Origin of the sequence: Dankookia rubra (assembly GCF_004355005.1) — a bacterium.
Classification (GTDB): domain Bacteria; phylum Pseudomonadota; class Alphaproteobacteria; order Acetobacterales; family Acetobacteraceae; genus Paracraurococcus; species Paracraurococcus ruber_A.
In genome coordinates this window covers 54,465-164,751 of the sequence record NZ_SMSJ01000002.1, presented here as the reverse complement: position 1 = coordinate 164,751, position 110,287 = coordinate 54,465, and the positions used below count along the sequence as shown (strand labels likewise).

General features: G+C 70.0%; 110 protein-coding genes and 3 tRNA genes (2 of these 113 only partly in view). 47 read left to right on the top strand and 66 right to left on the bottom strand.

Features of this window, described 5'->3' with window-relative positions; translation table 11 throughout:
• From E2C06_RS02535 to E2C06_RS02525, 3 genes are all read left to right on the top strand, one after another.
• Positions 1-418: the 3' portion of a peptidylprolyl isomerase gene (locus E2C06_RS02535; RefSeq protein WP_133287003.1), read on the top strand. Its footprint begins 77 nt before the window's first position; 418 of the gene's 495 nt are visible here — the last part of the coding sequence; the start codon falls outside the window, past its left edge; its stop codon occupies positions 416-418.
• A gap of 218 nt (positions 419-636) precedes the next feature.
• On the top strand, positions 637-1,134 hold the full coding sequence (locus E2C06_RS02530; RefSeq protein WP_165982185.1) for a peptidylprolyl isomerase: 498 nt from the start codon (positions 637-639) through the stop codon (positions 1,132-1,134).
• Between the two features lie 46 nt (positions 1,135-1,180).
• A tRNA-Lys gene (locus tag E2C06_RS02525) sits at positions 1,181-1,256 on the top strand.
• 269 nt (positions 1,257-1,525) lie between these two features.
• Here E2C06_RS02525 and E2C06_RS02520 read toward each other — a convergent pair.
• Both E2C06_RS02520 and E2C06_RS02515 read right to left on the bottom strand, forming a co-directional pair.
• The gene (locus E2C06_RS02520; protein WP_133287002.1) at positions 1,526-2,518 is read right to left on the bottom strand and encodes a methyltransferase domain-containing protein; all 993 of its coding nucleotides are present in this window, start codon (positions 2,516-2,518) and stop codon (positions 1,526-1,528) included.
• A 491-nt stretch (positions 2,519-3,009) separates the two neighbouring features.
• Entirely contained in the window at positions 3,010-3,339 is a 330-nt protein-coding gene (locus tag E2C06_RS02515; RefSeq protein WP_133287001.1) for a hypothetical protein, read from the bottom strand.
• Between the two features lie 178 nt (positions 3,340-3,517).
• Here E2C06_RS02515 and E2C06_RS02510 point away from each other — a divergent pair, with 178 nt between their 5' ends.
• The gene (locus tag E2C06_RS02510; protein ID WP_165982171.1) at positions 3,518-4,198 is read left to right on the top strand and encodes an NIPSNAP family protein; all 681 of its coding nucleotides are present in this window, start codon (positions 3,518-3,520) and stop codon (positions 4,196-4,198) included.
• Positions 4,199-4,208: 10 nt separating this feature from the next.
• Complete coding sequence (locus E2C06_RS02505; protein WP_133286999.1) at positions 4,209-5,222, top strand: amino acid ABC transporter substrate-binding protein; 1,014 nt, start codon at positions 4,209-4,211, stop codon at positions 5,220-5,222.
• Between the two features lie 22 nt (positions 5,223-5,244).
• On the opposite strand, the gene E2C06_RS02500 is transcribed toward E2C06_RS02505, so the two are convergent.
• Positions 5,245-5,982 (bottom strand): lytic transglycosylase domain-containing protein, encoded by a 738-nt coding sequence (locus tag E2C06_RS02500; protein ID WP_133286998.1) that lies wholly within the window; start codon positions 5,980-5,982, stop codon positions 5,245-5,247.
• Between the two features lie 90 nt (positions 5,983-6,072).
• Complete coding sequence (locus tag E2C06_RS02495) at positions 6,073-6,852, bottom strand: response regulator transcription factor (RefSeq protein ID WP_133286997.1); 780 nt, start codon at positions 6,850-6,852, stop codon at positions 6,073-6,075.
• A 234-nt stretch (positions 6,853-7,086) separates the two neighbouring features.
• Between E2C06_RS02495 and msrP the strand changes: the two genes are divergently transcribed.
• On the top strand, positions 7,087-8,049 hold the full coding sequence (gene msrP, locus E2C06_RS02490; protein WP_133286996.1) for a protein-methionine-sulfoxide reductase catalytic subunit MsrP: 963 nt from the start codon (positions 7,087-7,089) through the stop codon (positions 8,047-8,049).
• A gap of 19 nt (positions 8,050-8,068) precedes the next feature.
• Here msrP and gltX read toward each other — a convergent pair whose 3' ends face one another.
• Positions 8,069-9,466 carry a glutamate--tRNA ligase gene (gene gltX, locus E2C06_RS02485; protein ID WP_133286995.1) on the bottom strand — a complete coding sequence of 466 codons (1,398 nt, stop codon included), beginning with the start codon at positions 9,464-9,466 and terminating at the stop codon, positions 8,069-8,071.
• 208 nt (positions 9,467-9,674) lie between these two features.
• On the opposite strand from gltX, the gene E2C06_RS02480 reads away from it, so the two are divergent.
• Together E2C06_RS02480 and E2C06_RS02475 are read left to right on the top strand one after the other, a co-directional pair.
• The gene (locus tag E2C06_RS02480) at positions 9,675-11,816 is read left to right on the top strand and encodes a ComEC/Rec2 family competence protein (RefSeq protein WP_241671082.1); all 2,142 of its coding nucleotides are present in this window, start codon (positions 9,675-9,677) and stop codon (positions 11,814-11,816) included.
• Positions 11,817-11,848: 32 nt separating this feature from the next.
• Positions 11,849-12,547 (top strand): NUDIX hydrolase, encoded by a 699-nt coding sequence (locus E2C06_RS02475; RefSeq protein ID WP_133286994.1) that lies wholly within the window; start codon positions 11,849-11,851, stop codon positions 12,545-12,547.
• 35 nt (positions 12,548-12,582) lie between these two features.
• Here the strand turns inward: E2C06_RS02475 and lexA are convergent, their stop codons facing one another.
• From lexA to trpE, 8 genes are all read right to left on the bottom strand, one after another.
• Positions 12,583-13,317 (bottom strand): transcriptional repressor LexA, encoded by a 735-nt coding sequence (lexA, locus tag E2C06_RS02470; protein WP_133286993.1) that lies wholly within the window; start codon positions 13,315-13,317, stop codon positions 12,583-12,585.
• 121 nt (positions 13,318-13,438) lie between these two features.
• Positions 13,439-14,644: a molybdopterin molybdotransferase MoeA gene (locus tag E2C06_RS02465; protein ID WP_133286992.1), complete on the bottom strand. Its 1,206-nt coding sequence runs from the start codon at positions 14,642-14,644 to the stop codon at positions 13,439-13,441.
• Between the two features lie 64 nt (positions 14,645-14,708).
• Entirely contained in the window at positions 14,709-15,182 is a 474-nt protein-coding gene (gene moaC, locus E2C06_RS02460; RefSeq protein WP_133286991.1) for a cyclic pyranopterin monophosphate synthase MoaC, read from the bottom strand.
• Between the two features lie 28 nt (positions 15,183-15,210).
• Positions 15,211-16,041, bottom strand: coding sequence for an indole-3-glycerol phosphate synthase TrpC (gene trpC / locus E2C06_RS02455; RefSeq protein ID WP_133286990.1), 831 nt, complete (start codon positions 16,039-16,041; stop codon positions 15,211-15,213).
• A gap of 46 nt (positions 16,042-16,087) precedes the next feature.
• The gene (trpD, locus tag E2C06_RS37320; RefSeq protein ID WP_165982170.1) at positions 16,088-17,098 is read right to left on the bottom strand and encodes an anthranilate phosphoribosyltransferase; all 1,011 of its coding nucleotides are present in this window, start codon (positions 17,096-17,098) and stop codon (positions 16,088-16,090) included.
• A complete protein-coding gene (locus tag E2C06_RS37315) occupies positions 17,095-17,682 on the bottom strand; it encodes an anthranilate synthase component II (protein WP_165982169.1) in 588 nt (195 codons plus the stop codon). The genes trpD and E2C06_RS37315 overlap by 4 nt, the downstream gene beginning before the upstream one ends.
• A gap of 376 nt (positions 17,683-18,058) precedes the next feature.
• Positions 18,059-18,925: an amidohydrolase family protein gene (locus E2C06_RS02445; protein WP_133286989.1), complete on the bottom strand. Its 867-nt coding sequence runs from the start codon at positions 18,923-18,925 to the stop codon at positions 18,059-18,061.
• A gap of 86 nt (positions 18,926-19,011) precedes the next feature.
• Positions 19,012-20,526: an anthranilate synthase component I gene (gene trpE, locus E2C06_RS02440; RefSeq protein ID WP_133286988.1), complete on the bottom strand. Its 1,515-nt coding sequence runs from the start codon at positions 20,524-20,526 to the stop codon at positions 19,012-19,014.
• A gap of 154 nt (positions 20,527-20,680) precedes the next feature.
• On the opposite strand from trpE, the gene E2C06_RS02435 reads away from it, so the two are divergent.
• Complete coding sequence (locus E2C06_RS02435; RefSeq protein ID WP_133286987.1) at positions 20,681-21,889, top strand: ABC transporter substrate-binding protein; 1,209 nt, start codon at positions 20,681-20,683, stop codon at positions 21,887-21,889.
• A gap of 153 nt (positions 21,890-22,042) precedes the next feature.
• Here the strand turns inward: E2C06_RS02435 and E2C06_RS02430 are convergent, their stop codons facing one another.
• A complete protein-coding gene (locus tag E2C06_RS02430) occupies positions 22,043-23,938 on the bottom strand; it encodes a peptidylprolyl isomerase (protein WP_133286986.1) in 1,896 nt (631 codons plus the stop codon).
• Positions 23,939-24,052: 114 nt separating this feature from the next.
• On the opposite strand from E2C06_RS02430, the gene tpiA reads away from it, so the two are divergent.
• The gene (tpiA, locus tag E2C06_RS02425) at positions 24,053-24,787 is read left to right on the top strand and encodes a triose-phosphate isomerase (RefSeq protein WP_206664413.1); all 735 of its coding nucleotides are present in this window, start codon (positions 24,053-24,055) and stop codon (positions 24,785-24,787) included.
• 36 nt (positions 24,788-24,823) lie between these two features.
• Here the strand turns inward: tpiA and E2C06_RS02420 are convergent, their stop codons facing one another.
• The 3 genes from E2C06_RS02420 to E2C06_RS02410 all read right to left on the bottom strand — a co-directional run bounded on the left by E2C06_RS02420 (position 24,824) and on the right by E2C06_RS02410 (position 28,568).
• A complete protein-coding gene (locus E2C06_RS02420) occupies positions 24,824-26,608 on the bottom strand; it encodes a response regulator (protein WP_206664404.1) in 1,785 nt (594 codons plus the stop codon).
• Between the two features lie 193 nt (positions 26,609-26,801).
• Positions 26,802-28,082, bottom strand: coding sequence for an MFS transporter (locus tag E2C06_RS02415; RefSeq protein WP_133286984.1), 1,281 nt, complete (start codon positions 28,080-28,082; stop codon positions 26,802-26,804).
• An 18-nt stretch (positions 28,083-28,100) separates the two neighbouring features.
• Positions 28,101-28,568, bottom strand: coding sequence for a MarR family winged helix-turn-helix transcriptional regulator (locus E2C06_RS02410; protein ID WP_133286983.1), 468 nt, complete (start codon positions 28,566-28,568; stop codon positions 28,101-28,103).
• A gap of 85 nt (positions 28,569-28,653) precedes the next feature.
• Here E2C06_RS02410 and E2C06_RS02405 point away from each other — a divergent pair, with 85 nt between their 5' ends.
• Together E2C06_RS02405 and E2C06_RS02400 are read left to right on the top strand one after the other, a co-directional pair.
• Entirely contained in the window at positions 28,654-29,796 is a 1,143-nt protein-coding gene (locus tag E2C06_RS02405) for an acetoin utilization protein AcuC (RefSeq protein ID WP_133286982.1), read from the top strand.
• An 81-nt stretch (positions 29,797-29,877) separates the two neighbouring features.
• Positions 29,878-31,269 carry a GntP family permease gene (locus tag E2C06_RS02400; protein WP_133286981.1) on the top strand — a complete coding sequence of 464 codons (1,392 nt, stop codon included), beginning with the start codon at positions 29,878-29,880 and terminating at the stop codon, positions 31,267-31,269.
• Here the strand turns inward: E2C06_RS02400 and E2C06_RS02395 are convergent.
• The 7 genes from E2C06_RS02395 to E2C06_RS02370 all read right to left on the bottom strand — a co-directional run bounded on the left by E2C06_RS02395 (position 31,263) and on the right by E2C06_RS02370 (position 35,715).
• Positions 31,263-31,646: a hypothetical protein gene (locus E2C06_RS02395; protein WP_133286980.1), complete on the bottom strand. Its 384-nt coding sequence runs from the start codon at positions 31,644-31,646 to the stop codon at positions 31,263-31,265. The genes E2C06_RS02400 and E2C06_RS02395 overlap by 7 nt on opposite strands.
• Positions 31,647-31,668: 22 nt before the next feature.
• On the bottom strand, positions 31,669-32,094 hold the full coding sequence (locus E2C06_RS02390; RefSeq protein ID WP_133286979.1) for a hypothetical protein: 426 nt from the start codon (positions 32,092-32,094) through the stop codon (positions 31,669-31,671).
• Positions 32,095-32,111: 17 nt separating this feature from the next.
• Positions 32,112-33,314, bottom strand: a complete 1,203-nt coding sequence (locus E2C06_RS02385) for a caspase family protein (protein WP_165982168.1) — start codon at positions 33,312-33,314, stop codon at positions 32,112-32,114.
• Positions 33,305-33,706 carry a hypothetical protein gene (locus E2C06_RS37310; RefSeq protein WP_165982167.1) on the bottom strand — a complete coding sequence of 134 codons (402 nt, stop codon included), beginning with the start codon at positions 33,704-33,706 and terminating at the stop codon, positions 33,305-33,307. The genes E2C06_RS02385 and E2C06_RS37310 overlap by 10 nt, the downstream gene beginning before the upstream one ends.
• A gap of 27 nt (positions 33,707-33,733) precedes the next feature.
• A complete protein-coding gene (locus E2C06_RS02380) occupies positions 33,734-34,141 on the bottom strand; it encodes a hypothetical protein (RefSeq protein ID WP_133286977.1) in 408 nt (135 codons plus the stop codon).
• A 40-nt stretch (positions 34,142-34,181) separates the two neighbouring features.
• Positions 34,182-34,565, bottom strand: a complete 384-nt coding sequence (locus E2C06_RS02375; protein ID WP_133286976.1) for a hypothetical protein — start codon at positions 34,563-34,565, stop codon at positions 34,182-34,184.
• Between the two features lie 256 nt (positions 34,566-34,821).
• The gene (locus tag E2C06_RS02370; RefSeq protein ID WP_133286975.1) at positions 34,822-35,715 is read right to left on the bottom strand and encodes an alpha/beta fold hydrolase; all 894 of its coding nucleotides are present in this window, start codon (positions 35,713-35,715) and stop codon (positions 34,822-34,824) included.
• 77 nt (positions 35,716-35,792) lie between these two features.
• Here E2C06_RS02370 and E2C06_RS02365 point away from each other — a divergent pair, with 77 nt between their 5' ends.
• The 5 genes from E2C06_RS02365 (at position 35,793) to E2C06_RS02345 (ending at position 39,291) form a co-directional block, all read left to right on the top strand.
• Positions 35,793-36,263, top strand: a complete 471-nt coding sequence (locus E2C06_RS02365) for a DUF192 domain-containing protein (protein WP_133286974.1) — start codon at positions 35,793-35,795, stop codon at positions 36,261-36,263.
• 90 nt (positions 36,264-36,353) lie between these two features.
• Positions 36,354-36,427 (top strand) — tRNA-Pro (locus tag E2C06_RS02360).
• A 22-nt stretch (positions 36,428-36,449) separates the two neighbouring features.
• Positions 36,450-36,770 carry an ETC complex I subunit gene (locus tag E2C06_RS02355; protein WP_133286973.1) on the top strand — a complete coding sequence of 107 codons (321 nt, stop codon included), beginning with the start codon at positions 36,450-36,452 and terminating at the stop codon, positions 36,768-36,770.
• Positions 36,771-36,937: 167 nt separating this feature from the next.
• A tRNA-Arg gene (locus tag E2C06_RS02350) sits at positions 36,938-37,014 on the top strand.
• Between the two features lie 135 nt (positions 37,015-37,149).
• Positions 37,150-39,291, top strand: coding sequence for a hybrid sensor histidine kinase/response regulator (locus E2C06_RS02345; RefSeq protein WP_133286972.1), 2,142 nt, complete (start codon positions 37,150-37,152; stop codon positions 39,289-39,291).
• A 106-nt stretch (positions 39,292-39,397) separates the two neighbouring features.
• On the opposite strand, the gene E2C06_RS02340 is transcribed toward E2C06_RS02345, so the two are convergent.
• Entirely contained in the window at positions 39,398-39,844 is a 447-nt protein-coding gene (locus tag E2C06_RS02340; RefSeq protein WP_133286971.1) for an Lrp/AsnC family transcriptional regulator, read from the bottom strand.
• A gap of 128 nt (positions 39,845-39,972) precedes the next feature.
• Between E2C06_RS02340 and E2C06_RS02335 the strand changes: the two genes are divergently transcribed.
• The 4 genes from E2C06_RS02335 (at position 39,973) to E2C06_RS02320 (ending at position 44,352) form a co-directional block, all read left to right on the top strand.
• Positions 39,973-41,232 carry a D-amino acid dehydrogenase gene (locus tag E2C06_RS02335; RefSeq protein ID WP_133286970.1) on the top strand — a complete coding sequence of 420 codons (1,260 nt, stop codon included), beginning with the start codon at positions 39,973-39,975 and terminating at the stop codon, positions 41,230-41,232.
• Positions 41,233-41,294: 62 nt separating this feature from the next.
• Positions 41,295-42,641, top strand: a complete 1,347-nt coding sequence (gene hflX, locus E2C06_RS02330) for a GTPase HflX (protein WP_133286969.1) — start codon at positions 41,295-41,297, stop codon at positions 42,639-42,641.
• A 225-nt stretch (positions 42,642-42,866) separates the two neighbouring features.
• Positions 42,867-43,877: an aldo/keto reductase gene (locus E2C06_RS02325; protein ID WP_133286968.1), complete on the top strand. Its 1,011-nt coding sequence runs from the start codon at positions 42,867-42,869 to the stop codon at positions 43,875-43,877.
• 61 nt (positions 43,878-43,938) lie between these two features.
• Positions 43,939-44,352, top strand: a complete 414-nt coding sequence (locus E2C06_RS02320) for a BLUF domain-containing protein (RefSeq protein ID WP_133286967.1) — start codon at positions 43,939-43,941, stop codon at positions 44,350-44,352.
• A 6-nt stretch (positions 44,353-44,358) separates the two neighbouring features.
• Here the strand turns inward: E2C06_RS02320 and E2C06_RS02315 are convergent, their stop codons facing one another.
• Together E2C06_RS02315 and E2C06_RS02310 are read right to left on the bottom strand one after the other, a co-directional pair.
• A complete protein-coding gene (locus E2C06_RS02315; RefSeq protein ID WP_133286966.1) occupies positions 44,359-45,723 on the bottom strand; it encodes an FAD-containing oxidoreductase in 1,365 nt (454 codons plus the stop codon).
• 68 nt (positions 45,724-45,791) lie between these two features.
• Positions 45,792-46,460 carry a TetR/AcrR family transcriptional regulator gene (locus tag E2C06_RS02310; protein WP_165982166.1) on the bottom strand — a complete coding sequence of 223 codons (669 nt, stop codon included), beginning with the start codon at positions 46,458-46,460 and terminating at the stop codon, positions 45,792-45,794.
• A 127-nt stretch (positions 46,461-46,587) separates the two neighbouring features.
• Here E2C06_RS02310 and E2C06_RS02305 point away from each other — a divergent pair, with 127 nt between their 5' ends.
• The 6 genes from E2C06_RS02305 to E2C06_RS02280 all read left to right on the top strand — a co-directional run bounded on the left by E2C06_RS02305 (position 46,588) and on the right by E2C06_RS02280 (position 51,626).
• Positions 46,588-47,787, top strand: a complete 1,200-nt coding sequence (locus tag E2C06_RS02305; RefSeq protein WP_165982165.1) for an acyl-CoA dehydrogenase family protein — start codon at positions 46,588-46,590, stop codon at positions 47,785-47,787.
• Between the two features lie 12 nt (positions 47,788-47,799).
• On the top strand, positions 47,800-48,207 hold the full coding sequence (locus E2C06_RS02300) for a VOC family protein (protein WP_133286963.1): 408 nt from the start codon (positions 47,800-47,802) through the stop codon (positions 48,205-48,207).
• A gap of 83 nt (positions 48,208-48,290) precedes the next feature.
• Entirely contained in the window at positions 48,291-49,283 is a 993-nt protein-coding gene (locus E2C06_RS02295; RefSeq protein WP_133286962.1) for a Bug family tripartite tricarboxylate transporter substrate binding protein, read from the top strand.
• 13 nt (positions 49,284-49,296) lie between these two features.
• Entirely contained in the window at positions 49,297-49,827 is a 531-nt protein-coding gene (locus E2C06_RS02290; RefSeq protein WP_133286961.1) for a thiamine pyrophosphate-binding protein, read from the top strand.
• Positions 49,828-49,830: 3 nt separating this feature from the next.
• Entirely contained in the window at positions 49,831-50,433 is a 603-nt protein-coding gene (locus E2C06_RS02285; protein ID WP_133286960.1) for a thiamine pyrophosphate-dependent enzyme, read from the top strand.
• 230 nt (positions 50,434-50,663) lie between these two features.
• Complete coding sequence (locus E2C06_RS02280) at positions 50,664-51,626, top strand: dihydrodipicolinate synthase family protein (protein ID WP_133286959.1); 963 nt, start codon at positions 50,664-50,666, stop codon at positions 51,624-51,626.
• Positions 51,627-51,682: 56 nt separating this feature from the next.
• Here the strand turns inward: E2C06_RS02280 and E2C06_RS02275 are convergent, their stop codons facing one another.
• Positions 51,683-52,666, bottom strand: a complete 984-nt coding sequence (locus E2C06_RS02275; protein WP_165982164.1) for a TRAP transporter substrate-binding protein — start codon at positions 52,664-52,666, stop codon at positions 51,683-51,685.
• 140 nt (positions 52,667-52,806) lie between these two features.
• Between E2C06_RS02275 and E2C06_RS02270 the strand changes: the two genes are divergently transcribed.
• From E2C06_RS02270 to E2C06_RS02265, 3 genes are read left to right on the top strand one after another with little or no spacing between them, the layout of a single operon-like run.
• Positions 52,807-53,313 carry a cupin domain-containing protein gene (locus E2C06_RS02270; protein WP_133286957.1) on the top strand — a complete coding sequence of 169 codons (507 nt, stop codon included), beginning with the start codon at positions 52,807-52,809 and terminating at the stop codon, positions 53,311-53,313.
• 51 nt (positions 53,314-53,364) lie between these two features.
• Positions 53,365-53,703, top strand: a complete 339-nt coding sequence (locus E2C06_RS38590) for a hypothetical protein (RefSeq protein ID WP_206664403.1) — start codon at positions 53,365-53,367, stop codon at positions 53,701-53,703.
• A gap of 3 nt (positions 53,704-53,706) precedes the next feature.
• Positions 53,707-54,690, top strand: a complete 984-nt coding sequence (locus E2C06_RS02265) for a GDSL-type esterase/lipase family protein (RefSeq protein ID WP_206664402.1) — start codon at positions 53,707-53,709, stop codon at positions 54,688-54,690.
• A gap of 1 nt (position 54,691) precedes the next feature.
• Here the strand turns inward: E2C06_RS02265 and E2C06_RS02260 are convergent, their stop codons facing one another.
• Positions 54,692-55,492: an SDR family NAD(P)-dependent oxidoreductase gene (locus tag E2C06_RS02260; protein WP_133286956.1), complete on the bottom strand. Its 801-nt coding sequence runs from the start codon at positions 55,490-55,492 to the stop codon at positions 54,692-54,694.
• 158 nt (positions 55,493-55,650) lie between these two features.
• Between E2C06_RS02260 and E2C06_RS02255 the strand changes: the two genes are divergently transcribed.
• Positions 55,651-56,994, top strand: a complete 1,344-nt coding sequence (locus E2C06_RS02255; RefSeq protein WP_165982163.1) for an MFS transporter — start codon at positions 55,651-55,653, stop codon at positions 56,992-56,994.
• Between the two features lie 27 nt (positions 56,995-57,021).
• On the opposite strand, the gene E2C06_RS37305 is transcribed toward E2C06_RS02255, so the two are convergent.
• The gene (locus tag E2C06_RS37305) at positions 57,022-57,180 is read right to left on the bottom strand and encodes a hypothetical protein (protein ID WP_165982162.1); all 159 of its coding nucleotides are present in this window, start codon (positions 57,178-57,180) and stop codon (positions 57,022-57,024) included.
• Between the two features lie 19 nt (positions 57,181-57,199).
• Positions 57,200-57,523 (bottom strand): 2Fe-2S iron-sulfur cluster-binding protein, encoded by a 324-nt coding sequence (locus tag E2C06_RS02250; RefSeq protein ID WP_165982161.1) that lies wholly within the window; start codon positions 57,521-57,523, stop codon positions 57,200-57,202.
• A gap of 100 nt (positions 57,524-57,623) precedes the next feature.
• On the opposite strand from E2C06_RS02250, the gene E2C06_RS02245 reads away from it, so the two are divergent.
• Positions 57,624-58,409, top strand: coding sequence for an SDR family NAD(P)-dependent oxidoreductase (locus E2C06_RS02245; protein ID WP_133286953.1), 786 nt, complete (start codon positions 57,624-57,626; stop codon positions 58,407-58,409).
• Positions 58,410-58,507: 98 nt separating this feature from the next.
• Positions 58,508-59,296, top strand: a complete 789-nt coding sequence (locus E2C06_RS02240; protein WP_133286952.1) for a cyclase family protein — start codon at positions 58,508-58,510, stop codon at positions 59,294-59,296.
• Positions 59,297-59,382: 86 nt separating this feature from the next.
• Here E2C06_RS02240 and E2C06_RS02235 read toward each other — a convergent pair whose 3' ends face one another.
• Complete coding sequence (locus tag E2C06_RS02235) at positions 59,383-59,757, bottom strand: MarR family winged helix-turn-helix transcriptional regulator (protein ID WP_165982160.1); 375 nt, start codon at positions 59,755-59,757, stop codon at positions 59,383-59,385.
• 913 nt (positions 59,758-60,670) lie between these two features.
• Here E2C06_RS02235 and E2C06_RS02230 point away from each other — a divergent pair.
• A complete protein-coding gene (locus E2C06_RS02230) occupies positions 60,671-61,873 on the top strand; it encodes a Zn-dependent hydrolase (protein ID WP_133286950.1) in 1,203 nt (400 codons plus the stop codon).
• A 134-nt stretch (positions 61,874-62,007) separates the two neighbouring features.
• Here E2C06_RS02230 and hpxZ read toward each other — a convergent pair whose 3' ends face one another.
• The 11 genes from hpxZ to E2C06_RS02175 all read right to left on the bottom strand — a co-directional run bounded on the left by hpxZ (position 62,008) and on the right by E2C06_RS02175 (position 72,429).
• Positions 62,008-62,394, bottom strand: coding sequence for an oxalurate catabolism protein HpxZ (gene hpxZ / locus E2C06_RS02225; protein ID WP_133286949.1), 387 nt, complete (start codon positions 62,392-62,394; stop codon positions 62,008-62,010).
• Positions 62,394-64,187, bottom strand: a complete 1,794-nt coding sequence (gene atzF / locus E2C06_RS02220) for an allophanate hydrolase (RefSeq protein ID WP_241671081.1) — start codon at positions 64,185-64,187, stop codon at positions 62,394-62,396. Before atzF ends, hpxZ begins: the two co-directional genes overlap by 1 nt.
• Complete coding sequence (locus E2C06_RS02215) at positions 64,184-65,029, bottom strand: alpha/beta hydrolase (protein ID WP_133286948.1); 846 nt, start codon at positions 65,027-65,029, stop codon at positions 64,184-64,186. The genes atzF and E2C06_RS02215 overlap by 4 nt, the downstream gene beginning before the upstream one ends.
• The gene (locus E2C06_RS02210) at positions 65,026-65,502 is read right to left on the bottom strand and encodes a GNAT family N-acetyltransferase (protein WP_133286947.1); all 477 of its coding nucleotides are present in this window, start codon (positions 65,500-65,502) and stop codon (positions 65,026-65,028) included. Before E2C06_RS02210 ends, E2C06_RS02215 begins: the two co-directional genes overlap by 4 nt.
• A 30-nt stretch (positions 65,503-65,532) precedes the next feature.
• The gene (locus E2C06_RS02205; RefSeq protein ID WP_133286946.1) at positions 65,533-66,348 is read right to left on the bottom strand and encodes an ABC transporter ATP-binding protein; all 816 of its coding nucleotides are present in this window, start codon (positions 66,346-66,348) and stop codon (positions 65,533-65,535) included.
• Complete coding sequence (locus E2C06_RS02200; protein WP_133286945.1) at positions 66,341-67,141, bottom strand: ABC transporter permease; 801 nt, start codon at positions 67,139-67,141, stop codon at positions 66,341-66,343. The genes E2C06_RS02205 and E2C06_RS02200 overlap by 8 nt, the downstream gene beginning before the upstream one ends.
• A complete protein-coding gene (locus tag E2C06_RS02195) occupies positions 67,138-68,097 on the bottom strand; it encodes an ABC transporter substrate-binding protein (RefSeq protein ID WP_133286944.1) in 960 nt (319 codons plus the stop codon). Before E2C06_RS02195 ends, E2C06_RS02200 begins: the two co-directional genes overlap by 4 nt.
• A gap of 121 nt (positions 68,098-68,218) precedes the next feature.
• Positions 68,219-69,181, bottom strand: a complete 963-nt coding sequence (locus E2C06_RS02190) for a D-2-hydroxyacid dehydrogenase family protein (protein ID WP_133286943.1) — start codon at positions 69,179-69,181, stop codon at positions 68,219-68,221.
• 62 nt (positions 69,182-69,243) lie between these two features.
• Entirely contained in the window at positions 69,244-71,061 is a 1,818-nt protein-coding gene (locus E2C06_RS02185) for a heavy metal translocating P-type ATPase (RefSeq protein WP_206664401.1), read from the bottom strand.
• A 19-nt stretch (positions 71,062-71,080) separates the two neighbouring features.
• Complete coding sequence (locus E2C06_RS02180; protein WP_133286942.1) at positions 71,081-71,530, bottom strand: acyl-CoA thioesterase; 450 nt, start codon at positions 71,528-71,530, stop codon at positions 71,081-71,083.
• The gene (locus E2C06_RS02175) at positions 71,527-72,429 is read right to left on the bottom strand and encodes an ABC transporter substrate-binding protein (protein ID WP_133286941.1); all 903 of its coding nucleotides are present in this window, start codon (positions 72,427-72,429) and stop codon (positions 71,527-71,529) included. The genes E2C06_RS02180 and E2C06_RS02175 overlap by 4 nt, the downstream gene beginning before the upstream one ends.
• Positions 72,430-72,629: 200 nt before the next feature.
• On the opposite strand from E2C06_RS02175, the gene minC reads away from it, so the two are divergent.
• The 3 genes from minC (at position 72,630) to minE (ending at position 74,608) form a co-directional block, all read left to right on the top strand.
• Positions 72,630-73,424 carry a septum site-determining protein MinC gene (gene minC, locus E2C06_RS02170; protein ID WP_241671080.1) on the top strand — a complete coding sequence of 265 codons (795 nt, stop codon included), beginning with the start codon at positions 72,630-72,632 and terminating at the stop codon, positions 73,422-73,424.
• Positions 73,425-73,491: 67 nt separating this feature from the next.
• Positions 73,492-74,313 carry a septum site-determining protein MinD gene (minD, locus tag E2C06_RS02165; RefSeq protein WP_133287119.1) on the top strand — a complete coding sequence of 274 codons (822 nt, stop codon included), beginning with the start codon at positions 73,492-73,494 and terminating at the stop codon, positions 74,311-74,313.
• A gap of 1 nt (position 74,314) precedes the next feature.
• Complete coding sequence (gene minE / locus E2C06_RS02160) at positions 74,315-74,608, top strand: cell division topological specificity factor MinE (RefSeq protein WP_133286940.1); 294 nt, start codon at positions 74,315-74,317, stop codon at positions 74,606-74,608.
• A gap of 78 nt (positions 74,609-74,686) precedes the next feature.
• Here the strand turns inward: minE and E2C06_RS39135 are convergent, their stop codons facing one another.
• A complete protein-coding gene (locus E2C06_RS39135) occupies positions 74,687-77,686 on the bottom strand; it encodes a methyltransferase domain-containing protein (RefSeq protein WP_241671079.1) in 3,000 nt (999 codons plus the stop codon).
• 223 nt (positions 77,687-77,909) lie between these two features.
• On the opposite strand from E2C06_RS39135, the gene E2C06_RS02150 reads away from it, so the two are divergent.
• Complete coding sequence (locus tag E2C06_RS02150; RefSeq protein ID WP_133286939.1) at positions 77,910-79,010, top strand: serine hydrolase domain-containing protein; 1,101 nt, start codon at positions 77,910-77,912, stop codon at positions 79,008-79,010.
• Positions 79,011-79,161: 151 nt separating this feature from the next.
• Here the strand turns inward: E2C06_RS02150 and E2C06_RS02145 are convergent, their stop codons facing one another.
• The 5 genes from E2C06_RS02145 to E2C06_RS02125 form a co-directional block, all read right to left on the bottom strand.
• Positions 79,162-79,605 (bottom strand): DoxX family protein, encoded by a 444-nt coding sequence (locus E2C06_RS02145; RefSeq protein ID WP_133286938.1) that lies wholly within the window; start codon positions 79,603-79,605, stop codon positions 79,162-79,164.
• A 63-nt stretch (positions 79,606-79,668) separates the two neighbouring features.
• Positions 79,669-81,207, bottom strand: a complete 1,539-nt coding sequence (locus E2C06_RS02140) for a SpoVR family protein (RefSeq protein WP_133286937.1) — start codon at positions 81,205-81,207, stop codon at positions 79,669-79,671.
• A complete protein-coding gene (locus E2C06_RS02135; protein WP_133286936.1) occupies positions 81,204-82,508 on the bottom strand; it encodes a YeaH/YhbH family protein in 1,305 nt (434 codons plus the stop codon). The genes E2C06_RS02140 and E2C06_RS02135 overlap by 4 nt, the downstream gene beginning before the upstream one ends.
• Positions 82,509-82,536: 28 nt before the next feature.
• Positions 82,537-84,483 (bottom strand): PrkA family serine protein kinase, encoded by a 1,947-nt coding sequence (locus tag E2C06_RS02130; RefSeq protein ID WP_133286935.1) that lies wholly within the window; start codon positions 84,481-84,483, stop codon positions 82,537-82,539.
• Between the two features lie 558 nt (positions 84,484-85,041).
• On the bottom strand, positions 85,042-85,833 hold the full coding sequence (locus E2C06_RS02125; protein WP_133286934.1) for an SDR family NAD(P)-dependent oxidoreductase: 792 nt from the start codon (positions 85,831-85,833) through the stop codon (positions 85,042-85,044).
• A 134-nt stretch (positions 85,834-85,967) separates the two neighbouring features.
• On the opposite strand from E2C06_RS02125, the gene E2C06_RS02120 reads away from it, so the two are divergent.
• Both E2C06_RS02120 and E2C06_RS02115 read left to right on the top strand, forming a co-directional pair.
• The gene (locus E2C06_RS02120) at positions 85,968-86,723 is read left to right on the top strand and encodes a tyrosine-protein phosphatase (protein ID WP_133286933.1); all 756 of its coding nucleotides are present in this window, start codon (positions 85,968-85,970) and stop codon (positions 86,721-86,723) included.
• A 57-nt stretch (positions 86,724-86,780) separates the two neighbouring features.
• Complete coding sequence (locus tag E2C06_RS02115; protein ID WP_133286932.1) at positions 86,781-88,253, top strand: amidase; 1,473 nt, start codon at positions 86,781-86,783, stop codon at positions 88,251-88,253.
• Positions 88,254-88,394: 141 nt separating this feature from the next.
• Here E2C06_RS02115 and E2C06_RS02110 read toward each other — a convergent pair whose 3' ends face one another.
• Positions 88,395-89,954, bottom strand: coding sequence for an acyl-CoA carboxylase subunit beta (locus E2C06_RS02110; protein WP_133286931.1), 1,560 nt, complete (start codon positions 89,952-89,954; stop codon positions 88,395-88,397).
• A 96-nt stretch (positions 89,955-90,050) separates the two neighbouring features.
• On the opposite strand from E2C06_RS02110, the gene E2C06_RS02105 reads away from it, so the two are divergent.
• On the top strand, positions 90,051-91,241 hold the full coding sequence (locus tag E2C06_RS02105) for an acetyl-CoA acetyltransferase (RefSeq protein WP_241671078.1): 1,191 nt from the start codon (positions 90,051-90,053) through the stop codon (positions 91,239-91,241).
• A 42-nt stretch (positions 91,242-91,283) separates the two neighbouring features.
• On the opposite strand, the gene E2C06_RS02100 is transcribed toward E2C06_RS02105, so the two are convergent.
• The gene (locus tag E2C06_RS02100) at positions 91,284-92,411 is read right to left on the bottom strand and encodes an alpha/beta fold hydrolase (protein ID WP_133286930.1); all 1,128 of its coding nucleotides are present in this window, start codon (positions 92,409-92,411) and stop codon (positions 91,284-91,286) included.
• 59 nt (positions 92,412-92,470) lie between these two features.
• The gene (locus E2C06_RS02095; protein WP_133286929.1) at positions 92,471-93,058 is read right to left on the bottom strand and encodes a cysteine dioxygenase family protein; all 588 of its coding nucleotides are present in this window, start codon (positions 93,056-93,058) and stop codon (positions 92,471-92,473) included.
• A 68-nt stretch (positions 93,059-93,126) separates the two neighbouring features.
• Between E2C06_RS02095 and E2C06_RS02090 the strand changes: the two genes are divergently transcribed.
• The 3 genes from E2C06_RS02090 (at position 93,127) to E2C06_RS02080 (ending at position 95,182) form a co-directional block, all read left to right on the top strand.
• Positions 93,127-93,612, top strand: a complete 486-nt coding sequence (locus E2C06_RS02090; RefSeq protein ID WP_133286928.1) for a cupin domain-containing protein — start codon at positions 93,127-93,129, stop codon at positions 93,610-93,612.
• Positions 93,613-93,743: 131 nt separating this feature from the next.
• A complete protein-coding gene (locus E2C06_RS02085) occupies positions 93,744-94,490 on the top strand; it encodes a bestrophin-like domain (RefSeq protein ID WP_133286927.1) in 747 nt (248 codons plus the stop codon).
• A gap of 56 nt (positions 94,491-94,546) precedes the next feature.
• The gene (locus tag E2C06_RS02080) at positions 94,547-95,182 is read left to right on the top strand and encodes a nitroreductase family protein (protein WP_133286926.1); all 636 of its coding nucleotides are present in this window, start codon (positions 94,547-94,549) and stop codon (positions 95,180-95,182) included.
• A gap of 39 nt (positions 95,183-95,221) precedes the next feature.
• Here E2C06_RS02080 and E2C06_RS02075 read toward each other — a convergent pair whose 3' ends face one another.
• Entirely contained in the window at positions 95,222-96,289 is a 1,068-nt protein-coding gene (locus E2C06_RS02075) for an alcohol dehydrogenase (protein ID WP_133286925.1), read from the bottom strand.
• Between the two features lie 126 nt (positions 96,290-96,415).
• Here E2C06_RS02075 and E2C06_RS02070 point away from each other — a divergent pair, with 126 nt between their 5' ends.
• The gene (locus tag E2C06_RS02070; RefSeq protein ID WP_206664400.1) at positions 96,416-97,039 is read left to right on the top strand and encodes a YidB family protein; all 624 of its coding nucleotides are present in this window, start codon (positions 96,416-96,418) and stop codon (positions 97,037-97,039) included.
• Here E2C06_RS02070 and E2C06_RS02065 read toward each other — a convergent pair.
• The 5 genes from E2C06_RS02065 to E2C06_RS37300 all read right to left on the bottom strand — a co-directional run bounded on the left by E2C06_RS02065 (position 97,036) and on the right by E2C06_RS37300 (position 101,125).
• Complete coding sequence (locus E2C06_RS02065) at positions 97,036-97,983, bottom strand: tripartite tricarboxylate transporter substrate-binding protein (RefSeq protein ID WP_133286923.1); 948 nt, start codon at positions 97,981-97,983, stop codon at positions 97,036-97,038. The two genes, E2C06_RS02070 and E2C06_RS02065, sit on opposite strands and share 4 nt — an antisense overlap.
• A gap of 59 nt (positions 97,984-98,042) precedes the next feature.
• Complete coding sequence (locus E2C06_RS02060) at positions 98,043-99,014, bottom strand: Bug family tripartite tricarboxylate transporter substrate binding protein (protein ID WP_133286922.1); 972 nt, start codon at positions 99,012-99,014, stop codon at positions 98,043-98,045.
• Between the two features lie 70 nt (positions 99,015-99,084).
• Complete coding sequence (locus E2C06_RS02055; protein ID WP_133286921.1) at positions 99,085-100,218, bottom strand: toxic anion resistance protein; 1,134 nt, start codon at positions 100,216-100,218, stop codon at positions 99,085-99,087.
• Positions 100,215-100,964, bottom strand: coding sequence for a hypothetical protein (locus E2C06_RS02050; protein WP_133286920.1), 750 nt, complete (start codon positions 100,962-100,964; stop codon positions 100,215-100,217). The genes E2C06_RS02055 and E2C06_RS02050 overlap by 4 nt, the downstream gene beginning before the upstream one ends.
• Entirely contained in the window at positions 100,964-101,125 is a 162-nt protein-coding gene (locus E2C06_RS37300; RefSeq protein ID WP_165982158.1) for a hypothetical protein, read from the bottom strand. Before E2C06_RS37300 ends, E2C06_RS02050 begins: the two co-directional genes overlap by 1 nt.
• Before the next feature lie 82 nt (positions 101,126-101,207).
• On the opposite strand from E2C06_RS37300, the gene E2C06_RS02045 reads away from it, so the two are divergent.
• Together E2C06_RS02045 and E2C06_RS02040 are read left to right on the top strand one after the other, a co-directional pair.
• Positions 101,208-102,137 carry a 3-hydroxyacyl-CoA dehydrogenase gene (locus tag E2C06_RS02045; protein WP_133286919.1) on the top strand — a complete coding sequence of 310 codons (930 nt, stop codon included), beginning with the start codon at positions 101,208-101,210 and terminating at the stop codon, positions 102,135-102,137.
• A 62-nt stretch (positions 102,138-102,199) separates the two neighbouring features.
• Entirely contained in the window at positions 102,200-103,360 is a 1,161-nt protein-coding gene (locus E2C06_RS02040) for a serine hydrolase domain-containing protein (RefSeq protein WP_133286918.1), read from the top strand.
• Between the two features lie 3 nt (positions 103,361-103,363).
• Here the strand turns inward: E2C06_RS02040 and E2C06_RS02035 are convergent, their stop codons facing one another.
• The 8 genes from E2C06_RS02035 to E2C06_RS02000 all read right to left on the bottom strand — a co-directional run.
• A complete protein-coding gene (locus tag E2C06_RS02035) occupies positions 103,364-104,242 on the bottom strand; it encodes an ABC transporter permease (protein ID WP_133286917.1) in 879 nt (292 codons plus the stop codon).
• Positions 104,239-105,186: an ABC transporter permease gene (locus E2C06_RS02030; RefSeq protein WP_133286916.1), complete on the bottom strand. Its 948-nt coding sequence runs from the start codon at positions 105,184-105,186 to the stop codon at positions 104,239-104,241. The genes E2C06_RS02035 and E2C06_RS02030 overlap by 4 nt, the downstream gene beginning before the upstream one ends.
• Before the next feature lie 5 nt (positions 105,187-105,191).
• Positions 105,192-105,833 carry a glutathione S-transferase family protein gene (locus E2C06_RS02025; RefSeq protein WP_133286915.1) on the bottom strand — a complete coding sequence of 214 codons (642 nt, stop codon included), beginning with the start codon at positions 105,831-105,833 and terminating at the stop codon, positions 105,192-105,194.
• Between the two features lie 28 nt (positions 105,834-105,861).
• Positions 105,862-107,367, bottom strand: coding sequence for an ABC transporter substrate-binding protein (locus tag E2C06_RS02020; RefSeq protein WP_133286914.1), 1,506 nt, complete (start codon positions 107,365-107,367; stop codon positions 105,862-105,864).
• A complete protein-coding gene (locus E2C06_RS02015; RefSeq protein WP_133286913.1) occupies positions 107,364-108,476 on the bottom strand; it encodes an ABC transporter ATP-binding protein in 1,113 nt (370 codons plus the stop codon). The genes E2C06_RS02020 and E2C06_RS02015 overlap by 4 nt, the downstream gene beginning before the upstream one ends.
• On the bottom strand, positions 108,473-109,453 hold the full coding sequence (locus E2C06_RS02010; protein ID WP_133286912.1) for an ABC transporter ATP-binding protein: 981 nt from the start codon (positions 109,451-109,453) through the stop codon (positions 108,473-108,475). The genes E2C06_RS02015 and E2C06_RS02010 overlap by 4 nt, the downstream gene beginning before the upstream one ends.
• Positions 109,450-110,151: a DUF1028 domain-containing protein gene (locus tag E2C06_RS02005; RefSeq protein ID WP_133286911.1), complete on the bottom strand. Its 702-nt coding sequence runs from the start codon at positions 110,149-110,151 to the stop codon at positions 109,450-109,452. Before E2C06_RS02005 ends, E2C06_RS02010 begins: the two co-directional genes overlap by 4 nt.
• 80 nt (positions 110,152-110,231) lie before the next feature.
• Positions 110,232-110,287 carry the 3' end of a CHAP domain-containing protein gene (locus E2C06_RS02000; protein WP_133286910.1) on the bottom strand. 769 nt of this gene lie beyond the right edge of the window, so the window shows 56 of its 825 coding nt (coding positions 770-825); the start codon falls outside the window, past its right edge; its stop codon occupies positions 110,232-110,234.

Below are 110,287 nucleotides of genomic sequence, written 5' to 3'. Positions count from 1 at the left end.
GCTGCTACCCGACGTGGCGCCGAAGCATGTCGAGCGCATCAAGGAGTTAGTCGGCCGTGGCTTCTACGACGGCACGCCCTTCCACCGTGTGATCGAGGGCTTCATGGCCCAGGGCGGCGACCCGACCGGCACCGGTACCGGCGGCGCCCGCGAGGCCGGCTTTGCCGACCTGCCGGCCGAGTTCAACAAGGTCAGCTTCCAGCGGGGCGTTTGCGGCATGGCTCGCAGCCAGAGCCCGAACAGCGCGAACAGCCAATTCTTCATCTGCTTCGGCGATGCCAGCTTCCTCGACGGCCAGTACACCGTCTGGGGCCGGGTGGTCGACGGGATGGACGCAGTGGACAACATCAAGCGCGGCGCTCCTGGCAGCGGCACGGTGAGCGGCCCGGACAAGCTGATCCGCGCCAGCATCGCCTGATCCGCGCAGCGCAGAAGGACGAGAGTATGAGCGACGAAGCCGGCAGCCCCGTGGAGATTCCTGGCGAACCGCCGGTCGAGGTGCCCCCGACTAGGGAAGCCCCTGCCGAGGAGACGCCGGCCGACACTGGCACCACCGAAGCCGGGGCGACCGAGGCTCAGGCCGCCGCCCCCCCTGCCGCCGCCCCGCCTGGGCCGGACCCAAAGCTTGAGAACACGCTGATTCTCGAGCTGAAGGATGGCGCGGTGACGATCGAGCTGCTGCCTGAGTTGGCGCCGAAACATGTCGAGCGGATCAAGACCCTGGCCCGCGCCGGATTCTATGACGGCACGCCTTTCCACCGCGTGATCGAGGGCTTCATGGCCCAGGGAGGCGATCCGACTGGCACCGGTACGGGCGGTGCACGCGATGCAGGTTACGACGACTTGCCCGCCGAGTTCACCAACAAGGTACGCTTTGCCCGTGGCACCTGCGGTATGGCGCGCACCGCCGCGCCGCACAGCGCGAACAGCCAGTTCTTCATCATGTTCGCACCGGCGCCGAGCCTCGACGGCCAGTACACCATCTGGGGCCGCGTGGTTGCCGGCATGGAGTCAGTCGACAAGATCAAGCGCGGCACCGGCGGCAATGGCGTAGTCCAAGGGCCGGACCGGCTGGTGAAAGCGCGGATCGCCGCCGATGCGCCGCCGCCCGCGACGGAAGCTCCCGCCAGTTGACTTTATCGCCGCCGCGCGCTTTTCCCCGGCCGCGGCGGCACCGTGTGAGCCGGTAGCTCAGTCGGTAGAGCACGGGACTTTTAATCTCGTGGCCGTGGGTTCGAGTCCCACCCGGCTCACCATTCACAACTCACGATTATCTGCAGTGACGCGTCTTGCTTTTGGTCGCTCGCTGCTGCCCGACCAGACCCTCATCGAGGGTGGCGGGCAACTTCCATCGGAGTCCATTCCAAGGTCAGGCATCGGCCCGATGCCGCGGTTATAACCCGATAGTTTCGTAGTGCGTGGCATACGGTAAGTCTCGCCGTTCTCCGCCTTCGTCCGGTGGGTGCTATTCTGCGACCAAGCGGGGAAGGCGCAAACTGCCGGCATGCGCACTGAAATTCTTGCATCATTCACGTTGCCGGCCTTCCTGCATCGACAAGGCAACGCGGTCACCGCTCTTCTCCGCTAAACGACTGATGAGGAACACCATTTCGGTCCGAGCATCGTCATCGCTCATTGTCCTGAAGCGTGGCGCGAATTGCTCATTGATGAGGCCATCGAAACGCTTGTGCCGTTTCTCCATGACTGTGGAGAAACCATTCTCGGCTGCCAGTCGCAGGTGTTCGCCATAGGGTAGGCGGTTCAGCAGATATGGCCGCCGGCCCCTGAGAGCCTGCCAAGCCAAGTCACTGACAGCCCAATGTCCGTTCCATTCTTTTGTTAGATTGTGCGAATCGAAGCCGATCGTATGCGAAGCGTAGCCGCCGGGTTTGAGCCACTGCGCGAACGCGCGGTAAGTATGAGCAACATCATCGACATGTTGGAGAACCACGACCGAGAAGATCCAGTCGACGGATTGCGGCTTGATCAAGTTTGATTGGGTCCAAGGGGCAGCGGTCTCGACGAACACTCCCCCTTTGGAGGCAATATCGTCAAGAATTATAGCAATTCGTCTCTCCCGTGCTGCATCCCAATCAGAAATCAGAAACGAGGGGAAGTCGTAGCAGTCAAGATCGGGAAAGCGGCGGCTCTCCAGGCCTGCTGCTGGAATAGGTGCTTTGCGTCGAAATAAAGCCACAAGTTCATCGAAAACACTGAGATTTACGTCCACATCGGTATGATCGATAATATCGAGAGCATAGTACTTTTCTGCGCCCGCGATGAGAGCCGCAAATCCTACTCCAAGGGAACTACCCGGACCTAGCTCGGCCACTGTCTTTGGCACTGCCGTCACACCGCCATTATTAAGAAGGGAAATGTACCGCAAAAATATTGAATAGCAACATTCTGCATGGCCGGTGCCCAGAACATCCGCAGCCAGAGAACTTGTCCGAAATTTGAGAAATGGAAAAGAAAGCACGCCTTTGATCAAGGGCTTAATCCGGGGAACATTGTACATGAAAACAACCCCTTCGTTGCGCTTGGGCCCAAACCTAACAGACCGCTTCGGAAGCTATCAAATCGAGTCAGAAGGTCATCGGAGATCGGAGTACCTGAGGCATTGGAGCAACATTGCGGGCAGCCAGCTCGTGTTGCTGCGGGTCTGGCCGGCACCGGAGGAGCGTCATCCTGATGCGCAGTGGCCAACCTTGCAATGATTAAGGAGCCGCCCAAAGTCTTTGTCGGTACTAAATCGTAACAGATATGTACTCCGCCGCGAATAACGGTGGCTGGCGCCCAGACCAGTGGCGGGTAGCCTCAGGGTATCCGTTGACGTTCGGGTCTCACTATCAGGCTGGACAGGGCTTGATAGGGCTTGATAGGCCTTGGTTAACATCTGACGGCGTCATGTTCGTGATACGCGGCTACGATGCCGCGACGGACTGGTCACGCCGGGAACGTTTCCAAAATCAGGGTCAGGGTAGGTGGTTTCCGTCAGGATACCCGCAGTCAGATTGCCGGTCTTGTGGCGAGCGCCTGTGAGGCTGGTGACAACGCACCGCAGCCGGCAAGCAGCGCGCGTCCTAGGCTGAGCACCAAGCGTCGGGCGAACTCTGTGCTGACCGACGCGCGGCGATCCTCACGCAGCAGCCGGATCACCGCTGGTCGGGAGCCAAGGGAAAGCCAGCGCCGGTAGGCGTTTGGCGCTGCCGCAAGCGCGTCGCCGTATTCGGCATGGTCGCGGTCGCTGATCGATGCCGGCATCAACCCCTCGGCGACCAGCTGGCCCACCCGGCGGGTGTTCTCGCCAGCTGGGGTGGGCAGGTCAGGAGTGTTCACCGTAAGCGCCTCTCGCCGTCGTCCTTGTCGCCATAGCGTTCCACTCGCAGGCTGTTTCGAAGACTTATTCACCGAAAGACGTGGGAGGCGATGCCACCGGGCGGATTGACCACCGCGGCGGAACATGCGGCACTCCGGCCCGTCCCGCCGCGTCGCGGCGTCCTGGGGGAGAAGCACCATGTTCATCGAGCAGCGCATCTACACCGCGCATCCGGGCAAGCTGCCGGCCTGGCTGAAGGCCTACGCGGAGATCGGTGGCCCTGCCTCCTCGCGCACCCTGACGCCGCTGATGGGCATGTTCACGGTCGAGTTCGGCCAGATCAACCGCGTGCTCTTCCTGCGCGGCTTCGACGACATCGACGAGCGCGAGCGCGGCATGGTCCGCCGCGACGCCGATCCGGAATGGCAGCGCTTCCTGCAGGAGACCCGGCCGATCGGCGCGTTGATGGCGCAGGAAGCCAAGCTGCTGAAGACCGTGCCCTTCTCGCCGATCCAGAAGGTTGGCCAGCCCTTCGTGAAGACGATCGAGGGCGACGCCATGTTCGTCGACCACCGAACCTATGACTTCGAGCCGGGCCGGATCAACAGCTGGCTGCAGGCTTATGAGACGGTCGGCAAACCGGTGCAGGACAAGCACCTTGGCCAGCTGCTGTTCTTCGCCGTGACTGAATGCGGCCCGATCAACCAGGCCGTCTTCGCCTGGGCCTATAGCTCGCTCGGCGACCGCGACCGCCGCCGAGCCGCGATGGCGGCCGATCCGGGGTGGGCGGAATTCGGCAAGGCGACCAGCGGGCTCGGCGCCCTGAAGGCGCAGAACACGCTGGTGCTGAAGCCGGTGCCCTGGTCGCCGATCCGCTGAGGGCTTGAGCATGTCTCCCCTGCGCTGGCTCGTGGCTGGCCTGCTCGCGCTCGGCATGGGCTCAGCCCTGGCGGGGCAGACCCTCGACACCGTCAAGTCGCGCGGCGCGCTGAACTGCGGCGTCAATGTCGGCGTCGCAGGCTTCTCCCTGCCGGACAGCCAGGGTACCTGGCGCGGCATGGATGCCGATCTCTGCCGCGGCCTGGCCGCGGCGCTGTTCGGTGATGCCAGCAAGGTCCGTTTCGTCCCGTTGACCGCGGTGCAGCGCTTCACCGCGCTGCAATCGGGCGAGATCGACGTGCTCATCCGCCAGACCACCCTGACCATGACGCGCGACACCACGCTCGGCCTGCGCATGGTTGCGGTGAACCTCTATGACGGCCACGGCTTCATGGTCCGCCGGGAGGCCAGTATCGGCGACCCCAAAGGCATGGACGGCATGACCATCTGCCTCTCCCCGGGGACGACGAACGAGCTGGTGACGGCCGATTGGTTCCGCACCAACAACCTGAAGTTCACCCCGCTGCTGCAGGAACGCATGCAGGACAATGCCCAGGCGCTGCAGGCCGGGCGGTGCGACGCGATCGGCACCGATGCGACTCAGCTGGCCGCGCTTCGCAGCCAGTTCACCCGGCCGGGCGACTTCGTCATCCTACCACAGCGCTTCAGCAAGGAACCCTATGGGCCGGTGGTGCGGCGCGACGACCAGGAATGGTTCGACGTGGTGCGCTGGACCATTTCGGCTTTGATCCAGGCGGAGGAGCTCGGCGTCACCAGCCAGAACGCCGAGGCGATGAAGACCAGCCCGAACCCGGACATCCGCCGGCTGCTCGGGGTCGACCCGGTGCTTGGCAACGGTCTGAAGCTTGATCCGGCCTGGGCAATCAATGCCATCCGCGCGGTCGGCAACTATGGCGAGCTGTTCGAGCGCCATCTGGGCCCGAAGACCGCAATCGGGCTGGAGCGGGGGCTGAACCGGCTCTGGACCGATGGCGGGCTGATGTATTCCTGGCCGATGCGCTGACCATCCGGAAGCAACTCAGGCATCAGGACCGCCGCGCCAGCAGAGACTGCGCCGAAGCGGGCGAGGGCCGGCCGGCCAGCGGGATCGGCGCCGCGCGGTAGGCGTCCAGGCCCCGCCCGGCGCCGAGCGTGGCCGGCGCCAACCGCATCCGCGCCGCCCCGTTGTCGAGCATCGGGGCACCGCCGGGCGATGCCGCGGCGAGAACGGCGACTGGTGGCGCCGGCATTCCCTGTTCGGCCAGCCAGGCTGCGGCGACCCGCGCGCGATAAGGCTCGGCGAGACCCGGGGTCTGCGAATGATAGGCCCCCGCCGCCTGTAGCCAGTCGCCGCGGCTGGCCTGCAGCTCGGCCAGGAACCGCGCGGCATACCGGGCATTGGCCAGGGGGTCGAAGGCCTCCTCCAGCGAGGCGAAGGCCTGCGGATGATGCCGCAGGTTGACCTGCAGGCAGCCGACATCGATGGACCGTACGCCTTCGGCCTGCAGCGCCCGCACGGCGGCAATCGCTGCCGACTTGTCTGGGAAGAAGCTGCCCCGCCCCTCGGCATTGATCGCCCAGGGCCAGGGATGGGTAGTGCCGGTCTGCGGGTCGCGCCGGCCGCTTTCGACCTTGCCGATCGCCGCCAGCAGCCGTGGCGGCAGGCCACGCTCGCGCTCCGCCTGGATAGTGGCGGAGCGGCAAAGCTGGCCTGGTTCCGCCGTTTGCGCCGGCGCCGGCGCGGGAAGCAGCAGAAGCAGTAGGCAGCATGTTGTGGCGCGCATGGTCCCGGACCCCGGCGCCCGCGGGATGCGGGTGCCTGCCGGGTCAGCGCAACCGCCGTGCCAGGACAGCCCCGCGGCGGTCTGTCCGTCTCAGGCCGGGACGGCTAGAAATCGCGGCGCACGGCGGACCCAGCCGCGCGGCGCAGGTTCGGCATCGGGTTGGCGGGTCTGCCGCGCGGCCTCGATCGCATGGGCGGAGGGTTCGAAGACCACGTAGCCGCGGCCCCAGACGGTGCGGATGATCTCGGCGGCGCCTGCGGCGGTCAGTTTCCGCCGCAGCTTGCAGACGAAGACGTCGACGATCTTCGAATCGGGCGCCTCCGAATCGGCGTAGAGCCGGGACATGAAGCGCTCCTTGGTGAGCAGGACCCCCTTGTGGAGCATCAGCGTCTCGAGGAAGTCGAACTCCCGCGCGGTCAGGTTGACCCGCTTGCCGTCGACCATCACCGCATGCTGTTCCTGATCCAGCGTGACGTTGCCGCAGACCAGCTCGGCGGAGGCATAGCCGCGCGCCCGGCGAGCCATCGCTTGCATCCGGGCATGCAGCACCGGAAGCCGGAGTGGGTGGAACGCCACGTCGTCGGCCCCGGCATGCAGCGCGGCCTCCTCCTCCTCCGGCACTACGAGGCTGGTGCAGGACAGGATCACCGGCAGCGTCATCCCGCGCCGGCGCAGGTCCCGCAGTGCCGGCAGCACGGTCCGCAGCGGCTGGCCGATCCGTAGCAGCACCAGGTCGTAGGGCCCGCTGAGGGCGACGACCGAGGGCAGCTCGCCGATGCTCTCGGCCGGATCGCAAAGGACGCCGAATTCGGCGAGCGCGGCTTCGAGGTCGGCGGTGGAGCCGGTGTCGGCGGCGACTGCAATGCGCATGTGATCTCCGTGGGCTACAACGCTTTGTTAGATCACATGATAGTGCGCCGCACTCAGAGTACAATCATAAAGTACACATGACCCGGTCATGATTGCCTTGCGTAACGCATCCCCGGCGGGTCGCAGGACCGTAACGCCTGGCCGGGCTGCGGCGAAACACCGCAGAGGAGGGCCGCCGCGCTTGACGGCGGCCACACCCGGGCCCTTCTGCCACGGGCGCCACGGAGACCTGCGATGCTGATCCGAATTCCACGCGGCTGGGAAATCCCCGAGCGTGACGTCACCCCCGAAGCACTGGTCTTCGGCCGCCGCGCCGCGCTGAAGGCCGCCGCCGGGCTGGGCATCGGCCTCGGCGCGGGCGGCATCGCCTTGCCGGCGCTGGCGCAGACCGCCGCAGCGACGGATGCCGCCGCCGTCGGCCGCAACCCGCGCTACCTGCCGGGCCGCGAGATCACCGCCGAGAAAGACGCAACGACCTACAACAACTACTACGAATTCGGTACCGACAAGGGCGTCTATCGCGCGGCCCAGAAGCTGCCGCAGCGGCCCTGGACGGTGAAGGTCGACGGGCTGGTCGATAGCCCGCGCGAATTCGACATCGAGGAATTGCTGAAGACCATGCCGATCGAGGAGCGGGTCTACCGGCTCCGCTGCGTCGAGGCCTGGTCGATGGTGGTACCCTGGACTGGCTTCCCCATTTCGGCCCTGCTGAAGGCGGTCGGCCCCAGGCCGGACGCGAAATACGTCCGCTTCGAGACGGCGGTGCTGCCCGCCGCCATGCCTGGCCTACGGCAGTCTTGGTATCCCTGGCCCTATATCGAGGCCTGCACGGTGGAGGAAGCGGCGAACGACCTGTCGTTCCTGGTGACCGGCGCCTATGGCAAGCCGCTGCCGCCGCAGAATGGTGGGCCGATCCGCTTCCACCAGCCCTGGAAATACGGCTTCAAGGCCGGCAAGTCGCTGGTGAAGATCAGCCTGGTGGCGCAGCGGCCGAAGACCTTCTGGGAGGCGATCCAGGCCTCGGAATACGGCTTCTGGGCGAATGTGAACCCGGAGGTTTCGCATCCCCGCTGGAGCCAGGCGAGCGAGCGGGTGCTGGGCTCCGGCGAACGCATTCCGACCCAGCTCTTCAACGGCTATGGCGAGTTCGTCGCCGGCCTCTACACCAACCTGCAGAAGGAGCGGCTCTGGGCCTGAGCCGCCCTGGCGGGGTGGGCTACTCGCCCGCTGCCGCCAGGATCCGGTCCATCGCCTCGGTCCGGCCGAGCGCCCAGAGGACGGCGTCGATCGGCGGGCTCTGCGTGCTGCCGGACAGCGCGATGCGCAGCGGCTGGGCCACCTGGCCGAGCTTGACGCCTTTCACCTCGGCATAGTCGCGCAGCCAGCTCTCGAGGTCGGCGCGCTCCCAGGGGGCGTCGGTCAGGAATTGCGCCAGGTCGGCCAGCCGGGCCTTGGCCTCCGGCGTCAGCATCGCCGCGGCCTTGGCATCCATCGGCGGCGGGCCCTCGACCGCGGCGAAGGCGGCGGAGCTGGCCAGCTCCTCCAGCGTCTTCGCCCGCTCCTTCAGCACCGGCATCAGCGCCCGTACCCGGTCGCCGCCCTCGGTGCCGAAATCGACCTTGTGCCTGGACAGCCGCGCCAGCACCTCCTCCGTCAGCCGGCCATCATCGGCGGCGCGCAGGTAGATGCCGTTCAGATGCGTCAGCTTGACGTAGTCCATGCGCGACGCGGCGCGGCCGACGCCGCCGAGGTCGAACAGTTCGATCGCCCGGTCGCGCGGAATGAACTCCTCGTCGCCATGGCCCCAGCCGAGCCGCAGCAGGTAGTTGCAGACCGCTTCGGGCAGGAAGCCCTGCTCGCGGAACTCGAGTGCGCCGACCGCGCCGTGGCGCTTCGACAACTTGGCGCCGTCGGCCCCGTGGATCAGCGGGATATGCGCAAATTTCGGCCGCTGCCAGCCCATGGCGTCATAGACCATGCACTGGCGGAAGGTGTTGGTCAGGTGGTCGTCGCCGCGGATAACATGGGTGATCCGCATGTCGTGGTCGTCCACCACCACCGCATGCAGATAGGTCGGCGTGCCGTCCGAGCGCAGGATGATCATGTCGTCCAGTTCGGCATTGGCGACCCGCACCTCGCCCTGCACCAGGTCGGAGACCGCCGTCTCCCCACTCTTGGGCGCCTTGATGCGGATCGCGGGCGCGACGCCCGGCGCATCTTTCGGGTCAAGTGCGATCCAGCGGCTGCCGTCGTACTTGAAGGGGCGCTTCGTTGCTTCCGACGCCGCCCGCATCGCGGCCAACTCTTCCGGCGTGTCATAGGCGAGATAGGCTTGGCCCTTGGCCAGCAGCTCGCGCGCCACCGCGGCATGGCGGGATTCGTTCGCGGTCTGGAAGACCGGCGGCTCGTCCGGGCTCAGCCCCAGCCAATCGAGGCTGTCGAGGATCTGCTGCACCGCGTCCTGCGTGCTGCGCTGGCGGTCGGTATCCTCGATCCGCAGCAGGTACTGGCCACCATGGTGGTGGGCGAAGAGATAGTTGAAGAGCGCGGTGCGGGCCCCGCCGATATGCAGGTAGCCGGTGGGGGAGGGCGCGAAGCGGGTGCGGACGGACATGGTGCGGTTCCCAGGGCTGCGCCGCGCCGCGGCGCCATGCGGGCAGGCTCAGTAGTCCAGAACCAGGCGTTCGGGAAATCGCGCCGAGGTCGTCCGATGCTTCGCAATACTTCGTATCGATCACGTTTACTCGACTTAATGGCGTATCAGACCTTCCATATGCAGTTAAAGGTTGAGAAGCCCGAGTCGTCCCCCTTATGCGACTCCAGTGTCAAATTCCATCGCACGCTCCGGCGCGGCATGGGCCGGCCAGCGGTCTTCCGCCCTGGCCGAGTCGGTCGGCCTGATTGCCGCGGAACGCGGCAGGCTGGCGCCATGGTTGGCGGTGGCGCTCGGCGCCGGCGTGCTGCTGTATTTCAGCCTACCTGCCGAGCCGTCTGCCGGGGCGATCTGGCTGGCGCCGCCGCTGCTGGCCCTGGCCGTTTGGACCGCCGCGCGCTGGCCCTTGGCGGGCTGGGCACTGGGCCTCGTGGCAGTAGCGGCGCTGGGCTTCGCCGTAGCCTCTTGGCAGGCCGGGCGGCAGCCGCCGATGCCGGACCTGCCACGCGGCGCCACCATCCTCGAAGCCCGGATCGCCGCGGTCGAGTTGCTGCCCGAGGGACGCCGGCTGACGCTGGAGGCACCACGGCTGGATGGCGCGGCGCCGCTCGCCCGGCACGTCCGGATCCGCCTGAAGCATGACGACCCCGCCGAGCCGCAGCCGGGCGACCTGGTCCGTGTCCGTGCCTTGGTTCGCGCCCCAGCGGCACCGGCCTATCCTGGAGCCTGGGACTTCCAGCGGGCCGCGTGGTTCTCGGGCCTCGCCGGCAGCGGCTTCGCGCTGGGCCGGGCGGAGGTCATGGCCGGTGAGGCCGGCGCGCCGTTGCTCGCCGGGTTGCGCGCGACGATCGAGGCGCGCGTCACCGCCGCCATCCCCGGCGCTGCAGGCGCTGTCGCCGCGGCGCTGCTGACCGGCGGGCAGAGCGCCATACCGGCGGCCGATCTCGGCGCCATGCGGGACAGCGGGCTGGCGCACCTGCTCAGCGTCTCCGGACTGCACATCGCCATCGTCATGGGGCTGAGCTTCGGGCTGCTTCGCTGGCTGCTGGCGCTGCTGCCCTGGGTGGCGCTGCGATTGCCGGGCAAGGCCGCCGCGGCGCTTGGCGCGCTCGCGGTCGGCGGGTTCTACCTCCTGCTGACCGGCTGCGCCGTGCCGATGCAGCGCAGCTTCGCCATGGCGGCACTGGCTACTCTCGCCCTGCTGACGGGACGGCGCGCATTGAGCCTGCGCGCCTGGGCCCTGGCCGCCGCCGCGGTGCTTCTGCTGCAGCCGGCCGCGGTGCTCGGCGCCAGCTTCCAGATGAGCTTCGCCGCGGTCCTCGCGCTGATCGCCGGCTGGGAAGCGCTACGGCCACATCTGCCAAAGCCGGGGCGTGGAGCTTGGCGCCGGCGGCTGGCCCTGGCGGCCTTCGGGGTTCTGGCGACCTCGGTGCTCGCGGGGGCGGCGACGACCCCGTTCGGCCTGCATCATTTCGGCCGGCTTCAGCTCTACGGCGTCGCCGCCAATGCGCTGGCGGTGCCGCTGACCTCGGCGCTGGTGATGCCGGCTGGCATGGCGGCAGCGGCGCTGATGCCTTTCGGGCTGGAAGGCCTCGCGCTGGTGCCCATGGGCTGGGGAGTGGAGGGGATCCTGGTCGTCGCTCGCTGGGTCGCTTCCTGGCCGGGCGCGGTGCTGACGGCGCCGCCGATCCCGGCCTGGGGGCTCGGGCTCTGCGCCTTCGGCATGCTGTGGCTGTGCCTCTGGGGCGCGCGTTGGCGGCTGCTGGGCCTGCCGTTCATCCTGCTCGGGCTGGCGAGCGGCGCCTGGCAGCGGGCGCCGGACATCCTGGTCTCGGCCGATGCGCGGCTGATCGGGTTGCGGGCCGGGCAGGGACTGGCGGTGCAGAAGCAGGCAGGGGCCTCCGGCCTCACGCGGGAAAGCTGGCTGCGGCTCCATGGCGTGACCGAGGCGACGCTCCTGCCAAAGACCGGAGCGTACAGCGCAGCAGGCATCGAATGCGCCGCCGGGTCCTGCACGCTGCGGCCGGCGCCGGACGCGCCGGCCGCGGTGTTGCTGCGCGGCGCCCCGCCGGCGGAGGTCTGCGCCGGTGCGGCTCTCGTGGTCTCGGCCGAGCCGGTGCGAGGGCACTGCGCCGCGCAGGTGGTGGACCGTTTCGCGGTCTGGCGGAACGGCGCGCATGCCATATGGTTGGTGCCGGACGGGGTGCGGGTGCTGAGCGACCGGGCTGCGCGGGGTGCGCGGCCCTGGGTTCCGTCCGTCCCGGTGCCGCGCGGCACGACGTCCCCGGATCCGCCGGCAACCATCGAGTAGAGGCAGCCCGGATGCGGCCAGGCTATCGCGCGATGCCCGTTGCGCCAGACATCGCGGTGGAACTGCGGCCCGAGACGCTGGCGGTACCGGCATCCCTCGAGCCGGCGATCGGGGTCGCCTGGGCGGCGGCGCAGGCACGGGCCGGCGGGCGGCTGTTCAACGGCCAGGTGTTTTCGGTCAGCGACTTTTCGGACAAACGTATTTCCGGCTGCCTGGTCGAATACCGCCTTGCGGTCGCGGCCTATGCGGACCCGGCGCTGGCCGCGGCCCTTCGCGTGCAGCCGCTCTCGGTCTGCGGCGTCCTGCGGATGCCGGACGGCATCCTGTTCGGCCGCCGCCAACCGGGCGCGACCTATGAGGCCGGGCTCTGGCAGACCCCGCGCGCCGGCAGCGTCGACGGCGGCGCGGTGCGCAACGGCCAAGTGGATGCCCTGGGGCAGATCCGCACCGAACTGGCCGAGGAGATCGGGCTGGACTGGGCGCGCATCACCAGCTGCCGCGCCGTGACCCTGGTGCGGCACGCCGCGACCGGGGTGCATGACCTGGCTTTCCTGCTGGAAACCTCAGCGATGTTCGCTGAGGTCGAGAACTGCCATCGAGCGAGCGGCTGCACCGAATATATGTCACTCCGCGCGGTTCCGGAGACGGCGCTGGCCGGCTTCCTCGCGGCCGAAGCCGCCCGTGTGGTCCCGGCCGCGCCCCTGTTCCTGCGAGCGGCAGGGCTCGGCTGAGGCAGCCCGCCGAACTCCCGGTTCGGCGACCTGCCTCAGTACTTCCGCAGCAGCCCGATCAGCCGGCCCTGGACCCGGACCCGGTCCGGGCCGAAGATCCGCGTCTCGTAGCGCGGATTTGCCGCTTCGAGCGCGATCGAGTTGCCGCGGCGGCGCAGGCGCTTCAGCGTCACCTCGTTTTCGTCGACCAGGGCCACCACGATCGAGCCGTTGTCGGCGGTGTCGCCGCGGCGGATGATGACGGTGTCGCCGTCCAGGATGCCGGCTTCGACCATCGAATCGCCGGCAACCTCCAGCGCGTAATGCTCGCCGCCGCCGAGCAGGGCGGCAGGCACCTCGACGCTGTTGCCGGACTCCCGCAGCGCCTCGATCGGCAGGCCGGCGGCGATGCGGCCATAGAGCGGCAGCTGGACGGCCGTCGCCTCGCCCGTCTTGGGCACGCCGGGCAGGTTCGCGGCGAAGTTGCCGCGGATCACGTTCGGCGCGAAGGCCGGGTCGCGCGCCGCGGCCGTGGCGGCGGTCTGGGTCGCCTCGGCAGTGCGGCGGGGCGCCATGTTGTCCGGCAGGCGGATCACTTCCAGCGCCCGGGCCCGATGGGCGCGGCGGCGCAGGAAGCCGCGTTCCTCGAGCGCCGTGATCAGCCGGTGGATGCCCGACTTGGACTTCAGCTTCAGCGCCTCCTTCATTTCCTCGAAGGAGGGGGAGAAGCCGGTCTGGCGCAGATGCTTGTCGATGAAGATCAGCAGCTCGTGCTGCTTGCGCGTGAGCACCGTATCGCCTCCGTCCTCGGTCGCACCCCTCCCGCGACGCGGGAACAAAGGGGCAACCGAGTCGGCCTGTTCTACGTAGGTTCTCCGCGTCGGGTCAAACGGTTTTCCACAGGGCGGGCGTTCACATCCCGAGATCCCCCAGGGGGATGACCTCCACCGTCGCGCCGGCGGGCAGTGCCGGGGCTCGCGGCGCGCGGAGGATCAGCGCCTGCGCCCGGGACAGGACCTTCAACATGGAACTGTCCTGCAGCGGGAACGGGGTGGCGACGGGATGGCCATCCGGGCCTGAAGCGAGGGTTGCCCGAAGGTGGTCGAAGCGGCGGTCGTTCTCCGCCAGCGGCGCCCCGGCCAGCGCGCGGACCGTCCGCGGCGGTCCGCCGGGCAGGCCGGACAGGCGCTCGATCGCCGGGATCAGGAATTGCACGGCACAGACCATGGCGGAGACCGGGTTGCCCGGCAGGCCCAGGACCGGCGTCGCGCCGAGCCGGCCCCAGATCAGCGGCTTCCCCGGCCGCATGGCGATTTGCCAGAAGTCCAGCTCGAAGCCCTGCGGGCCGAGCGCCGCCTGGACCAAGTCATGGTCGCCGACGCTGGCGCCGCCAGTGGTCACCAGCAGGTCGCAGGCGCGGGCGGCGACGGCGGCCTGGGCGATCGCTTCCGAGTCATCGGGTGCGATCGGCAGGACCAAGGGGTCGCCGCCGGTCGCGCGGACCAGGGCGGCCAGGGCATGCGCATTGCTGCTGACGATGCCGCCCAGCGGGATTGGGTCGCCGGGCAGGGCGATCTCGTCGCCGGTGGCCAGGATACCGATCCGCGGCGCTCGGTGCACCGCCAGCCAGGCATGGTTCGCGGCGGCGGCCAGGCCGATGTCGCGGGCGGAAAGGCGCTTGCCGGCCGGCAGCAACTCCTCGCCTTCGGCGAAATCGAGGCCGCGGGCACGGATCCAGCGGCCGGGGCGGACGGTCTCGTTCACCCGGACCTGACCATCGGCCGCGGTGGCGTCCTCCTGCAGCAGGATGGCATCGGCGCCGGGGGGCACGAAGGCGCCGGTGAAAATCCGCACCGCCTCTCCTGGACCGACCACGCCATTGAACGGGTGCCCGGCCGGCGCGGTGCCGACGACCGCGAGGCTCGCCCCAGTCGCTGCCTCGGCGGCGCGGACGGCATAGCCGTCCATCGCGGAAACATCGGCCGGCGGCTGGGTGACCCGCGAAAGGACGGGGCGCGCGAGGATGCGATTCCAGCCATCGGCCAACGGCAGGGTTTCCGCCGGGGTGGCCGAGAGGCTGGCCAGGATGCGGCTGCGGGCTTCCTCGACCGAGATCATCGCACTTTCCCCGAAGCCGCTGTTCCTGCGGCAAATCCCAACCCATGGGCTTCGCCTGGTATGGTCACTCCGCCTCGTAGGTGCCGGATTTGCCGCCCGATTTGTGCACGAGGCGCACGGCCTCGATCCGCATGCCGCGATCAATCGCCTTGCACATGTCATAGACCGTGAGCGCCGCGACCATGACGGCGGTCAGGGCTTCCATCTCGACTCCGGTGCGTCCGCCAACCTTCACCAAAGCCTCGATTTCCACCGCATCGGGCGGGGCGGCGACAAGGTCGACCGTCACGTTCGAGAGCATCAGCGGATGGCAGAGCGGGATGAGGTCGCTGGTCCGTTTGGCGGCCATGATGCCGGCGAGGCGGGCGACACCGAGGACGTCGCCCTTGGCTGTCGTGCCTTCCTGGATGCGGGCCAGGGTCGCCGGGTCCATCACCACCCGGCCACGCGCCACGGCGACCCGGTCCGTCTCGGCCTTGGCCGAGACATCGACCATCACGGCGCGGCCCTGATCATCGAAATGGGTGAAGCCGCTCAATGGCTGGCGCCTCCGTCCTTAGATGGCGTTAAAGCGCGTGGACGAGTTGGTGCGCGGCCGCGGCGACATCCTGCTGGCGCATCATGTGCTCGCCCACCAGGATGCAACGGGCGCCGGCGGCGGCCATGCGGCGGACATCGTCCGGGGTACGGATGCCGCTCTCGGCGACCGGGATACGGTCGGCCGGCACCTGCGGGACCAGCTGCTCCGACGTCGCAAGATCGGTCTGCAAGGTCCTGAGATTGCGGTTGTTCACGCCGATGAGCCGGCTGTTCATGCCGAGTGCCCGGTCGAGTTCGCGCTGGTCGTGCACCTCCACAAGCACCGACATGTCGAGGCTGTGGGTCAGGTCCTCCAGCTCCTCGGCCTGCTCGTCGCTCAGCGCCGCCATGATCAGCAGGATGCAATCCGCGCCCATCGCCCGGGCCTCGTAGACCTGCCAGGGATGGACCATGAAGTCCTTCCGCAGGACCGGCAGCGGGCAGGCAGCGCGGGCCAGCTTCAGGTGCTCGGCGGAGCCCTGGAAATAGGGCGTGTCGGTCAGCACCGAGAGGCAGGTGGCGCCGCCCTCGCAATACGCCTCGGCCAGCTTCGCCGGCTCGAAGGGGTCGCGGATCAGCCCGCCGGAGGGCGAGGCGCGCTTGATCTCGGCAATCAGCCCGACCCGCCCTTCGGCCACCGCCTCGCAAAGCGAGCGGACGAAGTCGCGCGGCTTGGGCGCGCTGCGGGCCTGGCGCTCGATCTCGGACAGCGGGGTGGCCGCGGCCCGGCTCCGCACCTCCTCGTACTTGTCGGCGAGGATGCGGGCGAGGGTGTCGGGCACCTCGAGGTCGGGGACGATGATATGGGGGGCGTTCATGGCTCTGCGGCGTGGTTGGGGCGGGGGCAGCCCAGGGGGAACAGGGTCATGGCGCGGTTGCTTCCTGCAGACGGGCGAGTACGCCGGAAGCGGCCCCGCTGTCGATGGCCCGGGCCGCGATCGCCGCACCCGCCCGGAGATCGGCGGCCCGCCCGGCCACCACAAGGGCAGCCGCGGCATTGAGCAGCACGATATCCCGGTAGGCACCGCGGGCGCCCTGCAACAGCGCCTGAAGCGCGGCCGCGTTCTCCGCCGGCTCACCGCCGCGGATCGCCTCGGGCGGGGCGCGGTCCAGCCCGGCGTCCTCGGGCGCCACGGTGAACTCGCGGATCCGGCCGCCTTCCAGGGCAACCACATGCGTCTCCCCGGACAGGGCGATCTCGTCCAGCCCCTGCCCATGCACCACCCAGGCCGCTTCGGCTCCCAACCGGGCCAGGGTCTCCGCCATGGGCCGCAGCCATTCGACCGCGAAGGCGCCGGTCAGCTGCCGCTTCACCCGGGCGGGATTGGAGAGCGGGCCGAGGATGTTGAAGATGGTCCGGGTGCCGAGCTCGACCCTTGGGCCGGCGGCATGGCGCATGGAGGAATGGTGCCGAGGGGCCCAGAGGAAGACCATGCCGGCGGCCGCCAGCACCGCTTCCAGCCGGTCGAGCGCGACATCCAGGTTGATCCCGAGCGCCGCCAGCGCATCCGCCGCGCCGGACCTGGAGGACAGCGCGCGGTTGCCGTGCTTGGCCACCGGCACGCCGCAGCCGGCGACGACGAGCGCGGTCGCGGTCGAGATGTTCAGGCTGCCCGAGCCGTCGCCGCCGGTGCCGACGATGTCAATGGCGCCGGGCGGCGCATCGATCGCCGCCATCCGGGCGCGCATGGCGCGGACCGCGCCGGTGATTTCGGGCACCGTCTCGCCGCGCACCCGCATCGCCATCAGCAGGCCGGCAATCTGTGCCGGCGTGGCCTCGCCGGCCATGATGATCCCGAAGGCGGCCTCGGCCTCGCTCTCAGCCAGCCGCTCGCCGGCGGCGAGGCGACCGAGGACCGGCTTCAGCGTGTTCACGCCGGCACCTTTTCCTTCGCCAGGGCCAGGAAGTTCCGCAGCAGGTCATGGCCGTGCTGGGAGGCGATGCTTTCCGGATGGAATTGCACGCCCCAGATCGGCAGGTCGCGATGAGCCATGCCCATGACCAGCCCGTCGGCAGTCCAGGCGGTGGCTTCCAGCTCCGGCGGCAGGCCGTCCCGCCGGACGACCAGGGAGTGGTAGCGGGTAGCCCGGAAGGGGGCGGGGAGGCCGGCAAAAAGGTCGGTGCCGCGGTGGTGGATGTCCCAGACCTTGCCGTGCACCGGCTCCGGCGCGCGGATGACGGTCCCGCCGAAGGCCTGCCCGATCGCCTGATGGCCGAGGCAGACACCCATCAGCGGCACCCGCGCCGCAGCGGCGGCGCCGATCAGCGGCAGGCAGATCCCGGCCTCGTTCGGCGTGCAGGGGCCGGGCGAGAGCAGGATGGCATCCGGCCGCATCGCCAGGGCTTCCTGGCTGGTGAGGGCATCGTTGCGCCGCACCTCGACCTCAACCCCAAGGTCACCCAGGAAGTGGTAGAGGTTGAAGGTGAAGCTGTCGTAGTTATCGATCAGCAGGATCATGACGCGGGACTCTCGGGCCGGTGCGCTGCCGGGTCAAGCGAGCCCTGGGCGGGCGCGGTGGGCGTCGCCGGACCCGGCTGGGTCGGGCGCGGAGGCAGCGGCGGGCTCGAGGGACCGCCGATGACGTCGAAATCGAAATCGCTGCGCTGCATGCTGGCCTCCTGGCGGTCGGGGCCGTCACCGGGCCGGCTGCATTCGCGTTGACTGTCCAGAGACGCGAAAGCCGCCAGCGAGTGGCGGCTTCGGGATTGTCTCTGCTCTGCGCGAGGTCCTCAGGCCGCCGGTGAATACCAGCGGTACCAAAATCGCGCGACGGGGGCTGTGTCCCTGGACATGCGGCGGACACTAGGCCCGCCGCCGGGCGGGAGGCAAGGGCTCAGAAGCCGTAGAGCCGCGCAGGGTTGTCGACCAGGATCGCCTGCCGCTGGTCGTCGCGCGGCGCCCAGGCGCCGAGCGCGTCCAGCAGGACGCCGTCGTCCGGCACTTCCTCCGGGCTGTGCAAGGAAGGGTGCGGCCAGTCGGTGCCCCACACGCAGCGATCCGGGGCCGCTGCAATCATGGCGCGGGCCATGCCGGCGACATCCGCATAGGGCGCGCCGGCGGCGGAGGAGCGGTAGCCGCAGAGCTTGGCCCAGGCGCCCTTTTCCAGCAGCCGGATCACCGCCTTGAAGCCGGCGCTGTCGGCGCCCCCCTCGTTCGCCTTCACCCCGCCCATGTGGTCTATGACGACCGGGCAGGGCAGGCGGGCCAGCACGCCTTCCAGCGCCACCATCTCGGCGGCATGGGCATAGAGCTGCAGGTGCCAGCCGAGCGTCGCCAGTTTTTCGCCCAACGCCTCGAGCTGCTCGAGCGGCGTGCCGTTGCCGGAGACGGCGTTGAACCGCACCCCGCAGGCGCCGCGCTCGCCCATGGCCCGCAGCGCCGCGAGGTCGAAGCCGTCATCCACCACCACCACGGCGCGGGCGCGGTCGGCGCCGAGCGCGGCGACGGCATCGAGCGAGACCGCATTGTCGGTGCCGTAGATGCTCGGCTGCACCACCACCGTGCGGGTCAGGCCAATGGTCGAGAGCATCTCCTGGTACATCGCGATGCTGGCCTCCGGCGGCGTGTAGCCGCGGCCGGGCGAGAGCGGGTAGCGGCCATAGGGGCCGAAGATATGCATGTGGCAGTCGGCGGAGTTCGGCGGCGGCGCCCAGCCGGGCTTCGAGGTAACGGCGCGCGGGCCGGGGCAGGGACGGGTCATGGGCGGATCCTTCGTTGCCGGCATCGGGCCGCCTGCACCGGCGGCTGTCAATGCCGGCACGGCCGCCACTGTAGCGGCCGGGCTGCCTATTTCCGCCCCGCCGCGAAGCGCACCGCTTCCTCGGCCGCGCGGAACAGCGCGCGGGCTTTCTGCTTCGTCTCCTCGTACTCCGCCACCGGGTCGCTGTCGGCGACCACGCCAGCGCCGGCCTGCACATGCATCACGCCATCCTTCACCAGGGCGGTGCGCAGGCCGATGCAGGTGTCCATGCCGCCATCGGCGCCGAAATAGCCAAAGCCGCCGGCATAGATCCCCCGGCGCGAGGGCTCCAGCTCCTCGATGATCTCCATCGCCCGGACCTTGGGCGCGCCGGTCAGCGTGCCCGCCGGGAAGCCGCCTGCCAGGGCGTCGATCGCGGTCAGCCCCTGGCGCAGCCGGCCCTGCACCTCACTGCCGATGTGCATCACCTGGCTGTAGCGCTCGACCTGGAACTGGCTGGTCACCTTGACGCTGCCGATGGCAGCCACCCGGCCGACATCGTTGCGGCCGAGGTCGAGAAGCATCAGGTGCTCGGCGCGCTCCTTCGGGTCGGCCAGCAGCTCGAGCTCCAGCGCCTTGTCCTCCTCGGGCGTCGCGCCGCGGCGGCGGGTGCCGGCGAGCGGGCGGACGGTCACCGTGCCGTCGCGCAACTGGACAAGGATCTCCGGGCTGGCGCCGACTGCGGCGAAGCCGCCGAAGTCGAAGAAGAACAGGTAGGGAGCCGGGTTGATCCGCCGCAGCGCCCGGTACAGGGCGAAGGGCGGCAGGGCGAAGGGCACCGAGAAGCGCTGCGACGGCACCACCTGGAAGCAGTCGCCGGCGCGGATGTACTCCTTCGCCGTGTCCACCGCGGCGACGAAGCCTTCCCTGGTGAAGTTGCTGGACGGCTCCGGCAGGGTCGGCAGGCTGACCGGCGCCGCCGGGCGCGGCAGCGGACGGTCGAGTGCTGCCTCGGCTTCGTCCAACCGGGCCTGGGCGCTGTCCCAGGCCGCCTGGGGGTCGAGCCCCGCGGCACCCTCCCCTTGGGGCCAGACCGTGGTAAAGAGGCTGAGCGCGTCCCGCACATGGTCGAAGACCGCGACCAGCGTCGGCCGCATCAGCACCGCGTCGGGGATGCCGATGACGTCCGGGTTCTTCGCCGGCAGGCGCTCGATCAGCCGGACCATGTCGTAGCCGAGATAGCCGAACAGGCCGGTGGCGATCGGCGGCAAACCGGCCGGCAACGGCATGAGGTTGGCGGCGACCAGGGCGCGCAGGCTGTCGAGCGCATCGTCGCCGGCCGGCTCGAAGGCATGCGGCGCGGCGAGCGCGTGGCGGTTCAGCTCTGCCCGGCCGCCGCGGCAGCGCCAGATCAGGTCGGGCTCCATCCCGATGGCGGAATAGCGGCCGCGCGCGGCGCCGCCCTCGATGCTCTCGAGCAGGAAGCTGTTCGGCTTGCCGTGGGCGAGCTTGAGGAAGGTGCCGACCGGCGTGTCGAGGTCCGCCACCCGCTCCCGCCACAGCACCTGGCCATGCCCCGCGGCAAGACCGGCACTGAAGCTGGCGAAATCGGGGAGCGGCATCGGTCGGGTTCCTGTGGTGCGCCCGGCGCAGGGCCGGGTGGGCGGTTCTAGCGACTGTCGGATCATGTGGCGAGGACCGTGCGCATGCGCCTAGGCTCGCGACCAGGCGGTCCCGCTACCACGGCCCGCCCAAGAAACCGTGGGAGAACCTTCCATGACCACGCGTCGTACGCTCCTCGGGGGCGCGGCCGTCGCTGCGCTCGCCATGCCACGCCTCGCCGCCGCCCAGGCCTCGCCCGGCGTCACCGCCACCGAGATCCGAATCGGCAACACCATGTCCTACAGCGGCCCGGTCTCGAGCCTCGGCATCCAGGGCAAGACCATGGATGCCTGGTTCCGCAAGCTGAACGACGACGGCGGCATCGCCGGGCGGAAGATCAAGTTCCTGTCCTACGACGACGCCTACAGCCCGCCGAAGACGGTGGAGCAGGTGCGCCGCCTGGTGGAGCAGGACCAGGTCGCCTGCCTCTTCAGCAACCTCGGCACGCCGACCAACAGCGCCGTGCTGCGCTACACCAACCAGCGCAAGGTGCCGAACCTGTTCCCCTCCACAGGCGCCGACAAGTGGAGCAACTACAAGGAATATCCCTGGACCATGGGCCTGCCGCCCAGCTACCGGATCGAGGCGCAGCTCTACGCCAAGCACATCCTGGCGGCGCATCCCGGCGGGCGGATCGCCATCCTGCACCAGAACGACGATTTCGGCCGCGACTACGTCCATGGCGTGCGCGACGTGCTCGGGCCGAAGTTCGAGGAGGCGACCAAGGTGCTCAGCTACGAGAGCACCGACCCGACCATCGACCAGCAGCTGATCACCCTGCAGGCCAGCGCCTGCCAGGGTCTGGTACTGGCGATGACGGCGAAGTTCGCCTCCATGGCTATCCGCAAGCTGCACGAGATCGGCTGGAAGCCGACCACATGCGTGCACTACGGGGCCAATTCCGTGGGCGTGGTGATCGCGCCGGCGGGCATGGAGAAGGCGGTCGGGCTCACCACCGCGGCCTATCTGAAGGACCCGACCGACCCGACCTGGACGCAAGATGCCGGCATGCTGGAATGGCGCGGCTTCATGGCGAAATACATGCCGGATGCCGACCTGTCCGACGCCAATTCCGTCTACGGCTACACCGCTGCCAAGGCGATGGAGCAGGTGCTGCGGCAATGCGGCGCGGATGCGAGTCGAGAAAACATCATGCGCCAGGCGGCCAACCTGAAGGATGTCGAGATCCCGACGCTGCTGCCCGGGATCAAGTTGAACTCCAGCCCGACCAACTACCGGCCGATTCGGCAGATGCAGCTGCAACGCTTCAACGGCAAGACCTACGACCGGTTCGGCACGCTGATGTCGGGCGAGGTGAGCTGACGGAAGGCCGGGGGGAAGAAGGCCCCGGAAGAACGTATTCCCCCGGGGCTTCCACAATGATTGCGGGTTGGCACCTGCCGCGCGGCAGGTGCCGGACCCAAGCAGCGAAGGATGGGCTTCAAGGGGAGACTACTGTTCCTTCTTCAATCCTGGTTACGGCTGCGCCAGCACGTCCAGCATCCGCGGGTTCAGCCGGACATCCGACCGCGCCCGCAGCGCGCCGAGGAACTGCACGTCGACATCCTGCGCCATCGCCTGCGCGACCTCGCCCTTCAGCCGCTTGACGCCGGCCGCGTCGGCCGCCGGATCGCCCGGGGTAATCGCCTGCACCTGGGCCACGGCGAAACCGTCCCGCGTCTGCACCATGGTCGTCTCGTGCAGCTTCAGCTCGAAGAGCGGGGCCAGCAGCTCCGGCGGCACCGCGGCACCCTGCTGCGGGTCGCGCCGCACCGCGCCGACCTCGCGCGAGCCCAGCCCGGCCGCCGTGGCGGCCTCGGCCAGCGGCTTGCCTTCCTTGGTCGCGGCGAGCAGCCCGGCGGCGCGGGTCTCCTGCTCGCGGCGCTTCGCATCGGCCTCCCAGGCGGCCCGTACTGCGGGCTCCACAGTCTCGAAGGGGCGGAGTGCCGGCGGGGTGACGTCCTTGATCTCGACCGCGACGAAGCCCGCCTCGGTTTCCTGCAGCCGCGGCGCGGTCCCGCGCTCGGCGGCGAAGACGGCCTTCACCAATGGCGCGCGGGCGGCCTCGATCACCGGCAGCGCGACCGGCTTGCCTTCCGGGTCCAGCCCGGCCGCATCGGCGCGGATGGTCGCCAGGCCGAGGCCGAACTGCTTCGCCACCTCGGCCAGCGAGGCACCGCCGGCCAGCGCATCCTCGACCTTGTTGGCCCGCTCGAAGGCGATGTCGGCGGCCTTCTCCTGCGCGAGGTCGCGCTTCAACTGGTCGTGCAACTCGGCCAGCGGCCGCTCCTGGCCGGGCTCGACCGTCTCGACCTTGAAGACATGCCAGCCAAAGGGGCTCTGCACCGGGGCGGTGACGGCCCCCTCGGGCACCGCGAAGGCGGCCTCGGCAAGCTCCGGCACCGGCAGGCCGGCGCGCTCGACCTCGCCGAGCTCGATCGCCTCGCCGCCGGCGGCCTTCGCCTGGGCGCCGATCGCCTCGAAATCGGCGCCTCCGGTCCAGGCGGCGGAAATCTCCCGCGCGCGGGCCTCGTCCGGCACGAGGACCTGGGCTAGGCGGCGCCGCTCCGGCGTGCCGAATTGGCCACGGCGGGCCTCGTAGGCGGCGGCGATCTCGGCCTCGGTCACCTCGACCTCGCGCGACAGCAGGTCGGCGGTCAGCACGGCGACCGTGGCGTCGCGGTACTCGGGAGAGGAGAAGCGTTCGGGGTTGTTCTCGTGGAAACGGCGGAGCTGCGCCTCATCGGGCACCGCCGGCTCGGGCGCCTGGGCGATGGGCAGGGTGACGAGCGTCACGTCGCGCTGTTCCTCGAGCCAGCGCAGCAGGGGATCGGCGAGCGCATCCGGCGTGCTGACGCCGGACCGCACGGCCAAGGCCACCTGCTGCCGTGCCAGGTCGGCGCGGATGAGGTCGAGGAAGCGGGCCTCGCTGAGGTCGTTGCTGCGCAGGAAGTTCTGGAAGACGGCTTGGGAGAACTGGCCGTCCATGCCGCGGAAGCCCTGGATGCCGAAGACGAACTCGCGCACCGCGCTGTCCGGCACCGCGACCTTCAGCCGCTCGGTCTCGGCCCGAAGCACGCGGTCCAGCACCAGCTGGTCGACCGCCTGCTCGGCGATGGCGCGGCGGATGCGCGGGTCGTTCTCGAACTGGCTGCCGAGCTGGCGGGCGAGCCGCTGCATCTCCCGCCGCATGGCGGCCTGGCCCTCTTCCAGCGTCACCGGCTGGCCGGCGACGCGGGCGAGGGAGGTATCGGGGGCGAAGAGGTTCTTCGCCATGTCGCCGATGCCCCAGACGGCGAAGGAGAGGATGAGCAGGACGAAGAGGGCCTTGGCAATCCAGGTCCCGGCGAGGCGGCGGAGGGCGGTGAGCATCGGGTTCCGTGCGCGCGTGTGGTGGCTGCCATAGCGGAGAAGGGGGCGTGTTGCCAAACCGGGGCGCGGCGGATACGGGGCGGCGATGGAATGGAGGACGCCATGACGCCCGGAGTGCGCCCGCTGATCGCCGGCAATTGGAAGATGCACGGCAGCCTGGCCGAGACCGCGTCGTTGGCCGGCGCGGTCCGCGAAGGCGCCGCCAAGGCCGGCGCGGCCGAGCTGCTGGTCTGCCCGCCCTTTCCTTACATCCACCTCGTCGCCGGCCAGGGCGGCTTGGCCGTGGGTGGACAGGACTGCCACGCCGCCGCGAAGGGCGCCCATACCGGCGACGTCGCCGCCGCCATGCTGAAGGATATCGGCGCCAGCTACGTCATCCTCGGCCATTCCGAACGCCGGGCCGACCATGCCGAAAGCGACCGGGCGGTGCGGGCCAAGGCCGAGGCGGCCCTCGCTGCCGGCCTGACCCCCATCGTCTGCGTTGGCGAGTCGGAAGCCCAGCGCCTGGCCGGCGAGGCCGAGCCGGTGGTCACCGGCCAGCTCGACGGCAGCCTGCCGGATGGATTCGCGCAGGCCGGCGGCGTGGTCGCCTATGAACCGGTCTGGGCGATCGGCACCGGCCGGACCCCGACCGAGCCCGACATCGCCGCCATCCACGCGGCGATCCGCGCCAACCTGGCCAAGCGTTTCGGCGCGGCCGGGCAGGGGCTGCGGATCCTCTATGGCGGCTCGGTGAAGCCGGGCAATGCCAAGGCCATCCTGGCGCTGCCGCATGTCGACGGCGCCCTGGTCGGCGGCGCCAGCCTCGTCGCCGCCGACTTCGTGGCGATCGCCGCCGCCGCAGGCTGAGGCAGGCCGCCTGGTTCAGGCGGGCAGGGCTCAGCGTCAGCTGGCCCCGACCCCGCTCAGGCAGGCATCGGTGGCACGGGCAAGTGCTGCCTGTTCGAAGGGCTTGTCGAGCCGCGGCAGCCCATGGGGGACCTCGCCCTGCAACTCGGCATAGCCGGTCGCCAGCAGCACCGGCAGGCCGGGCCGCAGCCGGCGCAACGCCTCGGCCAGCTCCAGGCCTGTCATTCCGGGCATTGCATAATCGGTGATCACCAAGTCGGCCGCGAGGCCGCCCCGCAGCCGGTCGAGCGCTTCGGCGGCAGAGGCCGCCTCGACCACGCTGTGCCCCAGGTCCTCCAGCATCGCCGCGGTGCTCGCCAGCACCAGCGGGTCGTCGTCCACCAGCAGCAGCGTGCCGCGCCGGGCGGGCGCCGGCGCGGCCGCCACGCGCGCCCGCTGCGCGGCCGGCGCCGCCGCCTGCGGCAGCCAGAGCTCGGCCACCGTGCCGACGCCGAGGGTGCTCCGCAGCAGGAAGCGGCCGCCGGACTGCGCCGCCAGCCCATGCACCATGGGCAGGCCGAGCCCGGTCCCCTTGCCGACCCCCTTGGTGGTGAAGAAGGGCTCCATCGCCTGGGCGAGCGTCGCCTCGTCCATGCCCTCGCCGGCATCGGTGACGCTCAGCACCACGTAGGCACCGGCCGGCAGCCCTGATACCTCGCCGGCCAGCACCTCCCGCCCGGCGGCGGAGATGACGATCTCGCCGCCGCCGGGCATCGCGTCGCGGGCATTGGCCGCCAGGTTGAGCACGGCGAGCTCGAGTTGGTTGGCATCGGCGAAGACCGGCGGCAGGCCGGGCGGGAAATCGGATCGAAGGTGCACCGCGCCGCCGAGCGCGCCGCGCAGCAGCTCCGCCATTCCGCGCACCAGCGCCGGCAGGTCCACCGCCGCCGGGTTGAGCGATTGGCGGCGGCCGAAGGCCAGCAGCCGCTGGGTCAGCGCCGCGCCGCGTTGGGCACCCTGCAGCGCATTCTCGAGCAGCCGCGCGGCGCGGGCATCACCCTCGGGCAGGCGCTTCCGCAGCATCGCCAGGCTGCCCAGCACGGCGGTCAGCAGGTTGTTGAAATCATGCGCGATCCCGCCGGTGAGCTGGCCGACCGCTTCCATCTTCTGCGCCTGGCGCAGGCTGGCCTCGGTGGCGCGGCGGCGCCCCATCTCCTCCCGCAGCCGGCCGTTGATCGCATCCAGCTCCCGCGCCTGCCGCGCCAGATCGAGCCGGAGGCGAAGGTTGGCGGCGAAGTCGCAGCTCGAACGCCAGGCGCTGATCGACACCGCGGCCAGGAAGACCAGGATCATCGCCACCGCGCCGAAGCTGCGCTCGGTGCCCTCGAGCGCATAGCGGGCGACCAGGGGCAGCGCGGCCGGCAGGATGAAGGCCAGCAGCGTCGGCAGATGAGCATGGTGCAGCCCGGCGGCCCCGGCGCACATGCCGCCGACCAGGAAGACCCAGAACAGCTGGTAGGTTTCCGATTGCGGCCAAAGCCAAGCAGCCCCGCCGCCGAGCACCAGCCCCGCGGCGAAGGCGCCGGCCGTGCCGATACGGCCCCAGCGCCGGGCATTCGCCCTTGCCGCCGGGTCGCGCCGCCAAGCGCGGGTGGCAAGCAGGCGCAGCCCGGCGACCAGCACCATCGCGGCGAACCAACCGAGCGCGCGGCGGTCGCCCTCGGTGCCGAGGAGGATGGCGGTCATCACCGCCGCGTTCAGCACGGCGACACCGGCAGCTAACGGTATTTGGCGGTAGACCACCGCAACCCGCTCGGCAGCTATCTCGGCCGCGGTGGTCAACCGGTCGATCCGATGGGAGCCGGACCGGTCTTCGGCGCCCTGGCCGCCGGATCCCTGGCTGCCCGGTCCCCGCCCGTGTATCGCAGGGCTTGCTTGCATCCTCCCGCCCCTTCGCCTCCGGCCCGGCCGCAATCAATACACTGCCGAAGGCCGCAGGCGTTACGGCATCATGCGCATGAATGGAAATTCTGGATCATGCGGCGACCGCGCCCGGCCGTGGCTGGGCGCGGGCTCCGAGCGCCAGCACCGCGGCCAGCAGGCAGGCCGCCCCGGCGAGGTAGAAGGCCGGCAGATAGCTGGCCAACGCGTCCCGGCTGATCCCGCCGCCGAGCGCCGCGACGGCGCCGCCCAGTTGATGCGCGGTGAAGACCCAGCCGAAGACCAGCGGCGCCTTGTCCCGCCCGAAGGCGGCGCCGGCCAGCTTCACCGTCGGCGGCACCGTGGCGATCCAGTCGAGGCCGTAGAACACCGCGAAGACCGACAGGCCGTAGAAGGAGAAGCTGCTCATCGGCAGCAGGAGCAGCGAGAGCCCGCGCAGCCCGTAGTACCAGAAGAGCAGCTTGCGGTTGTCGTAGCGGTCGGACAGCCAACCCGAGGCGATGGTGCCGACGAAGTCGAAGACGCCAATCAGCGCGAGCACCGAGGCGGCCTCGACCTCGGCCATGCCGAAATCGCTGCAGAGCGGGATGAAATGGGTCTGCATCAGCCCGACGGTGGAGAGCCCGCAGATCGCGAAGGTAACGAAGAGAATCCAGAAGACCCGGCTGGAGGAGGCCTCGGCGAGCGCGCCGAAGGCGTTGCGCGCCGGGTCGCCGCCGGCGGGGCGGGGCGGGACCACCGCGGTCTCGCCATAGGCCGGCAGGCCGAGATCCGCGGGATGGTCGCGGCCGAGCAGCCAGAACAGCAGCCCGGCGAGGAAGCAGGCGCCGAGCCCGGGCATGAGGGCGACGCGCCAGCCTTCATGCTGCGCCAGCCAAGCGGCCAGCGGCAGGAAGACCAGTTGGCCCGTGGCATTGGCCGCGGTCAGCATGCCCAGCACCAAGCCGCGGCGGGCGACGAACCAGCGGTTGGCGACCGTCGCGCCCAGCACCAGCGCGGTCATGCCGCTGCCGACGCCCGTCATCACGCCCCAGCACAGCCAGAGCTGCCAAGGCGCGGTCATCGCCATGGACAGCAGGCAGCCGAGCACCACGAGGCAGAGCGCGGCGACCACGGTCCGGCGCAGCCCGTAGCGCTGCAGCAGCGCCGCGGCGAAGGGCGCCATCAGCCCGAACAGCAGCAGCCTCAGCGCCAGGGCGCCGGAGATGCTGGCGGTGTCCCAGCCGAATTCCCGCTGCACCGGCAGCAGCAGCGCGCCGAGGATCCCGAGCGCGCCGGCCGAGGCCAGGGCGACCAGGAAGGTCAGCCCCACCATCACCCAGCCATAGTGGATGCCGCGGCGAGCAAGCAACGGGGCGATGAGGCCTGCAAGCATGGGGGGCGCGTCTCCGGGTCAGGCCGCGGCGTGCGGGCCGTTGAGGTCGGTGGCGACAAGGGCGGCGAGGGCGGTCCGCAGCGCGACCGCGGCTTCCGCCCCGAAGCTGTCGGCGAAGTCGCGTTGCGCCGCGGCCCAGAGCGGCCCGGCCTGGGTCAGGCGGGCCTCGCCCTTCGGCGTCACCGCCAGGGCGCGGCGGCGGCGGTCGTCCCGGTCGGGGGCGATCGCCAGCAGCCCGTCCCGTTCCAGCGGGCGGAGGTTCCGGCCGAGCGTGGTGCGGTCCATCACCAGGTCCTCGGCCAACTCGTTGATCGTGCTCGGCCCGCGGCGGCGCAGCCGGGCGAGGATGGAGAATTGCGGCGTGGTCAGCCCGACGGCCACGAGGCGCCGGTCGTAGAATTGGGTGACGTGGCGGGCCGCCTTGCGGATGGCGAGGCAGTTGCAGAGGTCAGGCGCTGGGCCGGGAACTGGCAGAGACGGCGGCATGCGTCGATAATAGGTGTATATACGCCTAATGCAAGTGGCCTGCTGCCCCGCTTGCGTTGGCGCCGGGGTGGCGCATATCGGCCGGATGCTGCCCGACCCCCGCCTCGCGCCCGTGCTGATCGGCTCGGAAATCTACCGCCGCTCCTCCTATGGTCCGAAGCACCCGCTGGCGATTCCGCGCGTCTCCACCGCGCTCGACCTGATCGCGGCGATGGGCTGGCTGCCGGCGGGCGGCTGGGTACCGGCGCCGCTGGCGACCCCGGACCAGCTTGCCCGCTTCCACCACCCCGACTACATCGCCGCCCTGCAGCGGGCCGAGGCGACGCAGCAGGTGGACCCGGCCGACAAGGCCCGCTTCCACATCGGCGCGCACGGCAACCCGGTCTACCGCGAGGTCTTCTCCCGCCCCGCGACCTCGGCCGGCGGCTGCATGCTGGCGGCGCGGCTGACCGCCCGGGGCGGCGTGGTGCATTGCCCGGGCGGCGGCACGCATCATGGCCGGCCGGACCGCGCCAGCGGCTTCTGCTACCTGAACGACCCGGTGCTCGGCCTGCTGACCTGGCTGGACCAGGGGCTGCGGAACATCCTCTACATCGACATCGACGCGCACCACGGCGACGGCGTGCAGGACGCCTTCCACGACGACTCCAGGGTCTTCACGCTGAGCCTGCACGAGGCCGCGCGCTGGCCCTTCACCGGCGCGGCGACGGACCGTGCGGGCGGCCATGCCCGCAACCTACCGGTGCCGGCCGGCTTCCACGACAGCGAGATGCTCTGGCTGCTGCACCAGGCGATTCTTCCGATCGTGCGGCACCTTCGGCCGCAGGCGATCATGCTGCAGGCCGGCGCCGACGCGCTCGAAGAAGATCCGCTGTCCCGCTTGGCGCTGTCCAACAACGCTCATTGGGGCGTGGTGCGGGCGCTGATGGGGGAGGCGCCGCGGCTGATCGTACTGGGCGGCGGCGGCTACAATCCCTGGTCGGTCGGGCGCTGCTGGGCAGGCATCTGGGCCACGCTGAGCGGCATCGAGATCCCCAACCGCGTCACGCCCGAAGCCGAGCGCGTGCTGCGCGACCTCACCTTCCACCGCGCCGCCGGCCGCAACCCGCCGGAGAACTGGTTCACCACGCTGCGCGACCCGCCCCGCCGCGGCGTGGTGCGGGCCGAGGTGCAGCGCGTGGCGGCCGCGGCGCTGCGCGATTTGCCGGCACCTGCGGTCGTCGCGTAAGCCTGGGCGAAACCGGCGGCGCGTCCGGCGGTTGCCAGCGGCGAGGCGGGGGTCGTTCCCGCCGGTGAAGAGGCCCCCCGGATGAGCTTTGCCATCGCACTCGCCGCGCTCGGTTTCCTGATGCTGGTCGCCTACCGCGGCTACAGCGTCATCCTCTTCGCGCCGGTCGCGGCGCTCGGCGCGGTGCTGCTGACCGACCCGATGGCGGTGCTGCCGATCTATACCGGCCTCTTCATGGACAAGATGGTCGGCTTCGTGAAGCTCTACTTCCCGGTCTTCATGCTGGGCGCGGTCTTCGGCAAGCTGATCGAACTGTCCGGCTTCTCCCGCGCCATCGTCTCGGCAGTGATCGGCCTGGTCGGGCGCGAGCGGGCGATCATCTCCATCGTTCTGGTCTGCAATCTGCTGACCTATGGCGGCGTCTCGCTCTTCGTCGTGGTCTTCGCGGTCTATCCCTTCGCCGCCGAGGCCTTCCGGCAATCAGACATCCCGAAGCGGCTGATCCCCGGCACCATCGCGCTCGGCGCCTTCAGCTATACGATGGACGCGCTGCCGGGCACGCCGCAGATCCAGAACATCATCCCGAGCACCTTCTTCGGCACCGACAGCTGGGCGGCGCCGATCCTCGGCGTGGTGGGCGCGACCTTCATCTTCGCCTCCGGCATCGCCTACCTGTCCTGGCGGGTGCGCCAGGCGGCCGCGCGCGGCGAGGGCTATGGCACCGGGCATATGGAGGAGCCGGCGCCGCCGGGCGACGAGCGGCTGGCGCAACCGGCGATCGCCGTCGCCCCGCTGGTCGTGGTCGGCGTGCTGAACAAGGTCTTCACCGGCCTGATCCCCGCCTGGTACGGCCGGACGCACGAGGCGACGCTGGCCGGGCTCGACCATCCGATCACCACACAGGTCGGCTCTGTCGCCGCCATCTGGGCGGTGCAGCTTGCGCTGCTCTGCGGCATCCTGACGGTGCTGGCCTTCGCCTGGCGCCAGGTCGCCGTCCGCTTCGCCGAGGGCAGCAAGGCCGCGGTCGGCGGCGCGCTGCTGGCCAGCATGAACACCGCCTCCGAATACGGCTTCGGCGCGGTGATCGCGGCATTGCCGGGCTTCCTGGTGATCCGCGAGGCGCTGGCGGCCATTCCCAACCCGCTGGTCAATACCGCGGTGACGGTCACCGCCCTGGCCGGCGTGACGGGCTCGGCGAGCGGCGGGATGAGCATCGCGCTGGCCGCCATGGCCGAGCAGTTCAAGGCCGCGGCGACCGCCGCGGGCATCCCCTTCGAGGTCCTGCACCGGGTCGCCGCAATGGCCAGCGGCGGGATGGACACGCTGCCGCACAACGGCGCCGTCATTACCCTGCTGGCCGTGACCGGCCTGACCCACCGGCAGAGCTACGGCGACATCTTCGCCGTCACCTGCCTGAAGACGGCGGCGGTCTTCGTGGTGATCGGGGCTTACTACCTGACCGGGCTCTACTGAGCCCGGCCGCGCGGCAGGAGCGCGAGGTCGCCGCGCCGGTCCTGGCGGATCTCGTAGGCGGTGCCGGGCCGGAGTATCCGGGGCGGCGCCTCGCCATCCGGCAGCACCGCCTCGAGGTATTCGCGGCAGACCGTGCAACGCAGGTTGCGCCCGCCATTCGGCGGGATATCCAGCAGGAACCAGTTCTCGCCCGGCGCCCGCACGCGCAGCTGCCGCAGCGCCGTGGTGAGGTTGTATACGTCGAGCTGGATACCGCCGCCCGGCACAGCGCCCGGCGGCGCCTTGCCGACATCGTCGGCGGTGATCTGCTGGGCCTGGCTCCCGGCGCAGCCGAGCAGCATCGTCAGGAAGGCCAGGACGGGACGTCGTGTGCGCATGCCGGAAGCTCCTCCCGCCCGATCAGTCCGAGGCCGGCGGGGCGCTGGGGCGGGGCGCCGCGGCCGCCTCCGGCGCCGCGAATTCCCGTCGCTCGCCGCGGCCCAGCAGGTAGCCGAGCAGCGTGCCGAAAAGCGCGATGGCCGGCTGCACCTGCTTCTCGTCGTAGCCGATGCCCAGCAGGGCGACGACGCCGACCAGGATCAGCGTCACCGAGAAGCCGCGCATGACGTCGTTGGCCGAGACGCGGTCGCGCGCGCGCAGGAACAGGACGAACTCGAAGGTCAGGATCAGCACGCCGAGCAGGCAGAAGGCGGCGACCAGCAGGTGTTCCGCCTTCCAGCCCACGATGTCGGCGGCCGAGATGGGCGTATCTCCCGCCGCGGCGACGGCCGGGCCGGCGCTGACGAGCAAGGCGAGCAGGGCGGCATGGGCTCCGGGGCGGGGCAAGGCGGGCGTTCCTCTCGTCAGCCGGCGGCGATGGGCAGGCGCGGCAGCACGCCGGACCGCGCCGGTGGCGGGCCGGCGCCGAAGGCGGGCACCGGCGTCGCCGGCGCGCCGTAGAGCACGGGCACCTGCCTCCGGCGCGACGCCTCCGACTGCCAGCGCGTGTAGCGGTTGGCGTAGCCGAGCACTTGGTCGATGGCGGCGTCGGGGAACTCCTCGGCGACCGTGACGAAGCGGTCCGTCCAGGCCGACATCCCGCGGTCGCCGTCGAAGGAAGTGCCGCCCGGCGCCGTCGCATGATTGACCATGACGCCGCGCGGAGGCTCCGCGACCAGCGGCGGCACGTGCGGACCGGCGACGGCGCGGCAGGCGTCCGCCAGCAGGACGGCGCAGCCGCCCGCCGCCTCGACCGGCCGCAGCACCTGCACCAGAACGTCGAGGCCGAGCAGATGCTCCGGCCGGACCGCCGCGGTGGCCGGCGCATCGACCGGGACCAGGAAGTTGCGGCCGTCCAGCGAGAGTCCGTGTCCCGAGACATAGATGATGGCGATGCTCGGCGCGGCCTCCGCCAGCGCCGCGCGGAACGTGGCGGCGTTCTCCAGCAGCCCCGCCCGTCCCCGGTCGGCCGAAACGGTGACCCGGTAGCCCGCCTGCCGCAGCACCCTTGCCATGCCCTGGCGGTCCGCGGCGACGATCCCGAGCGGCGGCCAGTCCGCGCCATAGGCTCCGTTGCCGATGACCCAGGCCAGGCGGCCGGGGTCGGCGGGCGCCGGGCCGGTTGCCGCCGCCGCGTGCGCCTCCTCCGCACACCCGGCGCGACGGTCGATGTTGGAGAAGGTGAAGGTGATCGGATCGCCGTCGCCCAGCGTACCGGCCTGGACATGATGCTGGAGCGTGCGGAAGCAGGGCGCCTGGGCGGTGATGGTGATGCCGGCGCGCGGCAGGAGGACCCGCGCGATGCTGGTTCGCGGCAGCACGAGATCGGCACCGGCGCCGACACCGCTGATGGTGAAGGCGGTGGTCGGCAGGCCGGACACCAGCACGGCCTGCACCCGGGCCTCCGGCCCGAGCGGGATGGAACCGGCATCGGCTGCCGCGCCGGTGCCAGGCGGGGAATTGGGTGTGCGGAGTTCACAGCCGGCTGCGCCCAGACCCAGCCCGATCAGGGACCGGTTCACCTGCGCGCGGCTGAAGCGCGGCGTGGCTTGCACGGTCAGGCGCAATTGGCACCGCGCGCCCCAGGCACACGGTCCCAATTGCCGAAATCGAACTTGAAGAGACTCGCGCGCCCGAACCCTTCCGCCTCCGCGGTCTGCGTCAGGGTGCGGTAGCAGGGGGCCTGGGCCGTGATATGCAGCCGCGTGGGCGGGACCAGCACCTTCAGCACCTTCGAAGGGTTGAGCGAGGTGCCGTTGACGGTGAAGGTCGTCTCCGGCTTGTTCGACGCGAGCAGGATCGGGACGGTCGCATCGGACGAGATCTTGGTCACGCTCGGATCATTGTCGGCAAGGTCTCGAGGTAGGCTGGCGCCGAGATCCGGCACCTTGATGCCGCCGGGCAGTGTCTGGCCGCAGCCGGCCAGCGATGCGGCCATGCCCAGCAGCAGCAGCGTCATGGTGGGCGGGAGCGGGGCATGCATCGGTCAACGGCTCCCCGGCGCCGGCATGCTTGGCGCATCCCGGTAGGTCTGCCGCCCAAGCTCGCGGAAGCGGACCGCCGTGCCCTCCAGCTTGAAGGTCGCCAGCGTGAGGATCGGCAACTGCGTGACTTCGGTCGATATCAGGTAATCGACAAGGAAGTCGGCTCCGGGCTTCGTCGCCAGGGCCTGCTGCTCAAGCGCGAGGAAAGCTTCCCGGTCCATGACCTTCGCCGAGAACACGCTGGTATGCTTCTGTTCGGCATAGGCGCGTCCCAGCAGTTCATAATCGCCGTTGGGATAGGTGTAATTCGACTGAACCGTCAGGATGTTCGAACTGCTGCCGCAGCCGGTGAGCATTACCGCAGCGAGCACGGCCGGCACGATGGCACGGCGGGCGGTCGGATATGGCATGAATGCAGACTCCTCGGGAACGGGATGCGGGACCGGTGCGTCACTGCAGCGGACGGGCGCCGATTTGCACGACCCGCGCGGCGGTACCTTCCACGGTCCCTTCGACCCGCATGATTGGCAGCGGCGCGAATGAGGTGAGGACGACCTGGTAGTCGGCATTGATGATCAGGTCGCCTTCGCTGCCTTGGAGCGCCTTCATGACTGCCTCGCGCTGCAGCCTCGCATCCGGAATGGCCGGCGTTTGCAGTCCCAGGACATAAGTCCGGGCCGCAGTTCCCTTGACATGCTGCAGCGGCGCAACGGTCATGTTGGGAGCGGTGAAACCGGATTGCGGCATCGGTGCGTAGATTGAGGCACCGGTGCAGGCAGTCAGGACAAGCGGCAGGAGCAGGGCTGCTGCTCCCCGTTGCGAGCAAACATTCATGAATAAATTCCTTGGTTTCTGAATTAGAATCTTTAATTTCGCCGTTGATCAGCAAACAAGATGCGGCCTGCCTCTCAGGACAGCGCGTTTCGATAACAAATCAGGCGTAAGACGCCAAGAAAGCCGGCAGGTCTAAAAAGAGCTTAAAGAAGGCGTTTGACGGCAACATTGAAAGCGTCGCTTTTTTTCTGTCAGCACCGCAATTCACAAGGATGCGCTGCCGCTGCCGTTTGTTGGGCCCGAAGGCCAGGCGACGCTATGCTTCCGGCAGATCCAGAACGCAGCGGGCGAACGCCTCCGGCGCCTCCTGCGGCGGATTGTGTCCGACCCTTGTCATCACCCGGCGCTCGTAGGATCCGCTGAAGTACCGCGCATGCTGGGCCGAGCCCTCCACCAACCCGACGCCGTCCGTCGCGCCATGCGGGGCGATGGTCGGCACCGCGATGCGCGGCTGGGCGGCCAGCGCAGCCTCGATCGGCTCCAGCGCCGGGTCGCCGGCGGCATAGCCGAAGCGGTGGCGATAGGACTGGATCACCACCTCGACGAAATCCGGATTGTCGAAGGCCGCTGCGCTGGCGGCGAAGGTGGCGTCGTCGAAGGCCCAGTCCGGCGACCAGAGCCGCCAGAGCAGCCGGGCGATGCCGCCGCGATTGGCGGACAGCCCGGCCCGGCCGCGCTCGGTGTGGAAATAGTACTGATACCAGTGCCGGTGCTCCTGCTCGGGCGCCGCCGGGCGGACCGAGGCCGCGATGTCCTGGATATTGTAGCCGGTGCAGGAGACCAGACCGGCGCAGCGCTCGGGCCAGAGCGCGGCGACGACGCAGGCTGCGCGCCCGCCCCAGTCATAGCCTGCGAGGATCGCACGCGGGACCGCCAGCGCGTCCAGCAGGTCCAGCAGGTCGCGGCCGAGCGCCGCCTGCTGGCCGGATCGCGGCGTGCCGGCCGCGTGGAATCGCGTCGGGCCGTAGCCGCGGAGATAGGGGACGATCACCCGCCGGCCGGCCGCGGCCAACAGCGGGACCACCGTGTCGTAGCCCTGCGGCGCGTAGGGAAAGCCGTGCAGCAGGACCACGGGCGGGCCGTCCGGAGGCCCATGCTCCGCATAGGCGATGGCTAGGGTGGGGGTTTCGGCGATACGAAGTTCTGGCATGTGTCGAGCATGCCGGTGGGTCGGGGCGCCAGGGAAGGGAGATTGGCCACGCCGGCCGGGGGTGCCATGTTGCCCGCATGCTCCGACGCTCCCTCCTCGCCTTCGCCGGCCTGCTTGCCGCTCGCCCCGGCCTCGCGCAGACCGGACCCCAACCGACCCTGCCGCAGGAGCCGCTGGTTATCGTCACGCGCGATGGCAAGCGGCACGAGTTTAAGGTCGAGATGGCCCTGTCGCCCGACCAGCAGACGGTCGGGCTGATGTTCCGCACCTCTGTCGCCGCGGATGGCGGCATGCTGTTCGACTGGGGCAGCCCGCGGGAGTCGGCGATGTGGATGCGGAACACGATCAGTCCGCTCGACATGGTCTTCATCACCCAGGACGGGCGCATCCACCGCATCGCCGAGCGGACCGTGCCCTATTCCCTGGCCACCATCGAAAGTCGCGGTCCGGTTCGGGCGACCCTGGAACTGGCGGCCGGGACGGCGGAGCGGCTCGGCCTGCGTGTCGGCGACCGGGTGCTGCAGCGCATCTTCGGCACCGCGCCCTGACCGCTGCCCGGCGGCAAATACGCGCCGATAGGGAATTGGCCCGCCCATGCCCATTGCCCCCGCGCGCCCGGGACCATAGGTTGCGCCCGACGGGGCGTGGCGCAGTCTGGTAGCGCATCTGCTTTGGGAGCAGAGGGTCGGAGGTTCGAATCCTCTCGCCCCGATACTGGCGTTGAGGATGATACCATGGCTGGCCCGACTGAAACCGTCCGCATCTACATGCCTGCCCGCAATGCCATGCAGTCGGGCCGTGGCCGGACCCAGGAATGGGTGCTGGAATTTGCGCCGGGCGAAAAGCAGCGGATTGACCCCCTAATGGGCTGGTCCGGCTCCGGCGATACCAACGGCCAGGTCCATCTGCGCTTTGCGACCCGGGAGGAGGCTGTCGCCTATGCCGAGGCGCGCGGCCTGCGCTACGAAGTCGAGGAGCCCAAGCCGATTCGCATCAAGGCCAAGGTCTATGCAGACAATTTCCGCTTCGGCCGGACCGACAACTGGACCCACTAGGCCAAGTCGCGTGCAGGCGTGACCAGCCTGACGCGCGAATCCACCTTGAAACCAACAGGTCGCGGCGGTGCCGCCTTCAAGCATGGACTTGGGCCGCTGGGACGTCCCGCGGCACGAAAACCCGCCGAACCAACCTTTTCTGCGCCGCCGGTCCCGCCGGCGCATCCGCGCCCGTAGCTCAGCTGGATAGAGCACGCGCCTTCTAAGCGTGTGGTCGCAGGTTCAAGTCCTGCCGGGCGCGCCAGCTTCCCCTGGCCGGTTCTTCCGGTCGCGGCAGCACCGTGCCTTCCCGAGATGCTTCGTGTAGCATTCAACTGACAGTAGGATGGGCGCCGTCTCTTGATGCGATCGCGCGCCGGACAAGGCGACCCGAGGACGCATGGACCTCATTCCGCCTCGTACTGAGGACCCCGACGAGGCCTGGGGCAGGGGCCCTCGCCGCGGTCTCGCCATCCTGCTGCTGGTGCTCGGCCTGATCTGGGCCGCGGCCGCGATCCTGCTGGCGCATGGCCGGGCCGCAGCGCTGGACCAATCCTTCGCTTGGGCCGAGGCGCAATCGAGCACCGCCGCGCAGACGTTGCTGAACAGCTTCGAAGCGGTGAGAAGCCTGCATGACCTGGTCCGGGTCCGCCAGGCGCTGCTGCAGCTGGGCGACGTTCCCGGCGCCCCCGCGGTGGAGGCGCTGCTCACCGCGACGGCGCGAGAGGGACGTTTCGGGGTGGTCCAGGTTGCCGTGATCGGCCCCGACGGCATCCAGCGCTGGGGCTCGGCCCCGGGCGCTGCCGGTACCGACCTGGCCGACCGCGACCATTTCCGGATTCATGCGGTGGGCGGCGAACGTGGCCTCGCGGTAAGCCGGCCGTTGATAGGCCGCACCACGGGACGCTGGTCGGTGCAGGTGACCCGGCGGCTGGAGGCCACGGATGGCAGTTTCCAAGGCGTCGCCGTCGTCTCGCTCGACCCGATCGCGCTGTCCCGCGAGTTGCAGTCGCAGCTCGCCGGGCCGGGAAGGATGGTGGTGGTGCGGCGCCTGCAGGACGGCTCGCTGATCGCCCGGGGCCACGATCCCGAAGGCACGCTAGGCCGGGACCCGAGCCCCGACCACGCCATCCTCCCCGCGGCCCGGGCCTCGCCCGCGGGCCGGCTGACCTACAGCAGCACCCGGGACGGCCGGCATCTCCTAGCCGGCTACCAGGTACCACGCGACCTGCCGCTGGTCGTCGGCGTGGTCTTCGAGGAGGCGCGGGAACTGCAGGCCTGGCGGCAGCAGCGCAATGTCGTACTGGCCGGGGCGGTAGCGCTGTCCCTGGCGGTCGGGACCCTGTTCGCCATGTGGCTCGGCCGGCGCCGTATTCGCCGCGCCCAGCAACGCCTGGCGCGGGAGCGGATCGAGGCCGCCGAGGCGCTGGCCCGGCAGCGGGCCGAGATCCTGGCGGTCATGGCACATGAGATCCGCACCCCGCTGACCGGCGTCCTCGGCTTCGGCGAATTGCTCGCGGCGGCCCCCCTGCCGGCGGAGCAGCACCGACATGCCGAGGTGGTAGTGGAGACCGGCCGGGTGCTGCTTTCGGTGGTCAACGACATCCTGGATCTTGCCAAGATAGAGGCTGGGCGGGTCAGCCTCGAGATGCAGCCCTTCGAGGTCAGTGAGGTCCTGCGGCAGTCTCTGGCGCTCAGCCAGACCTTGGCCGGGGAGAAGGGCCTTCGGATCACGCTGCAGGCCGATCCGTCGCTGCCTGCCTGGGTCAGCGGCGACGCCACCCGTTTGCGCCAGGTCTTGGGCAATTTGCTCTCGAATGCCGTGAAGTTCACCGAGCGCGGCAGCGTCACCCTGCGCGCCCGGGCGCTCGGCCCGGCCAGCGCGGGCGTCGTGCGGCTGCGGGTGGAGACGGAGGATACCGGCATCGGCATCCCCGCCGAAGCGCAATCGCGGCTCTTCGAGATGTTCGAGCAGACCGAGACCGGCCGGCGCTTCGGCGGCACCGGCCTCGGCCTGGCGATCTGCCGTCGGCTGATCGAGGCGATGGGCGGCAGCATCGGCGTCGCCTCCGAGCCGGGCCGCGGTAGCGTCTTCTGGTTCGAACTGCCGATGCGGCTGGCCGCGGCGCCCGGGCGGGCCGAGTCGCCGGTGGTCCAGGGCGGCCCGCCGCTCGACGTGCTGGTGGCCGACGACGTGGCGACCAACCGCATCCTCATTCGCGCCTACCTGGTCGCCGCTGGCCATCACGTGACGCTGGTCGAGGACGGGATCGAGGCGGTGGCGGCGGCGCAGGCACGGCGCTTCGATGCGATCCTGATGGATGTGAACATGCCCGGCATGGACGGCACCGAGGCGACGCAACGCGTGCGGATGGGCAAGGGGCCAAACGCGCGGACGCCGATCATCGCGCTGACCGCCAGCGCCTCACGCGAAGAGCGGGAGCGGGTGCAGGCGGCCGGGATGACGCTGCATCTGGCCAAGCCGGTCAGCCGGGTGACGCTGCTGCAGGCGCTGCGCCAGGTGGCGGCACCGACGGCCTAGCTTTCGGTCATCCGGGCGAGGCGTGCCGGACTTCCGGGCCAGCCGGGCGCGGTGTTCGCGAAGCAGCCTCTCGTCGGCGGTCGGCATCGCCTTCCGACGATCCACGTCAGCCCCGCACCACGCTGCGGATGGCGAAGCTCGACTGGATGCGGGCCACGCCGGGCAGGCGGGACAGCGCGTCCTTGTGGATGCGCTCGTAATCCGCAGAATCGCGCGCCTCCACTCGCAGCAGGTAGTCCGACATGCCGGTCATCAGGTAGCACTCGCGCACCTCGGGACAGCGGCGCACCGCCACCTCGAAGCGTTGCATGCTCTCGTCGGTCTGTCGCTCCAGGGTGATCTGGACGATGATGGTGACGCCCTCGCGGGTCGGCGCTTCGGCAATGATGGCGGTATAGCCGCGGATCACGCCGCGATGTTCCAGCAGACGCAGCCTCCGCAGGCAGGCGGAGGGCGAGAGGCCGACGGCCTCCGCCAGGGCGGCGTTGCTCATGCGCCCATCGGCGCGCAGCAGCCGCAGCAGGGTGCGGTCGGTATCATTCAGCGCGTGCATCGAATTATCTGCGGTTCCTTCGCAGATCATGCGGCATTGCGCTCTCGCGCGGCAGCGAATTCGGCGAAGCGGCGGGAAATTCGTGGCAGGCAGCGCGTAGCCTGCCTGGCGGAACGATGGAGGCGGCGATGCGGGTCCTGGTCCTTGGCAGCGGCGTGGTCGGCGTGACAAGCGCCTGGTACCTCTCGAAGGCAGGTCATCAGGTCACGGTGCTGGACCGCCAGCCGGCCCCGGGCATGGAGACGAGCTTCGCCAATGCCGGCCAAGTGTCGCCCGGCTATTCCGCGCCCTGGGCCGGACCGGGTATACCCATCAAGGCGATGAAGTGGCTGCTGATGCGGCATCGTCCCTTCGTTCTCTGGCCGGCGCTGGACCATGGGCTATACCGCTGGCTTGGTCAGATGCTCGCCAACTGCAATCTCGCGGCCTATGGAACCAACAAGGGCCGCATGGTGCGGCTGGCCGAGTATAGCCGTGACGTGCTGCGCGACCTGCGCGACGAAACCGGCATCGCCTACGACCAGCGTACCCAGGGCACCCTGCAGCTGTTCCGTACGCAGAAGCAGCTGGACGCGGTTCGGGGCGATACCGAGGTGCTCGACGCCTACCAGGTGCCTTACGAAGTGCTCGATCCGGCCGCCTGCATCGGTGCCGAGCCGGCACTCGGCCTCGTGCCCGGCAAGTTCGTCGGCGGCCTGCGGCTGCCGGGCGACGAGACCGGCGACGCTCATGTCTTCACCCAGCGCCTGGCCGTGCTGGCCGCGGCGCGCGGCGTCGTGTTCCGCCACGGAGTCGGCATCGCCGCGCTGGAGACCGAGGGCGATGCGGTGGTCGGGGTCACGACCTCCGAGGGCCGGCTGGAGGCGGATGCCTTTGTCGTTGCCATGGGCAGTTACTCCCCGGCGTTGCTGCAGCCGCTCGATGTCCATGTTCCGGTCTACCCGGTGAAGGGCTATTCGTTGACCCTGCCGGTGACCGATGAGGCCGCGGCGCCGGTCTCGACCGTGATGGACGAAACCTACAAGGTGGCGATTACTAGGCTCGGCGACCGCATCCGAGTCGGCGGCACGGCGGAGCTCGCCGGCTTCTCGCTGCGCCTGCGGAAGCCGCGGCGGGAGACGCTGGAGCATTCGGTCGGCGACCTCTTTCCGCATGGCGGCGACCTGGCGCAGGCGAGCTTCTGGACCGGGCTCCGGCCGATGACGCCGGACGGCACGCCGGTGGTCGGGCCGACCCGCTACCGCAACCTGCACCTCAACACTGGCCACGGCACCCTGGGCTGGACCATGGCCTGCGGCAGCGGGCGGCTGCTGGCCGACCTGATGACCGGCCGCGCTCCGGAGATCGCCGCTGACGACCTGGCGCTGTCCCGCTACGCGATGGCCTGAGCCTCGAGCAGCGGCCATGCGGCCCCTCCAGGCCGCGCCGCAATCCGTGCTATTGCGTCGCCATGGAAACCAAGCCGCCGATCCCACGCGCCGTCCTTGTCGGCATCCAGACGCCCGACATCGATGACGTCGCCCACGCCGCCAGCCTCGAGGAACTCAGGCGCCTAGTGAAGACCCTCGGCTACGAAGTGGCCGGCGCCATCTCGCAGCGGCGCGAGGGCACCGGCGCCGGCTCGCTGCTGGGCAGCGGCAAGCTGGCGGAGTTGGCGGCGCTGACGGGCGGCAGCGGCCGCATCGTCCCGATGGCGCCGGCACCGAGATCAAAGGCGCGGCAGCGCTTCGAAGCGGCTGTCGAGGAGCCTGCCGAACCAGGTCAGGACAGCGCCCGGCGGCCCGAATTCGTCATCGTCGATCACGAGCTCTCGCCCAGCCAGATCCGCAACCTGGAGCGCGCCACCGGCGCCGAGGTGCTGGACCGCACAGGCGTCATCGTCGAGATCTTCCACCGCCACGCCAATACGCGGGAGGCGAAGCTGCAGGTGGAGATGGCGCGGCTGAAATACGTCGCGCCGCGCTTGCGGGAATCCTCTGGCGGCGGCGAGCGGCGGCAGGGGCCGGGTGCCGGCGAAAGCAACCTCGACCTTGACCGCCGCAAGATCCGCGACCGGCTGGCCGAGCTGAAGGACCAGCTCGAAGCGGTGCAGCGGGACGGCGACAACCGCCGCTCCGCCCGGCGGGACCAGCTGCGGGTGGCGCTGGTCGGCTACACCAATGCGGGCAAGTCGTCCCTGATGCGGGTGCTGACCGGCAGCCAGGTGCTGGTGGAAGACAAGCTCTTCGCCACGCTCAACACCACCGTTCGCATCCTGCAGCCGGAAACCCGGCCGCGCGTGCTGGTGTCCGACACCGTCGGCTTCATCAAGCAGTTGCCGCACGATCTCGTCGCATCCTTCCGGTCAACCCTGACGGAAGCGCTGGAAGCCTCGCTTCTGCTCTACGTGGTGGACGCTTCCGACCCGACCTACGAAGCGCAGCTGGAGGTCAGCCGCAGCGTGCTGCGGGAGATCGGCGCGGATGCCGTGCCCTCCCGCCTCGTGCTGAACAAGCTCGACCGGGTGGATGCCGCCGGACGCACCGCATTGCAGGAGAAGCACCCGGACGCGATCCTGCTCTCGGCTCATGCACCCGGCGATGTCAGCGCGCTGCGGGACACCATCATCGGCTTCTTCGAGGCGGAGATGGTCGAGGATGTGCTGGTGCTGCCCTATGCGAAGCAGGGGCTGATCGGCGAGGTGTACGACAGCGCGCGGGTGCTCTCCGAGAATTATGACGAGGCCGGGCGCGTGTTGAAGATCCGCGGCCTGCCCGGCGCCATCGCCCGGTTGCGGCGCAGCCTGGCCGCAGCCTGAAGGCTCGTTCGGAGAAGGCAGGATCGGGGAGGAAAGAAAGCATTTCCTCCCCCAGCCCCGCCGACGCTTCTTTGGAGGCCGGCATTCGCCACGTGTGAGGTGGTGCCAAACCCCAGAGATGGATGCGGGATTCGGGAAGACTGCCGTCTCCCAAGCCTTTTCCCTGTCCGGCGCTTGACGCCTCCCGCACGGGCGGCGAGCCTCGCTGCACAGGGGAGAGCCACCATGGAACACCGCACGCTCGGCGGCAGCGGCATCAGCGTCAGCCGGCTCTGTCTCGGCACCATGATGTTCGGCGGCCCGACCGATGCCGCCACCAGCGAGCGGCTGATCGCCCGCGCCACGGAGGCCGGGATCAATTTCCTCGACACCGCCGATGGCTACAATGCCGGCAGGTCCGAGGAGGTGGTCGGCGCCGCGATCAAAGCAAAGCGTGATGCCTGGGTGTTGGCTACGAAGATCGCCAACAAGCTCGGCAAGGGGCCGAACGAGGGCGGCCTGTCGCGTAAATGGGTGATCCAGGGAGCGGAGGCCTGCCTGAAGCGCCTCGGCACCGACTACGTCGATATCCTCTACCTTCACAAGGAAGACCACGCGACGCCGCTCGAGACCACGGTACGGGCGCTCGGCGACCTGGTCCGCGCCGGCAAGATCCGGCATTTCGGCGTCTCCAATTACCGATCCTGGCGCATCGCCGAAATTTGCCGGCTATGCGACCAGCTCGGCATTGACCGGCCCGTCGTCTCGCAACCCTACTACAATGCCATGAACCGCCAGCCGGAGGTCGAGCAGATCCCCGCCGCAGCGCATTACGGTCTCGGCATCTTCCCCTATTCACCGCTGGCCCGCGGCGTGTTGACGGCGAAATACCGCGCCGGCGAGGCGCCGGAGCCGGGCAGTCGCGCCGCCCGGCAGGACCGCCGTATCCTTGAGACCGAGCTGCGCCCCGAATCGCTGGAGATCGCCCAGCGCATCCGCGACCACGCCGCGGCACGCGGCACCTCGCCGGCGCATTTCGCGATCAACTGGGTGCTGCACAACCGTCTCGTTACCGGCTGCATCGTGGGGCCGCGCACCGAGGCCCACCTGGAAGACTACCTGGCCGCGCTGTCCTACCGCTTCACCGCCGAGGACGAGGTGCTGGTCGATGCGCTGGTGCCGCCGGGCCACCCCTCCACCCCCGGCTACAACGACCCGCAATACCCGATCGAGGGTCGCATCCCGGCTAACGCCTGAAATCGCTGGCGGAACGGCGACCAGCGGCGCAGTCTCGCAGCCCGCCGGGAGCCATCCGTCCATGCCGCTGACCCAGCTGATCTACACCTCCCGGCCCTTCGGCTTCGATGCCCAGACGCTCGACGACATCCTGCTCGCCGCCCGCCGCAACAACGAGCGGGACGGAATCACCGGCGCCCTGGTCTGCCGCGCCGACCTTTACGTGCAGATGCTGGAAGGCGAGCGAGCCGCGGTGACCGCGACCTTCGGCCGCATCCTGCGCGACGAGCGGCATGTCGAGGTCACGCTGATCTGGTACGGCGACACGCCCTCGCGGCTCTTCCCCGACTGGGCCATGCGGGACGACCCGGCCCGGAGCTGGATGTGGGATCAGTCGGCGGTGCGGCTGGGCGCGGCGCGGGAGGCAGGGGCCGGGGCCTACCGCCGGCTCTTCGACCGTGTGTCGCAGGAGCCGCAGGAGAAGATGGCCTGGTAGGACGCTTCAGCCCGGCTCCAGGTCGCCCATCACCGTCGGAATCAGTTCCGACACTGTCGGGTGGATATGCACTGCCCGTTGCATCACCCAGGCCGGCGCCTTGGCATACATCAGGTCGAGCAGGCCGTGGATCGCCTCGTCGCCCTCGACGCCGAGGATCGCGGCGCCGAGGATCTGCCGCGTCGTCGCATCGACGACGATCTTGATGAAGCCGGTGGTCTCGCCCTTCTCCACGGCACGGTTGACCCGCGCCATCGGCCGCCGGCCGATCAGGATCTCGTGGCCGGCGGCGCGCGCCTCGGCCTCGGACATGCCGACGCGGCCGAGCGGCGGGTCGGTGAACAGCGCATAGCACGGCAGGCGGTCGGTCAGCTTACGGGTCGCGGCGTTCAGCAAGTTGTCGGCGACGATCTCGTAGTCGTTGTAGGCGGTGTGGGTGAAGGCGCCGCGGCCGTTGCATTCGCCGAGGGCCCAGACGCCGGCAAGGCTGGTCTGCAGCGCCTCGTCCACCGTGATGAAGCCGAGCGCATCGCGGGCGATGCCGGCGGCGTCGAGGCCAAGATCGTCGGTATTCGGCTTGCGCCCGGTCGCCAGCAGCAGGTGAGAGGCTTGAATCTCCGCCTCGCCTTCCAGCCGCAGCGCGATGCCTGCCCCGTCCGGCGCGACCGCGAGCCCCTTGGCGTTGAGATGAAAGACGACGCCCTCGGCCTCCAGCATCTCGCGGATCGTGGCGGAAACCTCCTCGTCCTCGCGCGGGATCAGGCGCGGTGCCAGTTCCACCACCGTCACCGCGCAGCCGAAGCGGCGGAAGATCTGGGCGAATTCCAGGCCGATATAGCTGCCACCGATGATCGCGAGATGCCGAGGCAGGGCGTCCAGTCGCAGCAGTGCGGTATTGGTGAGCCAAGGCACGGAATCCAGCCCCGGGATCGGCGGCGCCGCCGCGCGCCCGCCGACATCAAGGAAGATCCAGGGCGCTTCCAGCCGCTCCCGGTTCACCACGACCTCCTGCGGCCCGGTGAAGCGGGCATGGCCGCGGATGAGGGTGATGTTCTCCGTGCTCTCGAGCGACCTGGTCAGCCCGTCACGCGAGCGGGCGACCACCGCATCCATCCGTGCCTTCACCCGCGGCCAGTCGATGCCGACCCCGCCAGGTAGAACGACGCCGTATTCGGCGGCACGACGCGCCTGCTGCGCCACCCTGGCGCTGGCGACCAGGGTCTTGGTCGGGGTGCAGCCGGTATTCACGCAGGTGCCGCCGACCGCGTCGCGCTCCACCATGGCGACGCGGCGCCCGGTGGCGGCCAAGCGGAAGGCAAGGGACGGACCGGCTTGGCCGGCCCCGATCACGATCGCATCGAATGCCGACATCGCCACCTCCGGGTATCCCGCAGGGGAGACCCTAGCGGCGGCGGCGGTTCGCGGGGGACACGGCCGCGTTAGGGGGCGGAGAGGCCGGCGCAAAGGAAGGGCACGATCTCCGCCACGGCCCGGTCGAAATCGCCACTGTCGCAGGCGCCGCCCGACATTGCCTCCAGCCGCCCGGTACGCAGAAGCGTGTAGCGATACGCTCCCATCATGAAATAGAGCCGCCAGCAGAGCGTCTCGTGTGTCAGGTGCGGCAGCACCCGCTGGAACTCGCCGGCATAGGCCAGGGTGGTTTCGTCATAGACCGTGCTGAGCACCTCCTTCGAGATGTCGTCCGGCTCGGTATGCAGCCGGGCATGCATGCGCATGGTGGCGCGGCCCTCCGGCGTCTTGCCGTTCAGCATGAAGGGGGTAACGAAGCTGGCGACCAAGTCACCCAGTGGGATCGGTCCGCCGGCATGCGCCGCCCTTGCCTCGGCCAGCGCCTTGCTGCGGGCTTCGGTCACCTGCACCGCTCCGCGCAGGTAGGCCGCCTTGAACAGGTCCCGCTTGGCGCCGAAATGGTAATGAAGCTGGGCCAGGTTGACCCCGGCGGCCTGGGCAATCGCCCGGGTCGAAGCGGCGGAATAACCGTGCTCGGCGAACAATTCCTGCGCCACGTCCAGGATCCGGTCGCGCACGCTGGCGACCGCCCCGCTTGGCAAGGCTTCGGTCCCTGCCGGCCTGGTCTTCTCGGTCACCGTCATCCTCGTTGGGCCCACCCTGTCCGGCGCTGCCGACTCCTATAGCGCTCCAGCCTGTCCTTGACACGACGGGGCCTCCGCGTCGAGATTTGGTCGGGCGACCGAACACGGCATGGAGATGGGCATGAGCGCAGCGCTGGATCTGGACGGGGTGACGCCGATGCGCGGCCGCACCGATCCGGTTGCCCGGGCCCGGGCCATCGCCGGCATCATCGAGCGTGACGCCCCCACCATCGAGGCCAACAAGCGGTTCACGCCCGAGGTGCTGGACGCGCTGCATGGCGCCGCGCTGTTCCGCACCCTGCTGCCGCGCGCCTATAACGGGGAGGAGGTGACCCCCGCCACCTTCTTCCGGATGCAGGAGGTGATCGCCGCGGCCGATGGCTCGGTCGGCTGGTGCCTCTGCCAGGCGTCCGGCTGCTCCTTTTCCGCCGCCTATCTGGCGCCCGAGGCGGCCTGGGAGATCTGGGGTGATCCGCGCGCCGTGCTGGCCTGGGGCTTCGGCAACGGCGTCGCGCAGGTGGTGCCGGGCGGCTACCGGGTGTCCGGCACCTGGGGGTTCGCCAGCGGCAACCGCCATGCCACCTGGATGGGCGGGCATTGCCGCGTCGTCGAGCCGGACGGGTCGATCCGCAAGAATGCCGACGGCACCCAGCACGAGCGCACCATGCTGGTGCGGCGGGAAAAGGTGCGCTTCCACGATGTCTGGAACGTCGTCGGCCTGCGCGGCACCAACAGCGACACCTATACCTTCGACGACATCTTCGTGCCGGAGGAATTCGCCGTGTGCCGCGACAGCGACGAGGAACGCCGGATCGACGCGCCGCTGTACAAGTTCACCACTACCAACCTTTATGCCTCGGGTTTCGCCGGCGTCTCCATGGGCATCGCCCGCGGCATGCTGGACGCCTTCACCGAGATGGCGAAAACCAAGACCGCCGCGGCGATGACCAAGCCCATGCGCGAGAGCGAGGTGATCCAGAACGGTATCGCGCGATGCGAGGCCAAGCTGCGCTCCGCCGGCGCCTGGCTGGTCGAGGTGTTGGATGAGGCGCATGACCTCGCCGCCCGCACCGGCGAGATCACCATGCATGAACGGGCGATGGTGCGGCTGGCCACCACCTCGGCGATCCACCGCGCCAAGGAAGTTGCCGAATGGGCCTATCATGAGGCCGGGGCGAGCGCCATCATGGTCGGCGGGCCCTTCGAGCGGCGGATGCGGGACATCCACGCCTCGGCGCAGCAAGTGCAGGGGCGGACGGCGCACCTCGAGATGTGCGGCCAGCATTTTCTCGGCATGAACCCGTCCGGCCGGTTCTTTTAGGGGAGGCATGTCATGCCGTTGGAAGGCCTGAACCACTACACGATCCGCCCGGTCGACCTGGAGCGGACGAAGCAGTTCTATGCGGACGTACTCGGGCTGCAGGTCGGCTACCGGCCTCCGCTGAACTTTCCGGGCTATTGGCTTTATGTCGGCGACAACCCGACGGTCCACCTGATCGGCCCGCGGGCCGACGACGCGCATCCGAAGGACCGCGAAGCCGGCCCGACCGGCCTGCTCGACCACATCGCCTTCACCTGCACCGGCTTGGCAGAGATGAAGGCGCGGCTGGCCCAGCGCGGCATCAAGCATGAGGAGCGGGTGATCCCGCGCGACCGGCAGACGCAACTCTTCATCCTCGACCCCGACGGCGTGGCGGTGGAACTGAACTACCCGCCGGAGGAAACGCCGGCCAACGCGTGACGCGCCGCCGCTTGGTCGCCCGACCGGCTCCGGTCTAGGCTTGCGGCGCGGCGCCCGGAGAGGCGCCGGCCAAGAGGGAAGACATGGTCCAGGATTCCGTCACCGGCCGTATCGGCCGGCGCAGCATCATCGCCGGTGCTGGGTTACTGGTGGCGCCGCCGGTTCGGGCGCAGGGCAGTTGGCCGGACCGCCCGGTCACCCTGGTCTGCTGCTTCCCGCCGGGCGGATCGACCGATACCTCGGCGCGGCTGGTGGCGCCGGGCATGGCCGAGATCCTAGGCAAGCCGGTGGTCGTCGAGAACCGCGCCGGCGCCGGCGGCAATATCGGCATCGGCTATGTCGCCCGTGCCGCGGCGGATGGGTATACGCTGCTCTGCGCCAGCAGCGTCTTCGTGGTCAATGCCAGCCTCTACCGCAACGCGCCCTACGATCCTTACCGCGACTTCGCCCCGGTCGGCACGCTCGGCGCCTCGCCCAACCTGATCTGCGTGCGGGCCGATAGCGGCATCACGTCGCTGGCGCAGCTGATCGCCCTCGCAAAGGCGCAGCCGGACCGCTTCAACTATGCCAGCCCCGGGATCGGCACGACGCCGCACTTGGCCGGTGAGGTGCTGAAGCTGCGGACCGGGATCCAGATGCAGCACATTCCCTTCCTCGGCGCCGGGCCGGCGGTGCAGGCCATCCTGGCGGGCACGGTCGAGGTGCTGGTCGCCAGCCAGGGCGGCTCGGTCGAGGCGGCGCGGGCCAGCGGCCAGACCCTGGCGCTGGCACAGACCGGCGCGATTCGCTCGCCCGACCTGCCGGATGTGCCGACGCTCGGCGAACTCGGCATTGCCGATGCGGTGTCGGAGACCTTCAACGCGCTTTATGCCCCGGCCGGGACGCCGGCGCCGGTCGTTGAGCGCTTGGCCACCGCGGTGCTGGCGGTGCTGGCGCGCCCGGATGTCGCGCAGCGTTACCGCGTGGCGGGCGTTCCGGTGGTGCCGGAAGGCGCGGACGGGCTGAAGGCGCGGGTCGCGCGCGAGGTGCCCCTCTGGCGTGAGGTGATCCGGCAGGCGAAGATCGCGGTGGAATGAGGGGGACGTCGCCGTGAGCCAGGAATGGCATGAGATCGTGGTGGAGGCGCTGAAGGCGAACGACATCCGCCTGATCCCCTATGTGCCGGACAACGTGCTGAAGCCGCTGATCGCGGCGATCCACGCCGATCCCTTCTTCACCGCCTTCACCGCGGCGCGGGAGGAGGAGGCGGTCGGCATCGTCGCCGGCGGCGCCATGGCCGGAATGCGCGGCATGGTGCTGATGCAGACCAGCGGCTTCGCCACCCTCGCCAATGTGCTGGCCAGCCTGCCCTGCGCCTACCAGATCCCGGTGCTGCTGATGGTCAGCGAGCGCGGCACTTTGGGCGAGTTCAACACCGGCCAGGCGGCGGTCTGGCGGACCATGCGGCCGACGCTCGAGGCGCTCGGGATGGAGTACCACGTGATCACCCGGCTCGACGAATGCGGGTTCATCGTCGATCGCACCGTCAAGCAGGCGTTGCTGACGCAGCAGCCCGCGGCGCTGATCCTCTCGCCGCTGCTGACCGGCGGGAAGATCTCCCCCGTTAAGGCGAGGGGCTGAGCCATGTCGGACAATACCCATCGCATGAACCGCTTCGACCTGATGCAGCGGATGGTCGCGCGGCTCAGGCACGAGGAAGCCGTCATCGGCGGCATCGGCCATACCAACTTCGACCTTTGGTCCGCCGGGCACCGGCCGCAGAACTTCTACATGCTGGGCAGCATGGGGCTCGCGGTGCCGATCGCGCTCGGCGTGGCGCTGGCGCAGCCGCAGCGGCGCGTCTTCGCGCTGGAGGGCGACGGGTCGATCCTGATGCAACTCGGCTGCCTGACCACTGTGGCGACGCTGCGGCCACGGAACCTGACCATCCTGGTGATGGACAACGGCAGCTACCAGATCACCGGCGGCCAGCCGACGCCGGCGGCCGGCGGCGCAGACTATGTGGCGATCGCGCGCGGCTGCGGCTTGGCGAACTCCGTCTGGGCGAAGGACGAGACGGATTTTGAACGGCTCGTGGAGGAAAGCCTGGTGGGCGAGGGGCCGAACCTGATCGGCCTGAAGCTGGACGATCAGAAGCCGCCCACGCAGACCGAGCGCGACCCGGCGCAGATCAGGGACCGGTTCATGCGCGGGCTGGGGGTGAAGAAGAGCAAGCTGCCGGGGTAGCGGGCGGGAGCATGCGCCGCGACCCGCTTCGCCACCCCGACCCTCGCTGGCCCGGCGATTGGGTTCCGGTGCGTGCGGGCGGCCGGGCTGTGTCGGCTGCTTTCCCGGATCGGGCGGGTTGCCAAGCTTGGGCGCGGCCAGCCTTGCAGCACCGCTTGACAGGGCAAGCCGAGCCTTCGCAGGCTGCCCGCCTGCACCGGCCGCGAGCGCCGATGAGGAGGATGTCCCGCATGCCTGCCCGCTTCCCCGGATTTGAGCCGCGCGGCACCATCCCCGCGGTGCTGCTGCCCTTCCACGACGACCTCACGATTGACGAGGCATCCTATCGCGCGCATCTCCGCGACGTGGCGACGGTTCGCGGCGTCACCGCCATCACCACCAATGCGCACGCCTCCGAGGTCGCCTCTTGCGACCCGGAGGAGCAGGAGCGGGTGCTAGCGGTCACGCTTGACGAGATCGGCGACCGCCTTCCGGTGGTGAACGGCATCTATGCCGACGGAACCTTGCAGGCGGTGCGCCAGGCGAAGCGCGCGGCAGCCGGCGGCGCCTCGGCATTGCTGGTCTTTCCGCCCGGCGTGCTGGCGCGCGGCCATGCGGCGCGGCCGGATTGCCTCGCCGACCATGTCAGGGCCATCGCTGACGCCACCGACCTGCCGCTCATTGTCTTCCAGTACCCGGCGGTGACGGGCCTGACCTATCCGATCGACACGCTGGTCAGGCTCGCCGGGGAGGTGCCGAGCTTCCGCGCCATCAAGGACTGGTGCAACGACCCGGCCCTGGCCGAGCGGCACATCGAGGTGCTGCAGGGCCTGCGCCGGCCGGTGAATGTGCTGTCGACGCACAGCGCCTGGCTTTTCGCCTCGCTTGTCACCGGCGCCGCTGGTCTGCTCTCCGGCTCCGGCAGCGTGATTGCCAATTTGCAGGCGCGACTCTTCGATGCGGTGCAGGCCGGCGATCTCGCTGCGGCGCAGGCGCTGAACGCGCGCATCCGCCCCACCGCGCAGGTCTTCTATGCGGATCCCTTCTTCGACATGCACAACCGGATGAAGGAGGCACTGGTGCTGCTCGGCAAGCTGCCCCGCGCCGTGGTCCGCCCGCCCTTGAAGAAGCTGGAGGCAGCGGAGATCAGCCGCATCGCCGATGCGCTGGTCACCGCCGGCCTGCTCGAACGCACCTGCCTGGCAGCCGAATAGCCGCCCCACTGAGAAGCAGCGGGTCCGGGGGAAACGCTGTCCCCCGACCTTTCCTCCTATTGCATCGCTGCGCGGTATTTCTCCAGCATCTGGACCCCTTCCGGCCCCGCCCGCTGCACCCATTCCGCGGTCAGCGTTTCGCCGATCGACTTCAACTCGGTCATCATCTGCTCCGACGGCGTCGGCAGCAGCATGCCCTTCTCTCGCAGCCTGTCGGACTGCACGACCTCCGCCTGCTTCGCTAAGTCCTTGCCGCGCGTCGTGGCGGCGGCCGCGGCGGCGAGCAAAGCATCGCGCGACGGCACATCCAGCGCCTGCAGCGCCCGGGTATTGGCGACGACCGCGTTCCGCGTCCGCATCCCGCCGACATTGTACCAGTAGCGGGTGAAGTCCCAGGCGGTGACGTTCACCCCGCTCTGCGCCGAGGTGAACATCGAGGTGATGACATTGGTGGCGAAGGCCTGGCTGACCTCGGCCAGCTGCACCGTCACCGGCGTCGCGCCCATCAGTTCCGCCATACGGCCCGTGACGTTGTTGTAGGCGCGGAAGCGCGTGCCTCTCAGGTCCTGCACGCTGCGCAGCTCGGTCTTGGCGTAGAAACCCTGCGCGTCCCAATGGACCATGTAGAGCAGGGTCAGCCCCTGGCGTTCCAGCCGGGCGCGGATATAGGGCTCGGTTGCCGTGTTCAGCGCCTCGGCCTGCGGCCAGGTCCAGGCGAGGAAGGGAACGCCGTCGACCTCGAAGAAGGGATCCTCGTTGGCATAGGCGCTGAGCAGGATCTCGCCGAGCTGCACCTGGCCGGTCTGCACGCCACGCTTGATCTGGCTCATCGGCAGCAGCGAGGCGTTGTTGTGCAGTTGGATCGCAAGCCGGCCCCCGGTCGCCTTTTCCACTTCGGCAATGAAGAGCCGGATATTGGCGGTGTGGAAATTCTCGGCATATGGCGTTGCGATCACCCATTTGGTCTGGGCGAGGGCTGGGGCGGTGGCGCAGAGCACGACAAGGCCCAGGACTCCGGCCCATTTGGTCCAGCGGTTCATCGGCTTCGTCTCCCGGCAAGGATGGCGTTGTCGACGGCGTATCCTCGGTTGCACGGTTCCACGGCCCGAGAGGCGCGGCAAGGCTTGCCGCCGGAGCATCCCGCGCCCGATGATCTGCCGCCCTGCCGGAGCCCCGCCCGATGCCCGATCCGCATGCCTCCAGCCCCGCCCGCCTTGTCATCCAGCAGCCGGAGGATGCGCGCAGCTTCTGGCAGCCGATGCCGGCCAACGGCTTCGTCCGCTGCTTGCTCGATGGCGCCAACACGGCGTCCGAGACGCCCTTCGCCTTCGGCACCCAGACCGTCGATCCTGGCTGCCATGTGCGCGAGCACATGCACGACGCGAACGAGGAAGTGATATTCGTCATCGCCGGCGAGGGCGAGGCGCATATCGAGGGCACCGTCCATCCGATGCGCCCCAACGCCTGCTTCTTCTTCCCGCGCGACCGGCCGCATTCGTTCCACAATACCGGCACCGGGCCGCTGAGCTTCGTCTGGTGCATCATGCCCGGCGGGCTCGAGACCTTCTTCGCCCGTATCGGCCGCCCACGCGCCGAGGGCGAGCCGCCGTCGCCTTTCGCGCGTCCGGAGAATGTGCGGCAGATCGAGGCGGAGACCGTCTTCGGCAGCCTGCCGCCGAAAAGCTAGCCGCGTGCCGCCGCCGGTTCCATCCTGGGCGAAACACCCGGAGGAAGCCCCATGCAACGCCTGTTCGGCCTGCTGCTGGCCATGACGATGCTGGCAGGAGCCGCCGCGGCGCAGCCAGCCGAGGGCTGGGCGACCAGCTGGGCGGCGTCGGTCCAGGGACCCTATCCCATGGGCAATCCCTCGGCTCAGCCGGACCAGCGCTTCCTGTTTCCCGATCCGGGACGCGGCGCACGCGACCAGACGCTGCGGCTGGTGGTGCGGCCGAGCTATTGGGGTAGGCAGGCGCGGCTGCGCTTCTCGAACGCGCTGGGAACACGTCCGCTGGTGCTGGACGGCGTGCATCTCGGCGTGCAGCTCGGCGGCGCGGCACTGGTTCCCGGCACCAACTAGCCGGTGCGCTTCGCTGGCCAGGACAGCGTGACCATCCCGCCGGGCGGCATGGCCTGGTCCGATGCGCTGCCGCTGCCCTTCGTGCCCGAGGGGCAGGGCGGGCTGCTGCAGGGCCGGAAGCTCACGGTCAGCCTGCATGTAGTCGGTGAGAGCGGGCCGATGACCTGGCATGCCAAGGCCCTGCAGACCTCCTATGGCAGTGCACCCGCCGCTGGTCGTCATGGACATGAGGAGGGGGAGGCGGCCTTCCCCTTCAGCACGGCATCGTGGTTCTTCCTCGACGCACTCGACATGCTGGCGCCAGCGGGGACGCCGGTGGTGGTCGCCTTCGGCGACAGCATCACCGACGGCACCGCCTCCACCATGAACGGCGACGACCGCTGGCCGGATGTGCTGCAGCGCCGCCTGTTCGAGCGTTTCGGCAATCGCGTCGCGGTGGTGAATGCCGGCATCGGTGGCAACCAGATTGCCGGCCCGGCTGAATATGCCGCGGAGAAGCCTTTCCCTGGCGGACCTAGCGCCGGGGCGCGGCTCGAGCGCGACGTGCTCAGTCTGTCCGGTGTCAGCAGCTTCATCTGGCTGGAAGGCACCAATGATTTCAGCCACAACGGCAATGCGAGCGTCGAGGCGGTGCAGGCGGCGATGCGCGAGGCGGTCGGCCGCGTCCGGGCGAAGTTCCCGCAGGCGCGGCTGATCGGGGCCACCGTCACCTCGGCGCTGAACAGCACCAGCCCGGCGCATGGCTTCGCCCTGCAGGACGAGAAGCGGAAGGCGCTCAATGCCTTCATCCGCACGCCCGGGCTGTTCGACGCGGTCGCCGATTTCGACGCGGCAACGCTCGACCCGCGGACCGGCGGCCTCAGGCCGGAGATGGTGCCGGAGAGCACCACCGGCGGCCCGGGCGACCGGCTGCATCCCAACCGCGCCGGCTACCTGGCAATGGGGATGAGCCTCGACCTTTCGACCGTGGTCCCCGGGCTCCGGTGACTCAGGTCGTGGGACGGTAGCGCGATGCGACGTCGCGCCGCGACAGGTTGGGGCCCATCGCCAAGCGTGCCGCGTTGTAGCTGGTCCATTGCGCTTCGTCGGCCAGCGGCGGGATGGTCACCGTCTCGCCGCGATCGAGGCCGAGCAGGGCTGCATCCACCAGGTCGCCCGCTTCCATCACCTTTTCGGCCGGGAAGGCGTTCAAGTCGGTGCCGGAGCGCTCCCAGATCTCGGTGCGGGTCGCGCCGGGCAGCACCGCCTGCACGTGCACGCCAGCCTCGCGCAGCTTGCCGGCAAGCGAGAGCGACAGGTTCAGGATGAAGGCCTTGGACCCGCTGTAGACCCCGTCGTAGGCCTCCGGCGCCACCGCCAGGACCGAGGCGATGTTGACGATTGTGCCGGAGCGGCGGGCGACGAAGGCCTTGGCGGCGGCGCCGGCCAGTAGTGTCGGTGCGGTGACGTTCAGCGCGATCAGCCGCTGGACCTCGGCCGGCCCGTTGTCGAGCAGGCCGCCCTTCATCGACATGCCGGCATTGTTGACCAATAGGGTGACGACGGGGTCGGTCGCCAGCCGGTCGGCGACCCGCGCCAAGGCGGCGGGGTCGGTCAAGTCGGCCGGCAGCACCTCGACCGCGCGGCCAGTCCCGGCGCGGAGCTGGGTGGCGAGCGCCTCCATGCGCCCGGCATCACGGGCGACCAGGATCAGATCGTGGCCGCGATGGGCGAGGCGGTCGCCATAGACCGAGCCGAGGCCGGTCGAGGCGCCGGTGACGAGGGCGGTGCCCAGGGGTTGGCGGCTCATCTCGGATCTCCTGCGGGCACTCGGCCCAATTAGTTGCATGATGATAGTCACATGGCTTGCGCCATGCAACTGACCCTGAGTCGCTGCCCCATCGCGACGCTCCGCCGTCCCGCCGCGTTGAGGCTGTGGCGGGATGCAACCACTGGGGGAGGAATGCCGTGGAAACGCACGGCCCAACGCCACGCATCCGGCGGACCCAGCGCATCGCGCTGGCGCTGCTCGTGCTCAGCGGCGTCGTCAACTACATCGACCGCGCCACGCTGGCGGTGGACAATCCGCTGATCCGGGACGAGCTGGGCCTGTCGGTCGGCGACATGGGCGTGCTGCTCTCGGCTTTCCTCTGGGCCTACGCCTTCACCCAGTTGCCGGTCGGCGCATTGGTCGACCGGCTCGGCCCGCGGCACATGCTGGCGCTCGGGCTCGGCCTCTGGTCGCTCGCTCAGGCGGCGGGCGGGCTGGTGACGAGCTTCACGCAGTTCTTCGCCGCTCGCATCGTGCTGGGCCTTGGCGAAGCGCCGCAATTCCCGACCGCCGCCCGGGTGAGCCGGGATTGGTTCAACCCGCGCGACCGCGGCACCGCGACCGGGATCTGGAACTGCTCCTCGACCCTCGGCACCGTCATCTCGGTGCCGCTGCTGACCTTCCTGATGCTGGTGGTTGGCTGGCGCTGGATGATCCTGGTCATGGGCCTGCTCGGCATCGCCGTCGCCGTCCTCGCCTACATCATCTACCGCAATCCGTCCGAGGTGGCGCTGACGGAGGCCGAGCGGACCCACCTGACCGAGGGCGATACCACCGGGGAGATGGCCCGGCTCACCCTCGGCGAATGGAAGCGGCTGTTCGCCTACCGCACTACCTGGGGGATGCTGCTGGGCTTCTTCGGGACGATCTACATCCTCTGGATCTATGCCTCCTGGCTGCCGGCCTACCTGCAGATGGAGCGGCACATGAGCATCGCCCGCACCGGCTGGGTCGCCGCCGTCCCCTTCGTCTTCAGCGTGCTGGGCAGCCTGCTCGGCGGCCGCATCGCCGATGTGCTGGCGCGGCGCGGCATGCGGCCGATCGACAGCCGCAAATGGCCGATGGCGATCTCGCTGGCCGGGACAGGGGTTTTCACCGCGCTCGCCGCCTGGTCGGCCAACGACATGCTGGCGATCGGCTGCATCTCGGTGGCGATGTTTCTCTGCTACGTCTCGACCGCGACGGGCTGGGCGCTGGTCTCGGTCGCGGCGCCGGCGAATTGCACGGCATCGCTGGGGGCGATGCAGAACTTCGGCGGATATCTCGGCGGTGCGCTGGCGCCGGCGACCACCGGGCTGATCGCCGAATCGACCGGTAGCTTCACCCCGGCCCTGCTGGTTGGCGCTGGGCTCGCGCTGGTCTGCGCCGTGGCCTATGCGACCATCATCCAGGACCCGATCCCGGCGGCGGAGCTCGATGCGCAGGGGGTGATGGCGCCGGCCGAATACCAGCGGCGGCCCGGGCCTGGCCGCAGCGCCTAGGCACGGCCGGGCCTCGTGCCCGACCGTTCACGCCCGTGACCTAGCTACCGCGCCGTGCGCCTGGTCGATCGGGTTGCCAGGATCGGCCGCGGCCTGGCAGCCGGATCGCCGAAGGGTGGGCGACGCCCTTTGGGTCAGCGCCGTGGCGCCCTGCAGCGGGTCCCGCCGCAGGAGCGGGCGATCCATGCGGGCGTGCGAATCCCGCTCAGCCCTGGGTTTCGGGCAGCCGTACTTCCAGACCGTCCAGCGCCTCGGTGATCCGGACCTGGCAGGACAGCCGCCGCCCCGGCGGCCGCATACCCAACGCATCCTCGATCATATCGCCTTCGTCGAGGCCCGGCCCGCCGACCGCCGCGCGCCAGGGCTCCGCCACCTCCACCATGCAGGAGGCGCAGGCGAGCTGCCCGCCGCAATCCGCCGGCAGCTTCGCCACGTTGTGCCGCACCCCGACCAGCATGACCGTTTCGTCCTCGCCGGATTCGAGGACCTGCCGGCTGCCATCCGGCTGGATGAAGGTGATCCGCGCCATAGTCTGCCCTTCCGCTGCGGCGCCGGTCTCACCCGGCCGGGCTTCCGGCGCAAGCCATGCCGGTGCAGGCTGCGCCCCGCATGATAGGGAGCGAAGAACCATGGCCTATACGCCGTTCGACCTGACCGGAAAGGTGGCGCTGGTCACCGGCGGCAATGGCGGCATCGGCCTCGGCATGGCCCAGGCCATGGCGGAGGCCGGGGCCGAGATCGCCATCTGGGGCACCAGTGCGGCGAAGAATGCCGCCGCGAAGGGCAAGCTCGAATCCGCCGGCGTCCGGGTGCTCGCCCTCGAATGCGACGTCGCCGAGGAGGCCGAGGTAGATGCCGCCTTCGCCGAGACACTCTCTGTGCTCGGCCGGGTCGATGGCTGCTTCGCCAATGCCGGCGTCTCTGGCGGCCGCAGCTCCCCCTTCGTCGAGCGAACGGTGGAACAATGGGACCGGGTGCTCGACATCAACCTGCGCGGCGCCTTCCTGACCTTCCGCGCCGCCGCTCGGCACATGAAGGCGCGGGCCGAGGCCGGCGACAAGGGCGGCGTTCTGGTCGGCACGGCCTCGCTCGCCGCGATCGAGGGCGCGGCGCGGAACGAGCATTACGGCGCGTCGAAGGGCGGCATGACCGCGATGATCCGGGCGCTTGCGGTCGAGCTCGCCCGCTACGGCGTCCGCGCCAACTCCATCCTGCCCGGCTGGATCGAGACGGACATGACCGCGCGCTCGACCAGTGACCCGAAATTCGCCGGCAACGTGCTGCCGCGGGTACCGATGCGGCGCTGGGGCACCGGCGCGGATTTCGGCGGCATCGCCGTCTACCTGATGAGCGGCGCCTCGGCCTTCCATACCGGCGATACCTTTGTCATCGATGGCGGCTACGCGCTCTACTGAGCGAGGCGGGGCCGCTGGACCGGCACGCGGCTTCCGGTCCAGGCTCGGCGCCAGCGAACCGGGCCGGAGGACGCACCGGCCGCTGCGGAGGAAACACCATGGCACGCCGCTTCATCGACATCTCTGTGCCGCTCAAGGCCGGGATCCGCTCCGACCCGCCGGAGATGCTGCCGCAGATCGAATACGTCGATCACCACCAATCGGCGCCGCGCATGGCGGCCTATATGGGTGTGCCGGTCGAGGCGCTGCCGGAGGGCGAATACGCCGCGGTGGAGCGGGTGAACATCAGCACCCACAACGGCACCCATCTGGACGCGCCCTACCATTACTTCTCCCGGATGAACGAGCGGCTGGTGCCCGGGGGCGAGCCGTCCTGGCGGATCGACGAGGTGCCGCTGGAATGGTGCCACAACCCGGGCGTGAAGCTCGACTTCCGGCATTTCGAGGACGGCTATGTGGTGCAGCCGGCGGATGTCGAGGCCGAGTTGAAGCGGATCGGCCACGTGCTGAAGCCGCTCGAGATCGTCGTGGTCAATACCCGCGCAGGGTCGCGCTATGGCGAGGAGGATTTCATCGATGCCGGCTGCGGCATGGGCAAGGCCGCGACGCTCTGGCTGCTGGAACGCGGCATCCGCCTGGTCGGGACCGATGGCTGGTCTTGGGACGCGCCGTTCAGCCATACCAAGCGGCGGGTCGAGGCGACCGGCGATGCCGGGCTGATCTGGGAAGGCCACCGTGCCGGGCGAGAGATCGGCTATTCCCATCTCGAGAAGCTAAGCAACCTCGAAGCCTTACCGGCGGACGGATTCCAGGTGGTCTGCTTCCCGGTGAAGGTGCATCGCGGCTCGGCCGGCTGGACCCGGGCGGTGGCCATCATCGAGGACTGAGGCGCGGCGCGTGCCGATGTCCGGTGCCTGGCGCGACGGTGACCAGCCGGAGAGGGGGCCAGGCACGCCCCTCTTTGGCCGGGCATTCAGACCTGGGCGAAGAGCCGGCGGAGCGCCGGCATAGCCTCCTGCAGCACGCCGCGCTCGGTTTCCTCGAGCCGGTCGAGGCCGGCATGGAGGCGGCTGAAAAGCGCGGTGCGGACCGAGGTGGTGATCTCCTGGCCACGTTCGGTGAGGACGAGCTGCATGCGGCGGCGCGAGGTCGGATGGCGGCTGCGGAGCACGTAGCCTTCGGCGGCCAGCTTCACCAGCATGACCGAGGCGGTGGGAAGGCGGACGCCGAGATAGGCGGCGACTTCGGAGAGCGAGGCCCCGGGAGCCACCAGCAGGTAGTTGAGGATGCGGAACTGCGGCGGTGTCAGGCGGCCGTCAGGCACGGCGCGGACCGCTTCGGTGGCCATGATGCGGTTCGCCGTCATCATCATGGCGAGAAGGGCGGGCGGCAGATCTTCCCGTGCGGCGTTATCGCCGGCCGTGCCGGCGGTTGACAGGATCTGGATTGATGGCGCGATCGGTCCTGCGCCTTGGACATTCGTGAGTTGCATGGCCCCCTGAATATCAAAGCCCACGCGCGCATCTGCAAGCGGAACGAGATGGCATCGGCACGATATGACGTAACGACTTGCTTATGAAAATGTCGGCCGATGGATGTGCGAAACATCAGGCGAGTTGCCATATCGGTTCCCTAAGCGATGGACACATTTGCGTTAAATTCCGCACTTCTCTGCCGATTTCCGGTTTCGGCAGCTCGAGCCTGAAACGTATGCAAAGCCTCGCTGAAATGTCCGTCCTGCCATCCTTTCCGGCGATCCTGCCAATCTGTCGCGGCTGAATATCACAAAATTGTGATTTACGCGTGCAAAGTTGCCTGCCTGAACGGAGATAACCTCGCTAGTTCGCGATCAAGCAGTGCCTGGGCGGTGCGAGTCGGCGCAATCGGCCGGCAAGATCCGGTCGAGTCGGCACCAATCCGCCATGAACGGCTCCTGTGACGAGGCACTCGTCGCTTACCAGGTAATGTAGTCGAAGGGCTTCCGCCTCGATGTCGCGTCATTCGCCGCGCCGACGTCGGCCGAGACAGCCGGTCGGCGCGAACAGACCGCTCCGGAAGGCTACACGATTGGCAGGCAGGTCCGATAAATCGGTTCGTCATTCCGCAAGCGGCTCGGCCATTGTCCACCCCGCCGCCTGGCGTGGCGCGGATCGGGCTTGCAAAGGCGGCGCGGCGGACGTCGAAGCGTCGTGGGGCAGCCGGCCCCTGGCGCGAGTTGCTGCGGCGCGGCAGCATCAAGGCTTACCCCGAGACGAGGCACCATGCCGCAGATCGACGCTGACCGCTTCCTTCGCGACCTCAACGAGCTACGGCGGATCGGCGCCTACAAGACCGGCGTCCACCGACCCACCTATTCGTCGGAGGACATGGAAAGCCGCCGCTGGCTGATGGAGCGGATCGCCGAGATCGGGCTCGACCCATCGATCGATGGCATCGGCAATGTTTATGGCCGGCACAAGGGCGCTGGTCCCCATCTGCTGGCCGGCAGCCATATCGAGACCCAGAATTACGCCGGCTGGCTGGACGGCGCGCTAGGTGTGGTCGCCGGCCTAGCCCTGGCGCGGGCCGGGCTGCCGGTGGACGTGGTCGCCTTTGCCGATGAGGAGGGGCATTTCGAGGGCGGCTTCCTCGGCAGCCGCTCCATCCTCGGTCTGTTGCCGGATGACGAGATCGATCGCAGCCGCAACCGCACCGACGGCATCCCGCTGCGCGACGCATTGGCCACCGCGGGCCTCGCCGGCAAGCCGCGCATGCAACTCGAGAAGGGTCGCCACAAGGGCTTCCTCGAGATGCATATCGAGCAGGGGACGCAGCTGGAGCAGGCCGGGCTGCGCGCCGGCGTGGTCACCGGCATCGTCGCCATTTGGCAGTGGCGCATCACCATCGAAGGCATGCAGGACCATGCCGGCGGCACCACCATGGCCGAACGACGCGATGCCGGCCTGGCGGCGGTACGTCTGCTGGCGATGATCGACCAGGAATTTCCAAAGGTCTGCGGCGAGCGCAGCACCTGGACCTGTGGCCGCATCGCCGTCGAGCCTGGCGCGCCGAGCATCATCCCCGGCAGGGCGGATATCCTCTTCCAATTCCGCGACATCGACGTCGCGGTGCTGGAGCGGATGGAGCGGTGTCTGCGCGCCTGCGTGCAGGAGAGCAACCGGCGGGAACGGACCACGGCGACGCTGCTGAACATCAGCAAGTCGCTGCCTGCCCCCTGCGATCCGGCGATGATGGCGGCGCTGGACGCGGCGGCCGAGGGCCTGGCGCCCGGCCTCTGGCAGCGGATGCCGAGCGGGGCGGGGCACGATGCACAATACATGGCGCGGGCCATGCCGGTGGCAATGCTGTTCACGCCCTCGATCGGTGGCATCAGCCACCACTGGGCGGAGGACACGAAGGAGGAGGATCTGGCGCTGTGCTGCCGCATCCTCGGCGACGCGGCGGCGCGGTTCCTGGCTGAGTAGGGAACTGGGTAGGGAAAAGGACTCCCTTTCCGACCCCTCCCGTCCTTTCCGTGAGTGGCATGTCGCCGCGCGGTGGCACCCGACCCAAAGGAATGGAGGAGGGGCCGGGGAGGCTACCTCCGCCCTGGCCTTTCCTACGGCACGTTGCCCGGCGCCGGCATCAGCGACACATGCGCGGCGGCGATCCGCCAGCCCTCGGGAAAGCGCACCCAGGTCTGGCTTTGCCGCCCGTGCCGCGAGCCACGCAGGAACTCGGTATTTGCCGTGGCGAAATCGCGGCCATAAGTTGTGATGACGGTGTTCTGCAGCGTCCGCTCCAGCCCGACCGGCGAGCGCCCGGCGCGGAATGCGGCGATCATCTCCCAGCCCAGCAGGTTCTCGGCCGGGCCATAGCGGAGGGTGCGGGCATCCTTGCGGAACAACTCCTGCAGCACGACAACATCGTTCGTGACCAGCGCCCGTTCATACTCGGCGAACATGGCCTGCATCTCGGCCAGCACCTCGGGGATATCGATATCCATCAAGCCCGTTCCTTTCCCCTTATATGCGCGCGCCAGCCGCCGGTCGCGGAGATGTCCGGCATGCCGATGACGCCCGCCGCCTCGCATAGGAAGCCGAGCGGAGTCGAGCCGTCCTCGAGCGTCACCCGGCCGAAGCCGAGCGGCGGCGGAATTTCCGCGAGGAAGGGCCCGACGCTGGCGGCAGGGAAGGCCCAGACCTCGCCGGCTATGGCGACGCCGCCCTCCGCCACCCTCACTAAGCCCGGCCGGTTGCCGAGGTCGTGGAAGCGGTAGAGCGGCGCGGTGCGCGCGGCCGATAGAAACCGCCCACCGTGCCGCAGCACCTGCGGGTTCAGCGGCAGCCCGGCCATATGCGCCCCGATCGCCAGCAGCGGGAGCTCGCCGGGGGCCAGGGGCGGTGGAACAGGCGGCGGCGGCGTCGCTGCGCCGGTGGCGCCCAGCGTCACGCCCGCGACCGCATGCAGCGCCGCGCCGAGCCCGGCCAGCCGTGCCTCGGCGAAGGCAGGCCCGACCAAGGTCACACCGGCCGGCCGTCCATTGGCGCGGAAGCCGGAGGGCACGGCGAGTGCCGAGAGGTCGCAGATATTGACGAAATTCGTATAGGTGCCGAGCCGGCTATTGGCCGCAACGGGCTCCGCCGCCAAGTCGGCGAGCGTCGGCGCGCCCGGCGCGGTCGGCAGCAGCAGGATATCCGTCCGGGCGAAGAGCGCACGTGCCAAGCGGCGCGCTTCGGCGGCAGCGTGGAAATCGTCCCAGGCGTCGATGGTGCGCTTGTCAAGTCCGGCCTCAAGAATCCCGCGGGTCACCGGATGGATCGCCTCCGGCTTCGTCGTCAGCAGGTCGCGCAGCGCTGCGGTGCGTTCCGCCACCCATGCACCGTCATAGAGTCGGCGGGCGATCGCCAGGAAGGGCGCGATATCGACGCGGGTGACGGTGCCGCCCAGCGCCTCCGCCCGCGCCAGGGCCGCATCGTACAGCGCGGCGTCGTCGGGGCTGTCGAAGACCAGTTGTTCGGGCAAAGGCGCCGCCAGCTGCCAGGCCGGCTGCGGCGCCGGGACGGCGCGCCAACCGACGGGGGCAGCGCGCGAATAGCGGTCAGCCGAGGCCGGGCCCGCCATGACCTCCAGCACCGCGCCGGCATCGGCCACCGTGAGCGCGAAGACCGACACGACGTCGAGCGACCGGCAGGCCGGCACCACGCCCTGTGTCGGCACCAGGCCGAGGCTAGGTTTCAGCCCGACGATGTTGTTCAGCATCGCCGGGACCCGCCCGGAGCCGGCGGTGTCCGTCCCCAGCGAGAAGGCGGCGATGCCGGCCGCGACCGCGGTGGCGGAGCCCGAGGAGGAACCGCCGGGGACACAGTCCGGCAGCACCGGATTGCGCGGCGCGCCATGGGGGCTGCGCGTGCCGTTGAGCCCGGTGGCGAATTGGTCGAGGTTGACCTTGCCCAGCAGCACCGCGCCGGCCGCGAGCAGCCGGGCGACGACCGGCGCGTCCTCTGCGGGGGTATAGGCGTAGTCGGGACAGGCCGCGGTGGTCGGCACGCCGGCGGCGTCGATATTGTCCTTCAGCACGAAAGGGACGCTGAACAGGGCGCGGCCCTGCGGCCCCTCGGCCGCCAGCGTCGCGGCGCGTGCCCGGACCGTGCTGGGCGGCACGCGGGCAAGGAAGAGCGCCGGGTCGTCCCAGGCCGCGATCCGCGCCAGTGCCGCGTCGGCGACCGCGACGGGACTGCCGCCGGCGGCGAAGAAGTTCGCCAGTGCCGGTAGGGTGAAGACCTCGGGCACCGTCACGCGGGATACTCCAGCAAGCCGGCGGCAGCGCGCAGCAGCTCGCTATCCGGCGCGCGCAGCGCGTCGAGGATGCGGAAATGGTCGGCGCCGGCGACCGGGACCAGCGGTCCCGGGACATGCGCCTCGGCCCGCGCCGCGTGGAACTTGCGTGACTGGCGGCGCAGCTCCGGCAGCTCGCCGCTGCCGTAGGCTACCGCCATCGGCTTGCGCACCATCGGCTGGCGCAGCGGCGACAGCGTTTGGATCTCGGCCTCCGTCAGTTGCAGCTTATCGTTGAGGTAGGTGTCGCGGATCGGCGCCAGCTCGAAGACCCCGGAGATGGCCAGGCCGGCGGCGACCGCCGGATGGCCGACGCAGGCCGCGGCCAGGTGCCCGCCGGCCGACCAGCCCGACAGCACCACGCGTCCGGCAATGCCATGCGCCGGGCCATGCTCCTGCAGCCAGGAGAGGGCGGCATGGACCTCCGCCACGATCTGCGTCAGCGAGGCATCCGGCGCCAGGGTGTAGCCGGGGAAGCCGACCGACCAGCCGCGGGCGAGGGCGCCCTCGGCGAGGATGCAGAAATCCTCCCGCCGGTTGCGCTGCCAATAGCCGCCATGAACGAAGACAAGGCAGGGCGCATTTGGCGCCACGGCGGGAAACAGGTCCCATTCCGTTCGCTCGCCCGCCGCATAGGTCAGGTCGAGATGCCCGGTATGCGCCGCACGGAATCCAGCGGAAGCGGCGTTGCGCGCGGCTATCAGCGCGGCACTGTCGGCGACGGCGCGGGTATTGTCATAGGCCGCGTCGCGCTGGTCCCGCGTCGAGCCGGCCCAGAAATCGGCCATCGGGTAGTGCATCATGCGGGGTCTCCGGCCAGGTCGCGGCGCATCAGCAGCACCTGGAGGTTGCGCTTGATCTCGTGCTCCATCCCGGCATGCACCCAACCGAGCCCGGCATAGAGCGGCGCGGCGGTCCAGGTATAGAGCCAGAGAGTGCCGATGCCGGCAGCGCGGGCGAAGCCCTCCACGTGCCGCACCAGCATGCTGGCGTGGCCGCGGCCGCGAAAGGCCGGCAGGACGTAAACCCCGGCGAGCCAGGGGGTGAGGTCGGGCCGCGAGTCCAGATCGTCATGCGCCAGGCTGGCGGTGCCGGCGGGCGTGTCGCCATCGAACAGCACGAAGCTCTCCTCGGGGCCCTTGGTTGGTCCTAGGATCAGCGCTGTCAGTTCCTCGATGCTGCGCCCGCCCGGCCGGCCGAAGGCCTCGACCAGCCATGCGGCGACCTGCGGCGCAAGGTCGGGATGTTCCGAGACGGCGAGGATTCGGATTGGCATCGGCGGGACCCCGGCTGCGGCGGCGGGACGCTACCACCGGCGCGGCTGGCGCCACTGGTGATGCCCGCCCAGCAGCGCCGAGAGATGCCGCCGCAGTGCGTTGAACTCGGGCGAGGTCGGGTCGCGCGGCCGGGCCAAAGCGATGCGCTCATCGGCGACGATCCGCCCCGGGCCGGGCGACATGACCACCACGCGGTCGGCAAGGATGATCGCCTCCTCGATGGCATGCGTCACGAAGATCACCGTCAGCTTCGTGCGCGCCCAGATCTCCAGCAGCTCCGCTTGCAGGCGCTCGCGGGTGAAGGCGTCGAGCGCACCGAACGGTTCGTCCATCAGCACAACCTCGGCGTCGTTGGCCAGCACGCGGGCGATCGCCACGCGCTGCTTCATGCCGCCGGAGAGCTGGTGCGGATAGGCATCGGCGAAGCGGGTGAGCCCCACAGTGTCGACGAAGCGCTTGGCGGTCGCCGCGACCTCGGCCTTCGGGCGGCCGCGCGCGGCGGGGCCGAAGCCGACATTCTGGGCCACCGTCAGCCAGGGAAACAGGCCGTAATCCTGGAACACCATGCCGCGGTCGGGGCCCGGCCCGGCGACCGGCTTGCCCCACATCAGCAAGGCGCCCTCGCTCGGCGTCTCGAAGCCACCGACCATGCGCAGCAGGGTCGACTTGCCGCAACCGGAGGGGCCGATCAGGCAGGCGAACTCGCCCTTCTCGATCCTCAGCGTGGCATCGGAGAGCGCGGCAATGCTTTCATTGCCGAAGGCGAAGCGCTTGGTGACGTTCCGCACGTCGAGGATCGGCAGCATGGTGCGCACCGGCGTCCCGACCGCGGAGAGGTCATCCATGCTGCGGGCTCCAGCGCAGGAGGCGCCGTCCCAGCATCTGCACCAACTGGTCGGAGACGAAGCCGAGCAACCCGATGGTGACCATGCCGGCGATGACGATCTCGGTGCGGGAGAGCTGCCGCGCCTCCATGATGATGGCGCCGAGCCCGGTCTGCACCCCGGTCATCTCGCCCACCACGATCACCACCCATGCGAAGCCGAGGCCAAGCCGCAGCCCGGTGAAGATCGAGGGCAGCGATGCCGGCAGCACCACCTTCCAGAAGATCGCCTGGCGATTGACGCCGAGCATCGCCGCGGCCTCGAACAGCCGCCCCTCCACGCTGCGGACGCCGAAGATGGTGTTCAGCAGGATCGGGTAGAAAGCGCCGAGGAAGACTAGGAAGAAGGCCGAGCGGGGGCCGATGCCGAAGACGATCATCGCCAGCGGCAGCCAGGCGGTCACCGGGATGGGCCGCAGGATCTGCAGCGAGGGGTCGAGCAGGTCGCGCACCACGGCGATGCGGCCGATCAGCATCCCGAGCGGCAGCGCGACCAGCGCCGCCAGGGCGAATCCGCCATAGACCCGGCCGAGGCTGGCGAGCGTATGGTCCAGCAGCGTCGCCGAATAAAGGTCGTCCCAGACCCCGCCGAAGGCGAGGTCCCACCACTGCACCGCGACATCCCAGGGCGGTGGGATAAGGCTGAAGGCGCGCCCACTGGTCGAGAGGTGCCAGGCGACCAGGCCGAGCACCGGGGCGGCGACCGCCAGCATCGCCTGGCGGGGCGAGATGCCCCGCCCGGCCAGCGTGCTCATGCCGCCGTCTTCGCCAGCTCGTCGGAGAACTGCGTGGCGAAGAAGGTACCGAAATCCGGCATCGCGCGGATCTGCTTCAGGCTCAACATGTGGTCGGCGTAGGTCTTCGACCGTTGCACCATCCCCGGCGTCATCTGCCAGTTCAGCTCGACATTGGGAAGGCTGACCTCGAGCGCCTCGCGCTTCATGCCGAGCCGGGCGACCGCGGTCTCGATTGTCAACTCGCGGTTGGCCATGCCGAACTCGCTCGCCTTGCGGTGCACGCGCAGCATCTGCCGCACCAGATCGGGCTTCTGCGCCACGGTCTCCGCATGCGTGGCGAAGATCATGTTCAGCGAGCCCATCGGCGTGGAATAGGGATATTCGACGATCTTGCCGATGCCGGAGGCAACCGAGACGCCCGGCCCCGGCTCGGCGCCGACATAGGCGTCGACATCGCCGCGGGCGAGGGCGATCGGCATCTCGCTGAAGGAGACGCGGATCGGCTGGATGTCGCGGATGGTCATGCCCTCCATCCGCAGCCGCTCGAGGATGAAGACTTCCTGCGTCGAGCCGGGCCAGATGCCGACCTTCTTGCCGCGGAGGTCGGCCAGCTTGTCGATGCCGCCATCCTTGCGCGCCACCACCGCCATGCCGCGGTCGCAGCAGGAGCCGACCACCACCACCGGCTCGCGCGCCGCGGCGCCGAGGATGCCGGCGGCGATGCCGAAGGCGCCGAAATCGACCGACTTCGTGACGACGGCATTCTTCGACTCGGTCGGGCTCTCGAAGACCACGATCTCGATCTTCATTCCCGCGGGCTGGAAGCGCTCATACATGTAGGGCGCGATGGAATGGATCAGGCGCAGCGCGCCGACCTTCACGGTGACGCCCTGGGCGCGCACCGCGGGTGCGGCGAGGCCGGCGGCGCCGGAGGCGAGCGTCGCGGCCAGCATGCTGCGGCGGGTGAGGGTCATTGGCGTGGGCCTCCCGGGCGGGTTCGTAGTCCCGCCGCGGAATGCAACGGCCGTGCCGCGGAATGGGCGCCGGGCAGGTCCGGGGTGGCGGCCCTGCCGCCCAGGCCTTGTGCAGCTCTGCTCAGCCCGCGCGCAATTCCCTCACCGGTTTGCCGGCAAGATAGCCCTCCACCGCCTCCACGGCCCCGGCGAAATAGGCGCGGTAATTCTCCTCGGTCACATAGCCCAGATGCGGGGTCAGGACGGTATTCGGCGCGGTGAGGATAGGGTGGCCGGGCGGCAGCGGCTCGGTGTCGAAGACATCGATCCCGGCGCCGGCAATCCGCTTCTCGGCCAAGGCTGCAATCAGTGCGGGCTGGTCGATCAGCGGCCCGCGGCTGGTATTGACGATCACCGCCGAGGATTTCATCCGCGCGAAGTCGGCCGCCCCGATGATGCCGCGCGAGCGGTCCGACAGGATCAGGTGCAGCGTCACCACGTCGGCTTGGGCCAGCAATTCCTCCTTGGTGACCGCGGTGGCGCCGGCGGCCTCGGCCTTCTCCGGCGTCAGGTTCTGGCTCCAGGCAATGACCTTCATCCCGAAGGCCGCGCCGACCTTGGCCACCCGGCTGCCGAGGTTGCCGAGCCCGACGCAGCCGAGCGTCTTGCCCTCCAGCGTATTGCCCAGCTTCACCTGCCAGCGGCCCTCGCGCAGCGCCGCTTCCTGCTCCGGAATCCGGCGCATGAGGGAGAGGATCAGGCCCCAGGTCAGGTCCACGGTCGGATGCGCGAAGGAAGGCGTGCCGCAGACCGTGACGCCGCGCTCGGCGCAGGCCTCGAGGTCCATGCCGCGGTTGCGGCCGCCGGTGGTGATGAGGAGCTTGAGGTTTGGCAGCTGTTCGATCAAGGCACGCGGGAAGGGGGTGCGCTCCCGCATCGCCAGGATGGCGTCGCAAGGCTGCAGCCGGTCCAGCAACGCCTGGCCGGTGACGGTGTCGCGGTACTGCTCGATCTGGATCGAGTCGGGCAGCCGGTCCCAGGGGCCGAGCGCCAGGGTAACCCCCTGGTAGTCGTCGAGGATGGCCAGGCGCTTGATCTCGGGCATCGGTTTCTCTCCCACGGATATTCCGTCATGGCCGGGCCGGACGCCGGCATCAACCCGGGACGCTATCCCCGCAGCGCCCGCAACGCGTTGAGGATCACCGCCACGTCAATCGCCTCCTGCAGGACTGCGCCCTGCAGCGGGGTCAGCCAGCCCGCCGCGGCCGCCATCATGCCCAGCACGGAGAGACCGATCCCGGCGGCGACGCTCTGCAGCGCGATGCCCCGGGCCCGGCGGGCGATCCGCATCGCCTCGGCCAGCCGGTCGATCCGGTCGACCAGCACCACAGCATCCGCCGCCTCTGCGCTGGCCGCAGTCCCGCGCGCGCCCATGGCGACGCCGATATCGGCCGCGGCGAGCGCCGGCGCGTCGTTGACGCCGTCGCCCAGCATCAGCACCGGTCCCTGCGGCTTCTCCCGCAGCACGGCGGCGACCTTCTCGGCCGGGCTGCGCTCCGCCAGCACCGCATCGACGCCGAGCCGCGCCCCGACCGCCTCGGCGACCGAGGCGCGGTCGCCCGAGAGCAGCACGATCCGCCGGATGCCGGCGGCCCGTGCCGCCGCCAGCATCGCCGCGGCGTCCTCGCGCAACGGGTCGGCCAGCACCAGCAGGCCGGCCGGGGCGCCATCCACCGCGACGCAGACCCGGAGCGCCCCGGGCGCCTGGCCGTCCTCCGCAGCGCCCGCATCCGCCCAGCCATGCGCCGCAACGAAGCCGGCGCCGCCCAGCGCCACCGCCCGGCCTTCGATCCGCCCGGCGATGCCGGATCCGGCTTCCTCCCGCACCTCCTCGGGCATGCTCAGGGGCAGGCCGGCCGCCCGCGCCGCATCCACCAGGCCGGCGGCGACCGGATGGGCGCTGGCCTGGTCGAGAGAGGCGGCGAGGCGCAACACCTCCCCGGGCGTCATGCTGCCCTCCGGCCGCGTTTCCAGCAGCCGGACCCGGCCTTCGGTCAGGGTCCCCGTCTTGTCCAGCAGCAGGACACGGACCCGGGCCAGCATCTCCAGCGCCGCGCCGCTTTTCACCAGCACCCCGGCGCCGGCGGCGCGCGACAGGCCGGCGATGAGCGCCACCGGCACCGCCAGGATCAGCGGGCAGGGGGTCGCCACCACCAGCACCGCCAGCGCCCGGCGCGGATCGGCGGCAGCCAGCCAGGCCGTGCCGGCGATCAGCAGCGTCGCGGCGAGGAAACCCAGCGCCCAGCGGTCGGCCAGCCGGGCCATCGGCGCCCGGCTGGCCTGGGCCTGCTCGACCAGCCTGATGATGCCGGCCAGGGTGCTGTCGCCGGCCGACCGCTCGGCCTCCAGCTCGAAAGCCTCGCCGGCATTGGTGGCACCGGACTGGATCGCCTCGCCGGCGGCCAGGGCGATCGGGATCGCCTCCCCGGTCAGCGCCGCGGTGTCCAGCACGGCGGGCCCGAGGCTGCGCCCATCGACCGGCACCACTTCGCCCTGGCGGACCAGCACGCGGTCGCCGGGCCGGAGCGCCGCGAGCGGCACATTCTGAAGCCCTGCCGGACCGTGCCGTGTGGCGCGGCGCGGCTGGCGGGCCAGCAGGGCGGCCATTTCCCGGCGGGCCCGGTTCCTTGCATGGTCCTCGAGGAAGCTGCCGCCGGCGAACATCAGGGCGACGACCGCAGCGGCGAGCTCCTCGCCCAGCGCGAGCGCACCTGCCATCGACAGCGCCGCCAGCAGATCCAGCCCGGCCTCGCCGCGCAGCAGGCCCTGCACGATGTCGCGCAGCAGGACCGCCAGCACCGGCAAGGTTGCCAGGGCGAAGACATTGCCGGCCAGGTCGGGCGAGAGCCGGAGCAGCGCGAGGCCCAGCAGCAGCCCGGCCGCCGCCCAGCCGAGCAGGGCGAGCCGTAGCCGGTGCGCGCCCACGGGCGTCAGGCCCCGTGCATCAGGCCGTCGGCAGCAGGAGCCGCGTTGCGGCCTCGCGCAACCGGGGCGGGACCGGCACGGTCCGGGTCTGCTCGGTCCGCGCCACATAAACATGGACGAAGTGTCCCTCCGCGCTCGCTCGGTCCTCGGTATTGCGGAAGATGCCGAGCTCGTAGCGGATCGAGGAGCCGCCGAGCCTGCCGCAGCGGATGCCGCAGGTGACCAGGTCGGGGAAGGCGATCGGCGCGAAGTAGCGGCACTGGGTCTCGACCACCAGCCCGACCTCGGTACTGGCGCCGAGGTCGAGCACTTGGTTGGCGATCAGGAACTGCGCCACTGCGGTGTCGATCCAGGAATAGTAGGTGACGTTGTTGACGTGGCCGTAGACGTCGTTGTCCATCCAGCGGGTCGGGATCTCGGTGAACCAGCGGTAGTCGGCGCGGGTGCCGATCGGGCTCTTGCCGCTCACGCCAGCGCCTCCTCGACCAGTGCGTTGTCGACGCAGTCCGCAAAGGCGGGGACGTGGGTGATGACGCCCGCCTCCAGCATCGCGCGGCCCAGCGTCTCGAAGGCCTGCTGCGGGAAGCGCGGCCCGGCATCCCAGAGGTCCAGCGCCTGGTAACGCGCAATGGCGCGGGTGCGGTGCGCCGCGGGGATCTCGGGGAAGCGCGGGGCGATGCGCGCGGCGACCTCCTCGGCCGGCGCGACACGGATGACGTCCAGCGCCTCGGCCATCGCCCGGACCATCGCCCTTAGCGGCTCGCGCTTCGCCGCGATGCCGGCCTCGGTCGCGTAGAAGGCGGTATAGGCGGTGTGGCCGCGGCTGGCCTGGGCGTGCCAGACGGCGCCGCCGGCATCCTCGACCTGGCAGGCGAAGGGCTCGAACATCTGCGCCAGGTCGAGGCGGCCGTCGAACACCGCAGCGGCATTGGCCGCCATGCCCTGGTCGGTGACCGTCGCCAGCGCGCCCCAGTCCGTGCCGCGCTCCGCCACGTCGCCGCGCAGGCACCAGACCGGGGTCGGCACCTCGGCGACTAGGCCGAGCCTCAGCCCCGGCAGGTCCTCGATCCGGAAGCCCGGGCGCGGCGCCGCGCCCAGCAGCAGGAAGGGGTCACGCATGACCACGGCGCAGAAGCTGCGCAGGGTGCAGGCGGGGTCCTGCGCCCGAAGCAGCATCGGCCGCATCGGCCCGGACCAGGCGAGGTCCGCCTCGCCGGCCAGCAGCTTCGCGCAGGCGGCGTCGGTGGTCCCGGCGGTCACCACCTCGACCGCCACGCCCTGCCGGGCGAAGGCGCCGAGCGACTCGGCCAGGTAGAAGGGGGCATAGAAGAGGGCCCGGAAGGGCTCCAGCAGGGTCATCTGGTGCATGGCGGCTCCCGAGTCAGGCCACCCATTATCGCCCTCAATGCCGTTCCGGCGAGTCTTGGGCGCCCCTGGCCTCCGGATTGGGGAACCATATGCATTCGGGCTTCGCCGCCCGCACCCGCGCTGCTATGCACGCAAGAAGGCCGGCGCGCCCGCGCAGGTCAGCAAACGTCCCCCGCCCGCGTGGCCGAGCCGAGAGTGCCTTGAGCAGCCAATCCCTTCCGGAATCCTTTAGGCTACGCGCCGGCAACTTCAACCTGCTGGTGTTGCGCCTGCTCGACCCGCGGCCGGAGGCGGTGCTGCCGGCGCTGGGCGACCAGTTCCGCCGGGCGCCCGGCTTCCTGCGCTTCGCGCCCATCGTCATCGGCTTGGCCGACCTAGCCGTGGCGCCGGAGGAGGTGGATTTCCGCGGCCTGATCGAAGGGCTCCACGCGCTCGAGATCGTGCCGATCGGCACCACCGGCGGCAGCCCGCAGATGCGCCAGGCGGCGACCGCGGCCGGGCTGCCGCCGCTGCGCGCCGTCGGCGGCCGCGACCCGGAGGCCGAGGCGCCTGCGTCGACCGCCATCCCGCCCGCGGAGGCCGCGCCACCCACCGCCGCAACACCCCCCGCACCAACCGCCGCCCCGGCCGAAGCGCCGGCGGCCCCGGCCTTCCAGGGCAGCGGCCGCGCCGCCATGGTGGTGACCGAGCCGGTGCGCTCCGGCCAGAGGATCTATGCTGAGGGTGCCGATCTCATCGTCACCGCCACGGTCAACCCCGGCGGCGAGGTCATCGCCGACGGCAATATCCACGTCTATGGCGCGCTGCGCGGCCGGGCGATCGCCGGCGCGCAGAACGATGCGGAGGCGCGGATTTTCGCGCTGAATTTCGACCCCGAGCTGATCGCTATCGCTGGCTTCTACGCGGTGCGCGAGGGGCTGGGGGAAGCACCAATCGGCCGGCCGGCGCAGGTCCGGCTGGACGGCGAGGAGATGCGGTTTGCGCCGCTTGGGTAAACGCCGGCGGAGGGGCGCCAAAATGGTGGCCGCGGCGGGTGACAGGATGCAACAGGGGGATGCGTCGATGGCGCAGGTGATCGTCGTGACGTCGGGCAAGGGGGGCGTGGGCAAGACCACCACGAGCGCCGCCATCGCGACCGGGTTGGCCCAGGCGGGCAAGAAGACCGTGGTGATCGACTTCGATGTGGGCCTGCGCAACCTCGACCTCATCATGGGGGTCGAGCGCCGCGTGGTCTTCGACATCGTCAACGTCATCCAGGGCGAGGCGCGGCTGAACCAAGCGCTGATCCGTGACAAGCGGGTCGAAGGCCTGGCGATCCTTCCGGCCTCGCAGACCCGCGACAAGGACGCATTGACCAAGGAGGGCGTCGCCGGGGTCATCGAGGAGCTGAGCCAGGATTTCGACTACATCCTCTGCGACAGCCCGGCGGGCATCGAGAAGGGCGCGCTGCTGGCGCTCTACTTCGCCGACCAGGCGATCGTCGTGACCAACCCGGAAGTCTCGTCGGTGCGCGACAGCGACCGCATCCTCGGCGTGCTGCAGTCGAAGTCGAAGCGGGCGGAAGAGAAGCGGGAGAAGGTGAAGGAGCATCTCCTCGTCACCCGCTACGACCCCAACCGGGTCGAGCGCGGCGAGATGCTGAAGCTCGAGGACGTGCGGGAGATTTTGGCCATCCCGCTGCTCGGTGTGATCCCGGAGAACGAAAGCGTCCTCAAGGCGTCGAACACCGGCACGCCGGTGATCATGGACACCGAGAGCATTGCCGGCCAGGCCTACAAGGACGCGGTGGCTCGCTTCCTCGGCCAGGAATTGCCGCACCGCTTCCTGGAACCGGACAAGAAGCCGAGCTTGCTGCGTCGACTGTTCGGGGGGAGGGCTGCCTGAGATGAGCTGGCTCGACTACTTCCGGGCGAACCGCAAGCCCGAGCCGCCCAGCGCCACCGCGGCGAAGGAGCGGCTGCAGATCGTCCTGGCGCATGAGCGCATCGGCCGGACGCGGGAGGACTTCCTGCCGCGGCTGCAGCAGGATCTGGTGGCAGTGGTCGCCCGGTACGTGGCGATCGACCCGGGCAAGGTGAATGTCGCGCTCGACCGCGGCGGCGACATCTCGACCCTGGCGATCGAGATCGAGCTGCCGGGCGCGCGGCCGGCTTCCGCGGGGGCGGCGGCCAGGGCCTGAGGCGGAGATCGCAGGCCTGCACCGCCCGGGCGCCGCAGGTGGCCGCGGCCTGCGGGATGCGCCTGAAAGCCGCAGCCGTCAGGCGGCGCCGGCCTGGATGATGAGGCCGACCGAAGTCGTGGTGTAGCCTCCCAGCGTCAGGCGCAGATGCGGCGCATCCTGCGGACCGCCCTCGTGCGGGTAGGGCGGCACATCGACGAGCTGGTCGAAGAGGTGCTGCCCGCCGGGTGGGTCCTGCAGTGGCCGCATGGCGTGCCCATCTGCCGCGAGTGCCCGTGCCAGCCGGTCGAGATGGCGGCGCTGGTAGAGCACTGTTGGCCCGGTGGCGAGCGTCGGGCGGTCCTGATCCATGTTGTATTCGGTGGTGTGCACCGCGGTGCCGCCCGGGCGCAGGCACCGCATCGCGGAGCGGATGAAGTCCTCGCCTGCCTCGAGCGATCCGAGATGCTCCAGCGCGCAGATCGACCATACGAAGTCGAACCGGCCTTGCAGGAGATCCTCGGGGATCGCGGTCATATCCACCGCGCGGAAGCCGAGCAGGCGGTCGCATTCGGCTGCTTTCGCCAGGCGTGGCCGGTACAGGTTCTGGGCCCGGTTGGCGTGCTGGCCGGAGTCCCGCCAGGCGTCCGCCCGGTCATCCGACGCGTCGAGGTCCGTTGCCAGCACCTCGATTCCCCGGCCCACGAAAAAGGCGGGCAGATCCTCCGTCCCGACCGCGAAGCCGAGCCCTCGGCGGCCAGGCTCGAGCATGCCGGCCTCCCAGAGCGCCTGCGGGACGAAGCAGTCCTCCCAGAGTTTGCGGTGGTAGCGCGGGGAGGTGCCGAGCGCGCGGCACCAATGCCGCAGCCAGTCCTGCTCGATGTCTGCCTGGCAGCAGATACGGCTGCCAAGGCCGAACCTGCGGGGCACGCCCGGCAGAGTCGCGGTTTCGGTAAGCCCGGCGAGCCGGGCCTGGGCCAGGGTCGCGGCGAGCATCTTGACGTTGATCCGCAGTGTCCTGGCCTCATGCAGGAGCTCTGGCGAGGGTTCAGGCACGTTTGCCGGTGCCGGCATGGGCGCCGGGTCCGGTGCGGGTGCCGGGTCAGCGCTGCCGGTGATCGCGGCAACGGCGGCAATGGCGGCGTCCGCCTCCTCCGCTGTCGCCTCTGCCTCCGCCAGCAGGACCCAGGCCTGGGTTTCGGAGTTCCCTTCGCCGGCATGCGGGCTGGTGAGGTGTTCCACGCCGTCGGAATGGCGGCGCGCGGTGGTGGCCAGCCGGTCGCTGCAAGCGCGGGCAAAGGTGACCACCCGATCCGCCTCGGCCGGGCTCAGGTCGAGGTGGCTCGCGGCGCGCCGGCTCAGGACCACGCGCAGCGCGCGCAGCAGGAGCGCCGCCTTGTACGTCCAGAAGGCGCCATCCTCGGTCCATCCGCCATCCGCCATACGGCTGCGGACCACGATCGTGTCGTAGGGCAGGCTCGCGCCGCCCACTGGAACCATGATCGTGCCGAGCCGGAGTGCCGCGAGTGCACGGCGCAGGGCCGGCGCGATCCGCGCATCGCAGCCCGGCTCGACCAGCCGCGCCAGGGCCAGAATGCCGGCGGCGTGGCAATCGAGGTATCCGGTATTCCCCCCGCTGTCGAAAAACACGCCATCATTCGCGCCCCGCTGCTGGCACTGCAGTAGCAGGTCGAGCGCGGCACCGAGCGCGAGGCGGTACCGCGCCTCCCCGGTCCCGCGCAGCATGGTGTCGAGCGCCAGGATGACGAAGGCCAGGCCGCGGACATAGACCCGGTGGCCGGCGGCATCGCCCTGCGGCGTGACGGCGGCGAAGAAGGCATCGAGATGTCGGTCGAGCCATGCCCGCAGCGCTGCCAGGCGCTCCGGCGGAACCGGCGTCGCGTAGCGGTCTGCCATGCCGTGCCGCCAATAGGTGGCGACAGCGTTCAGTTCGGCGCCATGATCGTAGCTGGCACTTGGGTCGATGCCGGCCATTGCCTCCCGCGAGTCGAGCAGGCTCATGACCGTCGGTGCCTGTGCCAGGTCGCCGCCGGCGAGCAGCAGCCTGTCCTCGGCGATGGCGAACTCGCCGCCCGCCGGCAGCCGGGATGCCGCATGGCGCAGCACGACCCATTGCAGCCGGCCATCCTCCCGCGTGGTGGCGCTGAGGCTGACGACCTGGTCCGGCTGGCGAGGGCGGAGATGGAGAGTATGGGCGAAGCCCGGATTGCCGGCTTCGGCCAGAAGAAGCTGCTGGAGCGGTCCACGATGCAGGTAGGCCGCGCCGGCGGGAGGCAGCTTCGGCGTCGCATAGGTTCCGCCGGCTCCGACATGGCAGGTGCGCGGGACGTCCGACAAGGCGTCGCAGGCTGTGGTCAGGCGGAGCTGCGAAAGCTGGATGCCAGCCAACGCCCGGAGCGTCACCCGCAGCAGGATGGCGGCGCTGTCGGCACGGATGTCATAGCTGTATCGCAGAGTTGCCACCGGCTGCGCCTGGCGACTGAGCAGGCTTGCCGGGGCCTCTATGGTGCTTTCGTGGAACAGGGTGATGCCGTCGACGGTGCGGAGGAGGCCGCAATCGGTGATGCTGTCCTCGACATCGATACAATGCTTGCGGCCGCCCAGCTGGAATTCCAGGAGATGACCAGTGTGCACCGCGGCCACCCGCTCGCGGCCATCGTTGAAGCGGCTGGATTGCCGGAGCACGCCGCGGGACAGGTCGCCCTCGAAGCTATGGAAGGGCGTGACGACCAGGAAATCTCTCGGATCCAGTCGGCGTGCCTGGATCTGCGGCGCCGCCAATCGACGCCAGATCGCCTCGCCGGGCGACATGACGAGCACGAAGTCGAGGACGCTGTCCGCGAGCGCCGGCTCGGCATTCCGCACTGCGGGCAAGGCAAGGAGTTCCAGCGCCTTGGCGTTGTCGTCGGTCCAGTACCAGTGGCTGTCGTTGAACGGCTCCGCCGTCTCCGCGATCGCCTGCATGGCCGCGCCCTGGACGGTGACGGGCTGCAACAGACGGGCCTTGATGAATGCCAGGCCGTCGCGGATCCCGGCCGGCGGGGGCAGGTACGGAGCAGTGTCGAGGTCGGCGGGCATCGGTGTCGGTCTCCGCTTGCACCCCGCCGCATAGCGCCAGGCCGTCCCTGCGGGAAGCAGTGCTCGCACATCCAAGGGTCAGAATGTGGGCGGCTGATTTCGCGCCCCGGTTCCAGCGGGAATGCCGGTCTTCCGGCGCTTTCCGCCTCTTGGACAGCCTGTCCTTGCTGCTCGGCAACGGCATGCCGTTCCAGAAGGGCGGCGGCTGCTCTAGGATCAGCCCGTGCAGCACTCATCCTTCGCCGATCTCGCCGCCCTTTCGCCGCCCGGCTCGCTCGGGCTCTATCCGGCGGCGCTTGCCAGCGCCATCGACTTCGTCCTGGCGCACCCATCGCCCTGGCCCCGCGATATCCGCGGGCATATCGAGGCTGGCTTCTTCGAGGCACCGCCCGACAACGCGATCCTCGGCCCGGTTCGGCCACGCGGGGCACCGAACGGGCTGCTGCTGCGGCGGGGCCGGCTGGTCGCGCGCTGGGGCGACACGCGGCAGGTCGACATGACCTTCAGCGTGGCGAAATCCTACCTCGCAATCCTCACCGGGCTGGCGGTGGGGGACGGCCTGATTCCCGACCTCGACTCGCCGGTGCGTGACCTGGTTGATGATGGCGGCTTCGACAGCCCGCAGAATTCCGGCATCACCTGGCGGCATCTGCTCACCAACACCTCGGAATGGGAGGGCACGCTGTTCGGCAAACCCGACCTGATCGACCGCGGCCGCAACTTGGTGGTGGAGGGCAAGGGGCAGAAGGGCTTGGCCCGGCCGCTGCATCCGCCCGGCACCTATTGGGAGTACAACGACGTCAGGGTGAACCGTCTTTCGCTCGCGCTGCTGCGCCGCTTCGGCCGGCCGCTGCCGGAGGTCTTCGCCGAGCGGATCATGCGGCCGATCGGCGCCTCCGCCGCCTGGCAATGGCACGGCTACGAGACCAGTTGGGTCGAGGTCGCCGGCCGTCGGATGCAGAGCGTCTCGGGCGGCGGGCATTGGGGCGGCGGCGTCTTCATCCATGCCGAGGACCAGGCGAGGATTGGCCAATTGGTGCTGCAGGACGGCGTCTGGGACGGCAGGCGGCTGCTGCCGGCGGGCTGGGTGGCGCAATGCCGCGCGCCCTGCGCGCTGAACTTGGCCTATGGCCTGCTATGGTGGCTTAACACCGGGCGGGCGAAGTGGCCGAGCGCCAGCGCCGAGAGCTATACCTTCAGCGGCGCCGGCGGGAACATCACCTGGGTGGACCCGGCAGCGGAGACCGTCGCGGTGCTGCGCTGGGTGGATGCGACGAAGCTGGACGGCTTCATGGCGGCAATCGGCGCGGCCCTGCTGGGCTGAAGAGGGGCAATGCCCAAGCAAAGGTATTCGCCCCCGACCCCGCATCTGTTCCTGTGAGTCGGCGTGTGCCGCGGTGCAGCCGCCGACTCACAAGAACGAAGCTCGGGGCTGGGAAGGGAAAGGCGTTGCCTTTCCAATCTTCTCGCCGGGATCAGCCCCGACGATCCAATGCGAAGCGCCCCGGCCCGACCAGCCCGAGCAGCAGGAAGCCGCCGGCGATGCCGAGGTTCTTCAGGAACTGCGTCAGGTTGGCGATGTACTGCGGGAATTGGGTCGCCGAGTCGAAGCCCCAGAACCGATGTCCGGTCGCCGCGGTGACCAGGGTGAAAAGGCAGAGTGCCAGCGCCACCCAGCGCGCGCGAATGCCGAGCAGTAGCAGGACCGGCAGGCCAAGCTCGGCCAGGATTGCCACCCAGACCATGACATTCGGCATCGGTAAGCCGAGGCTGCCGAAGTAGCCGGCGGTGCGCTCCACCGCCACGAGCTTGAAATAGCCGGAGACGAGGAAGAGCGCACTCAGCATGACCCGGGCGAGAAGCAACCCGGCATCGAGATTGGCGGGGCGGTCTAGGGTGTGGACGGTATCCGATGGCATGGCTGGCTCTCCTGGAATGGGGCGCCAGCCTGAACCGCAACGGCTCGCCGCGGAAGCCTGGGATCAGCGCGGCGGGCTGACGGCATGTTCCCGCAGGCTGGCGCCGGTCACCGGATCGACCTCGCGCAGCAGGACGTCGTAGCTCCAAAGGCTGGCGAGGTAGCGCAGTACCTGGCGTGCCTCCTGCTCCTCGAGCAGCCTTCCGGCGGCGACGCGGTGCTCGAGGATCAGCTTGCGGTCGCCGCCAAGGTCGACATCGACCACCTGGATATCGGGGTCCGACCAGGCCGGATCATACTGCTTGGCCAGCGCCCGGCGCAGCCGGCGATAACCGCGCTCGTCATGCATGGCATCGACCCGCAGCACCGGCTGGGCGCTGTCGTCCACCAGGTGGAAGAGCTTCAGTTTCCGCATGAGGTGCGGACTGAGGAATTGCAGGATGAAGCTTTCGTCGCGGAATTCGGCCCAGCCATGCCTCAGCACCGGCATCGGGTCGCCGCAGCCGGCGAAGTCGGGGAACCATTCGCGGTCCTCCTCCGTCGGCTCGCGGCAGATGCGCTCGATATCCTCCATCATGGCGAAGCCGAGCGCATAGGGGTTCATCCCGGAATAGCGCTGGTCGTCGAAATCCGGCTGCATGATGACCGAAGAGTGGGAGTGCAGCACTTCCAGCCAATGGCCGTCCGAGATACGGCCCCGTTCGTGCAGCCGGCCGAGGATGCGGTGGTGAGTGTAGGTCGCGCAACCCTCGTTCATCATCTTGGTCTGGCGCTGCGGGTAGAAGTACTGCGCCACGTTGCGGACGATGCGCAGGATCTCGCGCTGCCAGGGGGCGAGGCGCGGGGCCGACTTCTCCAGGAAGTAGAGCACATTCTCCTGCGGCAACTGCAGCAAGGTCCGCCGCCGTTCCTCCTCGCCCTTGGCCGCGGGGACGCTGGCCTTCTCCGGCAGGGTGGACCAGAGCACGTTGAACATCCGCTCGTCGTGCTCTCGCCGCTCACGCTCCCGCTTCTGCTCCGACATCAGGTCGGGGGCGCGGCGGCGATGGCGGTGGACGCCGTAATTCATCAGCGCATGGGCGCTGTCCAGCACCCGCTCGACCGCCGCCTCGCCGTGTTGCTCCTCGCAGGACTGGACATAGGATTTGGCGAATTCGAGGTAGTCGAGGATGCCCTTGGCATCAGTCCACTGCCTGAAGAGCTCGTTGTTCTTGAAGAAGTGGTTGTGGCCGAAGGCGGCATGGGCAATCACCAGCGCCTGCAGCGTGGTCGTATTCTCCTCCATGACGTAGGAGACGCAGGGGTCGGAGTTGATGACAATCTCATAGGCAAGGCCGCGGAGCCCCTTGCGGTACAGTGCCTCGTGCTGGGCGAAATGCTTGCCGAAGGACCAGTGCCGGTAGAAGAGCGGCAGGCCGGTGCTGGCATAGGCATCCAGCATCTGCTCCGCGCTGATGACTTCGATCCGGTTCGGATACCAGCTGAGGCCCAGCTCCTTGCCGGCGATCTCCTCGCAGGCGTCGTGGATGCGCATCAGGGTGTCGAAATCCCAGTCCGCGCCTTGATAGAGCAGGCGATCCTCGGGTTTGACGATGACGTTCATGCGCTGGCCCCTTCGGTCACGCCGCGCTTGGCAAACAACTCGCGGAATACGGGGAAGATCTCCCGCCGGTGGCGCACCTTTTTCATCGCCAGCGGCGCACCGGCATTCACCAGCGCTTCGTAGGTTCGCCAGAGATCGGTTGGGCCACGCGGGAAGCCGGGAATGCCATGCTCGCCCTCGCGGCCCACCTCGATATAGGCATAGTACTGGCAGGCCGGCAGGATTGTATCGACCAGCAGCCGGGCGGTCTTCTGGCTGTCGCCGGCGGCATTGTCGCCGTCCGAGGCCTGCGCCGCGTAGATGTTCCACTCGGCCGGCGGGAAGCGGTCGGCCACCACCTTCCGCATCTCCTCGAGTGCCGTCGAGACCAGCGTGCCGCCGGTCTCCCGGCTATGGAAGAAGGTCTCCTCGTCGACCTCCGAAGCCTCGTGCGTGTGGCGGATGAAGACCAGCTCAACGTGCTTGTAGCGCCGCTGCAGGAACAGGTAGAGCAGCGTGTAAAAGCGCTTCGCCAGATCCTTCATGTCTTCGGTCATTGAGCCGGAAACGTCCATCAGGCAGAACATCACAGCCTGGGCGACCGGGCGAGGGGAGGGCTCGAAGCGCCGGTAGCGGACGTCGATCGGGTCGATATAGGGGATGCGGCGGGCGCGCAGCAGCTGCCGCTCCAGCTCCGCCCGCAGGGTCAGGACGCGCTCGGCGTGCTCAGGCTGGCCCTCCAACGCGGCGATCTCCGCTTCCAACGCCTCCACCTCCTCCGGCTTCGGGCGGCGCAGCGCGATCCGGCGCGAGAGACTGTTCCGCATGGTGCGGGGCAGCGACAGGTTGGCTGGCGAGCCGCTCACGGAATAGCCGGCGCGATGCCAGACCGGGTCGGCGCCGTCAACCAGCCGGCGCTTAGCCATGTCCGGCAATTCGAGGTCGTCGAGGAAAAGCGAGAGGAATTCCTCCCGGCTCAGCACGAAGCGAAAGGTGTCCTCGCCGCTGCCGTCGGGCGAGCCCTCCGAACCGCCGCCGCCGCCCCCGCTCGGTGGCCGCTGGATCTCATCGCCTTCCCGGTATTCCTTGTTGCCGGGCAGCACATGGTCCCGCGTGCCGCCCTGACCAAGGTGGAAGGAGGGTTCGCGGATGCCGTGAAGGGGAATGCTGACCTCGCCCCCCTCATCGGCCGATCGGATGTCCCGCTTGGCCGAGGCGTCGCGGACCGCTTCCTGCACCAGGGATTTGGCCCGGCGCAGGAAGCGTTGCCGATTCGGAAGGCTTCGGCCGCTGGGATTGAGGCGGCGATCCAGGATCTGCATGCAGCGGCGTGCCTTCGGGGTTGCGCGGTCAGCCGGCCTGCTTCACCCGCATATACCATTCGACCAGCCGGCGAACCTGGCGCTCAGTATAGCCGCGCGCGGTCATCCGGGCCACGAATTCGCCGTGCTTCTTCTCCGACTCCGAGTCCTTCTTCGAGCCGAAGCTGATCACCGGCAGCAGGTCCTCGACCTGGCTGAACATCCGCCGCTCGATAACCTCCCGGATCTTTTCGTAGCTGGTCCAGGACGGGTTCTTGCCGCCACGGTTGGCCCTCGCGCGCAGCGCGAATTTAACCACCTCGTTGCGGAAGTCCTTGGGGTTGGCGATGCCCGCTGGCTTCTCGATCTTGGTCAGTTCCTGGTTCAGCAGCTCCCGGTTCATCATCTGGCCGGTGTCGGGGTCTTTGAAGTCCATGTCCTCGACCCAAGCGTCCGCATAGGCGACGTAGCGGTCGAACAGGTTCTGCCCGTAGTCGTTGTAGGACTCGAGGTAGGCCTTCTGGATCTCGTTGCCGATGAACTCGGCATAGCGCGGCGCCAGCTCGCCCTTGATGAACTCGAGGTAGCGCTTCTCGACCTCGTCGGGCATCTGCTCCCGGCGGATCGCCTGTTCCAGCACGTACATCAGGTGCACCGGGTCGGCGGCGATCTCGGTCGTGTCGTAGTTGAAGGTGGCTGCCAGGATCTTGAAGGCAAAGCGGGTGGAGGCGCCGTCCATTCCCTCGTCCGGCCCGGCCGCATCGCGGTATTCCTGCATGTTCTTCGCGCGCGGATCGGTCTCCTTGAGGCTTTCGCCGTCATAGACCCGCATCTTGGCGTAGATGTTGGAGTTCTCGTGCTTCCGCAGCCGGCTGAGGACCGAGAACCGCGCCAGCATCTCGAGCGTCGAGGGAGCGCAGGGGTTGGCCGCGAGCTCCGAGCCGCGTACCAGCTTCTCGTAAATTCTTTGCTCCTCGGTCACCCTGAGGCAATAGGGTACCTTGATGACGTAGATGCGGTCGATGAAGGCTTCGTTGTTTTTGTTGTTTTTGAAGGCCTGCCACTCCGATTCGTTCGAGTGGGCCATGATGATGCCCTGGAACGGAATGGCACCGATGTTCTCGGTACCGATGTAGTTGCCTTCCTGCGTCGCGGTCAGCAGCGGGTGCAGCATCTTAATGGGCGCCTTGAACATCTCGACGAACTCGAGGATGCCCTGGTTGGCGCGGTTCAGCCCGCCCGAGAAGCTGTAAGCGTCCGGATCGTTCTGGCCATACATCTCCAGCTTGCGAATATCGACCTTGCCGACCAGGGACGAAATGTCCTGGTTGTTCTCGTCACCCGGCTCGGTCTTTGCGACGGCGATCTGCCGCAACCGGCTGGGGCGGACCTTCACCACCCGGAACTTGGTGATGTCGCCGCCGAACTCGTCCAGCCGCTTCAGCGCCCAGGGGCTCATCAGCCCGGTCAGCCGACGGCGGGGAATGCCGTAGCGATCCTCGAGCATGTCGCCCAGGCGTTCCGGGTCGAACAGGCCGAGCGGGCTTTCATAGACCGGGCTCATCTGGTCCCCGGCTTTCAGCACGTAGATCGGCTCCTGCTCCATCAGCGCCTTCAGGCGCTCGGCGAGCGAGGACTTGCCGCCCCCAACCGGGCCCAGGAGGTATACGATCTGTTTCCGCTCCTCCAGCCCCTGGGCAGCATGGCGGAAGAAACCCACGATCCGTTCGATCGTGTCCTCCATCCCGAAAAATTCCGAGAAAGCGGGATAGATGCGGATCGTCCGGTTGAGGAAGATCCGGCCGAGCCGGGTATCCTTGGCGGTATCCACCACCTCCGGCTCGCCGATCGCCTTGAGAATGCGTTCGGGCGCGGTCGCGTAGTGGCCCGGATCTTTCCGGCAGCCCTCAAGGAATTCGGCAATCGACATGTCCGATTCCTTGCGGGACTCATAGGCCCGTGCGTAATCGGCGAAAATGTCCTGCATGGTGTCCATCGGCGGCCCCTGGAAGCACTGCCACGAGTGTGCAACGCCCACAGCATGGGCTTTGCCATGGCAGAGTGCGGTAAACTTTTATTGCTGCGTCGCACCGCGGCCGTGTAGAGTGCAAATCACGGCAGAGGGAGGCGGCCTGCGCGAAGGCGCAGGACGCCCCGTATCTCCATGGCATTCAAATCACGCGAAGAGCCACCTAGCATTCGTGGCAAGTGAACAGGGTCATCGCTTGTCTGCCGGTTCATGATTGCGACAGAAAGTAACTTGGCCATGTTTCAGGCACGGCCTGCCTGTCGCAGCAGCGTCTAGCGATTCGCTGACATGACCTAACACGACAATGTCATTGGCGGGGTTGCCGCTCTCTCCATGGCGCGCCTGGAGGAAATGTCGCGGCATACGGCGGCCAGCGCGCCGATCCTGTGCCGGTAGCAGTGACGCAAAGATTAAAATGCGTCACCGGTTCCCGCCGCGGGTCGCGATGCCGCGGCCGGGGCGGCCCGTCTTCGCTCAAATCCTGGGCAAATCCCGGCCGGGCGCGGCCCGGCCGGCGCGGATGGTTCAATCCTCCGAATTTGCCGGGCTGCCGGCCAGCACGCCGCCATCGATGATCATGTGCTGCCCGGTCATGAAGCTGCCGGCGGCGCTCGCCAGGAACACCGCCGCGCCGGCGATCTCGTCCGGCTCCCCGATCCGCTTCAGCGGCGTGTCGCGGGTCCGCTTCTTGTAGTTGACCGGGTCTTCCCAGAGCGCCCGCGCGAAGTCAGTCCTGACCAAGCCGGGGGCGATGCAGTTCACCCGGATGTTCTTCGGCCCCCATTCGCAGGCAAGATTTCGTGCCAGCTGAAGGTCGGCCGCCTTGGTGATCGCATAAGCCCCGAGGTTGACCGAGCCCTTGAAGCCGCCGATCGAGGAGACGATCACGATCGACCCGCCGCCGCGTGCCTCCATGCTCGGGATGCACATGTGGGACAGCCACATGTTCGACTTCACGTTGGTCGCCATCATCTTGTCGAAGATGTCGTCGGCAATCCCCATCGCCGGGCCGAAATGCGGGTTGATGGCGGCATTGCAGACCAGGATGTCGACGCCGCCCCATTTCTCGATCGTCGCATCGGCTAGGGCCTGCAGTTCCGGCTTGCGGCCGATGTTGCAGGCCATGGCAACGGCCTCACCGCCCTTCGCCACGATCCCGTCCACCACCACTTGGCAAGCATCCAGCTTGCGGGAGGAGACGACGACCTTGGCGCCGTGCTGCGCCAAGCGCTCGGCGATGGCGCGGCCGATGCCGCGGCTGCCGCCGGTGACGATGGCGACCTTGCCGGTCAGGTCGAACAGTGTTGCCTCTGGCATGGGCTGGCCTCCTCCATTTGGTTTTGTCCTGGCCGTGAGTCTCCGCAGCCGGTCGCTGCCGCGTCAACCCGCGCCGGGGCGATTTATGCCGCCGCTTGCGATAGGCTGGGGCAAAGCCGACCGGAGACGCCCCGATGACCGATTCCACCCCTGGCCTGCCCCATGCCGTGCCGCTCGAAGGCGCCTCCAACCTGCGCGACCTCGGCGGGTGGCCGGTGGCGGATGGCCGGCGGGTGCGCCGCGGGCTGATCTTTCGCTCCGCCACCCTCGCCAACCTGACCGAGTCCGACCAGGCGCGGGTCGCGTCGCTCGGCATCCGCACCGTCTGCGACCTGCGCGGGGTGAACGAGGCGGCGCTGCGGCCCTCCCGCCTGCCGCCCTCGGCGGAACGTGTCCACCTGCCAATCGAGCCTTCAGTCGGCGCCTCGCTGCGCGACCTGATGCTGCGGAAGGAATCGACCGGGGAAGACGTCGTCTCGCTGCTCCGCCGGGCCTATATCGACTACCTCGCGCGCTTCATTGCGGTCTATCGCGGACTGTTCGGCCTGCTGCTGGAGCCGCGGCGGCAGGCGGTGCTTTTCCACTGCTCGGCCGGCAAGGACCGCACCGGGGTGGGCGCCGCGCTGGTGCTGACGGCGCTGGGGGCGACGCGGGAGACGGTGGTGGCCGACTACCGGGCGACGGATCGGATCTGGCGGCGTGACCATTCGCTGCCGGAAGGGACGCCCGCCGGGCTGGCCAATGCGCTGCTGTCCACGCATCCCGAGCTGCTGGAGGAGACGCTGGACCGGGCCATCGCGGCGCATGGCGGTCTCGATGGCCTGCTCCAGGCCGGCCTTGGCCTTGATGCGCCGCGGCTGGCGGCGCTGCGGACGGCCTATCTGGAATAGCGGGCCACATCGGTCCATGCCTTGCATGAGCCCGACGACAACCGGAGCATGCGCGACATGAGCTTGGCGATGACTTGGGACGAATGGGCCCGGCATGACGCGACGGCGCTCGCCGCCCGGGTTCGCGCGGGCGAGGTGTCGCCGGCCGAGCTCGCCGCCCAGGCGGCCGCCGGCATCGCCCGCACCGATCCCGCCCTCAGCGCTGTCGTCGAGGTCTTCGAGGACGTGGTGGCCGACCCGCTGCGCGACGGCATGGACCCCGCCGGCGCCTTCGCCGGCGTGCCTTACCTGATGAAGGACCTCGGCCCGACGCTGAAGGGCAGGCTGCAGGAAATGGGCTCGCTGCTGATGCGCGGCCATCGGGCCACGGCGGACAGCTACCTGGCCGGCCGCATCCGCCAGGCCGGGCTGAACATCATCGGCCGCACCACCACGCCGGAATTCGGCTGCTGCAGCGCCGCCGAGAACCCGGCAGTCTACGTCACCCACAACCCATGGGACACCGGCTACACCACCAATGGGTCGTCCGCCGGCACGGCGGCAATGGTTGCGGCAGGCGTCGTGCCGATCTCGCACGCGACCGATGGCGGCGGGTCGATCCGCATTCCCGCCGGAGCCTGCGGCAATATCGGGCTGAAGGTCTCGCGCGGAGTCTTCTCGATCGCACCGGCGGCCTCGGACCTGACCGGGCTGGTCTCCATCCAGGGCTGCCAGACCCGGACCGTGCGGGACACCGCGCTCTTCGTGGATCGCTGCCGCGGCGGCGCGCCGGGCGAGTTCATGCCCTACTGGACGCCGGCCGAGCCCTATACCGACCTGATCCGGCGCGATCCCGGGCGCCTGCGCGTCGCGCTGTCGCATGAGTGGGGCGACTACCGCGCCACGCCGCACTTGGTGGCCGAGTTGGAGAAGGCCGGGCGCGTCCTGGAATCCCTTGGCCACAAGGTAGACTGGGCACTTCCCGCGATCGATTTCCGCGCCGCCTTTGCCGCGCAGACCGATTGCTATATCGGCAACTTCGCACAGACAGTCGGCAACCTGATCGCCGCGCGCGGGCTGGACCGGCCGCCCGAGGGGCTGGTCGAGCCGATCAACATCGGCATCTGGGAAGAAGGCCGGCACATCTCCTTCACCGACCGGGCGCGGATGCAGGCGGTATTCAACACCACCTCCCGCGGCTTTGGCGCCTTCTTCGAGGATTGGGACATCATCCTCACCCCGATCACCGCGCGGCCGACGCCGCCGATCGGCACCACCGAGTATCTGACGATCAGCGACAATCCATCGGTGCGCGACTGGTTCAGCAATCTCTGGCGCAACTTCGCCTATACGCCGCTGGCCAATCTCTGCGGCATCCCGGCGATCTCCCTGCCGATGGGGCGACAGGAGAGCGGCCTGCCGCTCGGCATCCAAGCCCAGGCGCGGCAAGCCAATGACGGGTTGCTGCTGCAACTGGCGGCGCAGGTCGAGCGGGCGCTGGACGGGAAGTGGAACGAGGGGCGGCGGCCGGGAGTGCATGTAGCGGGGTAAGAGAGATCGGGGAGAAGGTATTCTCCCCGAACCCCTCATCTATTTTTGTGGGTCTGGCACGTATCGCGTGGCGGCAGCCGACTCATCAAAAGGAAGAGTGGGGTTCGGGGAAGGAGTATTTTTTCTCCCCCGATCTTTCTTTCACGGCCGCATGCCATGCGCTCGCATCCCGGGCTCAAGCACCCGCTCCGCCAGCCCTGCGAAATCGCAGAGTAGCCTCCGGGTCTGCCGCGGGTCGATGATCTCCTCCACCCAGAAGGCCTCCGCCGTCCGCAGCGGGCTGCGCAGAAGCTGCAGCCGGGCCTCGATCTCCGCCAGCGTCGCCGCGCGATCCTCGGCGGCGTCGAGGTCGGCGCGATAGGCCGCCTCGATCCCGCCCTCCAGCGGCAGGCTGCCCCATCGCGCCGAGGGCCAGGCATGCCGCACCGAGAAGCGGTTGGCCGGTTGGTGCACCACGCCGGCGACGCCGAAGGCGTTGCGGACGATGACGGTGCACCAGGGCACGGTGGACTGGTTCACCGCCGCCATGGCGCGCACGCCCCAGCGGATCGTGGCGCTCTGCTCGGCCTCGAGCCCGATCATGAAGCCCGGGCAGTCCATCAGGTAGACCACCGGCAGGTGGAAGGTCTCCGCAAGGTCGACGAAGCGCACCACCTTGGCGCAGGCATCGGCGGTCCAGGACCCGGCATAGAACATCGGGTCGCCCGCCAGCACCGCGACCGGCAGGCCGTTCAGCCGCGCCAGGCAAGTGATGACGGAGCGGCCGAAATACCGCCCCATCTCGAAGACCGAGCCGCGGTCCATCAGCCCCTCGATGATCGGCCGCATCCGGTAGGGCTGGCGGATGTTGCGCGGGATCACGCCCAGCAAGGACTCGTCGGTGCGGTTCGGATCATCCTCGCTCGGCAGCCGCTTTGGCAGTTCCCAGACATGTCCGGGCAGGTAGGACAGAAAGCGCCGCGCCGCCGCGAAGGCCTCCTCCTCGCTATCCACTGCATGGTCGACGGCACCGGCCTTGCACTGGATCTCCCAGCCGCCGAGCTCGGCCTTGCTCAGGTTGTTGCCGAGCGCGTTCACCACCGGCGGTCCGGCGACGAACATTGCCGAGGTCTCCTTCGTCATGACCGAGAAATGCGTCGCCGCCAGCCGCGCCGCGCCCAGCCCGGCGACCGAGCCGAGGCCGAGGCCGACCACCGGCACGCGGGAGAGATTGTCGCCGGTCAGGTGGTACATCGCCTGGCCGCCGATGCCGCCGGGCAGGTTGGCCCGGCCCGTGGTCTCGATGGTCTTGACCGAGCCGCCGCCGCCCGAGCCCTCAATGATGCGTATGATCGGCAGGCGGAGATCGGCCGCCATCCGCTCCGCCATGATCGGCTTCTCCTTGATGGTGGCATCGGCGCTGCCGCCGCGGACGGTGAAGTCGTCCCCGACCACCACCACCGGCCGGCCATCGATCAGGCCGCGTCCCATGACGCAGTTGGAGGGGGTGAACTCCTGAAGGGAACCATCCAGCGCGTATTTCGCCTTGCCTGCGATGGCCCCGACCTCGTGGAAGGAGCCCGGGTCGAGCATGGCACCCACCCGTTCCCGTACCGTCAGCCGGCCGCCATCGTGCTGGCGCTTGACCTTGTCGGGGCCGCCCATCGCCTCCGCCATCGTTTGGCGGCGGGCAAGGTCGTCCAATTCGGGCTGCCAGCTCATCCATTCCGCTCCCATGCTTTGCGGGACATTCCAGCATGCGGTGGCGCCAGGCGGTAGCCGGGCCTATCTTTGCCCCAACCGCGGAGGAATACCCCCATGCCCGATCCCACCATGGCCGCCCCCGAAGCCTGCATCGTCGGCTGGGCGCACACGCCCTTCGGCCGCGCCGAGGCGCCGGACATCGAGACGCTGCTGGCCGAGGTCGGCCGCGCCGCCATCGAGGATGCCGGCATCTCCCCGGCCGACATTGATGCCGGCTTCGTCGGTGTCTTCGGCGAGGGCTTCACCAACCAGGGCTTCCCGTCCTCGCTGGTGTTGCAGTCAATCCCCGAGCTGCGCTTCAAGCCGATCACCCGCTACGAGAATGCCTGCGCCACCGGCACCGCCGCCATCCACGGCGCGCTCGACTTCCTCGCCGCCAAGCGCGGCCGCTTCGCGCTCGTCCTCGGCGCCGAGAAGATGACCGCGACGCCCGGCCCGCAGGTCGGCGAGATCCTGCTGAATGCCAGCTACCGCAAGACCGAGCAGGACATCCGCGGCGGCTTCGCCGGCGTCTTCGGCCGCATCGCTGAGGCCTACTTCCAGCGCCATGGCGACCAGTCCGACGCGCTCGCCGCCATCGCCGCGAAGAATCACAAAAACGGCGTCGACAATCCTTGGGCGCAGATGCGGAAAGACCTCGGCTTCGCCTTCTGCCGCGCCGAGTCCGAGAAGAACCCCTTCGTCGCCCCGCCGCTGAAGCGCACCGATTGCAGCCTGGTCTCCGACGGTGCCGCCGCGCTGATCCTGACCGATGCCGGGACCGCCAGGGCGATGCAGAAGGCCGTCCGCTTCCGCGCCGCGGTGCAGGTGAACGACTTCCTGCCCATCGCCGCCCGCGACATCATTCGCTTCGAAGGCCCGCAGCTCGCCTGGAAGCAGGCGCTGGACCAAGCCGGGCTTTCCGCCGTCACCGACCTCTCCTTCGTTGAGACGCATGACTGCTTCACCATCGCCGAGTTGCTGGAATACGAAGCGATGGGCCTGGCCAAGGAAGGGCAGGGCGCGCGCGCCATCCTCGACGGCGTGACCGCGGCGGACGGCAAGCTGCCGGTCAACCGCTCGGGCGGGCTGAAGTCGAAGGGCCACCCGATCGGCGCGACCGGCATCTCGATGCATGTGCTGACGGCGATGCAGCTAACCGGCACGGCGGGCACGATGCAACTGCCGAAGGCCGATATCGGCGGCATCTTCAACATGGGCGGCGCCGCCGTCGCCAACTACGTCTCGATCCTCGAGCGCGCGTGACAGCGGGGGAGGGCTCTGCCCTCCACGAATTCACCCGCCGGCCTACCCAAGCCAGCTGAGCAGCAGGTCGATGACCTGCTCGGGCTGCTCCTGCTGGACCCAGTGGCCGGCGCCCTCCACCAGGTGGACGCCATCCAGCCTGGTGCAGGCCAGCTCTCGCATCCGGCGCAGCGCGCCCGGCGTCTGCTCGATGCCCCAGTCGCTGCCGCCCGCGATGAAGATGGACGGCACGTCGATGGTGCGGCCGGCGAAGACCTGCGCCTCGGCCTCGAACAGCCCGGTGGTGCGGCAGCGGTACCATTGCAGCCCGCCCTGGAAGCCGGTGCGGCCATACTCCTCCGCATAGACCGCCAGCTCGCTGTCGGGCAGCCACTGGCAGGCGGCGATCGCGTTGGCGTCCGGCATCTCCGGCGCCACCGTCTCTGCCATGCCGCGCCCGAGGTCCATGACATAGTAGGTCGGCAGCCTGGCCAGCGCCTCGGCGGTCCAGCCGGCGAGCGGGAATGGCTTGTTGCCCGGCCAGTCGGCGCTTTTCATGTGGTAATAGGCGCGCAGGAAGGCATGCACCCCCTGCGGGCAGCGCCACATCTCCTCGTTCGCGCTGCGCTCCGAGTAGTACCACTGGTAGTGTTTGCGCGGTCGCTCCAATGCCGCAAGCGCTGCATGCACGTCCACCGCCGGGGCGCGGGGCGGTGCCTCCTCGGGCAGCGAGGGTGGGCCGGCGAAGGGTGCGCTCATCAGCGCAACGCGGCGGAAGACGTCCGGCCGCACCAGCGCGCACCAGGCGGCGACCGGCGAGCCGAAATCATGCCCGATCACCGCTTCCACATGGCCGAGCCCGAGCGAGGCGACCAGGCCCAGCTGGTCCCGCACTAGGTTCAGCATCCGGAAGGGCGCCAGGTCGGCGTCGTAATCGGCATTCCAGCCGGTGGTGCGGCCATACCCGCGCTGGTCCGGCGCCACCACGTGGTAGCCGGCCTCGGCCAACGCCGGCATCACCTTGCGCCAGGACCAGGCGAGTTCCGGGAAGCCGTGCAGCAGCAGCAGGCAAGGGGCGCCCGGCTCGCCCGCCTCCAGCACATGCATCGTCAGGCCATTGATGCCGGGGATCATCCGTGCGCGGATGCCGTCGGGCAGCACGGCAGCGTCCAGGGGCGGCAGCTCGGACATTGGTTCCTCCGGTTCTCGTTCTGCGCCGGAGCCTAGCAGCGACCGGGGCTTCGCGCGCGCTAGCTGCCGCTGCGATCCCACAAATTCGGCACCATGTCGGCCGAATAGCCTGAGATGAAGTCTTGCGCCGCACCCGTCTCGGGGTCGAAGGCATGCCGCCGCACCGCGCCGATGTTCCCGCCATAGCAGTGGATGCTGACACTCGGCGCATCCGCCAGCGCATTCTCCACCAGGTGGATGTCGTTGCTGCCGGGACGGACCAGCGCGACTTCCCCGGGCCGCAGCAGGTCCCGCCGGCCCGGGTGCGGCGGGGTGCCGGGCGCACCCAGCCGGTACTCGGTCGAGATCTCCGCGCCGCGAAGCTGCCCGACCAGTCCCCAGACCAGATGGTCGTGGATCGGCGTGCGCTGGCCCGGACCCCAGACGAAGCTGACCACGCTGAAGCGCTCCGCCGGATCGCAATGCAGCAGGAACTGGCGATAGCGCGGCCCCGGCACGGCGCAGGCCGGCGGCAGCCAGTCATCCACCGCAACCAGGTCGCGCAGCAGGACCGCCCCGGCCTCCTGGAAGGCTGCCTCATCCGGGCCGGCATCCGCCAGACGCGTCATGCCCTGCACGAAGTCGCGCAACCGGCCGATCCCTGCCATCTTCTTGTCCCCGAGGATTTCTCCAAGCATGGCACGCGGCGCACGCCGCACCAATTGCGGAGTCGCAAATGACCGAGGCACCGGAGCTTCTCTTCTTCGCTGATGATGGTAATACCCCGAACAACCCGCGGCTTCCGGCGCTGCTGTTCCGCGCCGCGCTGCCGCCCGGCGACCCGACGGCGGCCGAGGCACTCTTTGCCGCGCATGGCTGGCCGCCGGCATGGCGCAACGGCATCCACCCCTACCACCACTTCCACCCGGATGCGCACGAGGCGCTGGCGATCGTGGCGGGGCGCGTGCGGGTGATGCTGGGCGGCGAGGGCGGCCGGGCGCTCGACCTCGATGCCGGCGACGTGGTGGTGCTGCCGGCGGGTGTCGGGCACCGGAACCTCGGCACCAGCGCGGACCTGCTGGTGGTCGGTGCCTATCCCGCCGGCCAGTCGCCCAGCGAATGCCGCGGCAGCCCCGGCGAGCACGACCGCGCCGTGGCACGAATCACCCAGGTGCCGGATCCGGTGCGGGACCCGGTTAAGGGCCGCGCCTGGCCGCTGTAGCCGCGCGCCGGAATGTGACCCAATCGCAGGCGGCAGCGTCGTGCGGCCCCGGACCGGGCTGCTAACCTTACCCCCTCGGGGGAGCGACGGATGACGGGGGCAATGCGGCGCGGCCCGCGCAGGGCCGGCCTATGAATGCAGGCCTCGTTGCCCTGCTGGCCTTCGCCATCAGCTTTGCCGCAGCCCTGGCCGGGCTGAGGCTGCGCGACCGGCTGCCGGAGCATCATCTGGATGGCGAATCGCGCGATACCGTAAAGCTGGTGATGGGCCTGGTCGCAACCATGGCCGCATTGGTGCTCGGCCTGCTGATCAGCGTGACGCAGACCGCCTACCGCACCCAGAGCGACGAACTTGCCGCCCTGGCCGCCAATATCGTCGCGCTCGACCGCGTGCTGCTGCACTACGGGGTGGAGGCCGCGCCGCTGCGCGCCATGCTGCGGCGCGGCGTCGCCGAGGACGCCTTGCACGTTGTCGAACCGATCAAGGCCGCGGGGCGGCACCCGGGGGAGGCGCTGCAGCCCTTCCACGCGGCGTTGTGGCAACTGCAGCCGACCCAGGATGCGCAGCGCATCGGCCTCGCCCGGGCGATCGAGCTCACCGTCGTCATCACCCGCACCCGCATGCTGGTGGTGGAACAGCAGGTCAGCGCCCTGCCATGGCCCTTCCTCTGCGTGCTGATCTTTTGGCTGGGAATGCTCTTCCTCGGCTTCGGGCTGATGACGCGGCTCAACGCCACGGTGGTAGCGGCGCTGCTCGTCGGCGCGCTGTCGGTCGGCGGGGCGATCTTCCTCATCATCGAGCTCGACCGTCCCTATGACGGGCTGATGCGGATCTCCGACCGGCCGGTGCGGGCGGCACTCGAGGCGCTGCAGCCCTGATGGCGCGACGCGCCGTCCGGTGACAGGCTGCGGCCGAGAGGGAGGGAACCGCGGCCATGACCGACGTCTTCGAGATCATGCACACCACCCGCGCCATGCGCCGGCTGAAGCCGGACCCGGTGCCGGACGAGCTGGTCGTGCGCATCCTGCGGGCCGGCGCCTCGGCGGCGAATGGCGGCAACACGCAGAAATGGCGCTTCCTGGTGCTGAAGGATCCGGCGCGGAAGCAGGCCGTACAGGGCTGGTACAAGCGGGCCTATGACGAGGTGATCGGCCCGCGCTACGCCGGCAGCGCGCCGCCGCCCGGCAGCGATGCGGCGCGCTACCACCGCCAGCACCAGGCGGTGGAATACCTGACCGACCATTATGCCGAGGCGCCGGTCTGGATCATCGCTTGCCTGATGGACGACAAACCGACCCGCTGGTCCGGCGCCTCGATCTACCCGGCGGTGCAGAACATGCTGCTGGCGGCCCGCGCGCTCGGCCTCGGCGCCACGCTCACGACGCGGCACCTGATCTTCGAGGCGGAGGCGGAAGCGGCGCTCGGCCTGCCGCCTGGCGTGCACAGCTACGCCATCCTGCCGATCGGCTGGCCGATGGGGAATTTCGGCCCGGTCGGCCGCGGCCCGCTGGAAGAGATCACCTACCTCGACAACTGGGGCGAGACCTGGGGCGTGGCGAAGGGCGGCTAGGGCCGCGGGCCGGGGCAGGCGCCCCGGCCCCTTGTCGGCTCAGGCCGCCTCGCCGACCAGCACGACGCGGCCGGTGATCTGGCCGCTCTTCAGCCGGTTGAGCACGGCGTCCGCGTTCCTCTGCGGCGTCAGCTCCACCGGGATCGCCGGGATCTGGCCCTTCTTGGCGATGTCGATCAGCGCGCGCAGCTCCTTCACGTCGCCCACGTAGCTGCCCTGGACGGTGAGCGCGCGGATCGGCATCAGCGGCAGCGGGATGTTCATCTCGCCGCCGAACAGCCCGACCTGCACCAGCTTGCCGCCCTTGCGCAGCGCATCGAAGGCGAAGCGGCTGGTCTGGGTGCCGTTCACCAGGTCGATGATGCCCGCCACCGGCCCGCCGCAGGCCTCGACGATGCGCTTCGCGGTGTCCTCGCCCGCCGCCAGCACCGCGTCGGTCGCGCCCTGCTGCTTCGCCGCGTCCAGCTTCTTCTGGTCGATGTCGACGATGCAGATCCGCTTGTGGCCGAGCGCCTTGAGGATGGCGACCGCATTCAGACCGAGCCCGCCCGCGCCAACCAGCACGATCGCCTCGTTCGGGTCCATCGGCAGCAGCTTGTTGATGGCGGAATAGACCGTGACGCCCGAACAGGCATAGGTCGCCGCCAGCGCCGGATCGACGCCCTCGATGTCGACCAGGTGCTTCACATGCGTCGCCAGCACGTGCGTCGCGTAGCCGCCGTTCTGGTAGACGCCGAGGCTGCGCGGCGAGAGGCACATGTTCTCCTCGTCCCGCTGGCAGACCGCGCACTTGCCGCAGCCGACCCAGGGGTAGACCACGCGGAGGTCGCCAACCTTGCTGCCCTGGTTCGCCGCATCCGGGCCGAGCTTGACCACGCGGCCGACGATCTCGTGGCCCATCGCCAGCGGCAGCTTCACGCCGCGGTCGGTCAGCCGCATCTTGCCGCGGCTGCCGAGGTCGTACTCGCCTTCCCAGATATGCAGGTCGGAATGGCAGACGCCGGCATGGGTGACTTCGAGCAGCACCTCGGCGCCTTTCGGCTCCGGCGTCGGCATCTCGATTTCCTGCAGGGGCTTCCCGGTCTCGACGACGGCCCAGGCGCGCATGGCGTTCTCTCCCATGGAATAAGGTCGCGCATGGGACATCCGGCGGGGCGCCGGGTCAAGGCATTCGGCCGCAACGCCTGGCCGGCTCGCGCTTTATCGCCGCGCCAAGTGGAGGAGATGCGGGCAATGAGCGAGTTCCTGTCGCGCCTGGGCGGCGCTGCGCTGAACGACATGAAGGGCACGCCGCTCGACCGCATCCTCAATCACCTGATGGGCGGCCAGCCCGGCGCTTCCGGGCTGCAGGCACTGGTCGATCGGCTGCGCAACGCGGGACTCGGCGACCGCGTCGAGAGCTGGATCGGCAGCGGGGAGAACCGCCCGGTCCAGCCGCAGGAACTCGACCGCGCCTTCCAGGGGGCCGAGGCCGACAGCATGGCGCGGGAAGCCGGGATGGAACGCCCGGGCCTGCTCGCGTTGCTCAGCCAGGTGCTGCCGAAGCTGGTGGATGCTATGACGCCGGAGGGGCACCTGCCGAAGCCGGGCGACGATGCGTCGGCCGGCGCCGTGCCGGGCCAACCCGACGTGCCGGGCAGCGCGGTCGGCATGGGCGCCGGGGGCCAGATGCCGCGCGGCGGGGCGGCGGCGGCACCGCTCGGCGGGGCGGGTGGCGGCGCGCTGCACCACGCCGGCCAGGGTGCGGGCGCGGAGGCCGGGATGCCGCGCTTCGGCACCGGGACAACCTCCGACGCGGCGGCGCCGGCCTCCGGCCTGCTCGGCCCGAAATCAGCCGGGCCCGACCGCGAGGGCTAATCCGCCTTGATGCCGCGCTCCCGCACCACCTTGCCCCATTCCGCGGTCTGGGTGTCGAGGAAGGCGGCGAAGGCTTCAGGCGAGGAAGCGACGATGTCGACGCCCTGGCCCTCCTCCAGCCGCTGCCGCGTCGCCGGATCCGCCAGCGCCGCGGCCAGGGCGGCATGGAACCGCGCCAGCACCGGGCCCGGCGTGCCAGCGGGGCCGAGCATGCCCCAGAAGGCCTCCGCGGCGACGCCGGGGAAGCCGGCCTCGGCGAAGGTCGGCAAGTCCGGCAGCGCGGGGGAGCGCTTCGCCCCGCTCTGCGCCAGCGCGCGCAGCCGCGTGCCGACCTGGCCGCCCAGCCCGACGCGGGAGGCGATGGCAAGGTCGACCTCGCCCGAGGCCGCCGCCGTCGCCAGTGGCCCGCCGCCACGATAGGGCACGTGGATCAGCTTGAGGCCGGCGGCCTGCTGCCAGACTTCCATGGTCAGGTGCGCCAGGCTGCCGGTGCCGACCGTGCCGTAGGTCAGCGTGTCGGGCTTCGCCCGCGCCGCGGCCGCGACCTCCCCGAGGCTGTGCCACGGGCGGCCGAGCGGCGCGGTCAGCAGCATCGGCGCGGTGGCCAGCAGCATGACCGGGGCGAAGTCGCGCCGGGCGTCGAAGCCGGCCTGCGGGTTCAGCGCATTGGCGGTGGCGAAGCTGTCGAAGACCAGCACCCAGGTCAGTCCATCCGGCAGCGCCCGCGCCGCCGCGGCGGTGCCGAGCGCGCCGGCGGCACCCGAGCGGTTCTCGATAACCACCGGCACGCCGAGGCTGGCCTGCAACGCGGGCACCAGCAGCCGGGCGATCGTGTCGACGCTGCCGCCGGGCGGAAAGGGGGCGATGATGCGGACCGGCCCGCCCGGCCAGGTCTGGGCGACGGCGGGGGTCGAAAAGAAGGCAAGCAACGAGCGACGGTACATTCGAGGCACTCCAAGAGCCGGGGTGCAGGTATCCTCCCCGGATCCCTCATCGATCTTCACTAGTCCGGCTTGATCGCGTTGTCGTGGACGACCTTGCCCCAGGTCCCGATCTGCTGGGCAAGGAAGTCGCGAAAGTAGGCGCCGCCGCGCGGGGCCAGGTCCATGCCCATGACATTCACCAGCCGGTCCTGCACCGCGGGCACCACCATGGCCTTGCGCAGCGCCTCGGCATAGCGGGCCTGGATTGCCGCCGGGGTGCCGGCCGGGGCCAATGCACCCCAGAAGGCCTCGGCTTCCACCGGGATGCCGAGTTCCTTCAGCGTCGGCGCCTCCGGCCCGCCGGACCAGCGCTTCGGGCCGGTGCTGGCGAGCACCCGCAGGCTGCCGGCCTGGATCTGCTGCGCGAAGATGGTGCCGGTCGCAGTCGGCAGGTCGACCTCGCCGGCAGCGGCGGCGATCGCCAGCGGCCCACCGCCGCGATAGGGCACGTGCACCAAGCCGACCCCTGTCGCCTTCTGCAGCAGCATCATGGTCAGGTGCGCCAGCGATCCGTTGGCGATGGTGCCGAAGGTGATCGTGTCCGGCTTCGCCCTGGCCGCCGCCAGCATGGCCGGGAAATCCGCCCAGGGCCGGCCCTTCGGCGTGGTCACCACCATCGGCGCGGTGCCGAAGAGCAGCACCGGCGAGAGGTCCTTCTGGGTGTCGTAGCCGAGGTTGGGGATCAGCGCCGGGTTCACCGCATGGGTGTCGACGACGTGCAGGAAGGTCTGCCCGTCCGGCGCCGCCCGCGCCACCTGCGCCGCGCCCAGCGCGCCCGAGGCGCCCGCCCGGTTCTCGATGACGACGGAGACGCCGAGTTCGGTCTGCAGGTACGGCTGCACCAGCCGGGCCACAGCATCGACGCTGCCGCCGGGCGGGAAGGGAACGACGATGCGGATCGGGCCGTTGGGCCAAGCCTGCGCCCGGGCTAGGGCGGGCACCGCGAGCAGCGTCGCGGCGGCAAGGATCTGACGGCGGCTGGTTCCGGGCATCTGGCGTCTCCTGCGCTGCGACAGCACCTAGGGTGCAACCACGACGCGGGCAAGCCAGAAGTTCAACCCATCAACCGGCGCGGGCGCCCTGCCCGGGGCCACCCGAGGCCTTGGCCGCCAGCAGTGCGCGGCGGATCTCGCCCTCGGCCTTCTCCAGCTCCTTTGTCGCGCTGGCCCGCTGCGCCTGGGCGTCCTGGGCGATGCGCAGGCTGTCCTCGATGGTCGCCACCAGCGACGCATTGGCCCGCTTCACCGCCTCGATGTCGAAGACTCCGCGTTCTAGCTGGGTGCGCGCCTCGAGGTTGCCCTGGCGCAGCCGCTCGGCATTGCCGACCAGCAGGTCGTTGGTCAGGTCGGTCGCTTCCTTCAGCGTCCGCCCGGCCTCCCGCATGGTCTGGATCGCCAGGGCCTGGGCGAGCTGTTGCCGCCAGAGCGGCACGGTATTGGCGATGACGCTCTGGATCTTGGCGGCCAGCGCCTTGTCGTTCTCCTGGATCAGCCGGATCGAGGGCAGTGCCTGCATCGCCACCTGCCGCGTCAGCCGCAGGTCGTGCACCCGGCGCTCCAGCTCGTCCCGCGCGCTGCGCAGGTCGCGCAGCCGCTGCGCCGCGACGCTGTCGCCGCCCTCGACCTCCCGCGCCATGGCCGGCACGGCCTCCTGGTCGACGCGGGTCAGCACGGTCTCGCCGGCGGCGATGTGGTCGCCGAGGGCATGGAACCAGTCGAGCGTCGCGCGGTAGAGGCGCTCCAGCTTCTCGACATCCTCCAGCAGCTTGGTCCGGTGGCTATCCAGCCTGTCGCCAACCTCCTCGACCTGGCCCTTGATGGTCTCGTACCGCTGCACGACCTTGGCGGTCTCGGCGCCGGCCTTGTTGAAGATGCGGGCGAAGAAGCCGGGCTTCTCCGCCAGGCCGCGCATGTCGAAGCCGCGCAGCGTGCCGAGCAGGGTCGAAAGCGTGACGCCGGCCTCGCCGGCCTCGCGGTTGCGCGCGCCTTCCAGCATGGCGTCGGCGGCCAGCGTCGCGCGGTTTTGCGCCTCCTGCCCGAAACGCAGGATGCTGCCGGGATCGGCGATGTTGATCCGCGCGGCGAGGTCGCGCACCGCCGCCTCGCGGCCCTCCGGCACCTCTTCCAGCGCGGCCTGCAAAGCTTCAGGGTTGATGACGGGAAGCCGGGTTCCTGTCTTGGTTCCGGTGCCGCTCATCGATAGCCCTCCTCGTGCAGGCGGTCCGAGAGGACCTTCACCTGGATCTCCAATGCCTCGGTCTCTTCATGCCGGAGCCGGCCGCGCAGTTCCGTCGCGGTGCGGGTCAGCTCGTCCAGCAGGGAGGGCAGGTTGCCCGGCGCCTCGGCCCCGGCCTCCAGCCGCTGGACGATGCGCTCGACCCCATCGAGGTGGACGGTCAGAAAGCGCCGCGCCATCGGTAGCCGGTCCGGCCGCGCGGTCAGGTCGTCCAGCACGCCCTCCATCGCATCCGCCACGCCGCGCAGCCGCGGGTCGGCCAAGCGGGCGGCCACCGCCTCGATCCGCGCCAGCCGGGCGCGGCTCTCCTCGATCGGGCCTGGTGGCGCCGGCGGCGGCTCGCGCGGCGGCGGCGGCGCGGCCTCGGGCAGGGCGGTGTACATCAGGCGGGTGCCGAGCAGGGCGCCGCCGGCCATGACGAAGGGGAAGATGGTGCCGAGATCGGCGGCGAAATGCGCCGCCAGCCCGGTACCCACCGCGGTGATCCAGGCGGCGCGGTTGGTGTCGCCCTGCCGCCCGCGCCGCAGCACCCGCGCCGCCAGCAGGCTGGCGCCGAAGCCGAGCGCAGAGCCGAGCACAATTTGCTCGTCCCCGCCGATCGCGGCGATCAGCCCGGCCGGCAGCAGGGGCGAGGCGAAGACCGGCAGGCCGTAGCCGCGCCAGCGGGCGCGGAGCCCGATCCAGCCATCAAGCAGGTCGCGCAGCATCAGTCGAACAGGCTGCCGAGGCTGTTGAACAGCGCGATGATCGCGGTGAGCCAGAGCGATGCCGTGAGCAATGCGCCGCCCCAGGCCCAGACCAGCGGGGTGTGCAGCGCCGGGGCGGGCGGGTTCGGGGCGGGCAGGGTGGTCGCGTTGCGCGTGTCCATGGCGCGGCGTTACATCGCGCCCGGCATGGCCCGGATCAATGGGCGCGCGCGTAACGGTGCATGACAAGCGGGAGGGGTGCGCATGGACAAGGTGGCCGTGGTGGGGGCGGGGCTGATCGGCCGTGCCTGGTCAATGGTCTTCGCTCGCGCGGGCCTCTCGGTCTCGCTCTGGGACAAGATGGAGGGCGTGGCCGGGGGCGCCATGGAGCTGATCGCCGGCAGCCTGGCCGACCTGCACGCCGCCGGGCTGGTCACGGAGACGCCGGACGCGATCCTCGCCCGCATCAGCCCCGCCGCGACGCTGGCGGACTGTGTCGCCGGTGCCATCCACGTGCAGGAGAACGGGCCGGAGCGGCTTTCGCCCAAGCAGGAATTGTTCGCCGAGCTCGACCGACTCTGCCCGCCCGAGGTGGTGCTGGCGTCCTCGACCTCCGGCATCCCGGCCAGCGAGTTCACCGGCAACCTGGCGGGACGTGGCCGCTGCCTGGTTGCGCATCCGGTGAACCCGCCCTGCCTCGTCCCGCTGGTCGAGCTGGTCGGCGCGCCCTGGACGGATCCGGCCGTGGTCGCCCGCACCCGCGCGCTGATGGACCGCGTCGGTCAGGTGCCGGTGGTGGCCTTCAAGGAGACCACCGGCTTCGTGCTCAACCGGCTGCAGGCGGCGCTGGTGGCCGAGGCTTTCCGCATGGTGCGGGACGGCGTGATGTCGGCCGCCGATGTCGATGCCTGCGTCAAGGACGGGCTCGGCCTGCGCTGGTCCTTCATGGGGCCGTTCGAGACGATCGACCTGAACGCCCCGGGCGGGGTCGAGGATTACGTCGGCCGTTTCGGCCCGCTGATGGGCGGCATCACCCATGAGCAGACGCCCTACGACTACGACGCGCCGACGGTCGGCAGCGTGACCGCCGAGCGGCGCGCCGCGCTGCCGGTCGAGCGGATCCAGGACCGCAGCGCCTGGCGCGACCGGCGGTTGATGGCGCTGGTGGCGCACAAGCGCGGGCAGCCCGGCTGAGACGCTGGCGGCGGCGGTGCCCCACGGCCTAGCATCTCCCGGAAGCCAGCGGAGGGGATGCCATGAAGGCCGAGATCGACGCCATCCTGCGCGGCGCCGTGGACCGCGGTGCGGTGCCAGGCATCGCCTTCACCGCCGGCAATGCCGCGGGAACGCTCTACGAAGGCGCCTTCGGCCGCCGCGGCGTGGGCCAGTCCGCGGCGATGACGCCGGACACGGTGGTCTGGATCGCCTCCATGACCAAGGCGATCACCGCGACGGCGGCGCTGCGGCAGGTGGACGCCGGTCGGCTCTCGCTCGACGCGCCGATCGGCGAGGTGCTGCCGGAACTCGCCCAGCCGCAGGTCCTGATGGGCTTCGCCCCCGAGGGTGGCGAGGCAATGCTGCGGCCGGCTCGGAAGGCCCTGACCCTGCGGCACCTGCTGACCCATACCAGCGGGTTCAGCTACGACATGTGGAACCCCGAGATCGGCGCCTACATGACGGCGCGCGAGGTGCCCGGCATCATCGGCTGCCAGCGTGCGGCCCTCGCCACGCCGCTGGTCGCCGAGCCGGGCGAGCGCTGGGAATACGGAATCGGCATCGATTGGGCCGGGCTGGCGGTGGAGACGGTGACGGGACGCCGCCTGGCCGAGGTGCTGGCCGACGAGGTGCTTGGGCCGCTCGGCATGACCGACACCGCCTTCCGCATCGGCCCGTCGCAGCGCGCGCGGCTGGCCTCGATGCATGCCAAGGCGCCGGATGGCTCGCTCGCAGCGATCCCCTTCGAAATCCCGCAGGACCCGGAATTCCACATGGGCGGCGGCGGGCTCTACGGCACCGTGACGGACTACCTGCGCTTCTGCCGGATGTGGCTGAACGGCGGGACGCTTGAGGGTGCCCGCATCCTGGCGCCGGAGACGGTGCGGGAGGCGGCGCGGGACCAGATCGCGCCGCTCGAGGTCCTGCCGATGATCTCGGCCATGCCGGCCTCGACCCATGACGTCGAGCTATTCCCTGGCATGCGGAAGGGCTGGGGCCTGTCCTTCCTGATCAACGAGGAGGAGGTCCCGGACGGTCGCGCCGCCGGCAGCCTGGCCTGGGCCGGGTTGGCGAATACCTACTTCTGGATCGACCCGGCGCGGGACCGGGCCGGGGTTGTCGCCACGCAGATCCTGCCCTTCGGCGACCCGGCGGTGCTGGCGGCTTTCGAGGCGGCGGAGCGGGCGGTCTACGCCGGCTGAATCCTACTTCCGGTCGCTGCGGGGGGCGAGCGCGTCCCGCAGCCCGTCGCCCACCAAGTTGAAGGCCAGCACCACGAGGAAGATCGCCAGCCCCGGGAAGATCGCCAGCCAGGGCGCCTGGGTCAGGAAACGCTGCGCCGCGTTCAGCATGCTGCCCCAGCTCGGCGCCGGCGGCTGCTGGCCGAGGCCGAGGAAGGAAAGCGAGGCCTCGGCGATGATCGCCTCCGCGATCGCCAGGGTCGCCTGCACCAGCAGCGGCGGGACGATGTTCGGCAGCACGTGCACCAGGCCGAGCCGCCAGGGCGGGTTGCCGAGCGCGCGCGCCGCCTCCACCCAATCCGTCGCCCGCGCCTCCATCGCCATGCCGCGGGCGAGGCGGACGAAGACCGGGGCGGCGGTGATGGCGATCGCCAGCATGGCGTTCGCGAGCGCCGGGCCGAGGAAGGCGGCCAGCGCGATCGCCAGGATCAGGAAGGGCACCGAGAGCATCGCATCGGCGATGCGGGAGATGACGATGTCGGTCCAGCCGCCGGCGAGCCCCGCGAGCAGCCCGACCGGCACGCCGATGACGAGCGCCACCAGCACCGAGACGACGCCGGCCAGCATCGAGGCGCGCGCGCCGTAGAGCACGCGGGACAGCACGTCGCGGCCGTTCTCGTCGGTGCCGAACCAATGCGCGGCCGATGGCGCCTTGCGGATCGCGGTCCAGGAGGTCGCCAGCGGGTCGGCCGGCGCCAGCAGCGGCGCGGCGACGGCGGCGGCCACGAAGAGCAGGATGACCAGCAGGCCGAAGACCGCCAGCTTGTGCCGCAGGAAGCGGGAGACCGCCCGCCGCAGGGGCGATTCTCCGCGCACCGCCGGCGTGGCGACGGTGGCGCTCATGCCGTCCTCAGCCGCGGGTTAACCGCCATGTAGAGCAGATCGGCGACGAGGCTGAGCGAGACGAAGATCAGCGCGGTCGCCAGCACCACGCCCTGCACCACCGGGTAGTCGCGGTTGAACACGGCATCGACGATCAGCTTGCCGAAACCGGGGATGGTGAAGATCTGCTCGGTCAGAACGGCGCCGGCCAGCAGCCGGCCGAACTCGATGGTGCCGAGCGTGACCACCGGGATCAGCGCGTTGCGCAGCGCGTGCTTCACCACCACCACGCGCTCCGCCAGCCCCTTGGCCCGGGCGGTGCGGACATAGTCCTGGCTCAGCGCCGTCAGCATCGCCGCCCTTGTGTGCCGCATCAGCACGCCGGCGATGGCGTTGCCCAGCACGAAGGCCGGCATGATGGTCGTGGCGAGCGACTGCCAGGGATCCTCGGTCAGCGGCACGTAGCCGGAGGGCGGCAGCCAGCCGAGCTGCACGCTGAACAGCAGGATCAGCATGATGCCGAGCCAGAAATTCGGCGTGGAGATCCCGGCCAGCGCGATGCCGTTCGCCGCCCAGTCCACCGCCGTGTCGCGCCGCACCGCCGAGACGATGCCGGCCGGCACGCCGATCAGCACGGCGATGAGGAAGGCCATGCTGGCGAGCTGGAAGGTGACCGGCAGCTTGGCGAGGATCAGCGCGCCGACGGGTTCGCGGATCCGCCAGGAATAACCGAAATCACCGACCAGCACCCGGCCGAGCCAGGCCAGGTACTGCTGCGGCAAGGGCTGGTCGAGCCGCAGCTCGGCGCGGATCTGCGCCAGCACCTGCGGGTCGCCGCGCTCCTCGCCCGCCAGGATCAGCGCCGGGTCGCCCGGCATGAGCTGCTGCAGCCCGAAGATCAGGAGCGAGAGGATCAGCAGCGTCGGCAGGACCTGGCCCAGCCGCTTCAGGAGCCAAATGCCCACGCGCGTCAGCCCTTCGCGCCGCGGGCCGTGTCCTGCGCCGCGGCGAGCGCGGCATCCCTCTCCCGCACCCGCTGCACCGCGGGGCGGGCGGTGACGCGCGCGGAATAGGCGGTGAACTCGGGCAGCTTCGGCACCACCCCGAACATCATCGTCCAGGCCAGCGCCCCGCCCCAGAGCACGTCGGCCGCGGTGAAGCGCTCGCCGAGCAGCCAGGGGCCGGGGACGAGCTGCGCGCGCAGCGTCTCCATCACCGTGTCGTAGCTGCCATAGGGACTCATGCGCGGGTCGAGGTCCGGGCGGCCAGAGGCGCGGTCGACGACGGCCGGCTCGAAGCTGCCGGCATAGAAGGCCATCCAGCGGAGATAGGGGCCGCGCAGCGGATCGCCGAGCGGCGGCGCCAGCCCGGCCTCGGGGAAGCGGTCGGCCAGATGGATGAAGACCGCCACCTGCTCGGTCACCAGCGCGCCGTCGTCGAGGATTGCCGGTACCTTGCCCATGGGGTTGACGGCGAGATAGGCAGGTTGGCGGTTCTCGCCGGCCTTCATGTCCAGCACCTGCAGCGCATAGGGTGCGCCCAGTTCCTCCAGCAGCACCAGCGTGCCGGAGGAACGCGTGTTGGGCGAGTGGAAGAGGGTGATCTGCGGCACGGGTCGCCTCCGTATTGCAGCTTCAGGCCTATTGCAGCTTCAGGCCCTGGGGCCGGATCAGCCCGTCCGGCACCGGCTGGAAGCCGGTCAACTTCGCGGTGTGCGCGACGATGTTCTTGGCGTGCCAAAGGTAGATCCGGCTGCGATCCTGCCGCAGCGCGATCTGCCAGACCTCCGCATAGAGCGCGCGGCGCTTGGCGACGTCCTGCTCGACCCGCGCCGCGTCCAGCAGCTTGTCGACCTCCGGGTTGGAGTACTTGCCGTCGTTCTGCGCGCCGTTGCTGTGGATGAAGGTCCAGGTGTTGCCGTCCGGATCGACCCGGCCGGACCAGCCGATCAGGTAGGTCTCGAACTCGCCCCGGTTGGCCGCCTGGAGGGAGGAGGCGAATTCCATCGCGCTCAGCTTCAGCTCGAAGCCGGCCTCCTTCACCATGGCCTGGATCACCTCGCCGACCTGACGCAGGTCGGGGCTGTTCGGGATGGTCATCTCGAGTTGCACCGGCAGGGTGGCGCCGGCCTGCTTCAGCAGCGCCTTCGCGGTATCGAGGTCGCGCGGCTGCGGCTTGAACTCCTTCACGTGGTAGGGGGAGGAGGGCGGGACCGGCTGCGCCGTCACCGTCCATGCGCCTTCGTAGACCACCTGGTTGATGGCGTCGCGGTCGATCGCCAGCTCGAAGGCGGCGCGGACCCGGGCATCCTTGGCGAAGGGCCCGGCGGCGCGCGGGCCATTCGCCAGGTTCAGCGTGATGCTCTGGTAGCCGAGCCCGTCATAGGCGACGACCTTGAGCTTCGGGTTCCTCTGCACCGTCTTGATGTCGTCCGGCTCGATGGTCTGCACCATCTCGAGCGCGCCGGATTGCAGGTTGGCGAGGCGGACGGTGTTGTCCGGGATCGGCTGGTAGGTGATGCGCGGGATGTGGATCGCCTGGGCGTTCCAGTAGCCGGGGAAGCGCTCCACCACGATGCGGTCCTGCGCGACGCGCTCGACGAAGCGGTAGGGGCCGGCGCAGACCGGCTTCGTCCCGAAATTGCGCCCCGCCGCCTCGGCCGCCTTGGGCGAGACGATCATGCCGGCGCGGTCGGTCAGCTGCGAAAGGAAGGGGGAGGAGGGCTCCTTCAGCCGGATGCGGACCGTCTTCGGGTCCACGACCTCGACCGCGTCCATGGTGTTGATCTCGCCGCGGCGGAAGCTGCCCTGGAGGGTCAGGTGCCGGTTCAGCGAATAGCGGACGGCCTCGGCGTCCATCGGCTCGCCGTCGTGGAACTTCACGCCCTCCCGCAGGGTGATCAGCAGCGTCTTCGGGTCTTCCCATCGGTAGCCGGTGGCGAGTTGCGGGATGATCTCCAGCTTCTCGTTGATGTCGAAGAGTTTGTCGCAGAGTGAGGCGAAGACGATGCGGCCGACGAAGGTGCGGGCCAGCGTCGGGTCGAGGATGTCGGGATCCTCGCGCAGGCCGATCCGCAAGGTCTGGGCCTGCGCGGCGGCCGAGAGGGAGACGGCGGCGAGGGCCGCAAGGGCGGTCTGGCGGATCATGCATTCACCCCGGTGGTTTCTGGTTGCGGCGCGGGCGCGCCGAAATGCGCCTGCAGCCGGCGCAACCGGTCGCCGCCGGCCTTGCGTTCCTGCAGCGGCGCTGCGGGCGGCAGGCGGTCCTGCAGGTGGCAGGCCGCGAGGTGTTCCTGGCCGGCCGACCCATGGCTCCCGCCCGCGGCCACCTCCGATCGGCGGGCTTGGCCTTGTAGCACCGGCACCTGCTCGCGGCACACGGCTTCCGCGAAGGGACAGCGCGTGTGGAACCGGCAGCCGGCGGGCGGCGCGATCGGGCTCGGCGGGTCGCCCTCGATCGGCGCGGCGCGGGCGCCATGGCCCGGCACCGCGGCCAGCAGCGCGCGGGTATAGGGATGCCGCGGCGCGCCGAAGACCAGTTCGGCCGGGCCTTCCTCGACGATGGTGCCGAGATACATCACCGCGACCCGGTCGGCGATGTGGCGCACCACGCCGAGGTCGTGGCTGATCAGCACGAAGGTCAGGCCGAGGTCGCGGATCAGGTCCTGCAGCAGGTTCACCACCTGCGCCTGGACCGAGACGTCGAGCGCGCTCACCGGCTCGTCGCCGATGATCAGCTTCGGCCCGCTGGCCAACGCCCGGGCTATGGCGATGCGCTGCCGCTGGCCGCCGCTGAACTCGTGCGGCCAGCGCCGCGCCGCCTCCGGCCGCAGCCCGACCCGTTCCAGCAGCTGCGCCACGCGCGCACGCTTCGCCCCGCGCGGCACCACGTCGTGCAGCTTCAGCGGCTCGGCGATCGCGTCCTCCACCGTCATGCGCGGGTCGAGGCTGGCGAAGGGGTCCTGGAAGATCAGCTGCATGTCGCGCCGCCGCGCGCGCAAGGCGCGGGCCGAGAGTGCGCGCAGGTCCTCCCCCATGAAGCGCACCGCGCCGCGGTCGGGCTCGATCAGCCGCAGCGCAAGCCGGCCGAGCGTCGACTTGCCGCAGCCGCTCTCGCCGACGATCGCCAGCACGGTGCCCTGCGGCACCGCGAGCGAGACGCCGTCCACTGCCCGCACCGCGCCGCGCGCCCGCCCCAGCGCGTCGCGCACCGGGAAATGCCTGGCGACATCATCGAGCTCGAGGAGCGCGCTCATGCCGCCAGCACCTGGTCCAGCGGCGCCCGCCAGCAAGCGGCGACATGCCCGGGGCCGATATCGGCCAGCGGCGGCTGCGCCTCGCAATCCGGCCCGGCGAATGGGCAGCGCGGGGCGAAGCGGCAGCCGGGCGGCGGGGCGCGCAGGTCCGGGACGGTGCCCTCGATGCTGGCCAACCTGCCCGCGCCACCCTCGATCGACGGCACCGCGCCGAGCAGGCCGACGGTATAGGGGTGCTCCGGCCGGGCGAAGATCGCCGCGGCCGGCGCGGCCTCGGCGATGCGGCCGGCATACATCACCGCGACCTGGTCGGCATGGTCGGCGACCACGCCGAGGTCGTGGGTGATCAGCACCACCGCCGTCCCGGTCTCCCGCTTGAGCTCGTCGAGCAGCGACAGGATCTGCGCCTGCACCGTGACGTCGAGCGCCGTGGTCGGCTCGTCGCAGATCAGCAGCCGCGGCCGGCAGGCCAGCGCCATGGCGATCATCACGCGCTGCCGCATCCCGCCCGAGAGCTGGTGCGGATACTGCGCCGCGCGCCGTGCCGCCTCGGGGATGCGGACGCGGGCCAGCATCTCCACCGCCCGGTCCATCGCGGCGCGCGGCGACAGGCCCTCGTGCAGCCGCAGCGCCTCCGCCACCTGCTCCCCGGCGGTGAAGGCGGGGTTGAGGCTGGTCATTGGCTCCTGGAAGACCATTGCCAGGTCGCGGCCCCGGCGGCCCGCCCAGGGGTCGCCCGGCTGGCCCAGCAATTCCTCCCCCAGCAACCGGATGGCGCCGCCGAGCCGGACGCCGCGCGGCAGCAGACCCATGATGGCGAGCGCCGTCACCGACTTGCCGCAGCCGCTCTCGCCGACGACCGCCAGGGTCTGCCCGGCCGCGACGCTGAAGGAGACGCCGTCGACGGCGCGGAGCGGGCCGCGATCGGTGGCGAATTCGACGCTGAGGCCGAGCACCTCGAGGACCGGTGGCGTCATGCGCCGGTCGCGGCCGCGATCGCCGCCTCGATCACCGCCCGGTCGAAGACCCCGGGATGGTCGCGCCCGGGCAGGAAGCGGCGCAGGTGGACGTAGCGCTGCTGCGCCACCGCATGCAGCCGGCGCAGCTCGGCCAGCGGGTCCGGGTGGTCGTCGACGCGGATGTCGAGGTCGGGATAGGGGTCGAGGCTCGCCACCTGCACCGCCGCTGACTGCCGGCCGCGCCGGTCGCCGCCGGCGGCCTCCCCGGCCTCGAGCGCGGCGATCAGCCGCAATGCCATCGGCCGGCCGGCATGGGCAAGGTAGGCCTCGAGCGTCGCCCCCACCACCTCGGGCCCGGCCAGCATGTTGCCGGCGACCGAGACATCCGCGCCGGCGACGCCGCCGCACCAAGGAACGCAGGCCGCGCCGGTATGCCGGGCCATGCGGCCGTCGGCGGCCAGGATGTGGAGTTGGCGGTGCTCGCGCCCGGCATCGGCCGCGACGAGGACATGCAGCGCCGCCTCCGGCGCCTCCCCGGCGCGCAGCCGGGCCAGCCCGTCCGGAGCATAGAGCGGGTTCACCAGCGCCTGCGTGGCGATGGCGCCGATCCCGCCCTCGACACGGGGGCACACGGCGCCGACCGCGAAGAAGCGGGTGGCAACCGCGACGCCGAGTTCACCCGTGCGCGGCTCGCGTGCGAGGATCGACCAGGTCATGACCGGAGCCTGCCATGCCCGGCCATTGGCGCAAGGGGCGGCGGGGGAGCGAAATCGGCGGCCCAGGCCGTCCGCTGCCCTCAGCGGTGGCGGTCTGGCGCGACCTTGCGCAGCGGGGCGAGGCCCTGCGGCTCGT

Bases quoted from the DNA above. Each gene is read 5' to 3' on its own strand.
- E2C06_RS02495 (WP_133286997.1), bottom strand. From the start codon at position 6,852: ATGCGCATTGCAGTCGCCGCCGACACCGGCTCCACCGCCGACCTCGAA.
- trpC (WP_133286990.1), bottom strand. From the start codon at position 16,041: ATGAACGCCCCCCATATCATCGTCCCCGACCTCGAGGTGCCCGACACC.
- E2C06_RS02080 (WP_133286926.1), top strand. From the start codon at position 94,547: ATGACCGACGTCTTCGAGATCATGCACACCACCCGCGCCATGCGCCGG.
- E2C06_RS02305 (WP_165982165.1), top strand. From the start codon at position 46,588: ATGAGCGCAGCGCTGGATCTGGACGGGGTGACGCCGATGCGCGGCCGC.
- E2C06_RS02050 (WP_133286920.1), bottom strand. From the start codon at position 100,964: ATGCTGCGCGACCTGCTTGATGGCTGGATCGGGCTCCGCGCCCGCTGG.
- E2C06_RS02140 (WP_133286937.1), bottom strand. From the start codon at position 81,207: ATGAACGTCATCGTCAAACCCGAGGATCGCCTGCTCTATCAAGGCGCG.
- E2C06_RS02190 (WP_133286943.1), bottom strand. From the start codon at position 69,181: ATGCCCGAGATCAAGCGCCTGGCCATCCTCGACGACTACCAGGGGGTT.
- E2C06_RS02065 (WP_133286923.1), bottom strand. From the start codon at position 97,983: ATGTACCGTCGCTCGTTGCTTGCCTTCTTTTCGACCCCCGCCGTCGCC.
- E2C06_RS02010 (WP_133286912.1), bottom strand. From the start codon at position 109,453: ATGACGCCACCGGTCCTCGAGGTGCTCGGCCTCAGCGTCGAATTCGCC.
- E2C06_RS02075 (WP_133286925.1), bottom strand. From the start codon at position 96,289: ATGCGCGCCTGGGCCGTCGTCGAGACCGGGAAGCCCCTGCAGGAAATC.
- E2C06_RS02200 (WP_133286945.1), bottom strand. From the start codon at position 67,141: ATGAGCACGCTGGCCGGGCGGGGCATCTCGCCCCGCCAGGCGATGCTG.
- E2C06_RS02245 (WP_133286953.1), top strand. From the start codon at position 57,624: ATGGCCTATACGCCGTTCGACCTGACCGGAAAGGTGGCGCTGGTCACC.
- E2C06_RS02125 (WP_133286934.1), bottom strand. From the start codon at position 85,833: ATGCCAGAGGCAACACTGTTCGACCTGACCGGCAAGGTCGCCATCGTC.
- E2C06_RS02380 (WP_133286977.1), bottom strand. From the start codon at position 34,141: ATGCCATATCCGACCGCCCGCCGTGCCATCGTGCCGGCCGTGCTCGCT.
- E2C06_RS02055 (WP_133286921.1), bottom strand. From the start codon at position 100,218: ATGAGCGGCACCGGAACCAAGACAGGAACCCGGCTTCCCGTCATCAAC.
- hflX (WP_133286969.1), top strand. From the start codon at position 41,295: ATGGAAACCAAGCCGCCGATCCCACGCGCCGTCCTTGTCGGCATCCAG.
- E2C06_RS02370 (WP_133286975.1), bottom strand. From the start codon at position 35,715: ATGCCAGAACTTCGTATCGCCGAAACCCCCACCCTAGCCATCGCCTAT.
- E2C06_RS02210 (WP_133286947.1), bottom strand. From the start codon at position 65,502: ATGCCAATCCGAATCCTCGCCGTCTCGGAACATCCCGACCTTGCGCCG.
- E2C06_RS02045 (WP_133286919.1), top strand. From the start codon at position 101,208: ATGGACAAGGTGGCCGTGGTGGGGGCGGGGCTGATCGGCCGTGCCTGG.
- E2C06_RS02325 (WP_133286968.1), top strand. From the start codon at position 42,867: ATGGAACACCGCACGCTCGGCGGCAGCGGCATCAGCGTCAGCCGGCTC.
- E2C06_RS02275 (WP_165982164.1), bottom strand. From the start codon at position 52,666: ATGAACCGCTGGACCAAATGGGCCGGAGTCCTGGGCCTTGTCGTGCTC.
- E2C06_RS37300 (WP_165982158.1), bottom strand. From the start codon at position 101,125: ATGGACACGCGCAACGCGACCACCCTGCCCGCCCCGAACCCGCCCGCC.
- E2C06_RS39135 (WP_241671079.1), bottom strand. From the start codon at position 77,686: ATGCCCGCCGACCTCGACACTGCTCCGTACCTGCCCCCGCCGGCCGGG.
- minE (WP_133286940.1), top strand. From the start codon at position 74,315: ATGAGCTGGCTCGACTACTTCCGGGCGAACCGCAAGCCCGAGCCGCCC.
- E2C06_RS02035 (WP_133286917.1), bottom strand. From the start codon at position 104,242: ATGAGCGCCACCGTCGCCACGCCGGCGGTGCGCGGAGAATCGCCCCTG.
- E2C06_RS02500 (WP_133286998.1), bottom strand. From the start codon at position 5,982: ATGCGCGCCACAACATGCTGCCTACTGCTTCTGCTGCTTCCCGCGCCG.
- E2C06_RS37305 (WP_165982162.1), bottom strand. From the start codon at position 57,180: ATGGATCGCCCGCTCCTGCGGCGGGACCCGCTGCAGGGCGCCACGGCG.
- E2C06_RS02280 (WP_133286959.1), top strand. From the start codon at position 50,664: ATGCCTGCCCGCTTCCCCGGATTTGAGCCGCGCGGCACCATCCCCGCG.
- E2C06_RS02100 (WP_133286930.1), bottom strand. From the start codon at position 92,411: ATGTCCGAGCTGCCGCCCCTGGACGCTGCCGTGCTGCCCGACGGCATC.
- E2C06_RS02060 (WP_133286922.1), bottom strand. From the start codon at position 99,014: ATGCCCGGAACCAGCCGCCGTCAGATCCTTGCCGCCGCGACGCTGCTC.
- E2C06_RS02395 (WP_133286980.1), bottom strand. From the start codon at position 31,646: ATGCGCACACGACGTCCCGTCCTGGCCTTCCTGACGATGCTGCTCGGC.
- E2C06_RS02270 (WP_133286957.1), top strand. From the start codon at position 52,807: ATGCCCGATCCGCATGCCTCCAGCCCCGCCCGCCTTGTCATCCAGCAG.
- E2C06_RS02250 (WP_165982161.1), bottom strand. From the start codon at position 57,523: ATGGCGCGGATCACCTTCATCCAGCCGGATGGCAGCCGGCAGGTCCTC.
- E2C06_RS02215 (WP_133286948.1), bottom strand. From the start codon at position 65,029: ATGATGCACTACCCGATGGCCGATTTCTGGGCCGGCTCGACGCGGGAC.
- E2C06_RS02115 (WP_133286932.1), top strand. From the start codon at position 86,781: ATGAGCTTGGCGATGACTTGGGACGAATGGGCCCGGCATGACGCGACG.
- E2C06_RS02405 (WP_133286982.1), top strand. From the start codon at position 28,654: ATGCTGCCCGACCCCCGCCTCGCGCCCGTGCTGATCGGCTCGGAAATC.
- E2C06_RS02510 (WP_165982171.1), top strand. From the start codon at position 3,518: ATGTTCATCGAGCAGCGCATCTACACCGCGCATCCGGGCAAGCTGCCG.
- E2C06_RS02120 (WP_133286933.1), top strand. From the start codon at position 85,968: ATGACCGATTCCACCCCTGGCCTGCCCCATGCCGTGCCGCTCGAAGGC.
- E2C06_RS02095 (WP_133286929.1), bottom strand. From the start codon at position 93,058: ATGGCAGGGATCGGCCGGTTGCGCGACTTCGTGCAGGGCATGACGCGT.
- E2C06_RS02415 (WP_133286984.1), bottom strand. From the start codon at position 28,082: ATGCTTGCAGGCCTCATCGCCCCGTTGCTTGCTCGCCGCGGCATCCAC.
- E2C06_RS02240 (WP_133286952.1), top strand. From the start codon at position 58,508: ATGGCACGCCGCTTCATCGACATCTCTGTGCCGCTCAAGGCCGGGATC.
- E2C06_RS02375 (WP_133286976.1), bottom strand. From the start codon at position 34,565: ATGAATGTTTGCTCGCAACGGGGAGCAGCAGCCCTGCTCCTGCCGCTT.
- E2C06_RS02110 (WP_133286931.1), bottom strand. From the start codon at position 89,954: ATGAGCTGGCAGCCCGAATTGGACGACCTTGCCCGCCGCCAAACGATG.
- E2C06_RS02400 (WP_133286981.1), top strand. From the start codon at position 29,878: ATGAGCTTTGCCATCGCACTCGCCGCGCTCGGTTTCCTGATGCTGGTC.
- E2C06_RS02175 (WP_133286941.1), bottom strand. From the start codon at position 72,429: ATGCACCAGATGACCCTGCTGGAGCCCTTCCGGGCCCTCTTCTATGCC.
- E2C06_RS02335 (WP_133286970.1), top strand. From the start codon at position 39,973: ATGCGGGTCCTGGTCCTTGGCAGCGGCGTGGTCGGCGTGACAAGCGCC.
- E2C06_RS02520 (WP_133287002.1), bottom strand. From the start codon at position 2,518: ATGTACAATGTTCCCCGGATTAAGCCCTTGATCAAAGGCGTGCTTTCT.
- E2C06_RS02195 (WP_133286944.1), bottom strand. From the start codon at position 68,097: ATGACCCTCACCCGCCGCAGCATGCTGGCCGCGACGCTCGCCTCCGGC.
- E2C06_RS02340 (WP_133286971.1), bottom strand. From the start codon at position 39,844: ATGCACGCGCTGAATGATACCGACCGCACCCTGCTGCGGCTGCTGCGC.
- E2C06_RS02300 (WP_133286963.1), top strand. From the start codon at position 47,800: ATGCCGTTGGAAGGCCTGAACCACTACACGATCCGCCCGGTCGACCTG.
- E2C06_RS02130 (WP_133286935.1), bottom strand. From the start codon at position 84,483: ATGGACACCATGCAGGACATTTTCGCCGATTACGCACGGGCCTATGAG.
- E2C06_RS02365 (WP_133286974.1), top strand. From the start codon at position 35,793: ATGCTCCGACGCTCCCTCCTCGCCTTCGCCGGCCTGCTTGCCGCTCGC.
- E2C06_RS02430 (WP_133286986.1), bottom strand. From the start codon at position 23,938: ATGCTCACCGCCCTCCGCCGCCTCGCCGGGACCTGGATTGCCAAGGCC.
- trpE (WP_133286988.1), bottom strand. From the start codon at position 20,526: ATGCCGCTCCCCGATTTCGCCAGCTTCAGTGCCGGTCTTGCCGCGGGG.
- E2C06_RS02355 (WP_133286973.1), top strand. From the start codon at position 36,450: ATGGCTGGCCCGACTGAAACCGTCCGCATCTACATGCCTGCCCGCAAT.
- E2C06_RS02320 (WP_133286967.1), top strand. From the start codon at position 43,939: ATGCCGCTGACCCAGCTGATCTACACCTCCCGGCCCTTCGGCTTCGAT.
- E2C06_RS02315 (WP_133286966.1), bottom strand. From the start codon at position 45,723: ATGTCGGCATTCGATGCGATCGTGATCGGGGCCGGCCAAGCCGGTCCG.
- hpxZ (WP_133286949.1), bottom strand. From the start codon at position 62,394: ATGGATATCGATATCCCCGAGGTGCTGGCCGAGATGCAGGCCATGTTC.
- E2C06_RS02145 (WP_133286938.1), bottom strand. From the start codon at position 79,605: ATGCCATCGGATACCGTCCACACCCTAGACCGCCCCGCCAATCTCGAT.
- E2C06_RS02135 (WP_133286936.1), bottom strand. From the start codon at position 82,508: ATGCAGATCCTGGATCGCCGCCTCAATCCCAGCGGCCGAAGCCTTCCG.
- E2C06_RS02410 (WP_133286983.1), bottom strand. From the start codon at position 28,568: ATGCCGCCGTCTCTGCCAGTTCCCGGCCCAGCGCCTGACCTCTGCAAC.
- E2C06_RS02005 (WP_133286911.1), bottom strand. From the start codon at position 110,151: ATGACCTGGTCGATCCTCGCACGCGAGCCGCGCACGGGTGAACTCGGC.
- E2C06_RS02230 (WP_133286950.1), top strand. From the start codon at position 60,671: ATGCCGCAGATCGACGCTGACCGCTTCCTTCGCGACCTCAACGAGCTA.
- E2C06_RS37310 (WP_165982167.1), bottom strand. From the start codon at position 33,706: ATGACGCTGCTGCTGCTGGGCATGGCCGCATCGCTGGCCGGCTGCGGC.
- E2C06_RS37315 (WP_165982169.1), bottom strand. From the start codon at position 17,682: ATGATCCTGCTGATCGATAACTACGACAGCTTCACCTTCAACCTCTAC.
- E2C06_RS02505 (WP_133286999.1), top strand. From the start codon at position 4,209: ATGTCTCCCCTGCGCTGGCTCGTGGCTGGCCTGCTCGCGCTCGGCATG.
- E2C06_RS02285 (WP_133286960.1), top strand. From the start codon at position 49,831: ATGTCGGACAATACCCATCGCATGAACCGCTTCGACCTGATGCAGCGG.
- gltX (WP_133286995.1), bottom strand. From the start codon at position 9,466: ATGTCCGTCCGCACCCGCTTCGCGCCCTCCCCCACCGGCTACCTGCAT.
- E2C06_RS02040 (WP_133286918.1), top strand. From the start codon at position 102,200: ATGAAGGCCGAGATCGACGCCATCCTGCGCGGCGCCGTGGACCGCGGT.
- E2C06_RS02475 (WP_133286994.1), top strand. From the start codon at position 11,849: ATGCCCGTTGCGCCAGACATCGCGGTGGAACTGCGGCCCGAGACGCTG.
- msrP (WP_133286996.1), top strand. From the start codon at position 7,087: ATGCTGATCCGAATTCCACGCGGCTGGGAAATCCCCGAGCGTGACGTC.
- E2C06_RS02345 (WP_133286972.1), top strand. From the start codon at position 37,150: ATGGACCTCATTCCGCCTCGTACTGAGGACCCCGACGAGGCCTGGGGC.
- E2C06_RS02105 (WP_241671078.1), top strand. From the start codon at position 90,051: ATGCCCGATCCCACCATGGCCGCCCCCGAAGCCTGCATCGTCGGCTGG.
- E2C06_RS02260 (WP_133286956.1), bottom strand. From the start codon at position 55,492: ATGAGCCGCCAACCCCTGGGCACCGCCCTCGTCACCGGCGCCTCGACC.
- E2C06_RS02465 (WP_133286992.1), bottom strand. From the start codon at position 14,644: ATGATCTCGGTCGAGGAAGCCCGCAGCCGCATCCTGGCCAGCCTCTCG.
- E2C06_RS02085 (WP_133286927.1), top strand. From the start codon at position 93,744: ATGAATGCAGGCCTCGTTGCCCTGCTGGCCTTCGCCATCAGCTTTGCC.
- E2C06_RS02435 (WP_133286987.1), top strand. From the start codon at position 20,681: ATGACCACGCGTCGTACGCTCCTCGGGGGCGCGGCCGTCGCTGCGCTC.
- E2C06_RS02235 (WP_165982160.1), bottom strand. From the start codon at position 59,757: ATGGCCACCGAAGCGGTCCGCGCCGTGCCTGACGGCCGCCTGACACCG.
- E2C06_RS02205 (WP_133286946.1), bottom strand. From the start codon at position 66,348: ATGGATGACCTCTCCGCGGTCGGGACGCCGGTGCGCACCATGCTGCCG.
- minD (WP_133287119.1), top strand. From the start codon at position 73,492: ATGGCGCAGGTGATCGTCGTGACGTCGGGCAAGGGGGGCGTGGGCAAG.
- E2C06_RS02295 (WP_133286962.1), top strand. From the start codon at position 48,291: ATGGTCCAGGATTCCGTCACCGGCCGTATCGGCCGGCGCAGCATCATC.
- E2C06_RS02015 (WP_133286913.1), bottom strand. From the start codon at position 108,476: ATGAGCGCGCTCCTCGAGCTCGATGATGTCGCCAGGCATTTCCCGGTG.
- E2C06_RS02445 (WP_133286989.1), bottom strand. From the start codon at position 18,925: ATGACCCGTCCCTGCCCCGGCCCGCGCGCCGTTACCTCGAAGCCCGGC.
- E2C06_RS02070 (WP_206664400.1), top strand. From the start codon at position 96,416: ATGAGCGAGTTCCTGTCGCGCCTGGGCGGCGCTGCGCTGAACGACATG.
- E2C06_RS02090 (WP_133286928.1), top strand. From the start codon at position 93,127: ATGACCGAGGCACCGGAGCTTCTCTTCTTCGCTGATGATGGTAATACC.
- E2C06_RS02020 (WP_133286914.1), bottom strand. From the start codon at position 107,367: ATGATCCGCCAGACCGCCCTTGCGGCCCTCGCCGCCGTCTCCCTCTCG.
- E2C06_RS38590 (WP_206664403.1), top strand. From the start codon at position 53,365: ATGCAACGCCTGTTCGGCCTGCTGCTGGCCATGACGATGCTGGCAGGA.